Raw genomic sequence first — 114,159 nt, forward strand, 5'->3', positions numbered from 1 at the left:
CTTCATGAAGACCATGAAACGGTGCTTGCATTCGAAGAAACCGTGCCACCACGCGTAGTCAGGGGCCATCATGGCAGCGCCCATGCGTGCCCTGCGGCCTTCATGGTGCCAGAGGAAGTAGTATTCGATCTCGGGAACCTGATCGAACGGGTTGCTCTTGTCGAGCAGACCCTTTTCATACATTTCGTCCAGCTTGGCCTTCACGGGCTTGTAGTAGGTTTCGTTGTAGGTCTCCACGGCGGCGTCAAGCTTGACATAGTGATCGTCAACCCAGGTCTGGCCGTGGCACTGCTTGCAGACTTCCTTCATCTTGTCGCGCTCGGTCTTCCAGTTGGTCTGGGCCGGGAGCGGCTTGAAGTTTTCGGGCCTGACTGTCAGCGGGGCCTGGGTTTCCCAGCTCAATCGTTCGGTCACGTCGTGGGACGTCATGACCGTGCCGGAGCCGGACATGTGGCAGCTCGCGCAGGTCGGGCCGCGGTAGTCCACGCCCGGGGTCCAGGTACCGGGGGCCGCATTCCAGTTGTACTCGTCACCAAAGGCGTCATAAATGGCGCCATGCTTGGATTCGTTGTAGATTTCGATCTGCGGATGGTCCGGACCGAGGTGGCACTGGCCGCATGCTTCGGGCTTGCGGGCTTCCATGACGGAGAAGCGGTGTCGGGTATGGCAGCTGGAGCAGGAGCCGAGGCTTCCGTCGAGGTTGACGCGGCCGACGCCGACGTTGGGCCAGGTCTGCTTGTCCAGTTCGCCGTTTTCATCAACACTCAGCACCGAGCCGTGACAGGCATAGCAGCCGGTGGCGCGTTCGGTGTCCGTGTTGAGCCCCTTCTGCATCCAGAAGTCGATCTTCCACACGATGATGTTGGTCTTGGCGTGCTTGGAGCGGCTGTACTGCTTGACCTCGTCCGGGTGACAGCGCGAGCAGTCCTTGGGCGTGACCACGGCGGCCACAGGAATCTTGTACTCGCTCACTCCCCACTTGTTGTCGGAGCGCTCGTACTGCTTGAAGTGTTTTTTGCTGACGTCCTTGTCGTGCGGGTCTGCCTGGTGACAATCGATGCAGGTGATGTTGGCGGCAGCGTGACGGCTGGCGGCCCAGTCGGCGAACAGTCCGGGCGACTCCTGCTTGTGGCACTGAATGCAGGCCATTGCCTGTTTGGACATGCCGCGCTCGATCCTGAATTCCTTTTTCTTCGGGATGTTTTCTGCCGTGGCTGCCACGGCTGCCGACGCAACGGCCAACGCCGAAACTGCCAGCATCATGATTAGAAATCTTCTCATCTCCTCTGTACCCCTTTCTTTTCGTTACAGTTCGGGTTGCTTGTAGTCGTAGTAGGCCCGGTCAACGTGGACGAGGTTCTGGTGGCAATCCAGGCACTTCTTTTCATACCCCGGCATGGGGTAGAGCACCTGCTTGTGTGCAAGCATGGCCCCTCGCTTGTACGGCATGAACTGAATGTTGCGATGACACTTGAGGCACTGCGCGTTTTTTATGGACTCACGCGCCTTTGCCGCCTGTTCCGCCCGGTCGTATTTCACCCCCATGAAATGCGCGACAACGTCTTTGATGCCGTGGGCGGTCTTCATATAGAAGAAGTTGACGGTATCCTGCGGAGCAGGCAAGTGACAGTCCATGCAGTCGGCAACGAACCCTGCGGGTTGTTGACGTGAGAGGAGGTCTTCCAGGCCATGTATGCGGCCTGGATCTCATGGCATGAAGCGCAGAACTCCGGTGTGGAGGTCCGCACCATCGTGTAGTACGCCATGCTGAAGACCGGAAAACCCAGAACGATTCCCATGATGATCCAGAGAATCGGCCTGTACGGTTTCTTCATAGGCAAACTCCGTCTTTTTTAAAGGTTCATACGGCAAGAAATTAATCCATTTTTGCACGTTTTTGCGCTCAGAAACTTGACCCAAGTCAAAAACGCCTCCTATAGGCGTATCAATATTTTTCTTTTCTGACCATCTTGGTGGATTATTAATGAGCAAAGTCTGAAGAAACCAACATTGCGCAACCGATCAAAGGTGCGTATGAAAATGCGGTTGGTTGTTCTGAAACGCTAAGGGAGCCTGTCTTGCGAATCATCATTGTCGGAGCCGGAGAAGTCGGCTTTCACATCTCACGGCGACTTGCCGTGGAAAACAAGGAAGTTATCGTCATTGACAGATCTGCCGACGCGCTCAAACGAGTGGCCGAGGCAACGGACGTCAAGACCATCAAAGGCTCCGGAAGCAGCCCCGGCGTGCTGCAGGAGGCGGGGGTCAAGGGCGCGGACATCCTGCTTGCGGTCACCGACAGCGACGAAATAAACATCCTGTCCTGCTACTTCGCAAACCAGCTCTCCAAAGACATAACCAAGCTGGCGCGCATCCGGCACCGCGACTATACGGATTATGCCAATCTGGTGCGTGAAGGGGCCATCGGCATCAAGAAAATCATCAACCCGGACCAGGAAGTGGTGGACTCCATCCTCAGGTTGATGAGTGTGCCGGGGGCTGTTGAGATCAACGAGTTCGCGCAGGGCAAGATCCGTCTCATCGGCGTCAACCTGCCGCCGGATTCCCCGGTAATCGGCACCAAACTGCTGAACCTGCGCGACAGGATCGGCGACGTGCCCGTGGTCATCGCCGCCATTGTGCGTGACGACGAGCTTATCATCCCAAGTGGTGTCGATGAAATCCGCAAGGGCGACGTGGTCTATTTCGCCTGCGATATCCGCGATCAGGACGACATCATCGACCGCCTCGGCATCAAGTACGAGCCCATCAAGAAGGTCATGATCGTGGGGGGCGGCAACATCGGCTACCAGCTCGCCAAAGCCCTCGACAACAAGCATTTCCATACCCGCCTGCTGGACAATGATCCCGAGCGCTGCCAGTACCTCTCGGAACAGCTCGACAGGCCCATCATTCTTCAGGGCGACGGCACGGATCAGGAAGTCCTGCGCGAAGAGAATATCGGCGACATGGACATGGTCATTGCGGTGACGGGTGACGAGGAAACCAACATCCTGACCTGCCTGCTCGCCAAGAGCCTCGGCGCACGCAGCACGACCACGAGAATCAACAATTTCGCATACATGCCGCTCATCGACCCCATCGGCATCGACCACCTCGTCTGCCCGCGGCTATCGGCGATCAACTCGCTGCTGCATTTCATCAGAAGAGGGCAGGTCATATCCACGGCCAGCATCAAGGCGGATGAGGCCGAAGTGCTCGAAGCTATTGCGCAGGAGAAGTCCGATGTGGTCGGCAAGCCGATCATGGAGCTCGACTTTCCCCGTGGTTCGCTGGTGCTGTGCTTTCAACGCGGTCATGACGTCATCATCCCGCGCGGTGATACGGTCATTGAGCCGGGAGACCGCCTCGTCATCCTGTCCGCCCGGAACAACATCTCAAAGGTGGAAAAAGCCCTCGACGCCAAGATGGAGTTCATCTAGATGCGTTGGCAGTTCGTCCTGCACATCATCGGGGCCCTTTCGGCCTGCGTGGGGCTGACCATGCTCTGGCCGCTCATGTGGGCGGTTTGGTACGGTGATCCGGGCGTTATGCCGTTCATTGTTTCAGCCATTATTACAGTGGCATCCGGCGCAGCGCTGTTTTTCGGCTTTGCACGGAGCAGGAAGGGCGTGGTCAGTCATCGCGAGGGTATGGCAATTGTTGCTCTCGGGTGGCTTGCTGCGGGAATATTCGGTGGCCTGCCGTTCCTTTTTGCGGATACGTTTCCGACGTTTATCGACTGCGTGTTTGAGTCCCTGTCCGGTTTCACCACTACCGGTGCCAGCGTCATGACGGACATCGAGGCCGCACCGCGCAGCATTCTGTTCTGGCGCAGCCTGACGCACTGGCTCGGCGGCATGGGAATCATCGTCCTGTCGCTGGCCATCCTCCCGTTCCTCGGGGTCGGCGGCATGCAGCTTTACAAGGCGGAAGTGCCGGGCCCGGTCCCGGACAAGCTCAAGCCGCGCATCAAGGACACGGCCATGGTGCTGTGGAAGGTCTATCTGGTCTTTTCCGTCATTGAGACCATCCTGCTCATGTTCGGCGGCATGGACCTTTTCGACGCGCTCTGCCACACCTTCGGGACCATGGCCACAGGCGGCTTCTCCACCAAAAACGTCTCCGTGGCCGCCTTCGACTCGGCCTACATTGACTACGTCATCACCGTGTTCATGCTCATTGCGGGCATCAACTTCTCGCTGCACTACCTGCTTTTGAAGGGCAGGCCCAAGGTTATGCTCCGCGATCCGGAATTCCGTGTCTTTCTTGGCCTTTTCCTCATCTTCTGCACTGTGCTGACTGTTTCGGTCTACATGGCCAACCATTATGACACGACAGCGGATGCAGTGCGGTTCACCTCGTTTCAGGTAGCCTCGATCCTGACCACCACCGGCTTCGCCACAGCCGACTACGAGCTGTGGCCTGCCTTGTGTCAGGGGATTTTACTGTTTTGCATGTTCGTCGGCGGGTGTGCCGGCTCCACTGGCGGCGGCATGAAGGTCATGCGCATCATGCTGCTTCTCAAGCAGTCCTATCAGGAGCTGTTCCGGCTCATTCACCCGCGTGCGGTGTCCAAGGTCAAGATGGGCAAGACCGTGGTGCCGGATGACGTCATCCGGGGCGTGTGGGGGTTCTTCATTCTCTGGATCGGACTGTTCGTGCTGGCGGCCTTCGTGGTCGCGTCCACGGGCGTCGACGTTGTCTCGTCCTTTGCGGCTTCACTTGCCTGCATCGGCAACATCGGCCCCGGCATCGGCTCGGTGGGACCAACGGACAACTACGCGCACCTGCCGGAACTCGCCAAGGCCTCCCTGACCCTCTGCATGGTGCTCGGACGACTCGAAATCTACACGGTCATCATTCTTTTCGTACCGGAATTCTGGAGAAAGTAAGCGGACCGCTCTGGTGAGAAGGGCACAAGGGAACCTTCCGTGCGTTCAAACGCAGGGCGGTATATCGCGTGGCGACGATCTCATTCGTCACCACGCGCTGATGCAAGACATGTCTGATTGAAAGAAGCCTTTAAAACGCCGCAGTTATTGGCCCTACAGCATCGTTCCGGGCGAAGAAGCTCTAATCGTCCGCCCTGAAATGACACCCCTTGGATTCCTTGTTCCGCATGGCCGACATGGTGACGACGTAAGCGGTCTGGCAGCCGTGGAACAGGTCGATGAGCGGTTTGGTCAGCGGGGTGTTCTTGTAGAAATCCTGAAGGTTTTTCGCCAACATGCGAAGGTCGGAGAAGGCTCGGTGCAGCCGGGCCGTGCTGCGGGATATGCCCACGTAGTTCCACATGGTGTTGCGGATGGTGGCCCAGTCCTGATTGATGAGCGCGGGGTCGTCGTTGTGGACATCGCCTGCGCTGACCCAGTCGCGGATGGAATCACGCAGCTTGTTCGACATTGGTTCGGAGTGGCTGATGCGGCTGGCGATGTCCCGGCCGGACTGAACGCCCCAGACGAGGCCTTCCAGCAGGGACGTGGACGCGAGGCGATTGGCGCCGTGAACGCCCGTGCATGAGCACTCGCCCACGGCATAGAGCCGTTTCAGGGTGGTCTTGCCGTGCAGGTCGGCCAGCACCCCGCCGCAGAAATAGTGGGCCGCAGGAACCACGGGGATGGGCTCGCGTGTGATGTCCATGCCCATGTCCTTGCAGCGTTCCGTAATGGTTGGGAACCGCTTGGCGATGTCCTTGTCGATGTTGTTTGCGGCATCGAGGTAGACGCAATCCTCGCCGGACTTGAGCATCACGTCCATGATGGCCCGGGTGACAATGTCGCGCGGGGCGAGGTCTGCGCGCTCGTCGTAGCGATGCATGAAGGGGTCGCCGCAGCCGTCGACAAGAACGGCGCCTTCGCCACGCACGGCCTCGGAAACCAGAAAACGCTGACCGCCGCGCTTGCCTGCATACAGGGCGGTGGGGTGGAACTGGACATACTCGCAGTTGAGTAGCTTCGCCCCGGCGCGATGCGCCATGGCAACGCCCGAGCCGATGGAGCTCGCTGTGTTGGTGGTGTGCAGGTAGACCTGCCCGATGCCACCCGTAGCCAGCACCGTGTAGCGGGAAAGCAGTGTCTCCACTTCGCCGCTGGCCTCGTTAAAGACATACGCCCCCACGCAGCTGTTAGCCAGACTGTACTTGAAATCCATGTGCGTGGAGTGGTGGTGCGTGGTCAGGACATCGATGGCGGTGCGTTTGGTCAGCACCGTGATGTTCGGGTGCTCGCTGACGGCCTTTGCAAGGCATTCCATGATGTTGCGGCCGGTGTGGTCGTCGCAGTAGAGAATGCGCGGCAGGCTGTGGCCGCCTTCCTTGGTGAGGTACCAGTCACCGGGCTTGCGCTGATTGAAGGGTATCTTGAGCTTGTTGATGAAAAGCTCTTGCAGGATTTCCGGACCCAGCTCGCAGAGCTGGCGAACCGCTTTCACGTAGTTGTGGTTCCACCCGGCGGTGAGGATGTCTTGCTCAAGAATACTCGGGGCGTCGCCTTCGGCTTCAAATACGATGCCGCCTTGGGCGAGCTCGGTATTCCCGTGGGACAGACGTTCGCCTGCGGTGATTATGGTACACGGCACACCTTCCTCGGCAAGAGTGAGTGCGCAGACGCATCCGGCTATGCCGGAGCCTATGACCAGTACTTCGCTGACGATTCGTTCCTGCATGGCATATCCCCTATGCGCAGGCCTTGAGCATCCTCTCAAGCGCCTTGCGGGCCGGTTTTGCAATCTCCTCGGCCACTTCAACGGGTTCCGCCTTGTCGAGGGAGAGGAGTTGTTCGGCCAGTTTATCGGTGGTGGTCTTGGCCATGTCGTCGCATACGCGGGTTTCGAGAACCTTGACGGTCTTTTCGTCCCTGTGCCGTTCGGCCAGACGATTCACAAGGTTTGCCTCGGTGGCGACGTATATGGTCGATCCCTCGGGAGCGTTCTTGACGTAATTGATGATAAAAGATGTGGAACCGTTGGCATCCGCAGCCTCTGTGACGTCGGGCGGGCATTCGGGATGCACGACCACCAGCGCCTCGGGGTCTTCCCGGCGGATGGTCTCAAGGCTCTTGATGGTGAACTCGTCGTGGATAGGGCAGTAGCCCGGCCAGATCAGCAGGCTCTTGCCTTCGGCTTCTTCGCTTGAAACGTACAGGGACGGTTCGCCGTCGATTAGTCCGGGGTTAAGAATATGGCGTTCTTCTTCCGGGATGCCGATGGCGGTTGCGGTGTTGACCGCAAGGTGTTTGTCCGGAAGGAAGAGCACGGCGTCACCGCGTTCGCGCGCCCAGCGAAGCATGGTCTTGGCATTGGCGCTGGTGCACACGGTGCCGCCCCATCTGCCCACAACTGCCTTGATCTCTGCGGAGGAGTTCACATAGGTGAGCGGAATGATTTTCTTTCCGCTGGCAGAAAGATTCTCAAGCGCAACGTTGAGCGCTTCGGGCCGGGCCATGTCCGCCATCGGACAGGCGGCGTCCGGGGCCGGGATGTGGATTTTCTGTCCCTTGCGGCGCAGAATCGCGGCAGATTCAGCCATGAACCAGACACCGCAGAAAACGATGTGTTCGGCCTCAAGCCCTTCGATGCGCCGGGCGAGCTCAAGCGAGTCGCCGGTTATGTCGACGTGCGCAAGCACTTCATCGGACTGGTAGTGGTGGCCGAGGATGGCCAGACGGCTCCCCATGGCCTTGCGAATGTCTTCAATGGTCTTGGCTGCGTCTTGCATGACCGGTCCCTAAAGATTGATGAATTGCATGCTGAAGTCGGACGCCGGGGCGGAGTTGGTGAGTCGGCCCACGGAAATGAAGTCCGCGCCGAGTTTGCCGTAGGTGCCAATGTTTTCGAGCGTAATTCCGCCGCTGATTTCCGTTTCAATGGAGTCGGGGACCAGCTCGAGTGCTTCGGTGATCTGCTCGGGCTTCATGTTGTCGAACATGATGCGCTCGACCTGAGCGTCAACAGCCTCGCGGACCTCGTCCAGCGTGCGGCATTCGACTTCCACCGGCGGGCAGGGATCATGGGTGGAGCGGAGCGTTCTCACGGCTTCACCGATGCTTCCGGCCTGCTCGATGTGATTGTCCTTCAGCATCAGCATGTCAGACAGGTTCATGCGATGATTTTGTCCGCCGCCGACACGAACTGCGTATTTTTCGGGGTAACGCAGGCCGGGAACGGTCTTTCTGGTGTCGAGCAGGTAGGTTTCGCAGTCGTCCAGCGCCTTGACGTATTTGCTGGTCTGCTCCGCGATGCCGGAAAGGTGTGACAGGAAATTGAGAATCACCCGCTCGGCCTTGAGCACGGTCGGGGCAGGGCCCTGAATGGCGGCAACGAGCGTTCCTTCGGAGATGCGGTCTCCGTCATCGACATTGAGCACGCTGTTGCAGTTGCCCCCGGCCATTTCCAGAACAAGGGGGATGATGGGAACCCCGGCCACGATGGTGTCCTGTTTGGCCACAATCTGCGCGTGGGCCTGATCGGACTCGTTGAAGAGGGCGGAGGATGTCAGGTCTGCACCGTCTTCGGTCAGGGCGACCTTGATGGCGGTTATCAGGAACATCCGGCTTCGGCCTTGAAAAAATCGTCGAATATGTTGCTCATGGCTCTCGTGCAAAAGTTTTGTCAGGATTTCAGCAAGTATGTCACAGTCGCGTTTTCGTCAAGGGGGTGCCGAGTTCATGAAATATTTCACAAAGATGTCGCTGATAAATCACTTGAATTCTTTGACCTGAACCTTCAATTGGGCTAATTGTTTTCGGGATGAGCGACAAGCACACCATACCGCATCTGCATCATCCCGAGGACGCTACTGACCTTCACGATGTGCAGGATTACGATCAGCACCCGGCCGATGCCGCGGAGCATATCGAAGGACTTGACGTTGATGAACAGGTCAAGTTCATCAAGCAGCTCCCTGTCAGGGACGCGGCACAGTCCATTGCGGAGATGGATGCTCATGATCGCAAGATTCTGATCAAGAATCTTCCACCCGGACTGGCTGCACGCATCGTTGGCGAAATGTCGCCCGACGATGCAACAGACCTTCTCGGCGAACTGGACGAGCCGCACCGCAAGAAGCTGCTCGGCAAGCTCGAAGCCGAAGACAGGGCCGAGATCAAGACGCTCATGACCTTCGATCCGGACACGGCCGGCGGCGTCATGAACACCGAGGTGGTGGTCCTGCCGCAGCGGCTTACGGCCGATGAGGCCATCGGCAAGCTGCGTGAGGAGGTCGAGGACAAGGAAATCCCGTATTATGCCTACCTTGTGGATGACCGCGAGAGGCTCACCGGGGTGGTCTCCCTGCGCGATCTCCTGCTTGCCCGCCGAGGCCGCCAGCTCAAGGAACTGGTCAAGACCCAGAACCTTATTTCCGTCGGATACAACATCGACAAGGAAGAGGTTGCCCGGCTCATCACGCACTACAATTTTCTCGCGCTCCCGGTGGTCGATTTCGGCAACCGGCTGCTCGGCGTCGTCACCGTCGATGACGTCATCGACATCATTCACGACGAGGCATCGGAAGACATGCAGACCATGGTCGGTGCAGGTGCGGACGAGACCACGGATTCCCCCGTGTTCTTCTCTGTCAAGAAACGCCTGCCGTGGCTCATCGTCAACATGCTCTTTTCCGGCGTTTCGGCCTGGGTGGTGCACCTTTTTGAAGGGAACATCGCGGAGATGGCCGTTCTGGCCGTTCTCATGCCTATGGTCGCCAACCAGGCGGGCAACACCGGCCAGCAGGCCCTTGCGGTCATGATCCGTCAGCTTGCGTTGGAAAAATTTGACCGCAAGCGTTCATGGGTGGCGGTTTTCCGCGAAATCAAGATCGGCATGCTCAACTCGCTGATTGTCACCACATTTGTCTTGCTGGCCGTTTTCGGCCTCACGGGCAACGGGACCCTTGCCGGGGTCATGGGTGTTTCGCTGGCATTCGACATGCTGATAGGGGCACTTGCCGGGGCATCGATCCCGCTTCTGTTGAAGGAGCTTGGACGAGACCCAGCACAGGCTTCCAGCATATTCCTGACCACCATAACCGACTCCATGGGATTCCTTTTCCTGCTCGGGCTCGGTGGGATAATGCTTATCACTCAATAGAACCTACGGAAAATGCAATAAAAAAAGCCCGCCAAATGGCGGGCTTTTTCGTGACATATAAAACGATACGATCAGTCCATGCCGAGAGAGGCGAGCAGGTCGTCCACGCTGCCCTGGTCGCTTTCTTCCTGCGGTCCCTGCAGGGTGCTGGCCTTGGTCTGAACTTCTTCCCTCAGCCCATTGATGTCCTTTTCAGGCTCTTCCTCGCGGGCTCTGATCATCAGGCCGGTAGAAACCATGACATCACGCACGATCTGTTCAACCTTGCGCAGGGAGTTGATGATGATCTTGATGCGCTGGCCAGTAAGGTCCTGGAAGCTCAGAGTGACCATGATCTGGCTCAGGTCCATGGAAAGCGTGCTGTTGATTTCCTTGAGCTTCTGGCGGTTCTCCTTGGTGACGCCGCCGGACTCGAAGCCTTTGACAATGGTATCAAGCGTAGAGGAGAGGTCCTGCAGCTTTTCCACGATGTCGATGATATCCACCGCGGCTTTTTCGGTGGTGCGCAGCACTGCGTCGAGTTGGTCCGAGGTCTCGGAAAAAATCTCTTCTGGGTCGAGGTCTGCCTCGATGTGCTGGACGACGGTGCCGCCCTTCGCAGCCTTGACCTCATTGTAAATCTGTTTGAGCCCCTCCTGCAGGTCGTCATTGACACGGCGGTAGAACTCGCCCTCCAGAAGTGCCGTGGAGAGATGCTTGGCGATCTCCTGTTCGACGGATCGGGTGATGGAGTCGCGCAGGCTCTCGGTAAGCCTGACGGCCACCTTGTCCATCATTTCGCGAATAATTTCTTCATTGCCGGTCATATGGATCCCCTTAACAGTTGGATTCTACGATCTTCTCGCGTTGCGAATCTGTTCTCTCTGCCTGCCGAAAACGAACTGGATAATAGCTTCGAGATCGTTGTCGCTGATGCTCTGGAATTCAAACCCGTAAATATTGCTGCCTGCATCATGCGTCAGAACCGAGCCCTTGGCCCCGGCCATGCGCAGGGGAGCACGTTCCAGCACGATGACAACTTCAAGCAGGTCATTGGTGCTGATCGACTCAGATGTACGGAACTTCATCCCGGCACCGGATATCTCTATCACCTCAAGATCAATCGGGAAATCATCACGAATCTGATCGCGGCTCAGAAGACCGAGAATGGTGTCAAGCTTACGGTCCATTTCCTGAAGAAAGCCGACGACATCCTCCGGGAGCTTGGCGTTTCTGAGGTCGCTCGCCATGGGAGCGGACTGGCTGCGAAACAGCTTGGGCGAATTGACGTCCGACGTGCGCCGGGCATGGGCCTTCAGGCGTGTGTCAATGCGCGAATAGGACCGTTTTTCCTGACTCATCTAGTGCCTCCAGAGATTAACGGGCCGTATCCTCCGGGTCGAGGCTCATGGCCTTGACCGGACAGACCCGGGTGCACATGCCGCAAGCCGAACACTTTTCCACGTCGAACTCGACCGTCCGGTCGGCCTTGTTGATGACAAGGGCCTTGGTGGGGCATATGGCGGTACACATGCCGCAATGAACGCAGCTGTCCTCGTCCCGGAATATCTTGTGCGCCACCGGAGTGATGCGGATTCCGGTCTCCTTGAGGTAGGCGATGCCCTTGTGAAAGTCCTCTTCGAGCCCGGTGATCTCGAGCGTCATGGTGCCTTCCTGACGCGGGCTGATGTCGGCCTTGAGAATGTTGAAGCTCAGGTCGTACAGCTTGGCGAGGTTGGAGACCACCGGCCTTCCCGACTCTTCCGGCGGGAAGGTGAGGTATACGATCTTTCTGAATCCCTTGACGATTTCACTCATGAATTTCCTACCGTATCGTTATTTATGACATGTCCCGCATCGACGGGCAAGTCACTACTGTTTTTGGAGATAGTTTCTGGCCTGCTTGGCTTCGTTCGAGTCCGGGAACTTCTTGACCAGCAGGTCGAGGGCTGCGTTGCCAGCCTTCTCCTTGCCGAGGCGGAGCAGGGCGTACCCCTGCTTGAGCATGGCGGCCGGAACCTTGCTGCTCTTGGGGTGCTTCTTGATGACATCGTCATAAAGCAGCGCGGCCCGGGCATAGTCCTTGAGCTTATAGTAGCATTGACCTTGCCAGAATATCGCGCTGGCCCGGTACGGATGGCTTTTGAAAGTGTCGGTGAATTCGGCCCAGTAGGAGCGGGCCTTTTCGAACTTGCCGGCCTTGTATTCGGCCATGGCAGCATCGTAGAGGTCCTTGGCGGGGTCGCCCGAGACCTTCTTGGGAGTTGTCGCCGGAGCCGTTGCGGCCGCTGCAGCCACTGCTTCTGTGGCGTTGGAGTCCTCGGCAGTGGCGTTTGTATCCTTGGCAGCAACAGCCATGACAGCCTTGGCTTCCTCCATGGCGGTCACGGTCTCAAGCTCGATGTTGAGTTGATTTTCCATGGCGAATTCCATGGCTTCAAGGCGTTCCTGCACCGTGGGCAGCGCTGCGGTGGTGGCGTTATCCACGCCGATTTCGCGATCAAGGCGCAGCTTCATGACTTCGACATCGCCCTTGAGTGTGGCAAATTCCTTGCGAAGCGTATTCAGCTCGACCCATATGTCGGCGGTTTTCTGCGCCACCGGAGTGTTTGTTGTCTCAATTTCCTGCCGCAGTTGCTCACGTGCTTCGGCAAGTTCCTGTTCAAGCTGCATTATCAAACGGCGCTGCTCCTCGCTGTCCTGACGGGAGCGGGCCTGAATGCTTTCAACTTCCTGCTTGGAGGCGCAGCCGCCGAGAAGAGGCGTGGCCAGCGCGATGACGACGATGAGGGATGCTAGGCGTCTCATTGGATGGGAACTCCTCGTTTTCTACCAAGAAATACATACCCCAAAGCTCCGAGAACCGGAATGAAAATGATGAGCTGAATCCAGCCCACCTTTTCGCCCGAGCTTTCGAAATCACGCTTCCAGGCATCGAGAATGGCCCAGGCGCTGAACGCGAACAGGGCGACAATGACCAGACCGGCAAGCGCCCACTGGGTGGCCGAAATCTGGGAAAGGCGCTCAAGCATGTACTGAACTCCTGTTTTTTCTTGTAAAAAGATACACTCCGAGCAGCAGGAAACAACCCGTAACGACCTGCGTGACGCTGGCAAAACCGAAGTCGCCGCGCCAGTCGGCCCGGAAGTATTCAATAAAGATTCTGAACACGCCGAACATGATCAGGTATAGACCAGCGACTCTGCCGGGCGCAACACCTCTTCGGCCGAACCACACAAGCGTCACAAACGTAATGAACGCTCCGGCGCTTTGATACAGCTGCGTGGGATGAAGCGGCACGCCGATGGGGGCAAGGCTCCCGGGATCACTGAAAATAACCGCCCACGGCACATGGGTCTTTGCTCCGTAACAGCAGCCCGCCATGAAGCATCCGAGTCTGCCTACGGCCTGTCCCAGCGCGATTCCCGGCGCGATGGCGTCGCACCATTCAAGCTTGCGCGGCTGGCGGCGCATCTTCCAGTATCCGAGCAGCGAGCCAGTGCCAGACCGCCCGAAAAGACGAGCCCGCCTTCCCAGAAGGCAAATATCTGAAGCGGATTCTTCAGAAAGTAGGGCAGGTCGATAAGCACATACAGCAGCCGGGCTCCGCCGATGGCCCCGACCACGACCCAGAAGGCGAGATCGGGCACGACGTTGCGGTCAAGTTCCCTGCGGTCGGCCTCGCGCATGGCCCACCAGATGGCGGCCAGAAACGCCAGCGCGACAAGCACTCCGTACCAGTGCAGGGTGAGTGGCCCGAGCCTAATCAGTACCGGATGCATTGTTCCTGTTCAGCCAGAGGGAAATCATAACGGCCCCGGCCCCGACAGTCAGGGCGGAGTCCGCGATGTTGAACGCGGGCCAGTGGTATGTCCCTACGTAAAAGTCAAGGAAGTCCACAACTTCACCCAGACGGACGCGGTCGATGAGGTTGCCGATCGCGCCACCGGCAATCATGCCGAGTCCGGCGATCATCCAGCCGTCCTCTTCCTCGGTCTTGCGAAGAAGCTGACCGATGAAAATGAGCGCAACCACGGTGATCGCGATGAACAGCGGCACCTGCCAGTCGATGTCTTCCCGGTCCAGAAAGCCCCACGCGGTTCCCTTGTTGCGAACATGCACGAGATTAAAGAAATCCGGGATGATGCGCTTCCAACTCCACAGGGGAAGCTTTTCCATGACCAGCCATTTGGTCCATTGGTCAAGGGCGACCATAATGGCCGCCCATATTCCTGCTTTGGTAAAGCGATTCATAGTTCAAGCCCTACTTGAGGGTCTGGAGAACCGATGCGCAGCGCGGGCAGACCTCAGGATGCTCGGCGTCGGTGCCCAGCTCTTCTGAAATCCTCCAGCAACGCAGGCATTTCTCGCCGGGAGCGTGTTCGGCCTTGATCTTGAGGCCCTTCATTTCCTCGGCGACCACCGCAGTATCCGGGGCTTGCGCTTCGGGCGCAAAGGCCAGCTTGGAGACAATGAGAAACTCTTCGGGGTCGAAGTTGTCGATGCGGAAGAGCGGTTCCACGTCGCCGTAAAGCGTGACCATGGCATCAAGCGGCTTGCCGATGACCTTGTCCTTGCGCATGGGCTCGATGGTACGGTTGACCTCGTGCCTCACGGCAACACGCTTTTCCCATTCTTTGCGCTCGGCGTCGTCCATTCCGGTTTTTTCCGGGGTGAAGCGCAGGCCGAAAACGGTTTCCTGCTGGCCGAGGGTGGCCTTGATGGCCTCCGGCAGGTTCTGGAACGCTTCTTCGGCGGTAAAGGACAGGACCGGGGCCATGTCGACCAGAAGCATCATCAGGGTCTGCCAGAGCACGGTCTGGGCGCTGCGGCGCTTGATGCCGTCCTGCTCCTCGACATACAGGCGGTCCTTGAGGATATCGAGGTAGAAGGACGAGAGATCCACGACGCAGAGGTTGTGCAGCGTGTGATAGACTTTATGGAACTGATAGTTCTTGTAGGCATTCTGGATGGTTTCGTGATTACGGGTCACGAGGTCCAGCGCGTAGCGGTCCAGCGGGAGCAGTTTGTCTGCGGAGACGGCGTGCTGTGCCGGATCGAAATCGTTCAGGTTGGACAGCAGGTAGCGGCAGGTGTTTCGGATGCGGCGGTAGGCATCCACCAGACGCTCCAGCGTCTCGTCGGAGATGCGGACGTCTTCCTGATAGTTGGAGGCCGAAACCCACATGCGAAGGATTTCCGCGCCGTACTTGTCGATGATTTCCTGCGGAGCGATGACGTTGCCGATGGACTTGGACATCTTGCGGCCTTCGGCGTCCACAACGTACCCGTGGGTCAGAACAGCCTTGTAAGGCGGTACTTCGCGGGTGCCCATGGAAGCGAGCAGGGAGCTGTGGAACCAGCCACGGTGCTGGTCGGAGCCTTCAAGGTAAAGGTCGGCCGGGAAGGTGGTCTCTTCACGCTGTTCGACCACGGCGGCGAAGCTGGTGCCGGAATCGAACCAGACGTCAAGAATGTCGCGTTCGCGTTTCCAGTGATTGCCGCCGCACTTGGGGCAGGCCAGTCCTTCGGGAACGAGATCGTTGATGTCGGCCTCGAACCAGTAGTCGCAGCCTGTGGGATGCTCGGCGAACTTGTCGCAGAGGTCGTAGACCCACTGGGCGTCGAACCACGTTTCGTCGCAGTCCTTGCAGATGAGCGCGGTGATGGGTACGCCCCAGTTGCGCTGGCGGGAGATGCACCAGTCCGGGCGATTGGCAACCATGTTGTAGATGCGGTCTTCGCCCCATGCCGGAATCCAGTCCACGTCTTCACGGATGGTCTTGAGCGCGCGGTCGCGCAGGCTGTTTTCCTCCATTCCGATGAACCACTGGGTGGTGGCCCGGAAGATGACCGGCTGCTTGCAGCGCCAGCAGTGCGGGTAGGAGTGGCTGATCTTGGAAGAGGCCAGCAGGTTGCCGAGTTCTTCCAGTTTTTCGATGACTTTGGGGTTGGCGTCGAAGACGTTCATCCCGGCGAAGAATTCCACTTCCGGAAGAAACTCACCCCGGTCGTTCATGGGCGAATAGATTTCAAGGCCGTAGCGTTTGCCGGTGACAAAGTCGTCCGGACCGTGGCCTGGCGCGGTGTGCACGCAGCCGGTACCGGCTTCGAGGGTCACGTAGTCGGCGATGACCACCGGGGATTCGCGGTCGTAGATGGGGTGTTTGGGTTTGAGCCCTTCAAGCTCGGCGCCTTTGACGGTCTTGACGACCTTGGGAGCGTCCCAGCCTACCTGCTTGGCCACGTCTTCAAGCATGCCTTCGGCCACCACATAGTAGTTGCCGTCCACTTCCGCGAAAACGTAGTCGAAGTCGGGGTGCACGGCCACGGCCATGTTGTCCGGGATGGTCCACGGGGTGGTGGTCCAGATGACGATGTAGGTCTTCTGCGGATCGACCCCTGCGATCTCTTTGACTTTTTCATCGAACATGGGGAAGCGCACGAAGATGGACGGGGAGGTGTGATCCGCATACTCGACTTCGGCCTCGGCCAGCGCGGTATGGCAGTCGCAGCACCAGTAGATGGGCTTCTTGCCGCGCACCACGCCGCCTTTTTCCATGAACCGGCCGAGTTCGCGGGCTGTGGCCGCCTCGTACTCGGGCTTCATGGTCATGTACGGGTCTTCCCAGGTGCCGAACACGCCGAGACGTTTGAATTCCTTGCGCTGCACGTCGAGCCATTTGGTGGCGTATTCACGGCAGATCTTGCGGATGGTCTGAGTGGGCAGGTCCTTGCGCTTCTTCTTGAGCTCCTGCTCGACCTTGTGCTCGATGGGCAGCCCGTGACAGTCCCAACCCGGAACATACTGTGCCTTCTGGCCCTGCATGTTGCGGGACTTGACCACGATGTCCTTGAGGACCTTGTTCAGGGCCGTGCCCATGTGAATGTGACCGTTGGCATAAGGAGGACCGTCATGCAGGCAGTATTCGCCGTCGCTTTCGGCGCTGATCATCTGCCCGTACGCATCAATCTTTTCCCACATCTTCAGCGTTTCTGGTTCACGCTGCTTCAGGTTGGCCTTCATGGGGAACTTGGTCTTGGGCAGGAGAAGAGTTTTCTTGTAATCACTCATGGTTGCCGATCCTCCGGGGACGTATATTTCTTATGTTTACTGTCGGTTCCGAAAAAAGAGCGGTTAGAATGGTGCATGGGGGGCCGGAAGTCAAGGGCCGAAAGCCCACGACCTGCCGCACAGAGGCGATGCAGGACAGTTGCAATCGGCGTTTTTCATCCGGGGGGAGTTTATGCTACGCAGGGAGGGCAACGTGGGATAATCCGATCTGCCAACGCCAACCTTTTCAGGAGCCGCCGTGAATCCCAAGGAATTCATTTTCAACAAGAATACCGAGCAGTGGTACCTCGGGTACGCCTTTCAGGGCGCGGTAGTCCTCGGCATCGCCCCCATCCTGATTCCCGTCATTGTGGGCAACGCTGCCGGAAACGCTGCGGCAGGGGTTGTCGTGGCCGCCTTTTACGCGGGCCAGCTTCTCTCGCCGCTTCTTGGCGGCGTTGCTGACCGGACAGGGAAACTGCGGGCGGTCTGGACCTTCGGCTACGCAGTGCTTGCCCTTTGTCTTGCCCTGTTCGGAACCACGTCCAATCTGGCTTTCTGGATGATTTTGTGCTTCATGCAGGGCATGGGCGCGGCCGCGTGCAACACGGTGGCGGCCATGTTCATCGTGGAGTTCAAGCCGAAAGGGGAATGGGATGACCGCATCGGCTGGCTGCAGACTTTTTACGGGGCAGGGCAGGCGCTCGGCCTCGGCCTGGCCGCCGCGCTTCAGGCTTCACCGGCCATCGGGATGCTCGTCTCAGGCCTGCTCATGATTCCGGGTTGGTGGCTGGGCCGCATCGGCCTGCCCAAGGACTCGGATCGCACGCCCTCAACCAGCGAGGACAAAGCCCGGGGCGGCTCCGCACCCCGGCAGCCCGTTCCGCACATCCATCACAGGCTCGGTTCCCTCGAACGGTTCCTGCATGTGCTGACGAGGCTCAAGTCCCAATATGGCACCTTCATCTTCAGCTGGTTTCTGTCCATGCTCTCCATGTGGCTGATTTTCAATCTGTATCCGCTGCTCATGAAGCAAACGTACGGCATCGGCGCGTTCGCCTCATCGCTTTACTATGCGGCAGGGGCGTTCATCGGCATCTTTGCCTACGCACCATCCGGGGCGCTGGGCCGAAAGATCGGCAATGGCCCCGTCGTGTTGCTGTCATACCTGATGGTCATCATTTCGGTGGCGGGCATGGCGGTTCTCGCGGTCACTGAAAGCGCGCAAAGCGTCTGGCTTGCCCCGGTTTTCTTCCTGCTCACACCCATCGCATGGTCGCCCGCGATTGTTGCGGGGACAGCATATGTCGCGGAACTTGCGACCTTTGAGGAAGGCAGCGCCATCGGCATGTTCAACGCCACCACCGCCATCGGCAGCGTTCTTGCCGCGCTTGGTGCAGGTGCCATCGCGGATTCGCTTGGCTTTACCAGCGTTTTGATCCTCTCCGGAATCCTCGGAGCGCTGGCCATTGTGCCGCTGTTTCGGGTGATGCTTGAAAGAAGAGGGCAGCGGCACGCAGAGGTGTCGCCCGAGAAGGCATAGAAAGAAAAAGGGGAGCCGAAGCTCCCCTTTCTTTTTACTTTTTGCCGAGTTCGATGCTGCGTTCGTAGGACTCGGTCACGGCGTCCACGATGTTGCCTCGTGTGGCCATGCGGTCCATGTGCAGCAGGGCGCGGATGGTGGTCCCGGCCGGAGAGCTGACCATTTCACGGAGTTGGCTGACGTGGTAGTCGGACTCCTTGGCGAGTTTGGCCGAGCCGCTGAACAGGGCTTCGACCATCTCGGTGGATTCCTGACGTGTCAGGCCGAGATTGACGCCCGCTTCCATGAGCGCTTCCATGAAGTAGAACACGTAGGCTGGGCCGGAGCCGATGACCGCCGTAAAGGCGTCGAACTGCTTCTCGGCCATGATCTTCACCAGTCCGAGGCCGTCAAAGGCATCGGGGATGAAGGCTTTCATGTCCTCGGTGAGGTCGGCGTCGTCAAGACAGATGGCGAACACGCCTTCGCCCACCATGGCGGGGGTGTTGGGCATGATCCTGATGACCGGGGCCTTGCCGCTCCAGCCCTTGAGTGTCTCGACGGTGAGCCCGGCACAGATGGAGACAAGGCACTTGTCGCCGGTAAGGACCGGGGCGATGCCTCCCATCACGGACTCGGCATGCTGCGGCTTCACGGCAAGGACGATGAAGTCGCACGCTTCGGCAAGCGCTTGGCGTCCGGCTGCCCCTTGAGGCCGCATTCTTCTTCGAGGGTGGCGATCATCTCCGTGTTCAGGTCTGTGCCGTGAATCTCGATGTCATCACGCACTGCCAGACCGCGAATGATGGCCGAACCCATGTTTCCTACGCCTATGAAACCGATTTTTTTCATTTAGTTCACCTGTTCGATGCTGCTGAAGAAGTAGGCCGTTTCCACTTTTGCGGTTTCCGGAGCATCGGAACCGTGGACGGCGTTGTTCTGGATGTTGGTGGCGTACGCCTTGCGGATGGTGCCTTCCTCGGCCTGTTCCGGGTTGGTGGCGCCCATGAGCTCGCGGTAGCGGCTGATGGCGTTTTCACCTTCGAGGATGGATACGACCACCGGGCCGGAGGTCATGAATTCGACCAGTTCGCCAAAGAAGGGGCGTTCCTTGTGAACGGCGTAGAAGCCTTCGGCTTCTTTCTGGCTGAGCTGGATCATCTTCATGGCCTTGATCTTCAGGCCGGAGTCGGTGATCATTTTCAGAATGCCACCGATGTTGCCGGCTTCAACGGCATCCGGCTTGATGATGGAAAGAGTGGTTTCAACGGTCATTGCATTTGCCTCCGATGTTGTGTTTTCCCTTGTATATCCAACGGCGGATTATTGCCACTGGAGCCTTTGCGGACGCTAGCCGAGCAGCATACGGTCGGTAACCCCATCACCGCCGCGAAGCTTGGCAAAGCGCTGTAAAAGATCGTCCACCTCAAGGCCGCGCTTCTCGTCCCCGTCAATGTCGAGAACGATTTCGCCCCGATGGAACATTATAAGCCTGTTTCCGAGGCTGATGGCCTGCTGCATGTTGTGCGTGACCATGAGCGTCGTCAGCCGCTGGCCGGTGACGAGTTCCTCTGTCCGGTCCAGAATCATGCCCGCGGTCTTCGGGTCCAGCGCTGCGGTGTGTTCGTCAAGCAGGAGCAGCCGGGGGCGCACCAGCGTTGCCATGAGCATGGTCAGTGCCTGCCGCTGGCCGCCCGAGAGCAGCCCCGTGGCAGTGCCCAGCCGGTTCTCAAGCCCGAGATGCAGCGTGGCGAGGCGTTCGCGGAAATAGTCCCGGTCCTTGCGTTTGACCCCGAACGAGAGGCCGCGACGCTGACCGCGCTTCAGCGCGATGGCCAGATTCTGCTCGATGGTGGCCCCGGCGCAGGTGCCCATGAGCGGGTCCTGAAACACGCGACCCACCTTTGCGGCCCGGCGATATTCCGGCCAGCCGGTGACGTTCTCGCCGTCAAGCTCCACGGTTCCGGAATTGAGGCGGAAACACCCGGCCACGGCGTTGAGAAACGTGGACTTCCCGGCCCCGTTGGAGCCGATGACGGTGATGAAGTCGCCTTCACGCACGGCAAGGTCGACGCCGCTGAGGGCCGTGACTTCGTTCACGCCGCCCTTGTTGAAAATCTTGGTCGCCCCGGTAACATTCAGCATGGTGCTCACGACGACCTCCCGGCAAGAAACTTGGCTTTCATTTTGGGCGCGGTGAGTGCGATGACTACGAGGATGGCCGTAATGAGATTGAGGTCGCTGGGCGTTATGGAGAACGCGCCGAGCTTGAGGCCGAGTGCGAGGGCGATGGCTACGCGGTAGAGCACAGAGCCGAGAACCGCAGCGATGAGCGCGCGCCCGATGGTCTTGTTGCCGAAGACTGTCTCGCCGATGATGACCGAGGCCAGCCCGGCGATGATGGTGCCGACCCCCATGTTCACGTCTGCGGCCCCCTGGTTCTGGGCCACGAGCGCGCCGGACACCGCGACGAGGGCGTTGGAGAGTCCCACGCCGAAGATGATGACCGTGTCCGTGTTCACACCCTGACTGGTTATCATGCGCGGGTTGTCGCCGGTAGCGAGCACGCAGAGGCCGATTTCGGTATGCAGGAACCAGATGAGCAGGGCCACGACCACCAATGAAATCACGCCGAAAAGAATCGGCGTGGAGTGGACCATGGGCAGCCCGGTGAAGGCCTGAAACTGGTCCACGACGGTGTCCGCTCCCAGAAGGGTCATGTTCGGCTTGCCCATGATGCGCAGGTTGATGGAATAGAGCGCGATCATGGTCAGGATGGACGCGAGAAGGTGCAGTATTTTCAGCTTGGTATTGAGGATGCCCGTCACCATTCCGGCAAGAAATCCCGCGCCGCCAGCCATGAGCGCGGCAAGGGCGGGCGAATGGCCCCCGGAGATGGCCACGGCCGAAACCGCGGCACCCAGCGGAAGGCTGCCGTCAACGGTGAGATCGGGAAAGTCGAGGACGCGAAAGGTCAGATAGACCCCCAGCACCATGAGGCCGAAGGCAAATCCCTGTTCCATCGCGCCGAACAAGGCGTATGTGGTCATTCGTGCGTTTCCTGTTGAATACTCGACGGCCCAAAAGAAAAGGCGCGTCCGACAACGCGCCTTGTATACTTATTGGGATGATTTCGCAACGCCGGGTTACTTGATCACCTTGTCCGCACGTTCCAGCGCCGAGGCCGGAACGTCAAGGCCCATGGATTCGGCGGCCTTCACGTTCACGTACAGCTGGAGCTTTTTGATGGTCTCCACCGGCATGGTGGCCGGGTCGGTACCTTCTTTCAGGATGCGGGCGGCGATGTCTGCGGTCTGGATGCCCATCTGACGATAGTCGATGGCCAGCGCCGCGACCGAACCGCGCTCCACGGAGTCGGTGTCGCCGGTGAACAGCGGGAGCTGATTCTGGCGACAGACCTTGATGGCGGATTCCAGTGCGGAAATCACGGTGTTGTCCAGCGGAATGTAGATGGCGTCGGCGCGTCCCACGAGGCTCTTGGCGGCCTGATACACGCCGGAAGAGTTGGCGATGGTCGCCTCTTCCACTGCGATGCCTTCCTTTTCCGCGAACTGCTTCAGCAGGTTGATGAGCGTGACGGAGTTAGGCTCGCCAGCATTGTAGATGACGCCGAGGGACTTCATGTCCGGCACGAACTCGCGCACCAGCTCAAGGTGTTTGTGCATGGGGCTCATGTCGGTCATGCCGGTCACATTGGCGCCCGGCTTGTCCAGATGGGCAACGATGCCCGCGCCCACGGGATCGGTCACGCCGGTGAAGACGATGGGGCGGTCCTTGATTTTCTGGACCACATGCTGAGCCGAGGGGGTGGTGATGGCCAGAATCAGATCGGGCTGTTCACCCATGATCTGGTTGGCGATCTGTACGCTGGTGGCCGGGTTGCCCTGTGCGATGTGCTCCTTGAATTCGGCCTTGATGCCGAGCTCGGTGAGCCTGTCCTTGAACCCTTCGCGCATGGCGTCGAGCGAGGGGTGCTCGACGATCTGCGTGATGGAGACGACCTTGGTGTCCTGCGCAGCGGCTGCGGCCGCGAAGAGCAGCACCAGACACATGGCCATGATGATACGTTTCATTATTCTCTCCTGAAATAGAATTGATTGCCCGTATGATGAGGACACGATGCCGCAAACAAAGTCAAGTCCTTGAACGTGCTCCCTGTCCCTGACCGAAAAACGGACGCTCCGGGGAGCGTCCGTATTTTTGTCGTATCGTTCTTCTATTCGACCTTCATGCGGGCCGTGCCTTCGGCGTAGAAGGGGAGCGATCCCTTTTTAGCCGGAAGCTCCGCACGGGCGGTTTTGATGACAAAATCAGTCTGTTCCGCCGCTTCGGGCTTGACGTAAGCAAGTGCCACGCAGTGTCCGAGGCTCGGGGCGAAGGAACCGCTCGTCACCACGCCGACCTCCTCGCCGGAAGGCAGGCAGACCATGTCGTGATGCCGCGCAGTGCGGCGTCCTTCGATGGTCAGCGGAATCAGGCTTTCGCGGACAGTGCCGAGACCGGACTTGCCGACATATTCGGATTCCTTTTTCAGGAAGAATCCGGCTCCGGCCTCTTCGGGAGTATGCTCCGTATCGAGGTCCTGCCCGTAGAGCGGATAGCCGATCTCAAGCCGCAGGGTGTCGCGCGCGCCAAGGCCGACGGGCATGGCCCGATCGTCGGCAGCCAGCTTTTCCCAAAGTTTGAGCGCCTTTTCCGCAGGCAGATACAACTCGTACCCGAGTTCGCCCGTATAGCCGGTGCGGCTGACGATCATGGGATCACCATCCCATTCAATCTGGTCGAAGTTGAAATATTTTATGTGCTTGCAGTCCACGTCGAGGGCGTCCTGAACAACGGCGAGACTTTCGGGACCCTGCACGTCTATCTTGGCGGTAACGTCGGAAACGTCGCAGAGATCGAGGCCTTCGGGAAGGTGCGACTGAATCCAGTCGTAGTCTCCCTGACGGCAGGAGCCGTTGACCACGAGCATATAGGCGTCTTCGCCGAGGCAGTAGACGATGAGGTCGTCCAGGATGCCGCCCTTGTCGTTGAGCAGAAAACCGTAGCGGCACTTGCCCGGGGCGAGGGTGTTGAGGTCGTGCGTGACAACCTTGTTCAGGGCGTCCTTGGCACCGTCACCGGCAAGGCGGAACTCGCCCATGTGGCAGATGTCGAAGATTCCGCAGGTTTCGCGGGTGTGTTTGTGTTCAACCATGATGCCCTTGTATTGAACGGGCATGTCGAATCCGGCAAAGGGAGCCATTTTGGCACCGTTGTCGCGGTGCCACTGCGTCAGCGGGGTGACGTTCAGGTTTTCCACTGGAATAGTCCTCCTTGAGACGGAAGCGGCGACGATCAGAAGCTGCCGAAAGGCGGGGTGCTGGGCTGGGAGGTCCTGGACTTGCGAATGGACCGGAATTCGTCCAGAAGCGCCACAAGCCGCCCGTAGTATTTCTTGACCTGAAGGCCGTATTCGGAGAGGTCGTCGTCCTTCTGTCCGATGTAGTTTCGCTGCAGGTAGCTGTCATTGACCATATCGTCGCCGATGACAAGAACTTTTGCGACAAGATGATCAAAGTAGTTCACGATTTCGTACTTGAGATCGTTGAGAATGTCGGTGGAAAGCTCAAGCATCTCGAGGTAGTTGATAGTTTCTCCGAGATGCGTGCGGTTGCGGAGATCTTCGAGCTTGCGGACCTTGCGTGACTGCTGGATCTGGCTGTACTTGGCCCAGACCTCCTGATAAAGCGCATTCATTTCATTGAATGTCTCATAATTGTCTGGCGCGAGCAGGTAGCCGTCCAAAACCTTTACCACGCGGCTGTAGAATTCTTCTGAATAATCGACGATCCTGTGCAGGTGCTTGGAGAGCCAAGAATAAAGGAATTTGAGCCGCTTTTCGTGCGTATCGGTGTCCTTGACGATTTCACGGCGCTTGTAGGTTGTCTTTCCCCGATATTCGCCACGAACGATGTCGTTGAGGCGCAGGATCATGTTCTGGGCATCCTGAATGATGTTCAGGTGATCCAGCACCCGGCCTGTGATCGGGTGAATAACCTCCTGCCGGAGCACGGAGAGGGCGCGGTCCTCGCGAACGTTTTTCTGGCTGTATCGGTGCTGCTGATAGATCACGCGCAGGATGACCACGCGCTTCTTCACGTCCACGAAAAAGCCCTGATCCTTGAGGAGCGCTATGTTTTCCTTCTGGTTGGGGTTCACCTGAACCAACGCGGTCTTCTCCACCTGAGGGAAGGTCAGTCGTTTGCCCGAGCTTTTGGAGAGCGACGAAAGCGTGGTGATGGTTCTGTCGCTTTGCCCCAGAACACGGACGATGAACTGTTCCCCAAGCCGGTGCAGCCTTCTGGCGAAAAGGGACGCCGAGGTGCGGCGTTCCGAGACGATGGGGAACCCGTGCAGTTCCATGAGGAATTGGTACACGAACAGACGGTTGCATTCATACAGGATGCTGTCACCCGGCTTGAACTTGCCGATGTTCAGGCCGAACTGCTTGAGCTCGCTGTCAAGATTCGAGGGCAGGGAGGCGTAGATACCTGAAAGGGTGAAACGGCCCGATGCGTCGCGCGACAGAATGTGTGCCCGCTCCAGTTCAAGCAGGAATGGCAGCATTTTGGCGTAATGCTCCACGCCGCAAATGTCGCAGTTGCCGAACGCGGCCTCGAAATCGGCATGGTTCCTTTTCGGCAAGCGGCTCAGAAACGTCCGCATGTTGGCAGCGTACACGCTGTGCTCCAGCATGCATGCTGTGTCTGTCCGTGTTTCATCCTGCCAGTCGAACATGGAATGCAAGGCGTCATACTGGAATATTTCACGAAAAGAATTCAGCGGACGGTCGAAGACGACCATACTGAAGCCCGGCAGTCGTTTGTATTCGTAAAGATCGACCTCGAAGGAGGGCAACAGCTCACGATATTCGACAATGGGGTAATCCGGATTTTCAAAATACGGCTTCAGCAGGCAGTACTTGATGTGCAGCCAGTCAAGCAGTTGTTTGAGTTCAGGCAGCGTCTCGACGCCAAGCGGTTCGTGTTTCGCTTCATTTTCCGGCCCATAGTAGCCGGGAGCTTCGAGAAAGGCCTTCTTCCACATTGACTGCACCCGTGATCTTGAAAGGTCAAACCTGCTTTCGTATCTACCTAGCAGGTAAAATTAAATTTTTATACCCTTATGTCACAAAAAAAACAATACTTCATGGACAGCTCGTGAATATCCAGTGATCACTGCCAAGTTGACAACCGCACGAACTCCACATAGTATCCCCTCAGACATTCCTCGAACGCGTAAAGATTATACAATTTCAAGGTTTTATCATGAAGAAAAAAGACCAGTGCCCGCGGGCCAAAATCAACGAACAGCACTGTAACTGCACGTACTCCTGCGACCGTCACGCACTTTGCTGCGAATGTCTTCACTATCATCGTCAACGAAACGAACTGCCCGCCTGCTACTTCGACACCGCAGAAGAGCGGACCTATAATCGCAGCATCGAATTCTTCATCCAGCGCAGATCGAAATAGTCCCTTCCCCAAAAGCATGATATAAAGGCGGCAATTTGCCGCCTTTTTTATTTGGAGTGTAGTTATGGACAGCAATCGTTACCCAAAATGGCTGATGACAGTCACGGAGATCGTCGATCGATCCGGGGATATTATCCGGACACACGACAGGAAACCACGAGAAATACAGAAAAAGGGGAGAAACGACCTCGTCACCGACACTGACGTGGCCGTGGAGCAATTCCTTAAAAGAGAACTCTTGGCAGCCTTTCCGAACACCCGCTTTCTGGCCGAGGAAAGCTCTGGCGACGCCGGGCTTGAGGACATGACCTGGATTATCGACCCGGTGGACGGAACCACCAACTTTGCCCACGGCATACCGTTTGTAGCCACTTCCGTTGCCCTTTGGGATAAAGGCAGGCCGGTGCTCGGTGTTATCAACCTGCCGCTCATGAATGAACTCTTTACGGCCAGTCTCGGTGGCGGAGCTTTTCTGAATAACGAACGCATATCCGTCTCACACACTGAAATGATTGCCGATTGCGTGGTGGCAACCGGCTTTCCCTATGCCATAAGCGAGCACCTTGAAGTGATACTTGAACGTCTTGAGCGGCTGTTGCCGGTAGTGCAGGGGGTGCGTCGTCCGGGGGCGGCCGCACTGGATTTGGCCTTTGTGGCCTGCGGAAGATTTGATGCGTTTTATGAAAGCGCGCTGAACCCGTGGGATACTGCGGCGGGGATGCTGCTGGTCACGGAAGCGGGCGGCGAAGTGACGGAAAGCGACGGCAAAACATCATACATTCCGGGAGCACCTGAAATCCTCGCCACCAACGGCAGGATTCATCAAACTGTTGCTGAAATGATCGCGGTCTAGAAGGGGTAAGCGAGCCCGGCTTCCCAGAGTGTAACGAGTCCGGGTGTCAGCAGTTCGCGAAAGCCTTTGATGAGGCAGGTAAGCTCTTCGGGGCTGAAGAAATACCCGTCCTCGACTTCATCGGTATTGGCCGAGGGTATCGACACAACCTTGGGTGCCATGAACACGCTGACAAATTCATAGCCCGTTTCAGGGCAGGCCGGAAGCTCCCGAAGCAGTGTAAGCTTGTCGGTCTCCAGCCCCAGCTCGCTCAAAAGAATACGCTCGGCAGCCTCCTGCGAGGCCTCGCCAGGAAGCGGATGCCCCCGGGCGGACACATCCCATCTGCCGGGGTAGAAACGCTTTCGGCTACTGCGTTTTTGCAGGAAGAGCTTGTTTTCCTGATTGTAAACAAGTAGTTGAACGGCACGGTGTGGTAAAAACTGACGATGGATTTCATCCTGGCTCAATAAGGCAACAGGGCGATTATGGGGGTCCATGACCTCCTGCAGCTTGCTAGAATAATCGTTGTTTTTGTATTTATCACTCATGTCGCGTATCCAAAGGGTTTCACGGCGCGTTGAAACAGTGTATACACAACAAAGCTTCGGTTTTCCAGTGCATGTGCACCTTCTGAAGCGGATAAAAGGATAATTTATAATGCGAATCCGGCGGGCCGAGAGTCGTGACATTCCGGAGATCGTCTTGCTGGAAAAGGTCTGCTTCAAGGCGAGCTGGTCCAAAGAACAATACCTCGCCGGGATGGACAGTGGTGCACTTCGGGTGATGCTGGCCGAAGACTCATCACGAATTTGTGGGTATCTTGCGTATACGGTCATTGCCGGAGAAATGGAGATTCTCAACGTGGCCGTCCCTCCCGAACGGCGCAGGGCGGGCATCGGCAAGGCCCTGCTTGCGGCGGTCCTCGACGAAGGGACACGCGAGGACGTGATGGAATGTTTTCTGGATGTCAGGGCTTCAAACGCCCCGGCCATTGGTTTATACGGTAAATTCGGCTTTGAACGGATCGGCAGGCGGAAGCGTTATTATCCGGACAACCGCGAGGATGCGCTTCTTTTTCGACTGAATCTCGATGATACAGCCGCCGACAAGCAGGGAGTTCTGATATGAAATATATCGATCAGGTTGACCTCAAGGGCAAACGTCTTCTTTTCAGGGTGGACTTCAACGTGCCGCTGGACGGCTCGACCATCACCGATGACAACAGAATACGTGCGGCCGTGCCGAGCATCCGCTATGCGCTGGATAGCGGCGCTTCGGTCATCGTCTGTGCGCATCTCGGCAAACCCAAGGGGAAGCGCGTTCCCGAGCTTTCGCTTGCCCCGGTGGCCAAGCGTCTCGGCGAGTTGCTCGGCCAAGACGTGCCGCTGGCTCCGGACTGCATCGGGCCCGAGGTCGAAAAGATGGCAGCGGACCTTGCCCCCGGACAGGCGCTGATGCTCGAAAACCTGCGCTTTCACAAGGAAGAGCAGGGCAAGACGCCCGAAGATCGCGGCGACTTCGGCAAACAGCTTGCCGATCTTGCGGACATGTACGTCAGCGATGCGTTCGGCGTTGCCCATCGCCCCAACGCCTCGGTGGTGGACGTCCCGGTCCACGCCAAAGACTGCTGCCTCGGCTTCCTCATGAAAAAGGAATGGGAATACCTCGGCACGGCCCTCGAAAACCCGAAGCGCCCGTTTGTGGCGGTCTCCGGGGGGGCAAAGGTCTCCTCCAAGCTGGGCATCCTCTACAATCTGCTCGGCAAGGTCGACCACATCATCATCGGCGGCGCCATGGCCAACACTTTCCTTGCAGCCAAAGGTCTTTCCGTAGGCAAGTCGCTTTGTGAGCACGATCTGCTCGACGAAGCCAGAAAGATCATGGATACCGCAGAGAAAAAGGGATCCAAGCTGCACCTGCCTGTGGACTTTACGCTGGCAAACAGCCCAGACGACACCAAATCCGCCGGACATTGCAGTGCGGACGAAATTCCCGAGGACAAGATGGTTCTCGACATCGGCCCGGAAAGCGTTCAGATGTTCAACGTGGTGCTTTCCGGCGCGGGAACTGTTGTCTGGAACGGCCCCATGGGGCTTTTCGAAACCCCGGCCTTCGCCTCGGGGTCGCTTGAACTCTGCAAAACCATGGCAGGACTGGATAAAGCCGTCACTATCGTGGGTGGCGGCGACACCGACGCAGTCGTGCACCAGTCCGGTCTGGCCGACGATTTCAGCTTTATCTCCACCGGCGGCGGCTCCTTCCTCGAATTCCTCGAAGGCAAGGAACTGCCCGCATTCAAAGCTCTCAAGGAGTGTTTCGACCGATGAAAAAACTCATGGCAGCCAACTGGAAGATGTACAAGACCCGCGAGGACGCCGAGTCCACGGCCAACGGCCTGCGCTCCCTCGTGGAAAAGAACCTGCCTTCCGACAGGGAAGTGCTCGTTTTTCCGCCGTTCACGGCCATCGACCGTGTAGCGGCGGCCTTTGACGGCGCAAACGGATTCGCCACCGGCGGTCAGGATTTCTACCTGCATGAAGAGGGGGCCTATACTGGCGAGATTTCCCCGTCCATGCTCAAGGATGCCGGTGCGACCTGGGGCCTGACCGGTCATTCAGAGCGCCGCCATGTGCTCGGAGAAAAGGATGAGCTTGTGGGCGAAAAGACCGCATACGGTCTCTCTCAGGGCATGAATATCTGCCTGTGCATCGGTGAGAAAATCGAGGAGCGCAAGGCTGGACGGGTGGAAGCGGTCATTGACACCCAGCTTGAGCTTGGACTCAAGGACGTACCGCGCGACATCGCGCCCGAGCGTCTGGCCGTGGCCTACGAGCCCGTTTGGGCCATCGGCACCGGCGAAGTGGCCGGCCCGGAGGAAATCGTCGAGGCGCACACAATGACCAGAAAAAAGCTCGAAGATGTCTTCGGAGAAAAAGCAAAGGAAATCAGGATACTGTACGGCGGTAGCGTCAAGCCTGACAACGTTTCGGGCATTATTGGACTTGACAATGTCGACGGAGTGTTGGTAGGAGGCGCGAGCTTAACGAGTGACAGTTTCGCCAAGATCGTACTCGGCTAGTCACCCGAAAGCGAACACGCTGAAAAAACAAGGAATCGGATTTTGGAAACCATCGTTATCACAATACACGTTTTGGCCTGCATTTTCCTGATCGCCGTTGTACTCCTTCAGTCCGGTCACGAGGGCATGGGAGTCATCTTTGGCGGCGGCAGCAGCACCATGTTCGGCAGCTCCGGAGCGGGCGGCCTGCTGGTGCGCATCACTGCGGGTCTAGCGGCAGTTTTTTTAGTAACTTCCTTGACATACAACGTGCTTACTGGCAACAAAGTCGCCGACGCGGACTCGATCATGCTTGAGGCTGACGGCATCGTCACCCCGGCTCCCGTCGAAGACAGAAGGTTCCCGGAGTCAAATTCCTCGACACCGAAAAGGAAACCAAAAAGAGCGAGTAACGCATCGACATACGCCGAGGTGGTGGAATTGGTAGACACGCTGTCTTGAGGGGGCAGTGGAAGAAATTCCGTGGGGGTTCGAGTCCCCCCCTCGGCACCATGTAAATCGAGAAGGAGCAGTTCAGGCTGCTCCTTCTTTTTTTGGGAAGACACCATGATACGCAGAATGAAACCGGACGAGACGAATCATCTTGTCGATATCTGGCTCAGGGCTTCTCTCGTGGCCCATGATTTTGTGGCCCCGGACTTCTGGAGAGCCAATGTGTCTGCCATGCGGGACGAGTACCTTCCAGCATCCGAAACATGGGTCATCGAGGAGCAGGGGCGTCCAGCCGGGTTTTACTCATTGTCGCAAGACAAATTGGCCGCCATTTTCGTATCCCCGGAACTTCAGGGCTGCGGCCTTGGTAAGCTTCTGCTCGATCACGCCAAGAAGCAAAGGGACAGACTCACCTTGACTGTTTACACCCGAAACAAAGGTGCCTGCGCCTTCTATGCGAAACATGGCTTCCTTGTGGCCGGAGAGCAGTTGGACGCTCAAACCGGGTGCATGGAATACTTGATGACTTTCGATCCAAGTGAAAAGGATTTTGCAGGACCTCATGAAAAGGCGGGCGACTTTTGAGCTCCGTCGCAATCCCGATGTCCTTTCGTAACTTTTCTGAAAAAAACAGTTGACTTTTGGACGAGATAAAGACAAATACAACTTCCGTTTTGAGCACGCCGAGGTGGTGGAATTGGTAGACACGCTGTCTTGAGGGGGCAGTGGAAGAAATTCCGTGGGGGTTCGAGTCCCCCCCTCGGCACCACAACGAAACGATTCAGGCTGCAGCCCTCACTGCAGCCTTTTTTTCTGCCGGTTGCCGACGTAAAAGCCCCCGACTCAAATTGAGCCGGGGGCTTTTTCAATGCATGGTGTTGATCCGATCAGAACGGGTATTCCATGGCTTCGTCACTGCCGCCACCGTCTTTCTTGTCGATAGCGCTGAGACGGGCCTGTGCGGCTTCGCGTTGCTCCTTGCGGTCTGCGTTGCGCACAACGGTCTTGAGGAGCTTTCTGGCGGTGCCGTAGTTGCCACGGCTCTCATAGATCATGGCGGCCCGATACATGGCCGTGAGCGTCCAGATGCTCTCGCCGGGGTACTGGTAGGCAAGGCGCAGGTAGTAATCCAGCGCGCCGTCCTTGTCCTGCATGGCCTGCCGTCCTTCTCCAAGCCAGAACAGGATCTCCGCCTGAAACGATTCCGGGTGCACAGACGCGGTCTTCCAAAGCTCCAGAAGCTGTGTTTCGGCCTCTTTGAACTGACGACGCTGCTGCTGCATCAGCGAGACTCGAAGGCGCGTTAGCGGCTGGATGGGCTGGCCGGTCGCTACAAGCTTCTGGAACGTGGCGTAAGCCTCTTCCTGCTTGCCCGCAGCTAGCTCAAGGCGGCATCTGGCGTCCAGCCGCTTGGCTACGAACTTTGGCGAAAGGGACTTCACGTCAAGTCGGTTGAGATAAAATGCGGCCAGTTGCAGGTCTTTGCTCTCAATGGCCTGATCGGCAAGGTAGAGCAGGGCGTTACGGCCGAAATCGGTGCCGCTGAAAAGGGTGGCTGCACGCTTTGCGCGCTCGATGTCGGGCTTCTCATTCAGCTCGGCCTGCCATGCGGCAAGGACGATGAGCCTGTCGAGCGGCCAGTCGTCGTCTGCGGCGTTGCGAAGCCCGCGCTCGGAGAGCGAAATCCAGAAGGGTGCCTCACCATTGGACGGCGGCTGCACCGCACCGGCAGCAGAAAGGGCGGTCAGGACGGGATATTCTGCGGCGGCGCGGGGCGGATTTCCGGAAATGACCTTTTCAATAGGCGTATTAAAGGACAGCATGCCAGCGACCCGCAAGCTCACGGGAAGGGCGGTCTTGTTCATGGAATTCCAGAGTGACTCGGCCGTGCTTGTGTCTCCTTCTGCTATCGCCAGTCCAAAGCCAAGCGCATCAAGAAGGGTGGCCATCTGTTCGGAAATGAGCAGCGAGCCTTTTTCCTTTTCCAGGGCGCTCATGGCCTGATCATATTCCATCCCCATGATCTTGTTTCTAAAAGCCAGCCAGGAAGCAGACTCGGGATCACCGACGAGCCATAAGGATTTGTCGTTGCCGAGCATTGAGGGGACATTGCCGCCCCAAAACGCTCTTGCCTTCATCAGCCCGGCCTCCTTGAACACATCTGTATCCGGGACGCTGCCTTCGCCAACGTAGCGAACAAGCCCAACCCAGAATGCGGAAAGTGGCTCCGGAGAAAGCGTCGTCAGACGCTTTCCGGCTGACTCGAAACGTCCGAGGCTCATGTCGCCAAGCGATTGAACAATGGCTTTGGTGGCATTTGTTGCCACAAACGGAGGGTTCTTTTCGTCTGAATTCTTTTCAGCCACCGGCAGCGTGGCATTGCCGACTTCGACGCGCCAGGCCATACGAGCCGTTTTCCAGAAGGAATCCGAATCAAACCCTTCGCCGTCTTTCAGGAGACGCTCCAGAAGGTCCATGGAGGTTTGGCGGGAAAGGCTGAAGTTGGAGCGAGCGGTCCAGAAGAGCTTGCGCCAGACGTCTCGCCAGAGGGGCTTGAGCCCCGGCTCATTGCGGAACCGTTTGCGGGCATCGGATTCGTCGGGGCTTACTTCGGCAGAGCGGCTGAACCACAGCACGGCCTTTTCCACGTTGCCAAGGGCTCGCTGTGCGCGGCCACCGTACCAGAGGCGGGTAGCTTCGGTTGCGTTGTCCTCGAAAGCGGGCAACATCTCGACTATCTGAAGCGCTTGAGCAGCCGAACCGGTCTTGAGATAGACGCGGGCGCGCTCAAGTTGCGCCTCCGGAGAGTCGCCCGGAGCCGACGTAAGATTTTGTTCCAGTTGGTCCCATGCACCGTACTTCTCGAGCCATTGGTCAAAGCTCTGGTCCTGAGCAGCATGTGCCATGGCAGGCAGCAGCAGTGAAAGTACGACGAAAAATCTTAGGAGTGCTTTCATGTTCACTTCGTTTCGTTTGCGGCCTCATGGCCATTGAACAATCAAGTCGACAATCGATGCGCCTCGGGCACCGATCGTTCGGTTCATTGCAGTAAGCTTGTTTCTCTTCTGAATATGATTTGGCCTACAATACCCGGAAGAAGGGTACATTTCAAACGCATTAACCTACACCAACATCCAGACAGTTTTAAAAGTTTACATAATTTACATTATGAGACAATCATCCAACATGTTGAAATTCTTGTGTCTAGCCATTGATATCCAAACAAAGGCAGTCGACGACAACTTATCGACCTGAAACAAAACCCTACCATCAGCGCAATCTTTATTCATAAAACAACATCCAAAACCGACAACCATCCCCCCTTAACGATCCTGCAACGCTGCAATAATCCAGGCTGACCTCTCAGCTCTCCCGAGCACAGTCACCACCGTCGCTTCTTACGTGTTGACCTCCTAGAGGTCGACATCGAGCGTGTCGTTGCTCTAGGCAGAGCTCCTTTTGTGTCAAATGTCCAATGTGTCACGTGTCTAAACATCATGATTGCAGCAACTTAAGTGTTTTTTGCTTGTTGTCTTTGGACAAAAAAAGACCCGTCTAACGGGACGGGTCATTAAATCGCTTGACGCCGCATCTACTCTTCTTCTTTTTCAACTTCGATGGAGCCGATCTGCTTCAAGTACTTATCTCGGCATTCATAGGAGCAGAAGTGGTGTACCTCTTCCCCGCTGCGAACGCGCAGACTGTCGTCAATGCTGACGTATGTGCCGCAGACAGGGTCCTTGACCACGGTTCCGGCTTTGACCTGTCGTTTGGTCTCCTTTTCCGCGTTCATTTCCTTTTTCTTCTTGTCACCCATAAAGAGCTTGTAAAGAAGGAAAAGGCCGATGCCTATGATGAGGAACTTAAGCACTCTGTCCTCCGAAGCGGTTGCGGCAGGCTAATCCTGCCATATCCTGTTGCCCTCGATCTTGTATTCGATGGCTGAAAGCGCTTCATTGATGCCGAGACCGTCTGGAAAAACGAAATCAGGTATGATTTCCTTCAAGGGAAGCAGCACGAACGCCCTTTCCTTTGCTTTCGGATGCGGCAGATCAAGATAGCCGGTTTCCTGAACGAGATCACCCCATGCGATGAGATCCATGTCCAGCACCCTCGGACCGTTGGGCTCCTGACGAGTGCGGCCAAGCTGGCCTTCAATCGCCTGAAGGCAGGAGAGAAATCCTTCCGGAGACCAGATTTCCGGGTCCACGGCCAGCTCGATCACCTGATTGGCAAACCAGGGCTGGTCCTTCTTCTCCTGCGGTTCGGTCTCGTAAAGGCCGGACATCTGCTTGAGCGTGATGTCGTCGCCGTATGCTTCGAGCCGCGCCAGCGCATCGTTCAAATTGTCCTCCGTGTCTCCCACGTTGGACCCGAGGCCGACGATGACCCTTACAGTTTGGATATCCGTGATACCGCCTCCTTGAGCAGATCGTTGTTCACGGTGAGCGAGATGCGGAAGTAGCCCTCGCCGGGGGTGCCGAAACCGTTGCCGGGGGTGAGCACAACGCCTGTCTGTTTCAGAACATTGGTCACGAAGTCGGCAGAGGTATGTCCTTCAGGCACCTTGGACCAGACGTAAAAAGACGCTTCCGGTACGCGATGGTGAATTCCAATCTCCGCGAGCGCCTTGCAGACGACGTCGCGACGCTCCTTGTAGATGGCGCGATACTTCTCGGCATACGGTTCGCCGTGCTTGAGCGCGGCAATGCCCGCTTCCTGCACGGCCTGAAAGATGCCGGAGTCCACGTTTTCCTTGATCTTGCCGAGGCCTGCGATGAGCTCCTCGTTACCGACCGCCATGGCGACGCGCCAGCCAGTCATGTTGTAGGTCTTGGAAAGCGAATGGAATTCGATGGCCACGTCCTTGGCTCCGTCCACTTCGAGAATGGACAGGGGCTTGTTGGCGGGGTCGAAGTAGATTTCGGAATATGCGAGGTCGGAAACGACGATGACGTTGAATTCCTTGGCCTTTTCCACCAGACGTTCGTAGAACTCCTTGGTGGCGGTGGCCGCGGTGGGGTTGTTCGGGTAGCAGACGAAAATCATTTTCGCCCTGGCCCAAGTGTCGTTGTCCACTGCGTCGAGATCCACGAGGAAGTCGTTTTCCTCAAGCAGCGGCAGAAACTTCACTTCTCCGCCCGCAAAGCCGGTGGCAGCGGGATACACGGGATAGTTCGGCGTAGCAACGAGCACCAGATCGCCGGGGTTCACGTAGGCCAGCGGGAAATGCGCGATGCCCTCTTTGGAACCGATGAGGCTCACGACCTCGGACTGGGGGTCCAGTTCGACGTTGAAGCGCTCCTTGTACCAGTCGGCAACGGCGGTGCGGTATTCGAGCATGCCCACGTACGAAGGGTACTGGTGATTGACGGGCTTCTTGGCGCCTTCGTGCAAGGCGTCGATGATGAAGTCCGGGGTGGGCAGATCCGGGTCGCCGATGCCGAGGCTGATGATGTCGATTCCCTGTGCCGCGACTTCGGCCTTGGCTTTGTCGATGGCGGCGAAAAGGTACGGCGGCAGCGTGGCAAGACGGTCCGCAAGCTTGAATTCAGGCATTGATGTTCTCTCCTTCCTGACCTGATTATTTGCAAAGGGTTCTCATAAAATGCTGCGGGCGCACTGTCAACAGCGCCACTTCCCGCTTGCCCGGCGCATGGGGTGCATGTATATATGAATTGGCGCTCAAGACAAGTCGCATTTCGACATTTTTATCATCAAAACAACCTATTACCATGATAATCCGGTGAGCGAAGATACCAGCCGACAGAAAACCCCGCAACACCTTTGGGTGGATATCTACCTCGAGAATCTTCTCGTGGAGAAAGGCCTTTCGGAAAACAGCCTCGAAAGCTACGCCCGTGACCTCGGCTCCCTGCTTGAATTTCTTGAAGAACGCGGCGACTCGCTTGAAAAGATTACCGGCGACGCCCTGTTTCTCTACCTGACCCAGCTCAAGGCGCGCGGTCTCAAGGGGAAGTCCATTGCCCGGCATCTCTCGGCCCTGCGCGGTTTTTTCGCCTTTTGCACCGCCGAAGGTCGCTACCGCGAAAGCCCTGCCGCCCTGCTCGACAATCCCAAACTCACTCGCGACCTGCCGGAAGTGCTTACCCGGCCCGAAGTGGAGGCCATGCTCGCCCTCCCCGACCCTCGCACCAAACTCGGCGCAAGGGACAAGGCCATGCTCGAACTCATGTACGCCGCCGGTCTGCGCGTTTCCGAAGTGATTGACATGCGCGTACTGGATTTCGATCCCCAGACAGGCGTTTTGCGCGTCTTCGGCAAGGGCAGCAAGGAGCGGCTGGTCCCGATCCACGACACCGCACAGGACATCCTGAACCAATACATTGATATGACCCGTCCCGATTTTCGCCCTGCCACGGACCACATGTTTCTGAACCGTTCCGGCAAGGGACTCACGCGGCAAGGGGTGTGGAAGCTCGTCAAGAAATTCGCCAAGGATGCCGGGATAGACAGGCCCGTTTCGCCCCACACCTTCCGGCATTCTTTTGCAACGCACCTGCTTGACGGCGGGGCCGACCTGCGTACGGTCCAGATTCTCCTCGGCCACGCGGACATCAGCGCCACCGAAATATACACGCATGTGCAGCAGGGCCGCCTCAAGGACCTGCACCGTTCCTTCCACCCGCGCTCTGACGGCTGAATCCTTTGACGCGCGCTCCACGCTGCGATACTTGCTAGTAATCATATGAAAAAGAACACCCCAAAAATACAGGCGCGCACAGTCATCACGCTCATGCCAACGCAGACTTCGATGCCCTCGCCGGAATCATTGCCGCGAGCAAGCTCTATCCCGACGCCGTACTGATCTTTCCCGGCAGTCAGGAGAAGAACCTGCGCAATTTCTACATCCAGAGCACGACCTATCTGTTCAATTTCAAGAATTTCAAGGACATCGATCCCGACGCAGTGGAACAACTCGTCGTGGTGGACACCCGCCAGAAGTCACGGGTTCCACATGTTCGCCCCCTGCTGGAAAAGCCGGGAATCACCATCCACACCTACGACCACCATCCGGACACGGACGAGGACATCAAGGCCGACAAGGAGGTGGTGCTCCCGTGGGGTTCCTCGGCGGCCATCCTTGTAAACGAAATGAAAAACAAGGGTGTGGAAGTCGGCCCGGAAGAAGCCACCATCATCGGGCTCGGCATTTTTGAGGATACCGGCGGGTTCTCGTTTTCCTCCACCACGCATCACGACTTCGAGGCTGCGGCATGGCTTCGCGAACGCGGTATGGACCTTGAGGTCATCGCCGACATTCTCAGCCGGGAGCTCTCGGCCGAACAGATTTCCATCCTTGGCGATCTTCTGAACAACGCCACCACGCACGACATTCACGGCGTGGAGGTGGTGGTCACCGAGGTGAGCACCGACACTTTTGTCCCGGATTTCGCGTTTCTCATCCATAAAATGATGGATGTCGAGGATATACAGGTACTTTTTGCGCTGGGTCGCATGGGCGACCGCATCCATATGGTGGCCCGCTCGCGGAACCCGGACGTCAACGTGGGGCTTATCTGCTCCTCACTGGGCGGGGGTGGTCACGCCTACGCAGCTTCGGCTACCATCAAGGAAAAGACGTTGGCAGAGGTGCGCGATGACCTCTTCGCCCTCTTCTACTCCCAGATCAACCCGCAGATAGTGGTCAAGAATCTCATTTCCTCGCCACCCATAGTCATTGAAGATGATAAGCCCATCGACAAGGCCGTTGAACTGATGACGCGCTTCGGTCTCAAGGGTGTGCCTGTTGTCAGGGCGGGAACCATGGAGTGCGTTGGGTTCATCGAGCAGAAAATCGTGGACAAGGCCTCGTCCCACAAGCTCGGGCATCTCGCCGTGAGCGAATATATGGCCAGCCGGTTCGAGACCGTGGCCCCGGACGTGGACCTTTATACGGTCATGGAGATTGTTCTCGGCAAACGCCAGCGCATGCTCCCGGTGGTGGAAAACGGCAGTCTGACAGGCATTATCACCCGTACGGACCTCGTCAATCTGCTGGTGGAGGAACCGGCGCGCATCCCTGAATCGCTGCATCCAGAGCGAACCCGCGAGCGAAACATTGAGTCATTCATGCGCCACCGCATGGACCGGCCGATCATCGATCAGCTCATTCACCTCGGAGAAATCGCCGAGGAAGGCGGCTTCGAGGTTTACGTTGTGGGTGGCTTCGTGCGCGACATCCTGCTGGACCGCCCCAATCAGGACATCGATCTCGTTGTTGAAGGCGACGGCATTGCCTTTGCCCGCCTGCTGGCCAAAAAGCTCAAAGGACGCGTAAAGGCGCACCGCAAGTTCAAGACCGCCGTGGTTCTCTACGGCGACGACCAGCGCATCGATGTGGCCACGGCCCGGCTGGAGTACTACCAGTACCCCGCGGCCCTGCCCACGGTGGAGCTCTCGTCCATCAAGATGGACCTGTTCCGGCGCGACTTCACCATAAACGCCCTGGCCCTGCGCCTGAACCCGGACCGCTTCGCCAACCTCGTGGACTTCTTCGGTGCGGAAAGGGACATCCAGAATCGTAGAATCCGCGTGCTTCACTCTCTGAGTTTCGTGGAAGACCCCACCCGCATCCTGCGCGCCATCCGCTTCGAGCAGCGATACGATTTCGAGATCGGCGGCCAGACCATGCGGCTGATCAAGAACGCCCTGCAGCTGGAACTCTTCGACAAGCTCTCCGGAAGCCGCATCACGCATGAATTGAAGCTTCTTTCCGTGGAGAAACATCCAGCCGAGTGTTTCAGCAGGCTCTCGGAACTGCGAATCCTTGAAGCCATTCATCCGCAGCTCAAAATGAATACTGAGCGCGGCCGCACGCTGGCGGAACTGGAGCGGGTCTACACATGGTACAGCCTCCTGTATCTCGATCGCCCTGCTGACCCTTGGTTACTCTTTTTTCTCGGGCTCACGCAGGGCACCAAGAAGGATGAGGCCATCGACATTTGCAAGAGGCTTCATTTTTCGCCCCGCGAGGAACGGGAAGTTCTCATGTTGCGCGATCTGGTTGGCACCTGCTTCATGAAGCTCATGGGCTGGCAGGAGGGAAAATCCAAACTCAGTGAAATGTTTGCGGTGCTTGATCCCATGCCCGTCGAAGGGATTCTCTTTGTCATGGCCAGAAGCCGAAAAGAACATATCCGAAAGAACATTTCTCAATATCTTGCACGCTTAAAAGATATCGAACCTGATGTCAGCGGTCAGGATTTGCTGAAGATGGGCATTCCCGAAAGCCCGATCATGGGGCAAATGCTGGAGGCTGTGCGATTTGCCAAGATCGATGGCGAAGTGGATACCCGTGAGCAACAGATTGCTCTGGTCGAACGCATGAAGAGAGATTTCGGCGACAAGCTTCACGAACGCTAGGGGCTCATGGCTTGCCCTTCCCCTGCAAGCCGTGTAAATAAAGGATTTTGCGTGCTTTAAAACGGAAAGAGCCATGAAGAAGGTCCGTATCTCCGTCATCGGTGCCGGGAGACTACCCGAAGAAGGTGGAGTGAACCTGAAAACCGAGGCACAGCGACTCGGCAGACTCATTGCCGAAGCTGGCTGGGAGCTTGTCTGCGGTGGACTGGGCGGCGTCATGGCCGAGGCCTGCCGCTGCGCGAGAGAGGCCGGTGGGCGAACCATCGGCATTCTGCCCGGTAGCGATCGGGATAATGCCAACGAATGGGTCGAAGTTCCCGTGGCCACCGGCATCGGTCAGATGCGCAACCTCATGGTCGTCCTGAACGGCGACGCGGTCGTTGCCTGCGGGGGCGGAGCCGGGACACTTTCCGAAATAGGACATGCGCTTAAAGCCGGAAAACCGGTTGTCGCCATTGACTGCTGGGATACGATCGAAGGCGTTATTAAGGCCGATTCCGCTGATGACGCCCTGCTGAAACTGAAAAAAATACTTGCTGGAGCACTGTAGAAAATGGATGTTTTATGGGCGCCTTGGCGTCTGGATTACATACTCGGCCCGAAGCCCGACGAGTGCGTCTTCTGCATTCCGAAGCACACGGATGAAGACGAAGAACGGCTGGTGCTGGCACGAGGCAAACACTGCTTCGTCATCATGAACAAGTACCCATACAACAACGGGCACCTCATGGTTACGCCGTATCGGCACGTCAGCTGTCTGACGGAACTGGAACTGGAAGAGCAGAATGAATGCATGCTCTGGATCAGTCGCAGCGTCGATATTTTGAAGAAAGCGTTCAATCCGCAGGGAATCAATCAGGGATTGAACATCGGCGAAGCTGCCGGAGCGGGCATTGCCGCGCACCTGCACTTCCAGATAGTTCCCCGTTGGAACGGGGACGCCTCGTTCATGGCCGTTTTCGGAGAGACCTCCGTCATTCCGGAACATCTCTTGTCCACGTACAGGCGGCTCAAGCCCCTGTTTGACGAATACCAAGACTAAGGAGAAACCTTCATGCGTTACTTGAAAGTGCTGGCCCTGATTATCCTGTTCGTTGTTTCCATTCTTTTCTTCAGCCAGAACAACCAGATACTGGCACAGTCGCTGGTGCTGAAGCTTGATGTGCCCTACATTGCCGAGCTTCGTTCCGTGCCCCTGCCCTTCTATTTCCTCGTGCTCGGCGGTTTTGTGATCGGAGCCATTTTGACCATGCTCTACTTCCTGTGCGAAAAGCTCAAGAGTGCCAAACAGCTCCGCGATTGCCGCACACGCATGAACAGCCTTGAACAGGAACTCAATTCCCTTCGCAACATGCCGCTGAACGAAGAACCCATGAGCGGTTCCTCCGAAGAAGGCGAAAACTAGGAAGGTGCCCTTTGGGCTGGAATCTTTTCGGACGCAAGAAGAAACGGCTGCCCGGCGAATACGTCCGGGCAGCCAACAATGCCGTGTCAGGTGCCCCTCCGGCACAGGATACGCGCGCTGCAATCGAGGAACTGAGCCGGGTCGTTAAAAACAACCCCGAAGCCGTCGAGATTTATCTTGCTCTGGGCAACCTCTATCGCTCTCAGGGTGAAATTGAGCGCGCCATTCAGATAAGAAACAGCCTTATTGTCCGGCCGGGACTGGACTCGCGCTTCAAGGCGCGCGCCCTTTTCGAGCTCGGCCGCGACTTTCGCAGAGGGGGATTTCTGGATCGTGCCGGCGAGGCGTTCCGTCAAGCGAGGGAAGCCGGCTGCGATCCAAATGAAATTCTTCTTGAACGCGCCAAGCTCAACGCGGAGCGCGGTGTTTACGAAGAGGCCGCCGAGGATTACGGCCGCCTGAAGCTTCCGCTTCCGCAGGCTCATTACCTGTACCGTCACGCACGCGACCTTTTTGCCGATGACCAGCCGTCTCAAGGCAAGCGAATGCTCAAGCAGGCCGTCAAGGTCTATCCCGGCGCGTTCGAGGCGTGGTCGGAGATGATCGTTCGCAAATTCCGGTCTGGCAACGCTTCAAGAGCCGCCGACCTGCTCAGCGAGTCACTTGAATCTGTCGCGCCTGACAAACGTTTCGTCATGTTGCATGAATTGCTGACCGACGTCCGCAGGGCGCAGGTTCAGACAGATTCGCCGCTCTACCAGAAAGCCGCCTCCGCCACCGACATCGCGGACAGAGTCACGGAAGTCATTGAAAAACATGACCCCGACATCCTGCTTTTTTACTATGGCGCGCTCCTGCTTCAACTGCGGCACGACCCTGACGAGGCACGCAACTGGCTTGAAAAGGCGCTGGTCCTCCAGCCCGACTTCTGGCTGGCACGCCTTGAACTCTTCGACATGTCCCGCTCGCGCCAGAGCCTGACGCCCTTTTTCAAGGAGCAGCTCGGCTTCTTCATGAGCCGTGCGCGCGGCGTTCGTCGGTTCTTCTGTAGCCGTTGCGGCCTGAAGCGGGATGCGGTATTTCACATCTGCCCGCGTTGCGGGAGCTGGCATTCCATCACGTTCCGTACAGAGTTCACCAACTAGATCACAGGGATAGGTGTGTCGAAACCCAAAATGACCCCCATGTTGGAGCAGTATCTCCGGTTCAAGGAAGAAAACCCGGACGCCCTGCTCTTCTTCCGCATGGGAGACTTCTACGAGCTTTTCTTCGAGGACGCGCAGATCGCCGCCCGCGAAATGCAGGTGGCGCTCACCAGCCGCAACCCCAAGGACGACAACCCCATCCCCATGTGCGGCGTTCCGCATCATGCCGTGGACAACTATCTGTCCCAACTGCTGGACAAGGGCTACAAGGTCGCCATCTGCGACCAGATCGAAGACCCCAAGCAGGCCAAGGGACTGGTTGAGCGGGCCGTGACCCGTGTGCTCACGCCCGGAACGGTCATCGAAGACTCCAACCTGAACGCCAAGAACAGCAACCATCTCGCGGCGCTGTATTGGGATTCCCAGTCCGGTTCCGGTGGTCTGGCGTGGCTGGACTACTCCACGGGCCAATGGTCCGGCCTGCACAGCAAGAAAGAGCCGGAACTCTGGCAGTGGGCCATGAAAACCGACCCAAGCGAACTGCTGCTCGTTCAGGGTCGAAACGTTCCCTCCCAGTACGCGGACATGAGCGCCACCGTGACCCAGCTCCCTGCCGGGGCGTTTTTCGATCGCAACAGCGCCGAGGAGCGCGTGCTCAACGCCCAAAAAGCGGCCAGCCTCGATACCCTCGACCTTGTCGACAAGCCAGAGCTGGTACGCTGCTGCGGCGCGCTGCTGGCCTATCTCGACCAGACCCAGAAAGGAAACTTCAAGCATCTCGGTGAATTCAAACCCCTGAATCTCGGCAAGCATCTCATCATAGATGAAGTAACCGAGCGCAATCTTGAAGTGTTCAGACGGCTTGACGGCAAGACCGGCAAGGGCACGCTCTGGAAGGTGCTGGACCGCACCATGACGCCCATGGGTGGACGCCTTCTCGAAAAGCGGCTTCGCCAGCCGTGGCGTGAACTCCGGCCCATCCTCGAAACGCAGGAAGCCGTTGCCTATCTCTTCGCCAACGATCCCCTGCGCTCCGACCTTCGTGCCTCTCTCGACAGCGTGTACGACATGGAGCGCCTTTCAACGCGCGTCACACTCGGCAGGGCCACACCAAAGGATTTTACCGCCCTTCGCCGCAGCCTCTCGGTGCTGCCGACCATCCGCATCCAGCTCGAAAGGGCCGAAGAATTGCCCAAGGCGTTCACCCGGCTGCTCAAGGGCTGGGACGACATGGAAGACCTGCACCTGCTCCTTGAAACCGCCCTCGTGGACAGTCCCCCGGTAGTCATCACCGAAGGCGGCCTGTTCCGGCAGGGATACGACGGCAAGCTCGACGAACTCATCGAGCTCACCGACCACGGCGAAGCCAAGCTCAAGGAGTTGCACACTACAGAGGCCGAGAAGAGCGGCATTCCCAAGCTCAAGCTCGGCTTCAACAAGGTCTTCGGCTACTACTTCGAGGTTTCCAAGGCGTACCGAGGCGATGTACCGGACTATTTCATTCGCCGCCAGACGCTCGTCAATTCCGAGCGTTACATCACGCCTGAGTTGAAGGAATTGGAGGAAAAGCTCCTTTCCGCATCCGAGGAACGCCGCAATCTGGAATACCAGCTTTTCCAGACCCTTCGGGAACGCCTTGCCGACGCCCGGACGCGGTTCCTCTACATGGCGGACACCCTCGCCGGGTTGGACTACTGGCAGGGACTGGCCGAAACCGCGCGAATCAACGACTGGCAGCAGCCTGAGTTGCACGACGGCATGGAGATCGAAATCGAGGCCGGACGCCATCCGGTTGTCGAAGACGCCATGGGCGCGGCCAACTACATTCCCAACGGCATCTCCATGAGCCCGGAAAAGCGCATCCTGCTCATCACCGGGCCGAACATGGCCGGTAAATCCACGGTGTTGCGCATGGTCGCCATTTTCTCGCTCATGTCGCAGATCGGCTCGTTCGTTCCGGCCAAGGGGGCCAAACTCGGCCTGACGGACCGCATCTTCTCCCGTGTGGGTGCCTCGGACAACCTTTCACAGGGCCAGTCCACGTTCATGGTCGAAATGATGGAGACCGCGCGGATTCTCAGGCAAGCCTCCAAGCGCAGCCTTGTGATTCTGGATGAAATCGGGCGTGGCACCAGCACCTACGACGGCCTCTCATTGGCATGGGCGGTGGTCGAAGAGCTCTCGGCCCGCGCCAGAGGCGGCATCCGCACGCTTTTCGCCACGCACTATCACGAGCTCACTTCGCTTGAAGGCAAGATTCCCGGCTTGCGAAACCTGAATATCGCGGTCAAGGAATGGAAAGGCGACATCGTCTTTCTGCGCCGCCTCGTTCCCGGCCCTGCGGACCGTTCCTACGGCATCGAGGTGGCCAAGCTCGCCGGGGTTCCCCGCCCCGTGGTCCAGCGCGCCCGCGACGTCCTTGCGGAACTGGAAAAAAAATCGCAGGATGAGCGCATCGGCGGGAAGGTGGAGAAAGCCTCCATGTCCCTTTTGCCCGGCTTCGGCTCTCCCGCTCCGGAAGCGGCGCAAGCGGCCGAGGAGCACCCGGTCATCAGGCAACTCACCGAACTCGACGTGGATGGCATGACGCCAATTGAGGCGCTCACCATCCTGAACAAGTGGAAAAAATCCCTTTAGGGAGTCATTTCATGCGGTTGTTTCGCGGCATTGCCGTATTTCTGTCGTTATTCCTGCTGCTTGGCTGCGCGCTGGGCAAAAAGGAATGGCCCGAGGCGGTCAAGAAGGAAGATCGCTTCACCCTGCGCCTGCTGGAAGGCAGCCGCACCGGAACCTGTTTGAAGCTTGTGCTTGAGGTTGAAGGAGCCGCGCACAGGTTGGAAAGCGTTCTGGTGCAGTACGAGATGGTTGGCGACGGCCCTGGCGAGGGCTGCATCGGCTGTCCGTTCATCCCGCGCGACGCGGTGCTCATCAGGCGCGGAGACGACGGATTCCGGCTGTCCGGAGACGAACTCATCCTGTCGCTCTGTCCATTCGAGGAAGACAGGGAGTACCGCTTCCGCGTGGCGGGCGTGAACACGCTCTCCTCGCTTCCTTCGGCCACCACAGAGGTATATGTGGCCGATCCCTCAAGTCAGTAACGGTCAAACTGTTTAGGAGCCAACAATGCATCATTTTGAATTCCGCGACGGCACGCTCTGCGCCGAGGAAATCCCGGTCAACGAACTCGCGGACAAGTACGGAACCCCTCTCTATGTATACTCCGCCGCCACATTCAGGCGGCACTTCGAGGCGTTTGATTCCGCTTTTTCCGGCCTGCCGCACATGACCTGTTATTCGGTCAAGGCCAACTCGAACCTGTCCATCCTCAAGCTGCTCGCCGAGCAGGGCGCGGGCATGGACATCGTTTCAGGCGGCGAACTCTACCGCGCGCTCAAGGCCGGCGTCGACCCGCAGAAGATCGTCTACTCAGGTGTGGGCAAGAGCGCGGGCGAAATTCGCGAAGCACTCGCTGCGAACATTCTGATGTTCAATGTGGAGTCGCTTGCCGAGCTGGAGAAAATCAATGACATCGCGGTGGAAGAAGGCAAGGTCGCCAAGGTCAGCTTCCGTATCAACCCGAACGTCGATCCCAAGACTCACCCGTATATCTCCACGGGTATGAAGAAGAACAAGTTCGGACTGGATATGGAGCATTCTCTCAAGGCCTACACCAGGGCCAAGGAGCTTCCCGGCATCGAGCCCATTGGCATGGATTGTCACATCGGCTCCCAGCTCACCAGCATTGAACCGTTCCTTGAAGCACTGGACAAGCTCCTGAACTTCTATGAGAAACTTCAGGAAATGGGCATCGAGATCAAATACCTCGACCTCGGCGGCGGCCTTGGCATCACCTATGATGAGGAAGAACCGCCCCACCCCAAGGAATTCGGCGAAGCACTGACCGCCAAACTCAAGGACCTGCCGCTCACGGTCATCCTCGAGCCGGGCCGTGTCATCGCTGGTAACGCGGGCATCATGGTCACTGAGGTTCTTTACACCAAGGAAACCCCGAGCAAGTCCTTCGTCATCGTGGACGGCGCCATGAACGACCTCGTGCGCCCTTCGCTCTACGACTCCTTCCACCGCATCGGCGAGGCCGAACAGCATGGTCGCCCCGAACGCGAAGTGGACGTGGTCGGTCCCATCTGCGAATCCGGCGACTTCCTCGCCCGAGACCGTACACTCCCATGGGTGGAACAGGGTGAGCGCCTTGTCTGCTACTCTGCCGGGGCTTACGGCTTCACCATGTCCTCCAACTACAACTCCCGCCGCCGCGCCTGCGAACTGCTGGTGGATGGCGACACGGTTACCGTGGCCCGCAAACGCGAGAGCTACGAAGACCTCATAGCCAACGAAATCTAGAAGGATCGGGCCGGAGCCTCGCTCCGGCCCTTTTTCGCCATGGCACGCCTCAACACCTTTTTCATCCAGCCGGAAGACTGGCCCGATCCAGAGCAGATCGCAACAATTCGCGGCACGGAGGCCAGACACATGGTCACCGTGCTGCGTACCCCGCCCGGCTCCGAGATTCGGCTTGTCGACGGAAAAGGCCGCAGCGGTCGCTTTGTATTTGAGAAAGGGAGTAAAAACGAAGCGATTGTCCGTGAAGTCGAGACGACTGTTCACGAGAGGCCATCCGGCGGCGTCGTGCTGGCGCTGGGGTGGAACAAGTCCAAGCGGCGCGACTGGGTGCTGGAAAAGGCTGTGGAACTCGGCGCGCTTGGATCGTATTCTGGCGTGCGGCCCGCAGTCAGGGCAAACCGCCCGCAACACCCAAGGATAACTGGAAGGATAAGCTGATCCAGTCCGCAAAACAGTGCGGCAACGTGTTTTTGCCCTCTCTGGACATAGTGGACGGAATAGATGGCGTTGCAGCGCTCTCCGCTTCCTTTGACAGCCGGATCATGGCATGGGAAAAGGCAGAGCCTGAAGATTTACTCGGTCCGGACCGCCTTGCCGAAAGAACACTCGTCGTGTTCGGCCCGGAAGGCGGTTTTGATGACCGCGAAGCCGAAAAACTACAGACGAACGGCTTTGACGCCGTTTCGCTCGGAAACTCGATTTTACGATGGGAAACCGCCGCAATCCATACGCTGAGCCTGGCTCTTTACTCTCGGGAGCGCCGCACATGAAGCTCGAAATAACGGAAAACCAGCCGCTTGCGGACCGGATCCGACCGCAGTCCGTGGACGATTTCATCGGTCAGCGCCACATCATGGAGCGCGTCACGGCCATCATGGAATCCGGCCGTCTGCCGAGCCTGCTGCTGTTCGGCCCTCCCGGATGTGGCAAATCCACCCTCGCCCTGCTGCTGGCCAAGGCTCGGGCAAGTCGTATCTGCGCGTCAGCGCACCCGAAGCCGGGCTCACCGCCCTTCGTAAAAAGCTGCCGGGCTACGACATCCTGATTCTTGACGAGCTGCACCGGTTCTCCAAGGCTCAACAGGACTTCTTCCTGCCTATCCTCGAAACCGGTGAAATCACGCTCCTTGCAACCACCACGGAGAACCCCTCCTTCAGCGTGACCCGCCAGCTTCTCTCTAGACTTCACGTGCTGCGGCTCAGGGCGTTATCCCGGGAAAGTCTGGAAAAAGTCGTGCAGCGCGGATGCGAAGAACTGAGGCTTGAACTGCCCGAAGAGTCGGTCAAGTTGCTGGCCTCGCTCTCAAGCGGCGATGCGCGAACCCTGTTGAATTTGCTGGAATACACAGCGCATCTGCCGGAATCACAGCGCAGCCCCGACTCACTGCGCGATTCACTGCCGGAAGTTATCATGCGCGGCGACAGGGACGGTGATTCCCATTACGAGCTTGCCTCTGCGCTCATCAAGTCCATCCGGGGCAGCGACCCGGACGCGGCCCTCTACTACACCACCTGTCTTGTGGAATCCGGCGAAGACCCGCGCTTCATCACGCGACGGCTCATGATTTCGGCATCTGAGGACATCGGCCTCGGAGACCCGCAGGCCCTGCAGATAGCCGTGGCCTGTCACAACGCCGTGGAAGCCGTAGGCATGCCCGAGGGCGGGATCATCATGGCGGAGACCGCCGTGTACCTCGCTTTGGCACCCAAAAGCAATTCCACGTATTTTGCCTACCGCAACCTGCAGCGCGAAATAAAAGAGCACGGGATGCATCCGGTCCCGCTGCACCTGCGAAACGCCTCAACCGCCCTGCAACGGGAATGGGGTTACGGGCGTGGCTATCAGTATCCGCACAACTTCCCCAAATCCTGGGTCGCACAGGAGTACCTGCCCGCCGAAGTGTCAGGCAGGACCTTCTACCACCCAAAGGATCAGGGCGCGGAACCCAAACTGAACGCCTGGCTCCAACAGTTCAGGAAAATCAAGAAATAAGAAGCGATTCGACAATCGGAATTGCTGCGGCAAGGCGTTCTTCCACGCTACCTTTGACTTCCGTGAAGGGAAGCCCGCGCGCTTTCAACTCGTTGCGGAAAAGGTTCTGCATGGCCTCGCGTTCGGCGGGCCTGTCGCGCTGACCGTCCGCCACCCACGGCACGTCGATGCCGCACAGAAGGTAGTGGTCATAGGCCCGCTCCCGCATCTGCCGCTCAATCCATTCCGGACAATGGCCGAAATAATGGCGACTGTAGATAACCGACGAGAGGATGTTGGTATCGCAGATGACCGGATTTACCCCCTGTCGGACGAGCGCATCTTCACCATTAATCTGTCCCTGCGCAATGGGGACCGCATCCTCCACGGTCAGCACCCCCTCTTTCATGATAAAGTAATCACGCAGGAATTCGGGAGCATATGGTACACCGAAACGATCAGCGAGGGCCGCAGCCATCGTGCTCTTGCCCGTGCACTCCGAGCCGGTGACGACAACGCGAACAGGCATCACACTTTCCGGGGTTGCATGGATTTGCGCCACGCCAGATACCCGAGAACCGCCATGGTTGTGTAGACGGCCATGAGCACCGCGTACCCGTTCCAGCCCTTCAAGTGATAGATGAAGATGTAGATTATATCCGCGATAATCCAGAGAATCCAGTTTTCAAGATACTTCTTGGCGAGCAGATACTGGGCCACAAGGCTGACGACAGTGGTCAGCGCGTCCCAGAACGGATAGGCCGCATCGAGTACGTACTTGGTCAGCAGCCAGACCGGAACGGTGGCTACCACGATGGTAAGAGCCAGCTTCATGCCGAGAGGCCGTTCGACGCGACGAACCTCCAGCGGAGTCTTGTCCTCACCGCCCTTGAGCCACTGATACCAGCCGTAAAATCCGAGCACCACATACACGAATTGCAGGAATGCGTCCGAGTAGAGTTTGCCCATGAAGACCACGACCATCCAGATGCCGACGCTGATGATGCCGAACGGCCAACACAGCGGATTCTGGCGGACACTGAGAACGATGTAGATAAGCCCGGTCAGGGTGGAAAGCCGTTCGGCCCAGCCCATGCCCTGCACGAAGGCGACGATGAACCCGTAGGCTTCGGTAAAGATTTCCATCATCTTGAATTACTGGCTATTTGTTGAAGAGCTTGCGCCACTCGTCGAGAAAAAGCATTGCCGTATCGAGTCCCGAAAGTTCGCCCTGTCTTGAGCGGATGGCCCAGACCACGTCCTCGAACGCCGCGTCTTCAGGTAGTGAAAGCTGGGCCAACATGTTTTTCAGCTCGCCCTTGAGTTCCTCGGGGAAGCCCTCAGGGTACAACTCGCCCCGGTCGCGTTGCGGCGGCCAAGCATCAAGACGTTCGGCCACAAAGTCAAGCAGCGTCTGCATCCGGGCCACGTAGGTGTGTTCTTTCAGCACCCTCGCCTGCCCGCGCTTGGCCGTGGTTATCCGCTTCTCGGGATGAGCCAGATAATACTCAATCCGCTCCCGCAGCTCTTCCATGGAGTCAAAAATAGCCAGCTCATCCGGTTCGAAGGCTTCCGGCATGAGCGTACGCCTGTCCACGAGCTGGAACGCGCCGCACGCGGCAACCTCAAAGGTGCGGGGGTTGATGAAATCGCCATGAGTAACAAGGTTGTCGGCCTGAATCGACGAATGCAGGTTCAGGTTGACCGTGCTCGCATTGAAAATCTTGACGCATTCCTCGGGCGTGACGCGCCTGCCCGCCATCTGGACATACGGCTCCAGAACATGGTCCCCTTCCCACTCGGTTCCCCATATCTTGAAGCCGGGACGGATAAGCTCCCGAAACGCCATGCGACGGTTCGGATATCCGGCCCCCATGAAAGAGACGTCGGCCCCGAATTTGCGCTTGTCTGTCAAGGAAAGTGCAAGCGGCTTGTGAAATGTAGGGTGTGCGGCCAGCGGCAGGTATAATGCGTTGTTCTGGCCTATGGCTTCCAGCCCCTCGAAGATGCCTTCCTTCTGGATGACTGCAAAGACGTCATAGTGAGGAGCAAAAGCCTTCCAGTAGGTAAACAGCCGGTAGTCCTCCACAAACCACATGGCCGTAGCCACTCCGTCACGGCGCAACCGCTTGAGCGCCTGAATGGTCAGCGGGGCCTGCGCCATGGAAAGCACAAGGTCGGGCTCAAAGGTCTCTACCTTGGCGAGAACTGCTTGTGATACCACCTGAAGGTAGGAGTTCTCCAGATAGTCCAGTCTGTCCGCCGTTACCTTGAGCTGCTCCAGCGCCTTGTATGACGAGTGAAAATCCGGAGCCTCGAATACCTCCACGAGATGGCCGGACTCCCTGAGCGCATCGGCGCAGAACCGCCCGACCGGAAGTGAGCCGCCATACATGGGGAGAACGACGAGAATGCGTAACTGCCTGTTCATACTATCCTCTAGAATCTGTTCCAATAACCGGATTAATCAATTAGAGATTTTCTAGAAAAAATCTAATGCTTTGATTTATTGATCGAAAATCCACTGCTTGTCTCGATATAACTTGTTCGCCCATAAGTCTTGGTCGGCTCCTGCAGAAGCATCTGAAAGCCCCAGATGCGAGGCCAGAAAAGCGCGAAACTCTTTCCTCTGCTGTGCTTCGGCGTCCGGTCCGGCAGCAGCCTTGAATGTCAGGCCCAACTCATCGAAGGCTGTCTCAAAAACAGTCAGCCCATCGGGAAGGAAACCATGTTTTCCTGTTGCAATAGTGCGAACAAATGAGGGGTCACTGAAGGGTTCCAGACATTTTACCGCATGATGGCACTCGGCGACTTCAAGGCACGGCAGGCAGTCCTGCACGGCCTGATATACGGTATGCCCGAGCCCGTAAGGCCCTGTCTCGAAACACCACGCCGACGAGAGGAAAAACGCATGAACCGGCACCCCGAAGTGTGCGGCCAAATGCATGGTGCCGGTATCGGGCGTCATGAGCATGTCCAGAGAGGACACTACCTCGCACAGCTCTCCCCACCCGGTCTTACCGGCCAGATTGACCGTACGTTCCCGAAGCGAGGATGGCATCCGGTCCAGAACGTCCTCCCCTGCAGCAGCTTCGGCGCCGCTGCCGAGCAGCGACACAGGCCCCCGGTGTTTCGCGGCAAACACGCCTGCAATTCTGGCGATGTGTTCTGCGGGAAGCGAGCGGCGGGATTCTCGTCCGGCAAGGACGATGCCTACCCCTCCGCCCTTTGGTGAAGCATCCGGGTTGACGGCTTCGGGCGGACAAAGCGGCTGGGCATACGCACCCCAGAAGTCGACGATGTTGATGCCGAGTCTGCGGTTGCCGGTCCAGCGCATGGCCATGGCGGCCCATTCGGACGGCTTCTCCTGTCCGTCGATCCAGCGGTGTCCGTGAACGCGGTCAGAATCGAAAAGGGCTGCGATACGGTAATTGAGAGGCGAAAAGTTCAGGTTGTAGACATCGTCAAAGTCAATGGAGCGTAGGTGCTCGAAGACGCGGCGGTTATCCACCAGCATTGTCCGAACCGCTTCGGCACCGGAAAGACCGGTCCCGTGGGCTGTGATGGAATGAACCACCGCTTCGGGATAGATGATTTGTGCAAGTGACTTCAGGGAGTTGTCAACGAGTAGATGGACTTCCCCCCCACTCGACAGCAAAAGCGAGGTTATGAGTCGCTTGGTCTGGACAAGGTCGCCGAAACGGGCGATCTGGATTATGAGGGAATGCTTCATTACCGTCTCCAGCATCAACTTGTACCCGCAACCTGCGGTCATGGCAAGAAATCCTCCATCCGGCATTTTACATCCGGGCCTTCCATGGTGTATTGAAATCCGATGCATGAGTATCCGGTCTTTCTCAACCTCATCGGCAAGCGCTGCCTCGTGGTAGGCACGGGCGGCGTGGGACGTCGCAAGGCCGCCTCCCTGCTTGACGCGGGAGCCGAAGAAGTACTCATGCTTGATGCGTCCGCGCCTGACGAGGCTGTGCTGGAACTGGCGGGGCAGCCGCACGCCCTGTTTGAGCAGCGTTTCTTTGACAAGAGCGATCTGGACGGGCGGTTTCTGGTCTTTGCATGCACCAGTAGCCCGTCGGTCAACGAAGAGATTGCCAGGCTTTGCCGGGAGCGGAGAATTCTCTGCAATATCGCGGACAAGCCGGATATGGCAGACTTCATCGTTCCGGCCTCGTTCTGCCGGGGGGACCTGCGGGTGGCGGTGTCCACCTGCGGCGGCAGTCCTGCCCTGTCCCGGCACATTCGCCGGGAGCTTGAAGAATTTTTCGGCGAGGAGTATGCCATGCTTCTCGAAATCATGCGCCGCCTGCGGCCCATGGTACTGTCCCTGAACAGGGAAACCGCCTGGAACACTACGGTGTTTCGGGAACTGACAACCTCGGGCCTGCTTGACGCGCTCCGCGTCCGCGACCTTGACAAGGTTCGGCAAATCCTTGAGGAAGTCCTACCCGCACCGTTGCGGGACAACATTCCGGAGTTACTGGATGGGCTTGTTTGAACTGATGCAACTGGCCGTCATAGGCCTCTACCTGCTGGCTGCCGTTTTGCACATGACGGTCATTGCCACGGGAAACCACCGGCTGAAAAGCATCGCCGGAGGTTTCACGCTGGCCGGGTTCGTCGTGCATTCGCTGGACATCGCCCTGTTGGCCTTCAATCAGAGCGAAGCAATAGTCCTCAGCGAAGGCAGTTTCTACCTCAACATCATCGCCTGGGGCGTGATGGTCGCCTACTTCCTGCTCTGGTGGCGCTACAAGCTCGCGTTTCTGTCCACCACAGCCCTGCCGATGACGCTCTTTCTTTTCATCGCATCGCTGGCGCTGGGCGGTATGGTGGTCAAGCTGCCGCCACAGTTCACCCTGCTCTTCTTCTGGCTGCATATCGGCACGCTTGTGCTCGCCCTTGGCCTTTGTGCCATGGGTTTTGGCGCGGGCGTGGCCTTCCTGCATTACAATAGAAAGATCAAGACCAAGGCCGGACTGGCCAGCCTCGGCAAGGACACGCCATCCCTCTCGCTGTTCGACAAGGTCAACGGCATGGCCGTAGGCGCAGGGTTTCCGCTCTACACTCTCGGCATCGTCTCGTCCTTCATCTGGTACTGGATCGACCCGAACAAGGTTTTTGTCTGGGATATGGTCAAGGCTTTCTCGGTGGCGGTCTGGGTGGTTTTCGCGTACATCTTCCACCAACGCGTGGTGCTGAAGTGGCGGGGAAGAAAACCAGCGGTCGGCGCGGTCGTGGTCTTCTCGCTCATGATCGTCTCCCTTATTCATCACGCAATGACGTTTAAGCCGTAAGCCATGGAAAACAGGATATATCTCATAGGGCTCAATCACCGCACCGCCGGTGTCGAGGTGCGCGAAAAGTACGCCCTGACCAATACGGAGAATTTCGAGCAGGCCACGCTTGCCAACTGTCCGGTGCGCGAATGTATGGCGCTCTCCACCTGCAACCGGGTGGAGATCACCGTTGTCGCCGCCGAAGGGCTGGCCGAGCATGAGCTTACGGACGCCATCCTGAGCCACTGGGCCTCCGCGTGCGGCGGCACGGCCGAGGAACTGGTGGAACACGTCTACCGCCATCGCGGGCTTGACGCGGTCAAACACATCTTCACCGTGGCCTCCAGCCTCGATTCGATGGTCATGGGCGAACCGCAGATTCTGGGCCAGCTCAAAGACGCCTACCGCGCGTCGCTGGAGAGTGGAACCGCGGGCGTAGTGGTCAACAGGCTGCTGCACAAGGCTTTTTCCGTTGCCAAACGAGTACGCACTGAAACAGCCATCGCCTCCAGCGCGGTCTCCATCAGTTATGCGGCCGTGGAGCTGGCAAAACGTATTTTCGGTGAGCTGGATTCCACCCGGGCCATGCTCGTCGGCGCGGGCGAAATGGCCGAACTCGCGGCCACGCACCTGCTCAACAATGGCGTGCAGGACATCGTCATCGCCAACCGGACGCTTTCTCGGGCGCAGGAGCTTTCCGAACGCATGGGCGGCAAACCCATCGCCATGGAGCGCATGTTCGACCATTTGCAAGACGTGGACATCATAATCAGCTCCACAGGCTCGCCCACATCGGTCATCCGGGCCAAGGACGTCAAGGGCGTGCTCAAGAAGCGCCGCAACAGCCCCATGTTTTTCATCGACATCGCGGTGCCCCGCGACATCGACCCGGACGTGAACACGCTGGACAACGTGTACCTGTATGACATTGACGACCTCAAGGAAGTCGTGGAGGAGAACACCTCCCGCAGGCAGAGCGAGGCCGTGAAGGCACACTCCATGGTCGAGGGCGAAACCGACGCCTTCGGCACCTGGCTCAGCTCGCTGGCCCTCAATCCGACGATTGTGGACCTTGTGGATCGCAGCGAAGATATTGCCAGAAAGGAACTTGCCAAAACGCTCAAGCGGCTGGGACCGGTTGACGTGGAGACACAGCAGGCACTTGAAACCCTTGTGCTTTCCGTGGGCCGTAAGGTTCTGCACGAGCCCATCTGTTTCCTGAAGCGCCGCACGCGCGAGGAAGGCGTGGCCGACCGTTTCATCGACATGGCCCGCCGGATGTTCCATCTGGATAACGAGGAAATCCCTGTCAACGCACACATGAACCGTCGCAAGCCTGACGATTCCTGCTCCTCCGACGACATCGAATCATTCATCGAATCCACCAGAAAGGACCAGTAGCATGCGCAATTACTATATTGAAGATATCGTCGACGAAGACATTGACACCTTTGAAGAAAAGCTCACCGCTCTCGAAATGAACGGTCCTATTCAGGGCATTTTCTATCTCCCCCTGCCCCAAGAGTTGCTGAATGACGAGCAGAAAGAGCATATGGACGACTGCGGTCCCTACTTCCTCTCCCTTGAGACCATTCGCAACGTGGCCGGAAACTCTCTCAAGATGGAGCTTCTGGTGCGCGCCCACAACAAGATTCGTTGCTCCTGCGTCGCCTACTGCACTCCCGAGCAGCGCAACCACATGCTTGACTACCTCGACCAGCTCATCGAGAGTTTCGGTATCAAGGTGTAGCCATGCCCCCGCGGATGCCCGCCCGGTTTCGTGATCTGCCGCCCAGATGGGCGCACTTCTGTCTGGGCGTGGAACGCTTCATGCGTGACGAACTCGGCGTCGACCCGATCGGTGCCGATTTTCTCTGCGCGTACTCCGGCGGCGCGGATTCCACCGCACTGCTGCTGACGCTGCATTGCCTCTCCTTAAAAAACGGCGGCACGGTAACGGCCGCACATCTCGACCACGGCATACGCCCCGAATCCGGTGCAGAAGTACTGCACTGCAAAGAGATCTGTGCAAGCATGGGTGTACAGATTGTCAGCAACGCGGTCGACGTATGCCGATTGGCCGAAGCCGAGTCCATGGGGCTGGAAGAAGCCGGACGAAAAGCTCGTTACGATTTTCTCAATCAACAAATGAAGGCGTGTGGTGCCGGGTGGATCGCTACGGGCCACCACCTCGGCGATCTGGCGGAGGACGTTGTGATGCGTCTGATTCGGGGTACAGGCTGGCCCGGCCTCTCCGGAATGGCGGGAATTGATACGGAACGGAGGCTGATTCGTCCGCTGTTGATGACTGAAAAGGCGGTCCTCGTCGAATTTCTCACCGAGCTAGGTCTCCCGTGGGTTGAGGACGAAAGCAACACCGACACGGGCATGACAAGAAACCGCGTTAGACACTCGATCCTCCCGTCATTGCTTGAAGAAAATCCGAATTTTCTTGAATCCGCCGGAAGGCTCTGGCGACTTGGCAGGATTGACGAAGCCTACTGGGATGAGCAGTCAGGCATCGTCGAGGGCACCCTTTTGCCAAAGGAAACGCTGGAGGGCAGCCACAAGGCTCTTCGGCTTCGGCTCTACAAGGCGCACCTCGATCGGCTGGGATCGGGACAGGCGTTGGCCGACACCCTGCTGAAGATGGACGAAGCCTGGCAAAACCGGCGTTATGGGACAATCTTCCAGTATCCCGGCGACAGGACCGGAAAAATCACTCCCGATGGTGTGGTTTTTGGCTTCAAACATTGACTTCCGGCCTGCGCCGGGGTAAGCCATGTGATCTTTTGCACAATCCTAGGAGGAGCAGATATGAACATTCTGATTTTCGGCCCCAACGGCTCCGGCAAAGGCACCCAGGGAACCCTGGCCAAAGACAAGTATGACCTGGACCACATCGAGTCCGGCGCCATCTTCCGCAAGCACATTGGCGGTGGCACCGAGCTTGGCATGAAGGCCAAGGAATACATCAACAAGGGTGAACTCGTTCCGGACGACATCACCATCCCGATGGTTCTCGACGTTCTCCAGAACGCCGGTGAAAACGGCTGGCTCCTCGACGGCTTCCCCCGCTCTCTGGTTCAGGGCCAGAAGCTTTGGGAATCCCTGCAGAAAGACGGCGTGGCACTCGACTACGTCATCGAAATCAAGCTGCCCCGTGAAATCGCCAAGGCGCGCATCATGGGCCGCCGCCTCTGTGAAAACAACCCGAACCACCCCAACAACGTCGGCATCCCGGCCATCGCTCCCGATGGCGACAAGTGCCGCGTCTGCGGTGGCGCCCTGTCCGCTCGTGAAGATGACCAGGACGAAGAAGCCATCAACAAGCGTCACGACATCTACTACGATGAAGAGACCGGTACCATGGCTGCCTGCAACTTCTACAAGGACATGAAGGACGGCGGCTTCAAGTACATCGAACTCGACGGTGAACAGTCCATCGACGAAATCAAGAACTACCTGATTTCCCAGCTCGACTAATCACTACGCGATACGATCCTTCAAAGCCCTCCGGTAACGGGGGGCTTTTTTTATTGAAAAGTTAATGAACCTGCAAAAAAGGGTTGACCGCGATACCATTCAAAGATATCTCCGATTTAGTGTGGAAAAACGGAACTGGGCAAAATGCTTTGAAAGCCAAGCCCTTTTCACGTTTTGTCAGAGTCGGGAGAGCCCGTCTTTGGCAGAGTTATTCATTTTTTGATTCGAGGTAGATCCCTTGTCCAAGAACATTTTTGTAGGCAACCTTGCCTGGTCCGCGTCCGATTCCGATCTTCATGACCTTTTTTCCGAATACGGCGATGTTTCTTCCGCCCGTGTTATCCAGGACCGCGAAACCGGCCGCTCCCGCGGTTTCGGCTTTGTGGAAATGGAATCCGGCGGCGATGAAGCCATCGAAGCCTGAACGGTCACAGCTTCCTTGGCCGTGACCTCCGGGTGAACGAGGCCCAGCCTCGTGAACGCCGTCCCCGCCGTTACTAAGCCGGGACTGCAACCCAACAAAAAAGCCCGCCTTTCGGCGGGCTTTCTTTTTTATCACCTATCAAATTAGCTAGTTCTCGCAATCGAGACAGACACCCTGCACTTCCTCGACTATTTCGAGGACCTTGAGGAACTGCGCTTCGGGCACAGCTCCCACCACGCGCACACCATTGACAAAGAACGTCGGCGTTCCGCTGACACCAAAACCGGCACCCTCTTCCGCATCCGTATGAATCCGATCGATGACGTCAGTATTGTTCATGTCCTTCTTGAGTTGCGCCACGTCCACTCCCAGTTCTTCGGCAATGGAGAATGCGGCCTGATCGCCGCCCTCGAACACTGCACGCTGGGAATCGAAGAGTCTTTCTCCAAATGCCCAAGCCTTGTCCGGGTCTTGCAAAGCAATGGCCTCGTACATCAAGGCCAACTTGTATGAAGCGTCGTTGCGCGGGCTATGCTTGAAAATGACACGAAGCTTGCCCTCGGATTCCTCAACCAGCTTGTTGACCGTCCGCGCTCCTTGTGAGCAGTACGGGCAAAGGAAATCTGAGTATTCGACAATGGTGATCGGTGCACCTTTGCTGCCGAGAGACGCACGGCCTTCCTCGATCACGGGTTTCACCGGATCGGCAGCCTGCATGCGCCACTTTTCGGCCTTCTTTGCAAGCTGCTTTTCGCGCGCGCCCTTCTCCACCAGCTCATAAAGCTTGATGGTGTTATCCTCGAGCGCCTCAATGACGATTTCAGGATTCTCGCGGATTGCATCGCGCACGGCCTGCTTTGAGGCGGTGCAGCCACCAAGCAGGACGACCATCATCGCGACAGAGAGTATGTATTTCATTAGATTGCTCCAAAAAAAGGCGGCCCCAACCGGGGCCGCTTCAGTCGATTCTGTTATTACCAGCTTGTTTCACGCTGCTTGGCAAGTGCGGCTTCCTGCTCATCCCAGGAGGCAAAACCAGCGTGGCGCATGGCGTCTTCCACGGTATGCTCCCAGTCCCAGGCCGCGTAGATGACCGGCTTGTGGAACATTGCCCGGAAGTTCTCCATCTCCTGACGGTAGAATTCTTCCTTGGGGGTCTCAATGTTGTCGCGAAGCTGTTCGCTGAAGCGGTCGTATTCGCCCTCGTACCACTCCATGAAGTCGTCGGCGGACTTGTAACGCTTGAGAATGTGGCTGTAGCCGTTCTCGTCAAGCAAGGTCTTGAGACGGTTCATGTGCTGCTCGGAAATCCACTTTCCGAGATTGCGGGGCGGGATGTTCTCGGCCTCGACCTTGGCCATGTCGATTTTGGTCTGCTGGTAGGTGTCGGGCACCACGGACGCGGAAACGATACCCGCAACAGCTACGAGGCCGCGCAGGATAACGCTGTTGGAAACGCCCTGTCCGCAGAAGCCGACCTTCTTTCCGTATTTTTGCCCGGCGAAGATGGTGGACAGAATGGCCCACACGACCGCCGGATCTTCTTCGTCATAGATGTGCTGCAGACGCGGGTTGTCGCGGTCCGTGGCCAGCACCATCTGGGTCATGTCGTTGGAGCCGATGGAGAATCCGTCGACTTCCTTGAGGAACTCCTTGCAAAGCACGGCGTTGGCCGGAATCTCGGACATCAGGATGACCTTCAGACCGTCTCGGCCCGATTCCAGATTGTGCACCTGCTTGAGATAGCGCTTCATGCTGCGCGCTTCTTCGAGGTTGCGGACAAACGGGAACATGATGTGCAGATTCTTGCCGCCAAACATGCCGCGAGCCAGCTTGAACGCTTCGAGTTCCCAGTCGTGAATGTTTCTGGAAACACCGCGGAAGCCGAGCATGGGGTTGTCCTCTTCGCCTTCGAAGAGCAAACCGCCCACGAGGTTGCGGTACTCGTTGGTCTTGAAGTCCGTGGTACGGTAAACGATATCCTTGCCGTAAAACGCCATGGCAAAGAGCGCGAGGCCCTGTGCAAGCGTCTGGATGTAGTTTTCCTTGCCTGTGCGGTAACCGCGGGACTCGAGCAGCTTGCGGATACGCTCCGGAAGCGTCTTGACTTCGTCCATCTCGGACTTGACGCCCATCTTGAGGGCGACCTCTCGGCGAAGCTGGGCAACCTTTTCAATGTAATCGGTTACTTCAGAGTCTTCCTTGACCCGCTCGACGATGCGCTTCACATCATCGCGATGGTCATGCCAGGTCTGCCACGCTTCGGTATTGCGCTGATCCGGCTTGAGTTCCAGCAGGTCATGGTAGCCCATGATGACGGCTACGTGCGCTTCAAGGTCCACGGAGGTCTTGAGTACGTCCAGCCGCTCGGTGGCAAGTTCGATGTGCACATCCAGCTTCTTGTCCAGCTCGCGCAGCTTGCGGTGCAGCGCCAGCACCTCGTCGGTGCCGCGTGCGGCTTCCTGATCGGAAAGCGCGTCCATTTCACTGGTCAGGCCGGTGATGCGACCCACATATTCACGCAGCTTGAGCGGAAGCATGATCAGGCCGTCAGCCAGCTGCTCCTTCATGACCTTTGTCAGACGGGAGTCCATGTCTGCCAGCTTGGCACTGACCAGTTCGTCGAGAGCGTCGTTGTCATACGCTTCAAGCGCCATGGGGTGCACGCCGATATTGCCGAGCATGAACTCGGCGCGCAGCAGGCCGACCTCGAAGTCGGGGACGTTGCGCAGGCGGGACAGGAACAGGGCCTGTCCGACGTCGGCAAGAATCAACCCGACCTTGGTCTTGGTCTCGGGCAGAGCGCTGACGTCGATCTCCCCGCCGACTTCCTCAAGCGGGAGCAGGCCGCGATAGACCTTGCCGCTGGAGCCGTCGACAGTGACTTCCTGACCGTCAAGGGAGCGAAGCACTTCGAGACGCTGCAGGCCGATGATTGCCGGAATGCCGAGCTCACGCGAGGTGATCGCCGCGTGGCTGGTGTCGCCGCCAACGTCGGCCAGAATGGCCGAGGCGATGCGCATGCCCGGAACCATGTCCGGGTCGGTGCGCTCGGCAGCGAGCACGTCGCCCTTGTTAACCTTGTTCAGCTCCAGAGCGGAACGCAGGTAGCGGACAAGTCCCTGCCCGGCACCGCGGGAAGCGCCGTTGCCTTCAAGGATGACTTCAGCGTCTTCCTTGGCTTTCTTGTCCACCTCAAGGCGGCGCATGAATATTTTGTTGGGATGCTCTTCAAATTCTTCGTTCCAACGGGTCTCGGGGCGGGCCTGAACAAACCACAGGCGATCCGAGGCATCAATGCAGAACTCGGTGTCCATGATCATGCCGCCGTAGGCTTCCGAAATGTTTCGGACGCCGCGTGCGACTTCTTCGCCCTGAGCGATGGAAAGGGACCAGCGGAACACGTCATTGGCCGGAACCTTGACGCTGATGGTGCCGGAACCGTCTTCCTTGTAGACGATTTTCTTTTCCTTGCAGCCCATGTAGCGGACAACGACTTCCGTGCCGCCTTCGCGCTGGAATACGTAGAACTTGTCGGGAGTTACCATACCGCCGACAACCGCTTCACCGAGGCCGTAACTGGCGTCGATGGAGACAAGGTCGTTGCGGTCGGTTCCCCGGCAACCGGTGGCGGTGTCCGCGCTGAACGCGGTACCGGAAATGACCGGGTTGATCATGCGCATGATGCAGACGGAGAGGGAGGTGTGCTCGATTGCCCACTCCTTCTTGGCCTGCTCGGCAATGGAATCGTCGCCGGTGCGCTCTGCGGTCATGATGGCATCGAGAATGGCCTCGCGCCTGTACGTCATGGAACGGAGATTGTACGCCGAGGCGCAGTCCCAGTGGTATGCTTCGAGACAGGTGTCCTCGCCCACGATGTTGAGATAGGTGTCCTGAAGACCGGCAAAAGCCTTTTTGCGGCTGTCCTCCCCTGCTGCGGAGGAACGGACCGCGACCGGAACGTCATCCAGACCGGCTTCCTTGCATATGGAGATGTATGCGCTTCGTACTTCCTTTTGAACGTCTGCGGGCATTTCCACGGCGAGAATCGCGGTTTGCACGAGAACGGAGCGCTTGCGAAGCTGGTCGATCCCTTCCGGAGAAGTGGCGAAGCCTTCAACGACGTTGTTGATGAAGGTGCGCAACTTGATGGGGGTACCGGTATGGGTTTCGGTTGCTTGCCTGACCTTGGCACCGAGCTTGCGAACAAACTTCTGCAAGAACTCGGAATCCTGGTTGATTTCCTCGGAAGTCCAATCGACCGCGTTGTATTCCTTGTCCACGGTGGAGCGGACGAGGGAGGCATGAACCTTGGTCTCGTCCAGTAGCTTGTGGAAGCCGATGGAAGATATGGCCCTGAACTCCGGCGCGCGAATGCCGGAAACCTGACTGATGATCGCCGTGTTGTAGTTCTTTCCGCCCACCAGCAACTCGGCATCTTCGCCGATCTTGACGATGTCGGCACCGGTGAGCACCATTTTTGCTTTCAATTTGTCCACTCCGGCCTCGGTCTTCTTCTTTTTGGCCGAGGCACCGGCCGCAGGCTTCTGGGTCTTCCCCATCTTTTCCTCCCGACTCATGTCCGAATGTCGGCTTCGGACAAGTCAAACCATGTATTAGAAGTGGTTACGAAACACACAATCAACTACACACCACAATTATGCCTACAGGCTGCGGGCGCGGTTCGTCAATATTTCCGCCGGGAAAATCACATTCCGCGCACGTTCCCGCAGCTTGATGGTACCTATAATTTCTGTCCGCAGGACGGGCAGAACTTGCAGTTTGCCGCAGGGACAGCCTCCTTGCAGGTCGGGCACCGCTCAGCGGGCGGCCCGAGCTCCACAAGCAGCTCGCCCTCGACTACAGGGACCATCTTCTTGTCTTCCTCGAAGTTGGCCGCCTTGAGAACCCGCTGCACAACGCCGTCCACCGGCGCGTACACGGCCTTTTCCTGCTTCATGACAGAGATGTTGAAGATCTCCTCGCCAGCCTTGACCGAATCACCCGGCCGCACATGCATGACCCAGAGGTCGCCGTTGCACGGGGAACCCACGTGGTTCTCGTTGCCGGGGTTGGCCATTTCGATGGCGTCCTTGTCAGAGCCAACCGGCTCGGCCACCTTGACCTGATGGCTGACGTTCTCGGAGTCCAGCATATATCGAACAAGGGACATGCCGTTCTCGTCCGGTTCGGGAATGTCGATGATGCGCATCATATGCGGCTTCTTGCAGTCGCCCTGGAAGTGCAGCACCTCGCCCTTTTCCAGTCCCTCGAACCAGACATCAAGCGGCAGGTTGTTGATATTCCCGTACTTCTCGCAGAAGTCGATGGTCGTGATGGCATCGCCCGGATGGTTCAGGTACATCACGAATTCTTCCGGGGAAGGATGGCGTCCCAGCCGTTCCTGAAGCGTCGCTTCCTCGGCCTTGAGGTCCACATCCGGCAGCGTCGCCAGCGGGGACTCCTCGGTGCGCTTTGCGATGGCCTTTTCCCAGTTCTTGCCGAACGCGGACTGGTATACCCAGTCTTCGGGGAAACCAAGCGGCAGCTTGCCGTATCTGCCGAGCAGCAGCTGGCGGAAGGCGTCGTTGGAATCGCGATACAGGTCCAGACGCGCATCGCGTTCGTGATCGGTAAGGTCCTCTTCCTTGCAGAGGTTGACGATGTCCAGAATGTTGAGCAAACGCCTGACCTCGACCTCTCCACCGCGTTTGAAAGCGCCAGTGACGGCCAAGAACGCGGTATTCCACGTAATCTGCGAACCGGGCGTCACGTCGTGATACCGGACGATCTTACGGGTTCCTTCAAGGAATTTGAGCATGTACGGCAGGAGCTTGATGTACCCCTGCTTCATGGCCCCTTCCTGTGAGGAGGATGTCGCGCCACCGGGCATTCCGTGGCGGACCACGTCATGGTCGATGCCCTGGAAGTACGGGGCCGTGTATTTATCGTAATAGGGCATGATCTGCTTGAGCACGAAGTTGCACGCCCTGATGGCATCCTTGTCGAGCGAGGTCTTGAGACCGATCTCGTCTTCGATGTAGCTGGCGGTGGAGAGCACTTCGCCCTGCCCGTACCAGCGCACGGAAGAACCGATGGCCACGTCCACGATGTGCGCTCCCGCATCGGCCGCGGCCCCGGTGCTGGGGACGAACAGGCCGTCGGTGTAGTGCCTGTGGGAGTGGATGACCAGCTCCGGATAGGCCTTGCGGATGCTGCCCACCAGCTCGCGCATGAAGCGCGGCGGGCACACACCGGCCATATCCTTGAGACCGAGGATGATCATCTTCTCGGCCTTCTTGGCGGAAACGCCCGCCACATCGGCGCACATGCGGATGATTTCTTCGGTCACGGTCAGATACCGCTCCACATTAAAGCCCTTGGCCCAGGAAAGGGAGATGGCGGGCTCGAAGATGGCGGTATCGGAATTGAGGGCCACCTCGGCAAAGGGACGCATGTTCTCGACATGGTTGAGGAAGTCGAAGCAACGGATCACATCGTAGTGTTCGTTGATCATTTCCCCGGTCAGGCGCATCACGTTCTTCGGTTGGGGCTTGTACCCGAGCACGTTGGTGGAACGTATGAGAATCTGCTTGAGGGTATCCGGCGCAAATTGGTTCCATTTGCGTGCTTCGGTGAACGGATAGGTCATGTTGGCGAGCATTGCCACGTGGAAGTGCGCGCCTCCACCGTTCTCAAGGGAGAAGAACCCGCACTTGTCGAGATACGGTCCCACCAGACGGTCCTCTGCCAGACGGAATCTGTTGCCGGAGTTGGACTGGGTGATGTCGCGAGTGGTGGTGTCCGTCATGTGGACGATGCCCTGCTCCCGGTCGCCGCGCAGCGTATCCAGAATGGTATCGCGCCGCATGCCACGCTTGATGGCCGACTCGAAACCGGTCACGGGCAGATCGGGGAGCACCGGATCGAATCTGCCGAGGCGCTTGTCTTCGCGACCCCGGTATTCGTCCAGACGCACATACGGATTGTAGCCCTTGGCCGAGATCTCGGCCACAAGGCGGGAAAGCCGCAGCGAATCCGGTTCGCGGTCTGAGTAATCCATCAATTCCGTGCGGTTGTGGCGCACGAAGTTGGTGTCGTAATCGGCCTTGATGAAGTCCGGGTGGACCGTGATCTTGCGATGGAAGGGAATGGTCGTCTTGACGCCGCTGATCATGTACTCACGCAGCGCACGCTGGGTCAGCTTCACGACCTTGTTCCACGAACTGCCATACGTGATAAGTAGCGATGCGGCCGAATCGTAGTTGGACGGGAAACGGTAGCCGTCGCAGATGCAGGAGTCGATTCGCACTCCCTGACCGCCCGGAGAAACGTACCGGGAGATGCGGCCCGCGTTGGGCGAGAAGTCCTTCTGCGGGTCTTCGCAGTTGATGCGGCACTGCATGGCCCATTGATACGGAACGTTCTTCTCTTCGTTGAGGCGCAGCTCCGACCCGAAGGATACGGCGATCTGTTCCTCGACAAGGTCGATGCCGTAACGGCATTCGGTGATGCCGTGCTCAACCTGAAGACGGGTGTTGACCTCGATCAGGTAAGGGGTGCCCTCCTGATCCACGAGAAACTCCACGGTGGCGAGCGAATGGTACCCCACGGCGCTCACGAGCTTTCTGGAATATTCCTTCAGCGTTTCGCGCAGTTCAGGCGTGTAACGAGGCCACGGTGACGGAGTGATCTCCACCAGCTTCTGGTGATTTCGCTGCACGGAGCAGTCGCGTTCGTCAAAGGCGAACACGTTGCCGTACTGGTCGGCGATGACCTGAATTTCAATGTGCCGAATGGAAGTCAGCAGCTTCTCAACGTACAGGCGCGGGTTGCCAAAGGATGCCTGGGCAAGTGCGGAAGCCTTGGAGAACGCGCTTTCAAGCTGGGATTCCTCATAGACCTCGTAGATGCCGCGGCCACCGCCGCCGCCTTCGGCCTTGAGCATGATGGGGAATCCGATCTCCTTGGCCAGTTCGCGCGCCTCGGGGATGGACACGGCTCCTTCCGAACCGGGAACCACCGGGACGCCCACTTCCTGGGCAAGTTTTCTGACGGCAACCTTGTTGCCGAGGGTACGCATGGGCTCCTGTTCGGGGCCGATGAAAATGATGCCCGCTTCCTTGCAGCGTTTGGGAAAACTGTCGTCCTCGGCACCGAACCCCCAGCCGGGATGGATGGCGACGATGTCGCGCGCCTTGGCCTCGCGGATGATCCTGTCGAGGTCGAGATACGCGCGCGGGTCGGCCCCCAGCAGCATGAGTTCGTTGGCGCCGGACGTGGCCGGGGAAGTTTTGTCGACGTCGGTGGCTGTCATGACGGCCACTGCGTCGAACACTTCCGAAATGGAGCGGCAGATGCGTCGAGCCGGGATACCCCGGTTCGCGACAAGAATCCGCTTGCCCCTGACTTCTTCGAGTACCTGCTCAAAGGACTTGGGCTTCATTGCTTGTCTACTCTCCTTCCTGAGACCGTATGCGCCCGGCTTACCCGGACTTTCCGCTCTTTGGAATCGGCGGCGGACTACACCGGCACGATGGACCCGGAACGAACGACGGACTCCACGCCGTCCCGGACCACGATCAACCCGCCATCATCACTCAAGCCGCTCAGGCGGCCTTCCGTGGCGGGTTCTCCCCCATCCCTGACGAGCACATTGCGGCCCACCCAGGCAAGACGACTCTCTACGAGCGAGAGGAACTCTTGAGGGGAAAAATCGCAGATCAGTCGTGCATATATATTTTTGGCCTGATTTTCAAGGTTTGACCAAAGGTTCGGCACCGAATGGACAGGCCCGTCAAAGGCCAGTTTCCCGGCAGGACAGGCGGCGTCCCGTCGCATGGCGTCGTCGCCGGGGCTGTGTACCAGATTCATGCCGATACCGCCGAGCGTGGCGCCGAATCGATCTTCCATCAGCATCCCCGCTACCTTGCGCCCATTCTGCAGCAAGTCGTTGGGCCACTTGAGTTGCAGGTTCGCTCCCAAGGATGACGCAGCCTCCATGAAACACCAACCGAAAACAATGGAAACAAGGCCCACGTCCACGGCTTCCCAGCCTCCGGAAAGCTCCGGCCAGCAGAGCGTGGCATAAAGGTTCCCGGCCGGAGACGCCCATAGCCTGCGAAGTTGCCCGCGTCCGGAGTTTTGCGACAGGGCAAGCACACTGCCCCACTCGGGAAGCAATCCACGCCGCACCAACTCTGCGGCCACATCCATGGTGGATGTGCATTCGCCACAGATGAAGATCGGAGACGAGACCGCCCCATCGAATCGAAGGAATGTGAGGTCTTCATGCTCTAGCAGCGTACCGTCGACAAAGTCAGAAAACGTCCGCCAGTTCTCAGGCAGACTCTGCATTTCTACTGGAAATGGTTTTGCGACCTTATCCAACCCTTTGGAAAAGAGGTAAATTCCTTCTGGAAGCATGAAAATCTTTCTGCTAGTGTTCCGCAATGCGTATCTACTTGGCTGGCGGTGCCGTCAGAGACCTTCTACTCGGCAGAACGGCTACCGACAAGGATTATCTTGTATTCGGGGCTGAACCGGATGAATTCATGAGAACTTTCCCCAAGGCTCGCCGAGTGGGAAAGTCTTTTTCCGTGTTCATACTTGAAGGCTCCGAATTCGTGTTTCCGCGCGGCGAAACGCTGGAATCCGACCTTTTGCACCGCGATTTAACGATAAACGCAATGCTGCTCGGTCCAGACGGTGAACTCATCTGCCATAAAAACGCCCTTCAGGACCTGCAAAACAAAGTTCTGCGACCGGCTTCCGAGGAAAGCTTGCTGGAGGACCCGTTGCGCACGATTCGCGCCGCACGGTTTTCGGCGACCTTTCCAGAGTTTACCGTGCTGCCTGAGCTTATCGATGCGATGCGGGAAACCGCTCAACGCGGCCTTTTGGACGATCTGCCCAATGACCGGATCGCCAGAGAGGTCATCAAGGCCCTTGGCTCTTCACGGCCGGGAAACTTTCTGCGCACTCTTGCAAGCGCCGGGTGCCTCTCTCCATGGTTCACCGAGTTCGAGGGAGCCGACGAGACTCCTGCCGGACCGCCTAAGCACCACGACTCGAGCGTTCTTGAGCACACCTGCCGGATCATGGACGCCTGTGCCGGAGACGAGCTGACCGTCTGGATGGCGCTCTGCCATGACCTCGGGAAGACCGTGACGCCCAAAGAGGAGCTGCCCCGACACATTGCCCATGAAAAACGCGGCGAACCACTGGCAGAAAAGCTCGCTCTCCGTCTCAAGATGCCCAATCGCTACGTCTTGGCAGGCACGATCGCCTCACGCCAGCACATGAACGCTGCGAGATACGGAGACATGAAGCCCGGCAGCCGCGTCACCCTGCTCGAAAAGGCACGCAAGGGCCGCTGCCTTCGTGAACTCTTCGAGCTGGCAAAGGCCGATCACGGCGTGGATTTCCGTGAAATGGCCCAAAAAGAATGTGCGGCAATCCAAAGCGTTCGGCTGCCACCGGAAGCCCAGAACCTTGGCGAGGAGTCTGGCAAGCGCCTTCATCAACTAAGAGCCGAAAAAATCATGCGGGAGCTTTGACACGTTTCGCCTGCGCAGGTAATCTGTAAAGAATCCGTGAGCTCTCGACAGACGCCAACCCAAGGGGAATAGCATGAGACTGGTTACACGCTCGGACTTTGACGGACTTGCCTGCGCAGTGCTTCTCAAACAGGCCGGGATCATAGACGATTATCTTTTCGCTCACCCCAAAGACCTTCAGGACGGCAAGGTCGAGGTCAGCTCCAACGACGTGCTTGCCAATGTCCCCTACGTGCCCGGTTGCGGCCTGTGGTTCGACCATCACACCAGTGAAAAGGAACGCCTCGACTCGGATCTCGAATTCGAGGGAGATTCCCGTCCCCTACCCAGTTGCGCGCGGGTCATATGGGAATACTACGACGGTGAGAAGACCTTTCCGGAATCGCTGTTGCCCATGATGGAGGCCGTGGACAAAGTGGACAGCGCCGCTCTGAGCGCACAGGAAATAACCAAGCCCGAAGGCTGGATTCTGCTGGGTTACATCATGGACCCCAGAACCGGACTCGGGCGTTTTCGTGACTACCGCATCAGCAATTACCAGTTGATGCTTGATATGATCGAATACTGTCGGACCAAGACCGCCGAGGAGATCATCGAGATTCCGGACGTGCAGGAGCGTGTTCATCGCTACCGGGACCACGAAAAGCCATTTCAGGACATGCTCATCCAGAACTCAACGGTGTATGACAACCTCGTGGTGTTGGATGTTCGCGAACAGGATCCCATCTACTGCGGCAATCGGTTCATGATCTACACACTCTTCCCGCAGTGCAATATAAGCTGTCGAATCCTTTGGGGATTCAGACAACAAAACGTGGTGTTCACGGTCGGCCACAGCATTCTCAATCGTAGCAGCAACACGGACGTGGGCAGTCTGATGCTGCGCCACGGCGGCGGCGGACATAAGGCCGTAGGCACCTGCCAGGTGCCGCTCGACAAGGTGGATGAAACGCTGGCCGACATCATCGCCCAGACAAACGCCGACGGGTAGACGCATGAAAAGACGATTTCTCATCGTCGACGACGACGAGCGCTTTGCTGAACTTGTCTCCCTGAAGCTCGGGGAATTTGGCTCATGCGATGTTGCCACTGGCGGAGAGGATGCCCTCGAAATCTTTGAACGCCGCCTGAAAGAAAAGAGCCCATTCGACGCGGTGTTCATGGATATAGTCATGCCCGAAATGGACGGACACGAAGTGGTGAGGCGACTCAGGCAACTGGAAAAGCGCTATGGTGTTAACGCCGTAAAGAGCTTCAAGCTGATCATGCTCACCGCTCACTCGGACATTGACAACGTCGGACGCTCGTTCTTCGACAGCCTCGCCGATGCCTTCCTGACCAAATCGAACATGCAGGGCGGGCTTCAATCGGCCATGCGTGACGCTAGGCTGATTTGATCTTCTCCAGAATCTCAGCCACGGCTTGACGTTTTTCAGGATACACGTCTGAACAGAACGCCTCGATTTGCTGCTCCACCTTGATGAGGTGCGGCAGCTCCTGAAGCTCCATCAATCCGAACGCGTCCATGTCGATACTGCTGAAGCGCAAATCGCTGTCAAGCGCACACCCTTCACTTGGCATGCAAGGATTGACAAGCTCTTCCTTGGCCACATACTCCGGGTCCATGTTCTTGATGTACCGAAGGGCTCGCTCGGCGACATGTCCTCGTTGACCCGTATCACTTCTTCATTCACATACTGCACCATGGCCTTGAGCCTGATGTAGTGGACGGTCAGACGTTTCCTGCCCTCCTCGTCCGTGTAATACGTTCCGTTGAGATAGGTGTCAGTGGCCTTGGAGAGACCATGATAGGCCTCCTTGACGCACTTGGTCCAGCGGCCTTTGCGGGTGAGAGCAAAGGGAACGCGATCCATGTTCGTGGCTTTCAGGGATTCCTCGAAGGGGGGGACACAGGCCGGGACGATATCCAGCGACATGTAGAAGTCACGCACCGTTTTTTCGTCGATAAGCAGCGCGTGCAGATTCCCTGCTGCGGCTAGAACGCGACCTTCCTTGAAACGCAACTCCTCGGCCCACTCCTGAAGGACCTCGATCATGCTTTCAAGGTTCTTGCGCGCGCCGAAGTAGTGTTCCGCCATTTCGGAAACCACATCCTGCTGCAACCCGTCTGCATAATCCTTGAGATTGCTCATGCCGTTCTCCTTGAAAGCCGTTACTGGACCTGTATTCAGAGCCAAACGCTTTCATTCCACACTGTTCAGCTTTGCGGGTCAACCCTTTCCGGGAGATTCGGGCATAACTCTCACATGGCGTCACCATTTCACATTTCCGTTGAAAAAGCGGCGTAAAGCTCATACTGTTCCCGCGCGAGTATACTTTCAACCCCGCACAGGATTACACAATGCTGCTGAATGAACACAAAAGCAAACTGCTCTTTGAAGAAGCCGGAATCCCCGTCCCGGAAGGAATCGCCGTAACCCCTGAAGAATCTGACACAAAGCGGCCTCAATTCTCGCTGCCCTGGTTCCTGAAGGCTCAGGTCCTCGCAGGTGGCCGCGGAAAGGCCGGCGGCATCCTCCGTGTTGATGAGGAAAGCGCGTTCGCCGAAACCGCGAACAAGATTTTCGACCTCACCATCAAGGGCAACAGCGTCCCCTTTATCCGCGTGGAACCTGCCGCAGACATCCGGCGGGAGTTCTACGTCTCGTTCGCAGTGTCCCGAGAAAAGCGTTGCATCCTGCTGACCGTGGGCCGCGAAGGCGGCGTGGAGATCGAAAACCTCGGCGAAGACAACCTGCTGGTGCAGGAAATACGCCTGCCCGCTGGATTACAGGGCAACCAGCTCCGTGCGGCCTTCTTCCACCTTGATCTCGGCAAGGAACATTTCAAGGATTTCGCCAAGCTGCTCACAGATCTCTTCAACGCCGTCTTGAACTACGGCCTGTTGCTTGCCGAAATAAACCCGTTGGTGCTCACTGGCGACGGCCGCTTCATGGCGCTTGACGGCAAGGTTGAGATGGACGACAACTTCGTGGAAATCAACACGGAGATGGAAAAATACTATCAGCCCGAGCACGCCACGCCCGAGGAGAACCGCGCACGCGAAGCCGGACTCTCGTTCGTCAAGCTGCCCGGATGGGTCGGCCTGATGGTCAACGGCGCAGGGCTTGCCATGGCCACCATGGACCTGCTGAACTTCTCCGACCTGCCCGCCTCCAACTTCCTCGACCTCGGTGGCGGCGCAGACCAGAAGCGCATGGAGATCGCGCTTGATCTGCTCTTCGGCGACGACGCTGTTGAGGCCATTTTCATCAACCTTTTCGGGGGAATTTTGTCCTGCGAGAAGGTTGCCATGGCTCTTGAAGGGGCACTCGGCGGCAAAGCTCCCCAAAAGCCCATCGTGGCCCGCATGTCCGGCAAGGACTCTGAAAGCGCGCTGAATATCCTGCACGGCCTGAACGTCGAGGGGTTGTACATCGCCACCAACATGGCCGAGGCCATGGAGACCCTGCGCAACCTGCAGCCGGTCAAGCCGCCGCGTATCGATTTCCCGGACCCCATCGGAGGAGCCGGAGAAGCAAAAGTGGCGAACATTACCTACGAATCGCTTGATATTTTCGACATCGATAAAAACACGCCCATCCTTGTTCAGGGGATCACCGGCCGCGAAGGTCAGCTTCACACCCGTCTGATGCAGGAGTATGGTGCCAATGTGGTGGCAGGCGTCACCCCGTTCAAAGGCGGTCAGGAAGTGCTCGGCGTGCCCGTGTACAACTCCATAGCCGAAGCCGCGCGCAAGCATGAAATCGGCGCGTCCATCATCTTCGTGCCCCCGGCTATGGCTGCCGATGCGGTACTTGAGGCAGCCTTCAACGAAGTGCCTTGGGCAGTTTGCATCACCGAGGGCATCACCCAGCACGCCATGATGAGCGCCTTTGAGCAGATCAAGGACTCCCCCACCCGCGTCATCGGGCCCAACACGCCCGGCCTGATTGTGCCCGGCCAGACCAAGATCGGCATCCTGCCTACCCAGCCGTTCATCCCCGGCCCCGTGGCAGTGCTCTCCCGCTCGGGAACGCTCACCTATGAGGCGGCACAACGGCTCACGGACGCAGGTATCGGCCAGTCCCTGAGCGTAGGCATCGGCGGTGATCCGTTTATCGGCACCACTTTCGTGGACATGTTCGAGATGCTCCGCAACCATGATGAAACCAAGGCCGTGGTCGTCCTCGGCGAGATCGGCGGACAGGCCGAGGAAGACCTTGCGCGCTATGTGGTCCAGACCGGATTCGACAAGCCCGTCGTCTCCTTCATCGCTGGCCAGACCGCGCCTCCGGGCAAACGCCTCGGCCATGCCGGGGCCATCCTCGAAAAAGGCGGCGGAATTCAGGGCAAGATCACGACCATGATGGACGCCGGGTTCTCGGTTTGCCGCAGCCTGCGCGAGATTCCGGGCATGACCGAAAAACTGCTCTAGGAGCGGCCTTGACTCGCAAAACCATCTGTTTCTTCAACGGCAACAAGGCGTGGGGCGGGGGCGAGAAGTGGAACTACGACTTCGCCCGCCTCATGCGCGACCGTGGTCACCGTGTTCTCGCCGTGTGCAACCGGCCGAGCGAACTCGGTGATCGCCTTGAGAGGGAACAGGGAATCCCGGTCCTGCGGATGCGCCTTGGCAATCTAAGCTTCCTTAATCCTGCCAAGCAGTATCGTCTCAAAAAGTTCTTCCATGAAAACAAGGTGGATACGTTGGTCACGGCCTTGCCTGCCGACCTCAAACTGGGCGGCATGGCAGCCCGGTCGGCAGGAGTCTCGGACATCATCTTCCGGCGTGGCATCGCCGTTCCCACACGAAACACGGCGCTTAACCGCTACCTCTTCGGCACGGTCATCACCAAGCTGATCTGCAACTCCGAGGAAACGCTCCGGCAGGTTCTGAAAAACAATCCGTCCATGATCCCGAGAGAACGGGCATACGTTCTCTACAACGGGTTCGACGTAGCCGCATTCGACGCTCTGCCTGCTGATCCACTGGTGCAGCGCCGCGGCAACGAGACGATCATCGGCAATGCAGCGCGTCTGACAGCGCAGAAAGGACATGCCCTTCTCCTCGAAGCAGCAGCGGAACTCAAGTCGCGAGGGCACGATTTCCGGTTGCTGATCGCAGGAAGCGGGGAACTTGAGGATGAACTCAAGCGCCGTTCCCGAGAACTCTCGGTGGACGATCACGTTGATTTCCTCGGCTTTACAGAAAATATCAAAGGATTTCATGCTTCACTGGATATTTTTGTTCTCCCCTCGCTTTGGGAAGCTTTGGGTACGCCATGGTTGAAGCCATGACCATGAAACGTCCGGTGGTGGCCTTCAACGCCAACTCCATGCCAGAGGTGGTGATGGACGGGCAGACCGGCCTGCTCGCTGCTCCCGGCAGCGCGAAGGACTTGGCAGATAAGCTTGAGCAGCTGATAATCAGCCCGGAACTCCGCGCCACACTTGGAGAAAAGGGACGCCAACGAGTGCTTCGACGCTTTGACACACCCATGGCGCTCAAACGGTTTGAAGAGGTGCTCGACGCCTGAGTGGCGCGGGCTTCCTTGACCTTCGGTATTCGGCGGTTTATTGTCTGAATATCTGGAGGCGCATGATGGACATCTCCGCATCAGCCGGCGCATACGACGAGTACGCCACCCGTACCTCGGAAGAACTCGTCGGGACCGATTTCAAGGAAACACGCACCGAGTCCAACCGGACTCGGGAGTTGAGTGCGGACGTCCCTTCCGAATCACAGGCCAACAGCCCCCGAATCCACAGCGCGGAACAGGATCGGAACTTTTCCACCTCGATCATGAACGCCGCATACACCGGAAAGGGATCTGTCATCGACTTCATGACCTGATCGTTTCACCGCCGGAACTCTTAAACCTTCACTTAAAGAAAGCACCCAAAACAATGACAACATTGCTGAAAATAGAATTCTCCGTCGCAGGAGAAGAGCTCGACGAGTGTGTTGAATTCCTCTCGGCCAAAGTGCCGCACGGCTGGGAGGAGATTGAAAAAAACGGCAGATTCCACTACACGGTTTTCCTTGAAGACCATCCTCTGGGCATGGAACTGGTGGCGGAAATCAAGGACCGCTTTCCCGATGGAGGACTCAGCCATAACGAACAGGAGTCCGAAAACTGGGCAATGGCCTGGAAGGACTTCTTCGCTCCTGTCTCCTGTGGGGACCGCTTCGAGATTCTGCCCCCGTGGATGGCGGACGCATCCGACGACGGCATGACCCATATCGTCATTGAACCGAAGATGGCCTTCGGAACCGGGCACCACCCCACCACCTCCCTGTGTCTCGAGCTGATCGGCGAGCTGTCCAAGGAAGGTCGCATTGACGACAGCATGAATTTTCTCGACCTCGGCACCGGTTCGGGCATTCTCGCCATCGGACTGGCCAAGCTCGGGCTTGATGGGCTGGCCGTGGACATTGATCCGCAAGCCGTGGTCTGTGCCCGCGAGAATATCCAGAACAACGACACCGAGGACGCCATCGCGCTCTCCGTTGGTGGCGTGGAAAGCATCGCCCCTGAACAGCAGTATGATCTCGTGGTGGCGAACATTCTCTCCGGACCGCTTATTGAGATGGCAGGAGAGCTCGTTGAACACGTGAAAGATGGCGGCTGCCTTATTCTTTCCGGGATTCTCGGCGAACAGGGAGAGCGAGTGGCGGCTGCGTATCGCCGCCGTGGACTTCCGGCACCCGAGATATTCACGCAGGGTGAATGGGTGGCCCTGCTCTGGCGGGAGGTCGGGCGGTAAATGGGCTCCGGCCGCAGACTCGACGCGATGTATCGGGCCATGCTCGATGCGCTCGGCCCCAGCCACTGGTGGCCCGGCGACTCGCCGTTCGAGGTTTGCGTCGGCGCGATTCTGACCCAGAACACCGCATGGACCAATGTCGAGAAGGCCATTGCCGCACTGCGCGAGGCCGACGTTCTTGAACCGGAAGCCATGTATTCACTGCCGCAGGAACGTTTGGCTGAATGCATCCGACCTGCCGGGTATTTCAACATCAAGGCCGCACGGCTGCGCTCATTTCTGAAGTTTCTCAAGGACCAGACGAACTGGGATATATCCGCACTCGAATCCAGTAATACGGATTCGTTGCGAGAACAGTTGCTGGGCATCAAGGGGATAGGCCCGGAAACAGCCGACTCCATGCTTCTGTATGCCTTCAACAGACCCATGTTCGTGGTGGATGCCTACACGGCACGCATCATGACACGTCACGGCATGGCTCCCGAAGAGTCGAACTACTTTGAACTCCAGAGCCTTTTCATGGACTCGTTGCCCGAAGATGTGCCAATGTACAATGAGTTTCACGCGCTTATCGTGCGTGTAGGAAAGGACTGGTGTAAAAAGCGGGCTTCGCAATGCGCGGGCTGTCCGCTGGAGGCTTTTCTCGACTAGATGCGTACGACCCCTGCCATACTTGCGGGTATGCTCACCCTGCTCGTCGTCACTCTTGTCGCCGCTCCAAGCGCGGCACAGGGTGTGCAGAATGAGCTGCAATCCAAGCAGCTTGAGGCGGACGAGACCGAACAACTCATGCAACAGCTTGAGGCACGCGAGGGGGGGATCGCCAAACGGCTTCACGGCATCCAGTCCCGCATGAGTTCGCTGGAATCCAAGGTGCAGTCACAGGAAGCCGAGCTTCAGTCCATTCAGGAACATGAGAAAAACGCCCGCAAAGAACACTATGAACTGGACGCAAAACGCAAAAAACTGCTGGCGGAACTGAAGAATTTACTGAAAACGCTCTGGCCGGTGCACATGAAGAACGTGCGCAGCCGCTTCGGAGACATCTCCAGCTGGGACATGGCGGACCGACGCTTTACATGGCTCTCCGAAGTATACGGTGCCACGCGAACCAAGTTCATAGCAGTACGAAAAACAACGGAAAAACTGGCCCAAAACCTTGAACGCCAGCGCATCCTCGCACACGAAGCCGAGCTTCAACTTGCACGCATCAACAAATCGAAGGACAAACTGCTGCGCGACAAACTCGCCCTGCGCTCCGAACTTCGTAATGTGCGCGACAAGAAACGCACACTTGAAGCCGAACTCAAAGGCATTCTCGAAGACATCCGAAACCTGAACTACCGTCTGCAATCGCAGAAAACAAAGAATTTCAAGCAATTCAAGCACGCTCTGCCGTGGCCTGTAAACGGTACGGTTATTTCCGGGTTCAACCCCAACGCTCGCCCTCCCCGCCGGGGACTGGCCATATCCACTAAAGAGAACGGCCAGGTTCGCTCGGTTTTCTGGGGCAAGGTCGTACATAACGATCTGCTACGCGGCTTCGGCAAGGTGGTCATTGTCTACCACGGGTTCGACTACTACAGCCTTTACGCATTCATGTCGGACACCATCGTCCAGACAGGACAGGAGGTTGAAAAGGATGAACCCCTTGGAACAACAGGATATTACCCGTTGGCCGGTGGGCCGGGGCTGTATTTTGAATTGCGTTTTCACCAAAAACCCATTAATCCGAAGGCTTGGTTGACTTCTAAAAACTGATCGGCCGAGAACCGCCGATCTTCAAGGCCCCCCATCGGGAGGATCTGATGAGAATAACGCTTTGGCTGGTCACGTCCCTGCTGCTTTTCACTCTTGCGGTCGCTCCGGGACCGAGCATAGCCGGGAAAGACCCTGACAGGTTCCAGATTCTGAGTCGTTTCAGTCAGGTTCTCGAACTTGTCGGGGAGCAGTACGTCAAGCCCATTTCCCGAGAAGAACTGATCGACGATGCGCTCAAGGGCATGCTGGAACAGCTCGACCCGCACTCCACCTACCTGAACCCCACCGAGTTCAGCGGAATGCAGGAAAGCACCAGCGGCGAATTCAGCGGCATCGGTATCGAGATCAGCATGGAAGAGAACAACCGCCTGACGGTCGTGACCCCCATTGAGGACACTCCCGCCTTCGAGGCGGGCCTTCAGGCCGGTGACCACATCCTCAAGATCGACGGTACCCCCACCTATGACATGACCCTCACCGAAGCGGTCAAGATGATCCGGGGCGAAAAAGGCAGTTCCGTGGTGCTGACCATCCTTCACGACGGAGCTTCTGAAGCCGAGGACATCTCCATTGTGCGCGGCACCATCCCCATTGTCAGCGTCAAGACCACTGCGCTTGAAGGCAATGTCCTGCTGGTGCGCATGACCCGTTTTAATGAAAACACCACCCGGATGCTGCGCGAAGGCATCAACGATTACCGCGCCGACAAGGAACTCAAGGGTGTTATCCTTGACCTGCGCAACAACCCCGGCGGCGTGCTCAGCCAAGCCGTGTCCGTGGCCGACACCTTCATCGAAGACGGCCTCATCGTATACGTGCAGGGCCGTAACGAGGCCGATCGTCAGGACTATTTCGCAACTCGCAACAGCAACGACGTCTCCGTGCCGCTGGTCACCATGATCAACTCCGGCTCCGCATCTGCAGCCGAAATCGTTGCAGGCGCACTTCAGGATCACAACCGCGCCCTGCTCATCGGCGAACGATCCTTTGGCAAGGGCTCTGTCCAGTCCCTGTACCCGCTTTCCGGCGGTGCGGGCATCAAGCTGACCACAGCGCTCTACTACACCCCGAACGGCCGCTCCATTCAGGCCACGGGCATCGAGCCCGACCTGACCATCCCCTTCCAGGTTCCCAGCATGAAGGAAGACAGGAAGCGGGCCGAGTACTTCCGCGAGAAGGACCTCTCCGGGCATTTGGAAAACGCCAACGGCGACACTGCCGAAGAACACACCATCTCCTCCAAAACCAAGAGTCTGCTGGAGCGCGACAACCAGTTGCGCATGGCCCTTGAGCTGGTCAAGAAACTGCCCAAACTCCGCAGCATCAAGTAAGCACGAAAAGCGATGACGGACGAACACAGACACGACGAAGAACCTGTCGAACAGGAATCCAAGGGCCGGTGGAGCGACAAGCTCCTCCGGCCCGTTCCCATGGCCGGAATAGCTGTCGGCCTGTTGCTAATCGTCCTGCTGGCCGTGCTTTACCAGTTGAGGCGCCCCGACCCGAAAGCCGCCATCACGCCCCCCAAGGTCACGATGGAGCAGAACAAGGCTAAGCGCCCCTTTGAGGAGCCTCAGCCTCCCGGCGTTGCTGAACAGGTGCGTCTTGTGGACTTTGCCCTGCTGGAAGCGCTCAAGCTTGAGAATATTGACTTTTCCAAACTTCAGTTGACCGATGTGGAAGTCCGGAAACACAACGGGCATGACTACCATTACCAAACCATGGTCCTGCCGGAACCCGAGGATCGCGCAACATTCCTCGCCCATGTCCGTGAAGCCTTGGACCGCCGCCTTTCGCGCGCCATGATCGAAAGCAACGGAACCGAAGCAGTGGTCATCAGCGTCGACACCATTCCGACGCACAGAATCAGCTTTCCCGAAGAGCCGGAAGTGCTTCAGCTGGGGGACGGCGCCCCTGACGGACCGCTCCTCTCCGTAGTCATCGACGACGTGGGCGAAAACATGGGCCTGTTAAGAAGGCTCATTGCGCTTAACGTGCCTGTATCCTTTGCAGTCTGGCCGCACAGCACCCACACTGACGACAGCATCAGGCTCATTAACGAATCCGGTCTGCCGCTGCTTCTGCATTTTCCCATGCAGCCCAAGGGCTGGCCCGGCACCAACCCCGGTGAGGGAGCCGTATTCACCAACATGACCGCAGACCAAATTCGGGCGGTGGTCAAGAGCAACCTCGAGCTGGTCCCCGGTGCCGTCGGGGCGAACAATCACATGGGATCGGCCTTTACCGAGTTTCACACCGGCATGAAGGTGGTGCTCAAGGAGCTGCACGACAGGCACCTCTTCTTTCTCGATAGCCGGACCACGCCTCGTTCGGCTGCCAAGAGCGAGGCGCGTAAGATCGGCATCCCATTCTATCAGCGTGACGTGTTCATCGATAACACCAAGGACGTCAACGCCATCATTCTCCAGCTCAAGAAGGCCGAACGTATTGCCCGAAAGACAGGCGTGGCCATAGCCATCGGACACCCGCACCCGGAAACGGTTGCCGCCCTTGAACAATGGGCCGCCAAACTCGACGGAACCGTCAACATCGTCCCGATCACCCAGCTCCGCCCCGACTTTCAACAGTCGGCAAAAAAGCGAAATGAAACTGACGGCACGGCAGGATACGCTCAGTAGCGACGACCGCCACTCCCTGAAATAGCGCGACTTTTCGTGCCACAGATCATTTTTCTGGACATTCTCTCGATTTCTTGGCCTCCAGCCCTGTCACGCTGTTGCCAATGGCCGTATGGATGTGTAGAAAAAGGTAGCCGATTATATGTTACGGTCCGGCGCGGACCCAATCGGCCCGCTTCTTGCTTGAAACTGCCGAGACTGTTGTGATTATGACGGTTTCCGGTTTCGAGACACGAACGATGCAAGGGATGTTGAATGAGCAAGATTCTCGAACAAGATGAAGTTGATGCCCTGCTCCGGGGCCTTTCCGGAGGGGATGTCGAGACCGAAGCGGAGTTGCCGGAAGACGATTCCGGCGTGGTTTCGTTCGACCTTGCCAACCAGGACAGGATCATCCGAGGCCGGATGCCCGTTCTGGAGATCGTCAACGACCGCTTTGCCCGGCTCTGCACCAACGCGCTCGCCAACACCATGCGCAAGCGCGTGGACATCAACCCCATCTCCATCGACATGTCCAAATTCGGGGACTTCATGCGCTCATTGCCCGTCCCCACGTCCATCTCCATCTTCAAAATGGACCCGCTTCGGGGCAACGCCCTGCTCGTTGTCGACTCCCGTCTCGTTTTCGCACTGGTGGAAAACTTCTTCGGCGGTGCAGGCAGTCAGCCCAAGGTCGAAGGCCGCGACTTCACGCCAATCGAGCAGGCCATCGTCGAAAAGGTCGTCATGATCGCCCTCAACAACATGGAGGAATCGTGGCAACCGGTCCATGAAGTGCACATCGAGATGGTCCGTACTGAGGTCAACCCCCAGTTCGCGGCGATTGTACCGCCTTCCGACGTGGTCATTGTCATCACCTTCGAGGTGGAACTGGAAAACGCCATAGGCTCGCTTATCGTCTGCCTGCCCTATGCCACGATGGAGCCGATTCGCTCCAAGCTGCACGCATCCTTCCAGTCCGAACGCCTTGAAGTCGACCATGTCTGGATCAACCGCTTCAAGGAACGCCTCATGGAGACGCCCGTGGAAATGGTTGTCCGGCTCGGCAGGTCCACCATCACCGGTCGCCAGCTGCTCAATCTCGAAATCGGCGACATCATGCTGCTGGATACCGACGAGGACAATCTGCTCGAAGCCGAAGTGGAAGGCGTCAAGAAATTTCACGGTCATCCGGGACGCGTCAAAGGCAACAAGGCTTTCCGGGTTGCCCGCGAGGAAGAACTCAGGTTCTGAGTCAATCCGTCAGACTGCAAAGAAGAAAGGCCGCTTACGCGGCCTTTGTTTCGATTACGGTTGAAGGCTGTTGAGCCTGTCTTCAAGCTTTCGCTTTTCCTTTTGAAGTACTTCCTCGTTCAGCTCTTCCGGCTCAATTCGATACGGCTCGGCAGCACGGAGCCTGACTCTTGAAAACGGGTATGGAACCTGAAAACGGTCCCATGATTTTTCAAAGACGTATCGGTTGTCACAGAAAGCCCTCAGAGGGAAAATGACAGCCTCGGCCCTGTGAGCGAGAAAAATGGGGCCGTCCTTGGACTCATGCCTTGGACCGCGCGGCCCATCGACAGTGAAGACAGCGACCCGGTTCTCGCGCTGCATGAGCCTCTTGGCATGTAACAGCGCACGCACGCCGCCTCGGGAACTGGACCCGCGTGCCGTGGCATGTCCCATCCGTTCCAGCACCCGTGAAATAACTTCACCATCCTTGCTCTGGCTGACGAAGAGCACATAGTTGATGGTGTTCAGGTATGTGCAGCCAGTAAGGGGAAATATTTCATCATGCCAGCCAGCTACAACAGTAGGGATACCTTGCCGCTGCAAGTCGGCAAGCTGATCGAGATACTCAAGACCGTCGTAACGCATGGACCGACACCAGAAGCGGTGAAGATGATACAAGAGCGGCGAGAGTGAAGTAGGACCAATGGGGATTTTCATGATGTTTCCTTTCAGCCGAGTTTTTATCCCTGTCATGCCCGCAACGCAAGTCCATTTCAAAATAGATACTGTCTATCGCTCGCCCCTAAAAGCCACTGCATTTATCGATTTGACCATGGTAGTTCGTTGTGATTGATTGATTTTTCAAGGAGAAATCACCATGTCCGATATCATACTCGAGTGTCACGGTCTGCCCTGCCCCCAACCGGTTCTGCGGTGCAAGAAAGTCATTGAGGAGTCTGCCCCTGCGGCGCTCAAGGCGATTGTGGACAACGAGGCGGCAAAAGACAACGTCTCGCGGTTCCTTACCGTCAAAGGCTACTCCGTTGAGATCGAGAAAGATGAAAACAGCTACACGTTACGGGCCACCAAGGACGAAACGTGCGAGGAATGCGAGATCATGACGGACAAGGCCATCGCTTCTGTCGCGGATGCTCCGGTAAAACAGAAGATCACCGTCTTCATCGGCAGTGATGTCATAGGCACCGGCGACAATGAGCTCGGCGGAAAGCTGATGCTCAACTTCCTCGCCACCCTTCCCGAGATCGGTGACGAGCTTTGGCGAATCGTGATGGTAAACGGCGCGGTCAAGCTTGCCTGCGAAGGCAACCCGTGCCTCGAAAAGCTGCAGGAGTTGGAAGCCTCAGGAGTCACCTTGCTTGTCTGCGGCACCTGTCTTGATCATTTCGGACTATTTGGCGACAAGCAGGCCGGAGAAACCACCAACATGCTCGACGTGGTCACCAGCCTGCAACTTGCCAACAAGGTTATCCGTCCCTAGTGAACTCGGCGGTCCGGTAAAACGGGCCGCCTTTTCAAAACACTTGCCCTCCCGCCCGGAACCGGGCACTTTGCGCCCATGAGCGCCGACAATTCCATCAGACTCAATAAGTTTCTGGCCATGAACGGTATCGCCTCCAGACGGGGCGCGGACGAACTCGTCTTCAACGGGCGGGTAACGGTCAACGGCTCTGTCGCCGATTCTCCGGGCATCAAGGTTGATCCTGCCAAAGACGCGGTCCTCTTCGACGGCAAAGCAGTGGGGACGCCTCCCGAAGACTCGGTGACGGTCATGCTCCATAAGCCGACACAGGTCGTAACCACTGTCTCCGACCCTGAAGGACGCACCACTGTCATGGATTTGCTGCCGGAATCATTCCGCAAGCAGCGGCTGTTCCCTGTCGGCAGACTCGACTTTTTCTCTGAGGGCCTACTTCTGCTCACCACGGACGGCGAGCTCTGCCACCGCCTGACGCACCCGAGCTACCATCTGCCCAAGGTTTACGCCGTAACCGTCAGGGGCCTCGCGCCCGGCGAGGCCATTGATACCATGAAAAAGGGCATGACCCTCAAGGAAGGGGAAAAGCTCGCGCCGGTGCAGGTCCGGGTCCGGCCGCCCAGAGACGGCAAGCAGACGCTCATCCTCACGCTGCATCAGGGCATAAACCGACAGATCAGACGCATGTTCCGCGATCTGGATCTGACCATTCTTCGCCTCAAGCGCGTTCGTCAGGGCCCGCTTGAACTCGGCAGCCTGCCAAGCGGCAAGTGGCAAAAAGTAAGCGGCGCAGAGCTGGAATCGCTCCGCGCCGCCGTGGGTCTTTCCTGATTCGTCAATTTGCCTAGTACCCGGCGGTGTTGTCCTCCACCACCACGTTTTCCGGCGGTGTAAACTCGAACATTTCCGGCGAGATACTCTTGCCGGTGGTCACGTCGTTCAGCATGACGTCGTTGCCGTTGCCCATGAAATCCACGATGAGCACGCGCTTAAGGAGCGCGGTTTCCGGGTCCACGCCGATATAGGCCTGCACCATGCCCGGTTCAGGCTCCTTGGGGGTGAGCTGCAGGATGGTAAGGTCGTCGCCCCACTCCTTGCGCACCTCGTCATCGCCGATCCATTCGGTCTTGACGATGAAGTCCTCGCGCAGGTTGGCCTGTCCGGAGATGAACCGAAGGATGGTCTTGGAGTCCAGAAGCCCTTCAATACTATACTTGAAGGCCGTAAGATCGTCCTCGAAGTAATCCCACGCATAATCCTTCCCGATCACCAGCAGCTCCTTTTCCGGCTCCACGGTAACCCAGCGCACAAGCGAGGGCTGTTGATACCAGATGTCTCCGGTACGGGTCTCGGACTGCTGGCTGGCCGCGTTGGTCAGCACCTGCACAAAGGTCCCCTGAAAGGTCTTCAGATTGTCGTAGCGCGTCTGAATGCGGTCCGTGATGTCCTGTGAAGCAAACGCAGGGAGCGCCCACAACATGATAATCATCACGATCATGAAGGTTGATGCCTTGATATTATTGCGATTCATATAATGCTCCTTTACTCGGGCTTAATGACTTTGCGCGGCTTGCTGCCTTCCTGCGGACCAAGAAGGCCGTCCATTTCCATCTGCTCGATGTACCGGGCGGCGCGGTTGAACCCTATGCGGAAACGCCGCTGAATGAGCGAAATGGACGCCTTGCCCTGTTCAAGCACGAACTGTACCGCTTCGTCGTAAACCGGGTCACCGGAATTTCCACCGTCGAAAGAGCCGTTGCCGCCGGAGTCCTGACCCCATTCATTGAAGTCGAGCTCGAACTCCTGCGGCTCCCGCTTCTTCCAGAACTCCACCACGTGCGCAATTTCCGTCTCGTCAACGAACGCTCCGTGCATTCGTTTGAGCTTGGCCCCGGAAGGCTTGAAGAGCATGTCACCACGCCCAAGCAGCCGCTCCGCGCCCACGTTGTCCAAAATGGTCCGGGAGTCGAATTTGGACGTCACCGAGAATGAGATGCGCGTCGGGAAGTTGGCCTTGATGAGGCCGGTAACGACGTCGACGCTGGGCCGCTGGGTTGCCAGCACCAGATGAATGCCCGCTGCACGGGCAAGCTGCGCCAGTCGGACGATGGACTGCTCCACATCCTTGGCCGCGGTCATCATGAGGTCGGCAAGCTCGTCGATGATGATGACAAGATACGGCATGGGCTTGAGGTTTTCCGTGCCTTCCGGCCGGTTTTCCCCGAGGCCTGCGAGCTTGGTATTGTAACTTTCGATGTTGCGTACGCCAAGTCGGGCCATGCTCTCATAGCGGCAGTCCATCTCGTAGACTGCCCACTCCAGTGCGCTCTTGGCCAACGACATTTCAGTGACAACGGGATGCACGAGATGCGGCAGGTCGGCATAGGGAGCAAGCTCAATACGCTTCGGGTCAACAAGCAGAAGCTTCAGCTGGTCCGGGCCGGCTTTGTAAAGCAGACTGAGCAGGAAACAGTTGATCCCGACGCTCTTCCCCGCCCCCGTGGCCCCGGCAACAAGCAGGTGCGGCATCTTGGCAAGGTCCGCGACCTTGACTTCGCCGTGAATGTCCTTGCCGAGCGCCAGCGTGAGCAGGGAGTTGCTCTTCTCAAATTCTGGAGACTCGAAGACCTCACGCAGGTACACGGTCTGGCGGTTGTCGTTGGGAATCTCGATGCCCACGGTGTCCTTGCCCGGAATGGGCGCCTCGATACGCACGGACATGGCCTTGAGCGCCAACGCAATGTCATCGGTCAGGTTTTCGATCTTGCTGACCTTGATGCCCGGCGCAGGCTTGAACTCGAACATGGTCACGACCGGTCCGGGCACCACACGCTGCACCTCGCCCTGTACGTTGAAATCGGCAAGGCAGGCGGTCAAGCGTTCGCCCTGCGCGTCAAGCGCGGCCCTGTCCACCTTGACGACACTTTCGGGCGGTTCGGTAAGAAGCTCATTGCCGGGAAGCTCGTCGCCGCCTGCATCCTTGCGCGGGATGGGTTTGGTTGCCTGAGCAGGCTTGGCCTTGGCTTTCGGCTTGGGTTCGGTCTTCGGTGAAGCGGCAGGCTTCTTTGCTACCGGTTTATCAAGGGCAAAAGGTGGGGCGTCTTCCTCGAACACATCCTCAAGGATATCATCCTGCTCCTCAACCTCTTCCTCTTTCTGTCGCTGTTTCGCCAGCTTGCGGGCCTGCATGCGTTCGCGCTGCTCTGCTGCACGCTCGCGCGCCGCTTCAATACCGGCAGCTGCCAATCCTGCGGCAAGCAGCATGAGCTTTTTCCAGCTGAAACCGATGACCATCTGCAAGGAGACAAGCATCAAAAAAAGCCAGATGATGAAGCTACCGGCCGGGCTGAGCCATTTGAGGACCACGCCGCTTATGAGTGCCCTGCCAACATATCCTGCCCCGATAAAGCCGTAAGCATCGGCAGGGACGTCAAAAAGCCAGATGGCAAGCCCACCCGAGGAAAGCGATGAACAGTCCGAACACGCCGACCCACTGCACCGGGCGTATCCTGATCCGCTTCACAAAACGGCAGGCTCCCATATAAAGAAACAGCAGAGGCCAGAACCAGGCTCCTGCACCAAAGATATCGACCAGAAAACCGGCAGCGTATGAACCGACAACCCCGGCAAGATTGCTAACATTCTTGGGCGTTACAGCCTGATTGAAGCTCGGGTCGCCGGGATCGAAGCTGACAAGGGATATGATAAGAAACGCGGCCAGGGCGATGAGAAAGAGACCGCGCATTTCGCGGCCGTGGCCTTTCTCTTCCTTCCTGCCTTTGGATGCGTTTACTCGGGCCATCTAGTACTCCGTTCTCAATGAAATGGGCCGCGGAACGCTACTGTTCCACGGCCCTTGTATCCGATCATCACGCATGATCGCAAGTCCGACGGTTACTCCCGACCAAGATAGTCATTGGAACGGGTGTCGATCTTGACCTTGTCGCCCACGTTGATGAAGAGCGGGACCAGCACGTTTTTGCCGGTTTCCAGAACTGCGGGCTTCGTGGCACCCGATACGCGGTCGCCTGAATGCCGGGGTCAGTCTCGGCCACTTCCAGAATCACGGATGCCGGAAGATCCACGCCGATGAGCTGCCCGTTGTAGAGCAGCACCTTCACGGTGTCGCCCTCCTTTATGTAGCCGCCCTTGTCGCCCACGGCATCTGTCGGAACATGAAGCTGATCGTAATCTTCAAGGTTCATGAAGACGAAATCCTCGCCGTCCTTGTACAGGAACTGCATGTCCTGATGGGACATGTCGGGCTTCTTGACCTTTTCACCGGAGCGGAAGGTCTTGTCTATGACCTGGCCTGTCATAAGCTGACGAAGCTTGGTGCGCATGACCGCGCCGCCTTTTCCGGGCTTATGGTGCTGATGCTGGATGATTTCGTACGGCTTGCCGTCAAGCTCGATCTTGAGCCCGTTTTTGAAGTCGGTGGTGGAGTACATACGCTCTCCGGTATGGACATTTGCTGCCCCTCTGGGGCGTTGACGATTCAGTGGGTCCTCTAGCGGGAAATATGGTCCAGTAGCGCCTGAACCGCCATGGCATAGCTCATAATGCCGAATCCGGCAATAACTCCGATGCAGCTTGCGCCCATAAGACTCTGCTGCCGGAGCGGCTGGTCGGTGCGCGCCCAAATGTTGCTCAGGTGCACTTCCACGCACGGCACTTCGATCCAAGCGAGACAATCGGCGATGGCAAGGCTTGTATGCGTGTATGCCCCGGCATTGAAGGCGATTCCGGCAACGCCATCCTCACGGGCCTTCTCAAGCCTGTCAATCAGCGCGCCCTCGGAATTGGCCTGAAAGTATTCGAGTTCAATGGATTCGGCCCTGTCACCCATGCTTTTGGCAAGGATGTCACCAAGGTCTTCCATGCTCTCTGTGCCGTAAATCTCGGGCTGGCGTTTGCCGATATGCCCAAGGTTTGGCCCGTTTAGAATGAGAATCTTATGTTTTTCCATGATGCGCTCCCCTGTTCGGCGCTTGACTCCGGTCACTGAAAAGGCGACATAGCACCCGGCAATGCAGCCGAAACAACCAGTACGTTATGAACCGATATCTTGAATTAGTCAAAACCGTCTACGAAATCGGCCAGCTCGAACCTGAGGATGAACCGCAGGTCGCGCTCGCCGGACGCTCCAACGTGGGCAAATCGTCGCTCATCAACTGCCTTGCGGGCCGCAAGAAGCTGGCGAAGATCAGCTCCAAGCCCGGCAAGACCCGCAGCCTGAACTATTACAGGGTCCATCCCGAGGAATACTATCTCGTGGACCTGCCGGGGTACGGCTACGCCAAGACCTCCAAGGCGGAGCGGGCCAAATGGGGCAAGCTCATCGAGGCGTTCATCAACGACAACAAACAGTTGAAGGCCGTCGCCGTACTGCTCGACGCTCGCCTGACACCGCAGAAGATCGACGTTGAGCTGGTCTCCTATCTCAAACAGATGGGGATTCCGGTCATCCCGGTGCTGACCAAGTCGGACAAATGCAAGCAGCGCGAACGTGCCAAGGTCCAGAACCAGTGGGCCGACCTGCTCCACGGGGGCAAGAAGCCGCTCTTTTTCTCCAGCAAGACGGGCATGAACCGCGACAGGCTGCTGGACATGCTGGCCGAATACGCCGCTGGATAATCAGCGAACTGCCGGCCTGCCTGTCCGAAACACGACGAACCAGCCCAGAATCCATTCCCTGATGCGTCTATCGGAAGCCCACGCCAGCCGAGCGCAGGAAAGCGTCCCGAACACCCCGTTGGCGAGCCATGCCCCGACAATGGGCGGCACAATGCCCTCCTGCCCCGCCGAAAGGCTACCATGTATACCCCGTAGAAAATGAACACTCCGATGAGGGCCAAACCAACACCCAGGTAGGCCTTCTCGGTAAAAGTCGTGACCGCAAGGCCAAGAACCGCCATCACCAGCAGCGCGAAAGAGTAAGCCCAGCGCGCATGCCATGCGGTCTCCAGCACTTCGACGTTGGAGCCGGACTCCTTCAGTTCCTTGATGACTCTGGTCAGTTCCCAGAGCGGCAACTGCCCTTTGTCACTGGTGTCCACGGCCATGAACGATCGAAGGTTTTGACGCACGGAAAGGAAGCGGGATTTCTGCTCAGTTGAACGATACGTACGCACGTCCAGCTCGCTCACCTCAAGCAGCCCCCAGCCGTTTTCGTCCACCAGCGCCTTCGAGGCGGTCAAAATACGTATAAGCCTGTCCGTGTCAGGGGCAAGTTCATAGACCGTAATACCTGTGGCGCGGCTTCGGGATGGCCAAGCGTTGTCCGCATGAACGATGAACGGCCCGTCGCGGAACCAGACGTTTTTGACCTTGAGCTCATCCAGTTCCCGCTTGCGCACCTCTTCCTTCCATATCCGGTGGGTCTCCATCTGTCCGAACATACCGACATACTGTGAAAATCCGAACTGAAGAACGCTCCAGAGAAGGCCGTAGGCAACAAAAAACCAGAAAAACCACGCCGGAGATACGCCTCCGGCCCGAAGGGCCATGAGTTCGCGCGCCTTGGCCATGCCACACATCTGAACAACGACGGAAAGCAGGAACACGGCCGGAAGAATCTGTGAGATGATCATGGGGATCTTCACGGCAAAGTAGTAGAGAATCGACCCCGCGCCCAGCCCTGCATCCAGAAAATCATCAAGCCGATCAAAGGCATCAATCAGCAGATAGATGCCAATGCCCACCACAAGGCAGGAAAAAAGCAGCAGCAGGTTCTGCCGCGCAATATACTTGGAGAGAACGCCAAGCCCAATGCTCATGCCGCAGCCTGCCCTGTTCTGCGGTGAAGAATACGCTCAATGAGAAGCGGCACCCGTTCCTTGTTGGTAAAATGCAGCAGGCTGCCCGAGACCGCAGCGAAGAGGATGTTCGGCGACCATAGCAGCACCCACGGGATGAAGACGCCGGATTCGCCAAGACTCGTGCCAAAGGAAAACATGGTGTAGTAGACAAGAAAAAGCCCGAGCGAGAGGAAGAGTCCATACTGTTGCTTGAGGCCCCGGAAAATACAGGCAACGGGCATGGCGAACATGCCGAGCACAAAGCAGGCGAACGGCAGGCTGTATCGCTTGGCAAGCTCGGTTTTCGCCTTCTGCCAGTCCTTCATGCGCCCCTCGAAGTATTGCTGGGGATTGTCCACAAGCTCATGGAGCCTCGCGACGGACTGTTCGCTTATCTTGTTCTTGTCCATGTAGAATTTTCCAAGAAGCATAACCAGCGGGATGCGCACCGTGTAGTTCTTGAAGCTCAGCACGTTCAGCTCGCCCTGTCCTCGGCGGTAGATCCGGCCGTTACGGAAGTAGACCTCCATGGTCCCTTGGGACGGGTCGGTAGTGATCCTGCCATACGGAGCCATGATGACCACCGGAGCGTCTTTCACCGTTGTGTCGCGGACAAAGAGGTCCATGAGCTCGCCCGACGCCGGATTGGTGTTCTTGGCGAAAAAGGTAAGGTTTGGAAAATCCTGATTGAATACGCCGGGCTGGATGGCGAATCGGGATTTGGTGCGCGCAAAATGCACGACCGTCTCCCGGAAGTTCTGCATGCCCCATGAAATGCCGTGGAACGCGATGAAATACGTTGCCAGCGAACAGGCGATACAAAAAAAGATTACGGGCGGCGTCAACCGGTACAGGCTGACACCTCCGGCTCGTAACGCCGTGAGTTCGTTGTCGGAACTCATGCGCAGAAAGGTCAGGAACACGCTGAGCATGGTCGCGATTGGCGCGATGAGCAGCATGAAATACGGGCTCATGTAGAAGAACAGCTGGAGCAGGTCCAGAATGCCCAGTTCATGCCCGAGCAGCAGCTCACGCAACTGGATCATCCGCCCCATGAGCAGGATGCCGAGAAGCGTGCTCACGCTCAGGAAGAACGTCAGCGCCAGTTCCTTTGCTATCAGACGGTAAGCGAGCTTCACCGTTGGAAATCAGTCCTGTTCTTTAAAAAAACGGATGAGGAATTCCACGTCCGCCGGTCCGAGATTGAACCGCATGGCCGCTTCTTCGATGAGCGCTTCCAGCGGCTTTTCCGAGGTTTCCTTTGCCTCGCAAATCCATTTGATGGCCTTCTTCGCCAATTCGCTTTTAGGCATGATTGTCGCCATGTATTCCTCCTGCCGCCGGATGGCGGTCTGAGCAAGGAGTACACCACCTGCGAGGGGCTTGCAAGAACGGACACCATAGGATACCCCTTCGGAATCCTGCGCCTTACGGCGTGATAATCAGCAGCACGGATTGATCATGGCACACTGGTATGTAGCGGTAGTTCTCGGTATAGTCGAGGGACTTACGGAATTTCTCCCTGTTTCAAGCACCGGCCATCTGATCATCGCCGGACATCTGCTCGACTTCACCGGACCCAAGGCTGAAACCTTCGACATCGTCATCCAGCTCGGTGCCATCCTCGCGGTGGTCCAGCTCTACTGGCGCAACTTCCTCGGCCTGCTCAAACACGACCCGAACCATGCGTTTTCCGGATTCAGAGGCATCAAGCTCCTCGTGCTGACCTCAATCCCGGCCTCCCTGCTCGGCCTTGCGGCTCACGGGTATATCAAACAGTATCTTTTCGGCCCCACCACCGTTGCTTGGGCGCTCGGCGTTGGCGCGGTGCTCATATTCATCGTGGAAGCCATGCCCAAGCGCGTCCGTACGACAAACCTCGACCAGATTACGCCCATGCTGGCCCTCGGCATAGGCATGTTCCAGTGTCTCGCGCTCTGGCCGGGCTTCTCGCGCTCGGCTGCGACCATCATGGGTGGCATGATCCTCGGGGCGGAGCGCAAGACCGCAGCCGAATACTCGTTCATTGCAGCAGTGCCCATCATGTTCGCAGCGACCGGCTATGACTTCCTGAAGAACTATTCCCTGTTCGGCACGGAAGACCTGCTTTTTCTCGGCATCGGCTTCCTCGTCTCGTTTGTTTCGGCATGGCTGGCAATAAAGAGCTTCATTTTCCTGCTAGGCAGGATGACCCTTCGCCCCTTTGCGGTCTACAGGATTGGACTGGCCGCGTTGGTGCTGCTTTTTCTTGGCGGGGCGCAATAAGTCGCACACGGCGATTTCAACCGGATTTTCGGTGCATTGAAAAAAATGAACGAAACCTTTACTTTTTGCTTGCCAAGATGATTGAGACACGCTAAATACTGCCCCGCTTCGACGCACAAATGTGGCGGGGTAGCTCAGTTGGTCAGAGCATGCGGCTCATATCCGCAGAGTCGGAGGTTCAAGTCCTCTCCCCGCTACCACATGAATGTACGGCCCGCTCCGGCGGGCCTTTTTCTTTTCCATCGCGGCGACGGTCGCAGTGTCGAAAATACGGATGACTTCCCTTGCCAAAAGACTACGGGTAGTTATATAGGAGTCATCCGTCACACGGTTCTTTGAAATGGGGGCGCACTGGTTTCGACGGGGATGAGTGAAGCCGAGGTTGCAGGTCGAGGTTGGTCGATGGCCTCGTAAAAATCGACCGCACACACAAGTGCCAACAATGACTACGAATACGCAATGGCTGCTTAATTGCAGAGTTGCAACTGATCGCATTTGACGATCACGATTCATTCGCCGACGCCTCATAAGCGAATCGAATCGTCAATTCATGGGGCTAGCATCAAACGTTTGCCGTTCGCCTTTGATGCGAAACTCTTAGGCCGGCTAGTTCGGCGGCCGTACGGGTCGGGACAACCCGCCGGGCGAACGATTATTCCGATCCTAAACCTGTAGACGCCTCGAGTGGAGCATTCTCGGACGGGGGTTCGATTCCCCCGCCTCCACCAGAAAGTACCCCACCCATTTCAAAAAAAAGGCCCGCACCGTAACGGTGCGGGCCTTTTCTTATTCTTCTAGACAAGTCTCTCACAGCCGATCCACAAGCAGCCAGAAGACGAATGCGCCAATGAACAGTCGCACCACATGGCCAATGTGGAAATGGTATCCGGTCGGCACCAGAAACATGGCCGCCACGGAGAGTACAAAAACGATCAGTATGATCTTGCGCCAAATATTCAGGCGCAGCAGGTCGAGCTTCATCTATTCCCCGCCTTCAGAGGGTTCGGTCAGCTTTTCAAGCAGGTCCACCGCTCCCGAGGGGTCAACGGACACGCTACCGGAAACCGAGCTCTTGGACGTCTTCTTGGTGTAGGAGCCATCCTTACCCCAGGATTCGCTGGAGTGGGAAGAGCCGCCCATCTTGGTGGTGCCTTCCACCGGCTTGATGCCCGAGGCCGCAGCCTTGAGCGCGCCGAATGCGGCGGCACGTTCGTTGACAGGAGCCACATCCGGCTGGCCAGACGTCACCTGATGCGGGTAGCCGATGCGCCAGTCGTTGCGGTTTTCACGGTATGCCGGATACTTGCCGCTCATGCGCTTGCCGCTCTTGTCCGCAATAACCTTGAACGTGCGCACAGGCACGCCGTCCATCATCTGAGCAGGCTCCGGAACAATGTGAAAGTGCCAGCCGTTGCTCGGGCTGGTCCAGCCCATGCCCTCGCCGGATTTGCCCTTCTCAAGCACGCGGTCGAGCATTTCACGGTCAAACGTGCTCATGGTGGCGATCACATCGCCGCCGCTGGGAGAATTTGCTGTGGCACCCTGCGCACTGGAAGCGTCGTCGACCTGCTTGGTGGCCGCAGCCTGCTGCTGGGGTGCCGAAGAGGCGTCAATGCCACCCACGGGCATAAGCTTGATCTTCACGGTTCCCGGCGTCAACGTGTAGGCCTTGCCGGATTCCTTGTCATATTCAAGCTGGTTCACGCCGGATTGAAGGCCCATTGAGTCGTTTTTGAAAAAGTCGGCGTCGCTTACACCGCTGCTCACGGCGTTGAGCATGGCCGATTCCGCCTGATAGACACGCTTGATGGTCACATCTTCCTGCCGATAGCCCTGCTTGGTGATGGTCAGGATGTGGTCCTGATTACGAGGCAGATCGAGCGTGGTGGGAGTGGTTCCCGAGGGAGTTCCGTCAACGAGGACATCGGCTCCCATGGGGTCGGTCGAGACGGGAATTGACTGTTTGTACACCTGCGCCTGACATCCGCCCATGAAGACGGCAACACAGACGACAAGCAACGCTATACGTTTCATTGCTCCTCCTTTGAATGAGCGCAAGGGATACCAAATCGGCTGGAAAAAAAGAAGTATAAAGGCCACCCGGAGGCGGCCTGTTTCACTACTGTTTCTTACTCTTCTTCGAGGAGCCCTTCTTCTTGTCTTCAGAGCTTTTATTGAAGTCCCGGAGACCTTCTCCCAGTTCGCGGAGCCGATCATCAACCTTCCGGAACACCGAATTGGCGGTATACTTGCCCGTCTTGCCTCGGGTGCCAGCCTTGATACCGGTAAGCAGTTCGATGCCTTCTTCAATGGTTTTCACAGCCCACACATTGAAGTCGCCGTTCTTCACGGCGTCCACAACCTCCTGTCGAAGCATGAGATCCTTGACGTTGGCCTCGGGGATCATAACCCCCTGTTCTCCGTTCAGGCCCGCATGCTTACAGCAAAGATAGAACCCTTCGATCTTCTGGTTTACACCGCCGATTGGCTGCACCTCGCCGCGCTGGTTCACGGAACCGGTCACGGCAATGCCTTGCTTGAGAGGAACGTCTGCCAGACTGGAGAGCAAGGCGTACAGTTCGGTCGATGAAGCCGAATCTCCGTCTATCCCGCCATAGTTCTGCTCAAAGGCAAGACTGGCGGAGAGGCTGATGGGTTTGTCCTTGGCGAATTGATCTCGCAGGTATCCGGAAAGGATGAGCACACCCTTGTTATGCGTCGGGCCCGACATGTCGGCCTCGCGTTCGATGTTGATTATGCCGGCCTTGCCCATGCCGGTGGTGGCGGTGATTCTGGAGGGCTTGCCAAAGGAGTAGTCACCGAGTGAGTACACCGCCAGTCCGTTGACCTGCCCCACCTTGTCACCTTCCGTATCCACGAAGATGCTGCCGCGATCGATCATCTCCTGAATCCGTTCTTCGATTTGGTTGGAACGATAGATCCGTGCATCGAGGGCTTTGTCCACATGCTCGGCCGAGACGACCTCCGAACCGGCTTCCCCGGCATAATGGTCGGCCTCGGCAAGCAGGTCGGAGATGATGGAAAACGAGGTGGAGAGTTTTTCCTGCCTTCCTGCCATGCGGATGGAATGCTCCAGAATGGCAGCCACGCCGGAACTGTCGAACGGCTTGAAACCGAACTTGTCCACTTCGCCACGCACGAAACGGGCGACTTCGAGCAGCGCATCGTCGTCGCGGTCCATACTTGACTCATAATCGGCTCGGACCTTGAATATCTTGGCCATGTCCTCATCGTAGTAACGCAGCAAGTGGTACAACCGGGAATCGGCAAGCACCACCACCTTCACCCGCATGTCGATGGATTCCGGCTTCAGACCGGTAGCGGTTATGAAGTAGTATGGATCATAGGTCTCGATCTCGATCTTTTCGGTCTTCAGGGAACGCTTGAGCGTGGGCCATACGCCGGGTTCCATGATGGCGTCCAACAGATTGAGGACAAGATAGCCCCCGTTGGCCTTAACGAAGCTCCCTGCCGTGATCTTGGTGAAATCGGTATGCCATCCTCCCTGCCGGTCCATAACGCGGTCCACGCTGCCAAACAGGTTCCTGTAGGTCGGATACGTTTCAATTATTATCGGCGGTCCTTCCTGCTCGGCATTGTCCACCAGCAGATTCACGGAATACGGATGCAGCACCGCCTCCGCGCTGACGCCCGGCATCATCATGCCGGGCATGGGTCCCTGCTGGGCCTTGCCGATGGATTTGATGGCCTCAAGATTCTCGACCATGTCGTCAAGCACGGAATCTAGGTAATGCCCGACCTTCTCATCGGGAAACTCCTCACGGACCGGCGAAACGTACTCCTCGGCGGCATTCAGAAAAACAAGCCTGTCCACTTCGTCGTGCTTCTTATTGGCTTCCTTATTCAGGTCCCTGATTTCCTGAACAATGTGGTCCACTTCTTCCTTTATTTTTTCCCGGAGTTCCTTCAGGCGCTCGTACTCATCCCTCGGAAACCGGCCGTTCTCGACCATTTCTTCAAGCTGAATCATTCGCTTCGGCTCATCGTCAACAAGCGGCACGATGTCCGGCCGCTGGAACGGCCCCATCTGCATGCGAACCATGACGAGGCCGGTGTCTTTCACCTTGTCCTCGATCTCCTTGTAGAAGGACATGACCTTTTTCTCGTGCGCTTCATGGATTTCATTTTTGCGCTGGATGTATTCCTCACTCTCAAAGAGCTGCGGCACCTCGCGCTTGATGGCATCAAGGAACTCCTGCATGGCCTTCTTAAATGCGCTGCCGCGTCCGGCATCAAACCGCAGCAGGACCGGCTCATCATTCTTCTTGAAATTATTGACGTAACACAGGTCGCTCGGGGTCTCCTGCTCGCCATTGAGGTCCTTGAGCAGCTTGCGCACGGTGGCCATGCGCCCGGTTCCCGGTTCGCCGGTGACAAAGATGTTGTACCCCTTGCGCTTCATGCCCATGCCGAAGCGAAAGGCCTCTACGCCACGTTTCTGGCCGATGATGGTTTCAAGCGGCTCAAGGTCATCAGTGCTCTTGAAGGACAACCCCTTCTCATCGATGCGAAGCCTCAGCTTTTCAACGGGAATGGTCGGTGTCTTCTTGCGTGGAGCCATCTATCACTCTCCTCATCTTCTTTCGATGTGTACGTTTCTGACCACAGGACAGGCGCACTTGGGCATTGAAACCTCAAGGATTCCCTTGTCGAACCGTGCCTCGACATCATCCGGCAGTATTCTGCACGGCAGACGCAACTCCTTGCGGAATGTATTGCGCCGCAAGGCATTACCGGAAACCTCAACGCTGCGACCCTGTATGATGATGGTGCGCTCGGTCACCTGAAGGCGCAGGCTGTCGGCGTCCATTGAGTCCGGAATTTCAAGTCTGGCAATGAGGCGGTCACCGTCGTCGATATAAGCGGTCGGCTCTCTTGCGTTCCGCGCCGATGGCAACGCAAAGTCGGCACAGAAATCCTCAAACAGTCTGTCCAGATTGCTTTTCAGTTTCGAGATCTCTTTCTGACTCCATATCTTCAAGTCAGGCATTGTGAGCTTCCTCCTGTATCGCTGGTGTCCGGTTGAAAAGACACTACCGAACAAACTACCAAATTCGATGCAAAGAACAAGCGGACAGACCGATTTAATCCACTCGAAGTAGAAACAAAAAAGGCCCGCGCCAGATGGCGCGGGCCTTGAAATTCAGTAAACAGGTTTAAATCACAACCACTTGAAGATATTGCCAAGGGCCAGACCGGCAAAACCGATGGAAACGAGCCAGAAAGGCCGGATGAGGTCTTCGAGGGCGGGAATGGACATGACGTCGAGTTGAATGAGGATACCCACCAGACCGCAGAGTACGGCGAGCATCCAGGTTACGATGTTCGGGCTGTTCATGGTCATCAGATTAATCCTTGCGTTACGGTGTGGCCTTCAAACAAGTAGGTTCGGCAAAGATATCATGCGCTTCGCCTTCAGGCAACGGTCTGGCGAAGAGGTACCCCTGACCGTAATCACACTGCAATGAATTGAGAAGGTCTCGCTGTGCGGGCGTCTCGATGCCCTCAGCCACCACACTGAGCCGCAAGGCGTGCGCAAGATTGATGATTGCCCGGACAATTTCGATGCTGTCGGGGTCACGATCCAACCGTTGTACGAAGCTGAGATCGACCTTGAGTTGATCGAGCGGGAACTTCTGAAGATAGCTCATGGAAGAATACCCGGTGCCAAAGTCGTCAATGGACAGCATTATTCCGAGGTCCTTGAGCGCCCGAAGCTTCTTGATGGAGTCCATGACGTCAAGCATGACGACGGTCTCCGTGATTTCAAGCTTCAACCTCCGGGGAGATATGCCTGTGCTGGCAATGGTTTCGGCAACCATTGGCACAAGTGAGGACTCCCGGAACTGCCGGGCCGAGATGTTCACGGATAAAAAAAAGTCGTTATCGTTGGGGCAGCCGTTCATCCATTTCTTGAACGTCGTACAGGCTTTTCTGAGAATCCACTCGCCCATTTCCACGATGATCCCGGACTCTTCGGCAATGGGAATGAATTCACCGGGACTGACAAGGCCGCGCCCGGGATGTTGCCAGCGCACGAGCACTTCGAATCCGGACACCACCCGATCGCGCAAATTGACGAGCGGCTGGAAGTGGAGCAGGAACTGCTCCTCACGAAGCGCACGCCGCAGGTCTTTTTCCAGCGTGAGCATCCGGACGGCCTGTTCCTTCATGGTATCGGCAAATGTCTGGTACTGATCCTTGCCGCCCTCCTTGGACTTGTACATGGCAATGTGAGCGCTGTGCAGTATGTCCTCGGAGGACTCCTCCGTGGTCCCGTCCGAAATGACCACGCCGAGACTGGCCGAAAGCCGAATCTCCTCTCCACCTATCAAAAACGGTTGCCTCAGTGCCGCGACAACCTTATTTGCGACGCTTTCCACGACATCAGGCGAATCGATCTCCTCAAGAAGAAGAACAAACTCATCGCCTCCGAACCGGCCGACACTGTCGAGATCGCCCACCAGCCCCAGCAAACGGGAGGCGACTTCACTCAGAAGTTTGTCCCCTGCCACATGACCAAGCGATTCGTTGACAACCTTGAAGCGGTCGAGATCAAGGAGGATCACTCCGAAATACTTGCCCAAATGCCTTGAACGACGTTGGGCTCTGCTGACCCGTTCCATGCAAAGCGACCGGTTTGGCAGCCCGGTCATGGGGTCATGCAGCGAAAGGTGATGCATCCGCTCCTTGAGTTCCTTGCGTTCGGTGACATCCCTGAGACTGACGCGGTTGCCGAGCCACTTGTCATCCTCAACGACTTTCCGCTTCACGGCATTGACCCAGCGAATGCGTGCGCTGCTGTTGTAAATTCTGAAGTCGATGGTTTCATCATCATCCCCGGAATCAGCCACCAGAAACTCCCGCCAAAGAGGCAGGTCGTCGGGATGGATGATAGATTCCATCAGGCGGGGATCATTCATGAACCGTTCCCGGGAATATCCGCTTATGCGTTCGGAGGCCGGGCTGACGTAGAGCATGTCCCCTTCCGGGCCGAACCAGCTCTCCCAGTCGTAGTTGTAATCGGCCACAATACGGTAACGGCGTTCGGATTCCTCAAGAGCCTCTCGGGAGTCCTGCAGCTTGCGCACGACCTGACCAAGTTTATCCGCCGCTTTTTGCAGACTCTTTCGCTGGACCTGAAGCTCTACGAACGTCCGGACCTTGCTGCGAAGCACCTCCGGCTCGACCGGCTTGAACAGGTAGTCCACCGCACCCAGTTCGTAGCCGCGGAAAATGTGATCCTGTTCCTTGTTGATGGCAGTAACGAAGATGATCGGCGTGTTGCGGGTTTCCGGCTTTTCGCGCAGCCGTTCCGCACACTCGAATCCGTCCATGCCGGGCATCATGACATCCAGCAGGATCAGAGCGAAATCGCGACCGGCCGAAACCCTGAGGGCCTCCTCGCCCGAAGAGGCCGTGATGAAGTTCAGGTCAAACTGCTTCAGGATTCCCTTCAGCAACTTGATGTTGATCGGCTCGTCGTCGACCAGGAGAATGTCTGTTTGACTATGCATATACCTTTCAACTTATTCAACGACCTATTTCAAGTACACTACCCGCACAGGATGTCTTTAAAACATTATAACTACGGATCGACTGAAAAAACCACCTTTGATTTGATTGTATCACATGAATTGACAAGCGCATTTCTGGGTATATAATGAATTGATTCCATTTTAAGGAGACCCAATAATGACTTTTGACCGCGATAAATTCATGGAAACACTTGATGAGCACCATGAATGGCCCTGTCCCTTCATTTTCAAATTTATAATGCCCACCGAAAGCCTGCCAGTCTTCGAAGAGCGTTTTCCCGAGACCGAGTACTCGCTGAAAGAATCCAAAAGCGGAAAATACACCAGCGTGACCATGGAGCCTCACGTCTGCTCGGCCGAAGAAGTTGTCAAAGTGTATGAAAAAGCAGCCGACATTCCCGGCATCATGTCTCTCTGATTAATTCAGACTAAAAAAGTATATTATTATCCCTCGAACGGGTGGACAACAGGTTCGGCGAGACTTACCAAGTGTACTTACGGGGCAGATACTCCCCAACAAAAACTTGATTCATCCGAAACGCTCAGGAGCAGCCCATGTGGGAATACACTGAAAAGGTTAAGGACCACTTCCTCAACCCCAGAAACACCGGTTCCATCGATGACGCCGACGGCATTGGCGAAGTAGGCTCACTTGCCTGCGGCGATGCATTGAAGCTCTTCCTCAAGGTAAACGATAAGGAAGTCATTGAAGACGCGAAGTTCCAGACGTTCGGCTGCGCCAGCGCCATCGCCTCCAGCTCCGCCCTGACCGAAATGATCATCGGCATGACCGTGGCCGAGGCAGAAGCGCTTACCAACAAGGACATCGCCGAATACCTCGGCGGTCTCCCCCGCGAAAAGATGCACTGTTCCGTCATGGGACAGGAAGCCCTTGAGCAGGCCATCAAGAACTATCGCGGCGAGGCCGGAACCGTTGCCGAACACTCCCATGACGGCGAACTCATCTGCGAGTGCTTCGGCATCTTCGACGAGGAGATTCTCCGGGCCATCAAGGAGAACGACCTCAAGACCGTGGAAGACGTGACAAACTTCACCAAGGCGGGCGGCGGCTGCGGCAAGTGCATCCCCGACCTTGAGGAGTTGTTGGCACAGGCACACGGCGAAAAGGCCGCCTGCGATGTTCCCAAGCAGGACGATCCGCCTGCGGCAGGCATGACCAATCTCCAGCGCATGCGCCTCATTGAGCAGGTCATCGACGAGGAAATCCGCCCCATGCTGCAAAAGGACGGCGGCAACATCCAGCTCATCGACGTTGATCGCACCACGGTCTACGTCCGTCTGCTCGGCATGTGCGCCGGGTGCCCCTCCAGTCAGGCCACCCTGAAGGGGCTGGTGGAAGCCCGTCTGCAGGAAAAGGTCGATCCCGAAATTACCATTCAGGAGGGCTAGCATGGATACTATTTATATGGACAACAACGCCACCACCAAGGTGGACCCGGCAGTCCTTGAAGAGATGCTGCCCTATTTCACCGAGCAGTACGGCAACCCCTCCAGCATGCACCGCTTCGGCGGTCAGGTGGGCGGCAAGATCACCGAGGCGAGAGAACGTGTGGCCGCCCTGCTCGGCTGCGATGCCCGCGAGGTTATCTTCACGGCCTGCGGCACCGAGTCCGACAATACAGCCATCCGCTCGGCCCTTGCCGCGCAGCCGGACAAGAAGCACATCATCACCAGCCGCGTGGAACATCCGGCCATCCTGAGCCTGTGCAAGCATCTGGAAAAACGCGAAGGGTACGATGTCACCATCCTGAACGTGGATACGGAAGGCAACCTTGACCTTGACGAGCTCAACAAGGCCATCCGCGACGATACGGCCATCGTGTCCATCATGTGGGCCAACAACGAGACCGGCGTTATCTTTCCCGTTGAGAAAATCGGCGAAATCTGCCGCGACCGTGGTGTGATCTTTCACACCGACGCAGTTCAGGCCGTGGGCAAAATCCCCATGAACCTCAAGGAGCTGCCCATCGACATGCTCTCCCTTTCCGGGCACAAGCTGCACGCGCCCAAGGGCGTCGGCGCGCTTTACGTGCGCAAGGCGCTTCCCTACAGGCCGTTCATCATCGGCGGCCATCAGGAAAAGGGACGCCGCGCCGGAACGGAAAACACCACCGGCATCATCGCCCTCGGCAAGGCCTGCGACGTGGCGCTCCAGCATATCGACGACGAAAACACCCGCGTCAAAGCGCTCAGGGACAAGCTCGAATCCGGCCTCATGAGCGCCATCCCCGACGCCAAGCTAAACGGTGATAAGGATCACCGCCTGCCCAATACCACCAACATCTCGTTCGGGTACGTGGAAGGCGAAGCCATCCTGCTGATGATCGACCAGCTCGGCATATGCGCCAGTTCCGGCTCGGCCTGCACCTCGGGCAGCCTTGAACCGTCCCACGTCCTGCGGGCCATGGGCGTGCCGTTCACCTTTGCGCACGGCTCCATCCGCTTCAGCCTCAGCCGGTTCAACACGGAAGAGGAAGTGGACTACGTCGTTGAAAATCTTCCCAAGATCATCGAGAACCTTCGCAAGATATCGCCGTTTTCCGCTCAGGACTCCGGCCCCGCATGCACCCCGAGGAGCACGGAATGAACATCTACGACAACATGACCGAGCTTGTGGGCAGAACGCCGCTCGTCAAGCTCAATAAACTGAGCGCGGGCCTGCCCGCCACCGTTGTGGCCAAACTCGAATTCTACAACCCCTGCGGCTCGGTAAAGGACCGCATCGGGCTGAACATGATTGATGCGGCCATTGAGCGTGGCATCATTGATGAGAAGGCCATCATCGTGGAGCCGACCAGCGGAAATACCGGCATAGGGCTGGCCTTCACCTGCGCGGTGAAAGGGATGCGCTGCATTCTGACCATGCCTGAATCCATGAGCATGGAACGGCGCAAGCTGCTGAAAGGCTTCGGCGCCGAACTGGTACTGACCCCCGCCAGCACGGGCATGAAAGGCGCTATTGAGAAAGCGCACGAACTTGTCGACGAAATCGACAATGCGTTCATGCCCATGCAGTTCGAAAACGAATTCAACCCTGACATCCATCGCCGTACCACGGCCGAGGAAATCTGGGACGACACGGACGGACAGGTGGACATTTTCGTGGCCGGAGTCGGCACCGGTGGTACCATCACCGGCGTCGGCGAAGTGCTGAAGCAGCGAAAGCCCGGCGTGAAGGCGGTTGCCGTTGAACCAGCAGCCTCTCCAGTCCTTTCCGGCGGCGAAGCAGGACCGCACCCCATTCAGGGAATTGGGGCCGGATTCGTTCCCAAGGCGCTGAACACAGACATTTATGACGAAGTAATCGCCATGGACAACCAGACCGCCTTTGATACCGCCAAACGGCTCATCGCTGAAGAGGGCATCCTCTGCGGCATCTCCTCTGGCGGTAACTGCGCGGCTGCGCTTGAACTGGCCTCACGCAAGGAAAACGAAGGCAAACTCATCGTATTCATTGTCTGCGACACCGGGGAACGCTACCTGAGCACCCCGCTCTTTGAAGATTAGGAGCCAGCCTGCCATGTCCGAACCCTCTTCTCTCGACCTCGTGGTCAAAAAGCTCTGTGACAACGGGCACTCCATCGCTTCGCGTCGCTTCTCGGGCGACGCCCCGATGCCGTCGGTGGACACCCTTTCCGAAATCGTCGAGGACCTCCGATCCGTCCTGTTCCCCGGCTACTATGGCCGTTCGGAAATCACACCCGAAACGCTCCCCTACTACGTCGGCTCCACTCTTGACCGGGTGGAACGCCAGTTGGCGGATCAGATCAACAGGGGTTACTGTTTTGTCTGTGACCGGGAAGGCAAGGAGCTGTGCAAGGACTGCGAGGAACGCTCGCGCCGCACGGCCCGGGAGTTCATCGCCAAGCTGCCCACCATCAGGGACATGCTCCTATCCGACGTGGAGGCAGCCTACGACGGCGACCCCGCCGCCAAGACGCACGGCGAGACCATCTTCTGCTACCCGTCCATCAGGCGCTCACCAACCATCGCATCGCCCATGAACTGCACCGGTTCGGCGTGGACATCATTCCCCGAATCATCAGCGAAATGGCTCACTCCGACACGGGAATCGACATCCATCCCGGCGCGACCATCGGCAAACGGTTCTTCATCGACCACGGCACAGGGACCGTCATCGGCGAGACCTGCATCATCGGAGAGAACGTCCGGATTTATCAGGGTGTGACCCTCGGCGCGAAATCCTTTCCCAAAGGAGAGGGCGAGCAACTGGTCAAGGGCCTGCCCCGGCATCCCATCGTGGAAGATGGTGCCATCGTCTACGCAGGCGCGACCATCCTCGGGCGCGTCACCATCGGCGCAGGCGCGGTCATCGGCGGGAATGTCTGGATCACTCGAGACGTCCCCGCAGGGGCATCGGTGGTTCAATCGCGGGCCATGCACTACGCCTTTGAGAATGGCGGCGGCATCTAGATTTACCACCATATTCAATGAATAAACGCTGCCCGGAACTCCGGACAGGCGTTTTTTTTTGCCATATCTATCAGCTAAGCGAGGACTCGCTCGATCTCCTGAATAAGCGCTTCCTTATCCACTGGCTTGGCAATGTACCCGTTCATACCAGCCTTGAAAAATTCCTCGCGGTCACCCTTCATGGCGTGTGCTGTCATGGCGATGATTGGAATGACGTTGTTCAGGACGCCACTTGATTCGTCGCGGATGATCCGCGTCGCTGTCATTCCGTCCATGACCGGCATCTGGATGTCCATGAGCACACAATCGTACCGCTCCTCCTCGAGACGGGAAACGGCTTCCTGACCGTCAACCGCCACGACCACGGAGTAGCCTTCCTTCTCAAGAAGCCTCTTGGCCATGAAGCTGTTGACACGCTCGTCTTCCACCAAAAGGATTCTCGTGCCATCGCTTGCGCTGGCCTGACGCGAACCTTCTTCCTTGCGTTCTTCCACTTCCTTTTCAACCGCGGAACGGTGTGCGGGCTTGACGTTGACCGAGAAAAACACCTCGGTTCCCTTGCCTTCCTCACTGGAAATACAAATCCCGCCGCCCATGAGCGTAACAAGGTGACGGACGATGCCGAGGCCCAGTCCGGTCCCCTGAAAACGCCTCGAATACGAACCGTCGACCTGCGAAAAAGCCCGGAAGACAAGATCCAGCATGGAATCGGGAATACCCATGCCCGTATCCCGCACACAGAAGAATATACGCGCAGAACCGTCCGGGGCACGGCGGCCGAGGGGATGGGCCTCAAACTCCACCGAACCGTTGGGGGTGAACTTCATGGCGTTGCCGATCAGGTTGAGAAGGATCTGACGCAGTCGCCCGGCATCGCCAACAAAGGTAGCCGGCAAGTCGGCACTTGACTGCCACCGAAGTTCAAGGCCTTTCTCCTTGGCCTGTTGACGGAAAACACTCTCAACATCCTGAAGCAGCTCCACCAAGTCGAAAACATCTTCATCAATTTCCAGCTTTCCTGCGTCAACCTTTGAGAAGTCGAGAATGTCGCTAAGCACCCGCAGCAGGCTCTTGCTTGAAGAAAGGGCGGTGTCCAAATACTCGCGCTGCTCGCTGTTAAGCGGTGTACTCCGAATGAGTTGCAGCATCCCCATCACGCCGTTGAGCGGAGTCCGGATTTCGTGAGACATGTTTGCCAGAAACTCGCCCTTGGCCGTATTCGCCGTCTCCGCAGCCTCCTTGGCCAGGATGACCTCCTGCTCCATGTTTTTTCTATCGGAGATATCCAGGGTCAGCAGGATGACAACTTTTCGTCCATCCACCCAGACGGTGGGCGCGGTCTTGTTCAGGTAATACCGGGAGGTCGATTCGTCGAAATCTTCCCAGCGATGGCTTCCGCCGCCCTGCTCCAGCAGACAGATGTCGTCCTTCCAGCGGGCGATGAGTTCCAGCGCACCCTTTTCCCCGTCCGCGAGCGAACGTATCTGGCGATTGAGAAAAAGCGGCTCGAGCGTGTCGGGGTCGATTATTGAAATACCGGCTTCGATGGAGTCGAGCGTATGATAAAGCGTGTCGTTCAAGCGCCTGAGATTATCCTCATCGCGCTTCCTGTCGGAGATGTCGGTCAGAAAAGCAAAGGATCGAAGCGGATTGCCGTCAGCAAGATCAAGCGTCGCGGCGTTTACGATGGCCTGCATGGCCGAACCGTCCTTGCGCCGAAAAGTCAGTTCGTAAACCCGATGCGGAATCTCGGGAATCTTGGAGACCTGCTCGTAAAAGAAATCAAGATCGACAGGATCGACGAACTCATCAAAGCGCCTTCCCTGCATCTCTTCCTCAGAATAGCCGAGCATTGTAAGCAGCGCTTCGTTGACCGCGATTGTTGTCTGATCCGCATCGGTGAGCCAATACCCTTCCGAAGTCGATTCGATCAGTTTCCTGTGAAGCATTTCGCTTTCCGCAAGGGCACACTCGGCCCTGCGCTGCTCCTCCAGTTGCCGTGCCAGCTCCCCGCGCTTCCACCGTAACTGCCGCCAGAAATAACCGGCTAGACCAGTCGCAAAGACAATCGCAAGCAAAACAAGTGAGATCGGAAGCCAACCGAACTCCTGCCCTTTCTTCCGCAAGCGCTGCGTAACAGAGGAGACACCGAACCACTTATTATAGATCTGGTCGTATTCGCCGGACTGCCGAATGATGCTCATGCCTTCATTCATGATGGTGAGCAGCATGGGATTGTTTTTGTTGACCGCAATACAGTATTGCCGGGGTTCGATAGGCGGCCCCACGGACTTGACGTTCTTAAGGCCGAATTGGTTGATGAAATAGTCGCCCTGCAGCCGGGCCAGCAAGGCGCAGTCGTGTTTTCCGGCCTCAAGCAGACGGAGCGCATCCTCCTGTGAAGCAACCGAAATGATTGCCCCTGCAATATCCCGGCTGATAAGATAATCGTGCATGATGTCACCCAACTGCACGATGACTCTTTTGCCGACTATATCCTTGAGACTCTTGATCTCCGAGTTTTTGTTAACAAAATGGCGTGAGAAACGATGATCTGCGGAGTGGTGAAATTGACCAGACGGCTGCGTGCCTTGGAGTAGTACATCCCTGTCAGGCCGTCGACCTTGCGTTCTTCTATCTGTTTTCTGACATGCCTCCATGCCTCCAGCTCAATTGTAACGTCAATGCCCATAACCCGCGAGATGGCACGGACGATGTCCACATTGAACCCGGCAGGATCACCGTCTTCATCAAGGTATTCATATGGAGGGTAGTTCATATCTCCTTTAAAGAGATATGAGTCGGAGCGGGCAATGGCGGGTGCGAGAAAAACTCCCCATGCCACCATTGCAATCGTCAGAAAAGCCACTTTGAAGCGCACGTTCGTTCCTGGGCTTAGATTTCAATCAAGTTTATACAATCAATCACAAATGTTGGTAAAAAGCAATTAGACTTCCGGTGTGAAGTATAATTGCAGAAAGGATCACAACGTGAAATCATAATAATGATGACAAAAGAATATAAAGGGTTCTGGCTCCTGATTCTACTTACGGCACTCTGGGCCATTTCCGGATGCGGAGACCAGAAAATACGCCTTGGCTTCGTGGGGCCACTTAGCGGCAAGATGAGTGATCTCGGCATTCAGGGTCGCAACGGTGCCCTGTTGGCTATTGACACCATTAACGAGCTTGGAGGCGTGAACGGAAAGCAGCTTGAGCTGATTGAAATGGATAATGAAGGTGACAAGAATGCTGCCCGCAAAGCTGTAAAACGGCTCTGCGAAGAAGAGGTCAGCGCCGTCATCGGTCCCATGACAAGTTCCATCGCCATGGCGCTTCTGCCGACAATGAACGATTGCGGCATCCCGTTTGTCTCTCCAACCGTCTCCACGCCGCACTTAAGCGGCAGCAAGGACCTCTTTTTCCGTGTCCAGCCGGAAAACACGAACTGGGCGGACGGCCTTGTTCTCTACCTGCTCAACCAGAGCGACGTGAAAACCCTCGCTCTGGCTGAAGACGTGGACAATGCCGATTATACCTTCACTGCCAACGACGCCGTGGCCAAACGTTTTATTGATGCAGGCGGTCATATCCTCGCCAGAGTCCAGTTCTCCGGCAGCGACAGAAATAGCTTTGGCGTCATCAAGAAGGCGCTTAAGGCAACTCGCCCGGATGGACTGGTTGTCGCCGCTTCAGCAAGAGATGTGGCCGCACTGGCAAAAATGGTACGCCCCGATTTTCCAGAGCTTGTGCTGATAACGCCGGCCTGGGGAAGCACCATCGAACTGGTGGAACTGGGAGGAAAGGCCGTGGAGGGGCTGCTGAGCGTTGTAAGCTACGCTGAGGACAGCCAATACGCAGACTTTATCGAGTTCAAACGCAGATATAGGGAACGGTTCGGGATTGCACCCAACTTTGCGGCGGCCAGAGCTTACGACACAGTGCTGCTCATCACCTCAGCTCTCAAGAAGGCTGACGGCGACCCGGCATTGCTCGTGCGCCATCTGGCCCCGACACTCAAGGTGCCGGGCGTGGCGGGCCCATTCACCGTCAACGAATTCGGAGACGTCAAGCGGCAGGTGTATGTCCAGAAGATAGAGAACGGTCGGCTCAAGACCGTTGAACTGCGTTGAGAGTCTCCTCCGGGAGTTCGCCGTCCTGTGCGCGGTCGAGCAGCATGTCTGCAAGAGCCTGATACTTTGAGCCGTGTACTTCAGGAAGGCACTCATCGGACATGAGTGTCCAGATGAACCGGGCAATGGCGGAACTGCACACCGCAGTATGCCTGTTATGCGCCGCGGCCAATGACTCTCGAAGGGTCAGGGAAAAATCCGGATCGCCGGTGAAATCAAAGACGATATCAATTGCCATCCCAAGATCGACCAGCCCCTGCATGTCAACGACGTCTATGCCGTTTTCCAAAGCGAGAAGCTTGCCTGCGGTGTCGTCTCGCTCCACCACGCAGCGAATCCCAATCCGCTCATCATCCTGCTTCAAGACTTGCTGCAGGAAACATGTTCCCACTCTTCCGAGACCGGCAATGGCCAGATTGTGTTCCTTCATCCGCTTTCCCCTTTTCGTTATGTCCCTTCTGCCCGCCTGTTTAATTGCACTAGTCAATATCAGGTAATGCCCCCGAAGCAAAGAGGGAGGAGAAAGACATGCAAAGATCAAAAAAAGAAATGCAAGCTACCAAGTGCGATAGCCGCCCGGCAGAACGAAAAAATCCACACGGCGGTTGATTTGGCGGTTTGCCTCAGTGGTGCTCGGCAAAATTGGCTTGGCACTGGCGTACCCTACGGCCTTCAACCGCTCGGGCTTGATGTCGGAATTCGTGATTATCCAGCGTAAACAGGCAGCGGCGCGCGCTGCGGAGAGTTCCCAGTTGGACCTGAATAAAAACTCCGGCTTTTCTCCATCCGTATGCCCGCGTATGACGCAGTTGAAGTCGGGATACTTGTTCAACACATCCACAACCCCCATGAGAACACGCTTTGCCTGCCCGCGGTCAAGCGTTGCAGATCCTTTGGGAAACAACGCCGCATTGCTTACCCGAAGCATGACACCGGATTTTTCCGAGCTGACGCGAGCGCTCTTTGTCAGGTCCTTGGCACGTATGTATTCCTTCATGCGCGTGCCGATCTCGACAATCTGACGACTCTGGGATTGACGGTCCTCGAACTTGAGTTGCGCCTGAGCGTAGGGGATATTGTTTGACGCCATATCCTCCTTTTGTACACCCATGGCCTGCTGGATAGCTCCCATCAACACCTTGAAGTTATTGATGTCTTGTGAAGTAAAGGACAGCAACAGGACGAAGAAGCACAAAAGTAGCGTGACCATGTCCGCAAACGTTGCCATCCACGGAGGGATCCCCTCATCCGGCGGAGGCGGTTCCATCTCCCTCTTTGGCGGCGGAGGCGGTTCGGGCGCTTTTTTCTTGTCAGGGGGTGCCATGAACCTTCCCTACCAGGCGTCACGCTGGGGCATGTGCAGATAGAATTCCACACGCTGGTTTTTCAGGCGATTTTCATCGGAGGTGTTCGGCTCCACCGGACGGGTGTCCGCATATCCCACGGCCTTGGCCCGGTTGATGGAAAACCCGCCTTTTTTTAGAATGTAATCCAATGCCACCGCAGCGCGTGCAGCGGAAAGCTCCCAATTTGAGGGGTAGACTTTTGAATTGACGGGCCTATCGTCTGAATGTCCACGCACGACGAGATTGAGTTTGTAGTCCTTGAGGAGCTGCACGATCTTGTTGAGCACTTTTGGCGCGTCCGAACGAAGCTGTGCCGTATTTGGCTCGAAAAGACGGCGCATCTGCGTGCTGAAGACCACCCCGTCACGATCCGAGGTGACGCCGGTGCCTTCAAGAAGCTCACCGTCGTCATCCTCGAAAAGCGATTTTATGCGCATGATGACCCCGAGAAGCAGCCGCTCGTCCTGCGAGATGCGGGCCATTGCCTTTTCCGTTTCCTTGCTCGTGGTGTTGATGAGTGAAAGGTCTTCGGACTTGGCACGTACTTCCGTCACCCCGAAAGCATCCTTGACCGACCCCATGGCATCTCGAAACTTCTCAACATTTTGGTTGGCAAAGGACAAAAGCAGGACGAAAAAGCACAGCAGCAGCGTCACCATGTCGGCAAACGTCGCCATCCATGCGGGCAATCCCTCTTCCGGTGGGGGGCCCTTTGGCTTTTTGCGGGGCTGAACAGCCTCTTCGGACATGCTTTTCTCCTGCCGAAAGCGTTAGCTGGATTCCTCGCGAAGAGCGGGAGCAAGAAACGCCTGCAACTTTTCCTTAACCACCGTGGGATGATCGCCCTTTTGGATCGACGAGACGCCTTCAATCATAATCTGCATGTACAGCGCCTCTTCCTCGGAACGATCCTCAAGTTTTTTGGAAAGAGGGAGAAAAACCACGTTCGCGAGCACTGCTCCGTAGAAAGTGGTCAGCAGCGCGACGGCCATTGCCGGGCCGATTGACGCCGGGTCTTCGAGATTCTGGAGCATGTTGACCAGCCCAATAAGCGTGCCGATCATGCCAAATGCAGGAGCATGGTGCCAAGCCCCTTGAACACGCCCTGCCCCATGCGGTGGCGCTGCTTCATGAAATCAAGCTCAATCTCCATGACCGAACGTACAAGCGCTTCACTGGAGCCGTCCACGACGAGCATGACGCCTTTTTTGAGGTACGGATCATCAATGGCAACCTTTTCAAGAGCAACGAGGCTCTCCCGGCGGGCAGTATCCGCCAACCCGGATATGGTGCGAATGACGTCGTTCGGGTCAGGAGCCTTGAAAAGCAGGGTCTTCATGCCGACCTTGAACGTGCCGACCACCGCCTTGAGCGGAAACATGACGAAAACAGAAGCGAACGTCCCGCCGATGACCACAACTACTGACGGTACGTCAACAAATCCGCCCGGGTTGCCACCGAGGATGATGGTGGCAACAATAAGTCCGAACCCTCCGACAATACCAATTAAGGTTGCTATATCCATAAATTTGCTACTTTATCGCGCTGAATCGCCGACTTTGACTTCCCCATCTTCATAATAAAAATAAACATCGTTCATATCCTCGCGAACCTTGTAGTACGCGGGACCGATGCTTATTTCGACGCCGGAACGAACGCTCCCCGGCACGAGCACCTTGCACTCATGCAGCTTTTCCGTGCGTCGAATCCCCTCCCACAACCGAGCGCGCTTGCTACGGTACATTTCGATTTCCTCGCGAAGCTGCTCTATCTTCGGACCATGCTTCTTTGCGAGGAACCCTCCCTTTTCCCTTTGATTCTCGCTATGCTCAAGCTCACGGCGCAGGCGGCGAAGCTCTTCATGCAACTGGTTGTCGGCATACAGCATTATGGGGTGATAGCCGAGCAGGATCGTCATGTCGGCATCAAGCCCTCCCCCGAGCTTCTCGCCGACGTAAACGTACTTGTGACAATAAACATCAGCGCCTTGCATTCTACCGCCCACAGCAAGACGTTCACCACAAAAGACCTTGCTATGCATGAGCGATCCCCGGACGAGCAGGTTACCCTTGCATTTGAGCGTTGCAAATTCGGCAAATGACAGGCGCATGTTGGCACCAGCTTCCAGCAATGCCTTGCCCTGCCCCTTAACGCCGCCTCGGCAACTCAACTCCTTGAATGCGTGGACGCTGGCGCCCTCGACCTGCCCCTGTATATCGATCTCGCGGGCTTGAATATTGAACCCAGCCCTGACGGAACCGTACACGTTGAGCTTGCCGACAAACGTTACGTTCCCGGTATTGTAGTCGACGTCGCGACGGACGTTCAGGGTCTCCTTAACGGTGATCCGGTCTTCCTGATAGAGAACATAACCGTTCGTCGCTGCAAAAAGCTTGTCTGGATCGTTACGTTTTAGCCCGGTGCCCCTTCCGGCCGGGAATTTCTTTTCCTCAAAAAGGAAGCGCTGGTCATATTCAGCAATATCTTCCTCGGCAACCTCCGCCCATTCGGCAATAACCTGACCTTCCACGACGTTTTGAACATAGTTCAGTTCGTAGTGATCCACACTCCCATCCTCGTTCTGAGTCGGACGAAGCTTCATGTAATCGAAGTCTGGATCAAAGTAATGCTTGAGAAAAAAGGGCATTATTCACGAGCCTTTGCTTTCACAGTAACCGCCACACATGCCGGATTATCGGTAACAGTATGGGTGTATTTGAAAAAATGGCACCAGTCAACGGCGTTAGCCTTTGACCACGTTGGCATCCAACCATCGCAACCAACCGTTGAAACAAGAAAAGGCCCGCTTGAGCAGGCCTTTTGCATTTGGTTCATTCCTGTGCCGGGAAATACAGTGGTATAGAGTTCCTTGTCTCCAGACGGTGGTAGCGGGTTGCTTCCTTCATCGGTTCATCCCAACGCCATCGAGCTCGCTTCTTCATCATGTCATACGTCGATACGCCGGTGAACAAGGCGAATGCGAGCATCAGAATCAACAGTCTCATCAATTCCCTCCGGTAAGATTTTCCGATGCGCCAGTCTAGCAACAACCGTTCCGAACCACTTGTGCTCCACAAAAAAAAGCGCCATACTCCCTTCATGGTTCACCACTATAAAAATATGTAAAAGCAGGTGGTTAAAAAATGTCTAAATTTTGTCTTGCACTCTTGACCTGTCTGTTGCTCTCCTTTCCTGCGCTGGCCGGTGCCGAGGGTATGGCACTGGATGAAGCCTCCGGCCAATATGGAGCCGCCCTCAAGCGAAGCGCGAGCCTCGCCAACAAGGCATTGCCTCTCATCCAGGAAATAGACCGAGTCAATGAGGCAGCCTCGAAGGTTGGCCAAACTCCAAAAGAGTATCTTGACGAAAAAGATTTTCAAAAATACGACGCCGCCCGCTCTGAACTGCATCAACTCTATTCGCTGCAAGCATATGAAAACGCTTTCACCCGGGACATCGCCGTCCTCAACAAGCTCTACGAAACGGCCCTCATGCTCCATGGCATTCGAGCCCAGTACGTCATTGAATCAGGAACTGCCGCAGGCTTTGAAGGTGTCTTGAACGAGCATATGAAAACCCTTTCCAAACAGGACCGCTTCTATCTGAAGCTCCTCAAGTATATTGAAAAACTCGTTCCCGCTGAGTCTGCACCGGATGTAAACTAGGAAAATTCAGCCCACCCCCTTAAGAATTGCCGGCATCCTGCCGATTGAGCAGGTAACCAAAAACTTTTTTTGGGTTATTCATGCAACCAGGGAGGGAAGATCATGAATTTCCCTGAAATCCACACAGACGTCGGCAAAAAGGCAAAGTTTGAAGACCATCAACCGCTCAGGAAGAGCGAAATGACGGTCGCGACACCTCAACACGCGGATGCGCGCAAGACACGGGAAACCGTACAGGAAAAAGAATCAGCCAACGCATCCGGCGACCAGTCCTTTTCGAAGAAGCAGGCCACCGAGCTTGTGCGCGAAATGGAAGACAAGTTGCGTGAAATGAACGTCAATGTTTCCTTCAACGTTCACGAAGACCTTGACACCGTTCAGGTTGAGTTGCGCGATGGAGAAGGAAACGTGGTCAAGAAGATACCCAGTGACGAACTCGTCAAGCTCTCGCAGAACATCAAGAGCGGACGCCTCTCCGGCGCGCTCGACCTGAACTCCTGATCGCCGCACTCTCCTTGCCATTCCGCCTCCGATGATGCATAATACAAGCAATCATCGGAGGCTTGACCATGGATATCAGTCTTTCCAACAACAGCATACAGGCCATGGGCTACGATGCCCAAACCAAGCCGGTGGAGCTCGACGCTCCATTCATGCAGTCAGAAGCATCCAACCTCGACGGAGCCCGCACCAAGACGGACACTCCCGAAGTTGAAACCGCGCCCAAGAATACCGGTGAAACGTTCGACGCGACAAGCAATGCCCAAACCCAGAAGCTCAATTCCATGTTTCTGGAAACCGGCATAGGCTCCATAACCGAACGACTCGCCTGACGCGGAGAAGCGGCACCATGACTAAACTGCTCTATGTAAAGGGGTCACCCAGAACCCAGCGCTCACACTCGATCGAAGTAGCAAACGCCTTCGTCAAGGAGTGCATTCGCATCAACCCCGACATCGAAGTGCTTGAACGAGACCTCGGCACCATGGAGCTGCCCGAACTCGATGAAAAAACCCTCAACGGCAAATACAACATCATGCACGGCCGCGACTTCTCCGAAGAAGACCGTCAGGCATGGGCCAAAGTCGAAGCCGTCATCGAAGACTTCAAAGCCGCGGACAAATACCTCTTCGCAGTACCCATGTGGAACTTCAACGTCCCCTACAGACTCAAGCACTACATGGACGTCATCGCACAACCCACCTACACCTTTACCGCCAGCCCCGAAGGCTACAACGGACTAGTAGAAGGCAAAGCCTGCGTAATCTACGCCCGCGGCGGCAACTACCCCGTTGATTCAGCCATAAACTTCCAGGGACCCTACTTCCACTTCTACCTGAACTTCATCGGCATTACCGACATCACCACCATCGAAGTCCAGCCCACCATCGCAGGCGGCCCCGAAGGACTCGCCTCCGCCAAAAGAAAAGCCCTCGCAGAAGCAACCGAATTCGCACAAAGCTTCTAGCAGCAT

At 57.2% G+C, this 114,159-nt stretch carries 108 protein-coding genes, 3 tRNA genes, 1 other RNA gene and 9 pseudogenes (1 of these 121 only partly in view); 61 read left to right on the top strand and 60 right to left on the bottom strand.

All coding sequences use genetic code 11. The annotated features are described in order from the left end of the window. The 3 genes and pseudogenes from JCM12178_RS00615 to JCM12178_RS19060 all read right to left on the bottom strand — a co-directional run. A protein-coding gene (locus JCM12178_RS00615; RefSeq protein ID WP_054648052.1) for a multiheme c-type cytochrome crosses the window boundary here: on the bottom strand, positions 1-1,281 show its 5' portion. The gene continues 102 nt to the left of window position 1, outside the view; 1,281 of the gene's 1,383 nt are visible here — the first part of the coding sequence; it begins with the start codon at positions 1,279-1,281; its stop codon lies off the left edge, out of view. Between the two features lie 24 nt (positions 1,282-1,305). Next, positions 1,306-1,799 (bottom strand): annotated as a pseudogene (locus tag JCM12178_RS19050) (cytochrome c3 family protein). Continuing rightward, positions 1,708-1,992, bottom strand: coding sequence for a hypothetical protein (locus JCM12178_RS19060; RefSeq protein WP_245628540.1), 285 nt, complete (start codon positions 1,990-1,992; stop codon positions 1,708-1,710). The pseudogene JCM12178_RS19050 and the gene JCM12178_RS19060 overlap by 92 nt, the downstream one beginning before the upstream one ends. Before the next feature lie 86 nt (positions 1,993-2,078). Here JCM12178_RS19060 and trkA point away from each other — a divergent pair, with 86 nt between their 5' ends. Both trkA and JCM12178_RS00630 read left to right on the top strand, forming a co-directional pair. After that, on the top strand, positions 2,079-3,443 hold the full coding sequence (trkA, locus tag JCM12178_RS00625) for a Trk system potassium transporter TrkA (protein WP_054648053.1): 1,365 nt from the start codon (positions 2,079-2,081) through the stop codon (positions 3,441-3,443). Continuing rightward, on the top strand, positions 3,444-4,895 hold the full coding sequence (locus JCM12178_RS00630) for a TrkH family potassium uptake protein (RefSeq protein ID WP_054648054.1): 1,452 nt from the start codon (positions 3,444-3,446) through the stop codon (positions 4,893-4,895). A 181-nt stretch (positions 4,896-5,076) separates the two neighbouring features. Here the strand turns inward: JCM12178_RS00630 and nadB are convergent, their stop codons facing one another. Genes nadB through nadC form a run of 3 tightly spaced genes read right to left on the bottom strand, consistent with a single transcriptional unit; the run spans position 5,077 to position 8,548 of the window. Beyond that, positions 5,077-6,666 (bottom strand): L-aspartate oxidase, encoded by a 1,590-nt coding sequence (gene nadB / locus JCM12178_RS00635; protein ID WP_054648055.1) that lies wholly within the window; start codon positions 6,664-6,666, stop codon positions 5,077-5,079. A 10-nt stretch (positions 6,667-6,676) separates the two neighbouring features. Further along, on the bottom strand, positions 6,677-7,717 hold the full coding sequence (gene nadA, locus JCM12178_RS00640; RefSeq protein ID WP_054648056.1) for a quinolinate synthase NadA: 1,041 nt from the start codon (positions 7,715-7,717) through the stop codon (positions 6,677-6,679). Positions 7,718-7,726: 9 nt separating this feature from the next. Then, entirely contained in the window at positions 7,727-8,548 is an 822-nt protein-coding gene (gene nadC / locus JCM12178_RS00645) for a carboxylating nicotinate-nucleotide diphosphorylase (RefSeq protein ID WP_054648057.1), read from the bottom strand. A 200-nt stretch (positions 8,549-8,748) separates the two neighbouring features. Between nadC and mgtE the strand changes: the two genes are divergently transcribed. After that, positions 8,749-10,089: a magnesium transporter gene (mgtE, locus tag JCM12178_RS00650; RefSeq protein WP_054648058.1), complete on the top strand. Its 1,341-nt coding sequence runs from the start codon at positions 8,749-8,751 to the stop codon at positions 10,087-10,089. A 71-nt stretch (positions 10,090-10,160) separates the two neighbouring features. Here mgtE and JCM12178_RS00655 read toward each other — a convergent pair whose 3' ends face one another. From JCM12178_RS00655 to ileS, 9 genes are read right to left on the bottom strand one after another with little or no spacing between them, the layout of a single operon-like run. Further along, positions 10,161-10,895, bottom strand: coding sequence for a protein phosphatase CheZ (locus JCM12178_RS00655; RefSeq protein ID WP_054648059.1), 735 nt, complete (start codon positions 10,893-10,895; stop codon positions 10,161-10,163). A gap of 24 nt (positions 10,896-10,919) precedes the next feature. After that, entirely contained in the window at positions 10,920-11,429 is a 510-nt protein-coding gene (locus JCM12178_RS00660; protein ID WP_054648060.1) for a PilZ domain-containing protein, read from the bottom strand. 16 nt (positions 11,430-11,445) lie between these two features. Further along, positions 11,446-11,886 carry an NIL domain-containing protein gene (locus JCM12178_RS00665; protein ID WP_054648061.1) on the bottom strand — a complete coding sequence of 147 codons (441 nt, stop codon included), beginning with the start codon at positions 11,884-11,886 and terminating at the stop codon, positions 11,446-11,448. Positions 11,887-11,940: 54 nt separating this feature from the next. Further along, the gene (locus JCM12178_RS00670) at positions 11,941-12,876 is read right to left on the bottom strand and encodes a tetratricopeptide repeat protein (RefSeq protein ID WP_054648062.1); all 936 of its coding nucleotides are present in this window, start codon (positions 12,874-12,876) and stop codon (positions 11,941-11,943) included. Next, entirely contained in the window at positions 12,873-13,100 is a 228-nt protein-coding gene (locus JCM12178_RS00675; protein WP_054648063.1) for a PLD nuclease N-terminal domain-containing protein, read from the bottom strand. The genes JCM12178_RS00670 and JCM12178_RS00675 overlap by 4 nt, the downstream gene beginning before the upstream one ends. Continuing rightward, positions 13,093-13,542, bottom strand: coding sequence for a prolipoprotein diacylglyceryl transferase (locus JCM12178_RS20150; RefSeq protein ID WP_250635924.1), 450 nt, complete (start codon positions 13,540-13,542; stop codon positions 13,093-13,095). Before JCM12178_RS20150 ends, JCM12178_RS00675 begins: the two co-directional genes overlap by 8 nt. Beyond that, positions 13,470-13,850 carry a prolipoprotein diacylglyceryl transferase gene (locus tag JCM12178_RS20155; RefSeq protein ID WP_054648065.1) on the bottom strand — a complete coding sequence of 127 codons (381 nt, stop codon included), beginning with the start codon at positions 13,848-13,850 and terminating at the stop codon, positions 13,470-13,472. The genes JCM12178_RS20150 and JCM12178_RS20155 overlap by 73 nt, the downstream gene beginning before the upstream one ends. Continuing rightward, a complete protein-coding gene (gene lspA, locus JCM12178_RS00690; protein WP_054648066.1) occupies positions 13,831-14,322 on the bottom strand; it encodes a signal peptidase II in 492 nt (163 codons plus the stop codon). Before lspA ends, JCM12178_RS20155 begins: the two co-directional genes overlap by 20 nt. Positions 14,323-14,332: 10 nt before the next feature. Further along, positions 14,333-17,143, bottom strand: a complete 2,811-nt coding sequence (gene ileS, locus JCM12178_RS00695; RefSeq protein WP_054648067.1) for an isoleucine--tRNA ligase — start codon at positions 17,141-17,143, stop codon at positions 14,333-14,335. A 238-nt stretch (positions 17,144-17,381) separates the two neighbouring features. Between ileS and JCM12178_RS00700 the strand changes: the two genes are divergently transcribed. Continuing rightward, positions 17,382-18,665 (top strand): MFS transporter, encoded by a 1,284-nt coding sequence (locus JCM12178_RS00700; protein WP_054648068.1) that lies wholly within the window; start codon positions 17,382-17,384, stop codon positions 18,663-18,665. A gap of 34 nt (positions 18,666-18,699) precedes the next feature. Here JCM12178_RS00700 and proC read toward each other — a convergent pair. The 7 genes and pseudogenes from proC to JCM12178_RS00735 all read right to left on the bottom strand — a co-directional run bounded on the left by proC (position 18,700) and on the right by JCM12178_RS00735 (position 25,754). Beyond that, positions 18,700-19,496, bottom strand: a pseudogene (proC, locus tag JCM12178_RS00705) (pyrroline-5-carboxylate reductase). Next, positions 19,497-19,919 (bottom strand): nucleoside-diphosphate kinase, encoded by a 423-nt coding sequence (gene ndk, locus JCM12178_RS00710; RefSeq protein WP_054648069.1) that lies wholly within the window; start codon positions 19,917-19,919, stop codon positions 19,497-19,499. A 75-nt stretch (positions 19,920-19,994) separates the two neighbouring features. Beyond that, a complete protein-coding gene (locus tag JCM12178_RS00715) occupies positions 19,995-20,789 on the bottom strand; it encodes an ABC transporter ATP-binding protein (protein ID WP_054648156.1) in 795 nt (264 codons plus the stop codon). A gap of 5 nt (positions 20,790-20,794) precedes the next feature. Next, positions 20,795-21,694, bottom strand: a complete 900-nt coding sequence (locus JCM12178_RS00720; RefSeq protein ID WP_054648070.1) for an ABC transporter permease — start codon at positions 21,692-21,694, stop codon at positions 20,795-20,797. A gap of 96 nt (positions 21,695-21,790) precedes the next feature. Beyond that, entirely contained in the window at positions 21,791-22,738 is a 948-nt protein-coding gene (locus tag JCM12178_RS00725) for an ABC transporter substrate-binding protein (RefSeq protein ID WP_054648071.1), read from the bottom strand. A gap of 143 nt (positions 22,739-22,881) precedes the next feature. Further along, on the bottom strand, positions 22,882-23,967 hold the full coding sequence (gene gcvT, locus JCM12178_RS00730; RefSeq protein WP_083465660.1) for a glycine cleavage system aminomethyltransferase GcvT: 1,086 nt from the start codon (positions 23,965-23,967) through the stop codon (positions 22,882-22,884). A gap of 35 nt (positions 23,968-24,002) precedes the next feature. After that, positions 24,003-25,754 (bottom strand): hypothetical protein, encoded by a 1,752-nt coding sequence (locus JCM12178_RS00735; RefSeq protein ID WP_054648072.1) that lies wholly within the window; start codon positions 25,752-25,754, stop codon positions 24,003-24,005. Between the two features lie 221 nt (positions 25,755-25,975). Between JCM12178_RS00735 and JCM12178_RS17485 the strand changes: the two genes are divergently transcribed. Continuing rightward, positions 25,976-26,182, top strand: a complete 207-nt coding sequence (locus tag JCM12178_RS17485; RefSeq protein WP_083465661.1) for a DUF6485 family protein — start codon at positions 25,976-25,978, stop codon at positions 26,180-26,182. A gap of 64 nt (positions 26,183-26,246) precedes the next feature. Next, complete coding sequence (locus tag JCM12178_RS00745; RefSeq protein ID WP_054648074.1) at positions 26,247-27,035, top strand: inositol monophosphatase family protein; 789 nt, start codon at positions 26,247-26,249, stop codon at positions 27,033-27,035. Here the strand turns inward: JCM12178_RS00745 and JCM12178_RS00750 are convergent. Then, a complete protein-coding gene (locus tag JCM12178_RS00750) occupies positions 27,032-27,565 on the bottom strand; it encodes an NUDIX hydrolase (protein WP_054648075.1) in 534 nt (177 codons plus the stop codon). The genes JCM12178_RS00745 and JCM12178_RS00750 overlap by 4 nt on opposite strands. Positions 27,566-27,674: 109 nt before the next feature. Between JCM12178_RS00750 and rimI the strand changes: the two genes are divergently transcribed. From rimI to JCM12178_RS00785, 7 genes are all read left to right on the top strand, one after another. Then, on the top strand, positions 27,675-28,145 hold the full coding sequence (gene rimI / locus JCM12178_RS00755) for a ribosomal protein S18-alanine N-acetyltransferase (protein ID WP_054648076.1): 471 nt from the start codon (positions 27,675-27,677) through the stop codon (positions 28,143-28,145). Next, positions 28,142-29,344 (top strand): phosphoglycerate kinase, encoded by a 1,203-nt coding sequence (locus tag JCM12178_RS00760; protein ID WP_054648077.1) that lies wholly within the window; start codon positions 28,142-28,144, stop codon positions 29,342-29,344. Before rimI ends, JCM12178_RS00760 begins: the two co-directional genes overlap by 4 nt. Further along, positions 29,341-30,096, top strand: a complete 756-nt coding sequence (gene tpiA, locus JCM12178_RS00765) for a triose-phosphate isomerase (protein WP_054648078.1) — start codon at positions 29,341-29,343, stop codon at positions 30,094-30,096. The genes JCM12178_RS00760 and tpiA overlap by 4 nt, the downstream gene beginning before the upstream one ends. 42 nt (positions 30,097-30,138) lie before the next feature. Further along, a complete protein-coding gene (gene secG / locus JCM12178_RS00770) occupies positions 30,139-30,537 on the top strand; it encodes a preprotein translocase subunit SecG (protein ID WP_157054646.1) in 399 nt (132 codons plus the stop codon). Next, a tRNA-Leu gene (locus JCM12178_RS00775) sits at positions 30,502-30,588 on the top strand. Before secG ends, JCM12178_RS00775 begins: the two co-directional genes overlap by 36 nt. A 66-nt stretch (positions 30,589-30,654) precedes the next feature. Beyond that, on the top strand, positions 30,655-31,113 hold the full coding sequence (locus JCM12178_RS00780; RefSeq protein ID WP_218185616.1) for a GNAT family N-acetyltransferase: 459 nt from the start codon (positions 30,655-30,657) through the stop codon (positions 31,111-31,113). Between the two features lie 97 nt (positions 31,114-31,210). Then, positions 31,211-31,297, top strand: a tRNA-Leu gene (locus tag JCM12178_RS00785). A 118-nt stretch (positions 31,298-31,415) separates the two neighbouring features. Here JCM12178_RS00785 and JCM12178_RS00790 read toward each other — a convergent pair. From JCM12178_RS00790 to JCM12178_RS00805, 4 genes are all read right to left on the bottom strand, one after another. Next, a complete protein-coding gene (locus JCM12178_RS00790; protein ID WP_054648080.1) occupies positions 31,416-33,485 on the bottom strand; it encodes a tetratricopeptide repeat protein in 2,070 nt (689 codons plus the stop codon). 635 nt (positions 33,486-34,120) lie between these two features. Next, positions 34,121-34,399 carry a hypothetical protein gene (locus JCM12178_RS00795; RefSeq protein ID WP_054648081.1) on the bottom strand — a complete coding sequence of 93 codons (279 nt, stop codon included), beginning with the start codon at positions 34,397-34,399 and terminating at the stop codon, positions 34,121-34,123. 27 nt (positions 34,400-34,426) lie between these two features. Then, entirely contained in the window at positions 34,427-34,942 is a 516-nt protein-coding gene (gene folK, locus JCM12178_RS00800; protein ID WP_369404439.1) for a 2-amino-4-hydroxy-6-hydroxymethyldihydropteridine diphosphokinase, read from the bottom strand. After that, positions 34,921-36,087 carry an LL-diaminopimelate aminotransferase gene (locus JCM12178_RS00805; RefSeq protein ID WP_054648082.1) on the bottom strand — a complete coding sequence of 389 codons (1,167 nt, stop codon included), beginning with the start codon at positions 36,085-36,087 and terminating at the stop codon, positions 34,921-34,923. Before JCM12178_RS00805 ends, folK begins: the two co-directional genes overlap by 22 nt. Before the next feature lie 187 nt (positions 36,088-36,274). On the opposite strand from JCM12178_RS00805, the gene xerD reads away from it, so the two are divergent. Then, on the top strand, positions 36,275-37,192 hold the full coding sequence (gene xerD, locus JCM12178_RS00810) for a site-specific tyrosine recombinase XerD (RefSeq protein ID WP_054648083.1): 918 nt from the start codon (positions 36,275-36,277) through the stop codon (positions 37,190-37,192). Positions 37,193-37,233: 41 nt separating this feature from the next. Here xerD and JCM12178_RS19070 read toward each other — a convergent pair whose 3' ends face one another. Further along, positions 37,234-37,467: a hypothetical protein gene (locus JCM12178_RS19070; RefSeq protein WP_245628530.1), complete on the bottom strand. Its 234-nt coding sequence runs from the start codon at positions 37,465-37,467 to the stop codon at positions 37,234-37,236. On the opposite strand from JCM12178_RS19070, the gene JCM12178_RS00815 reads away from it, so the two are divergent. The 11 genes and pseudogenes from JCM12178_RS00815 to JCM12178_RS00865 all read left to right on the top strand — a co-directional run bounded on the left by JCM12178_RS00815 (position 37,459) and on the right by JCM12178_RS00865 (position 48,819). After that, complete coding sequence (locus tag JCM12178_RS00815) at positions 37,459-39,915, top strand: CBS domain-containing protein (protein ID WP_245628532.1); 2,457 nt, start codon at positions 37,459-37,461, stop codon at positions 39,913-39,915. The two genes, JCM12178_RS19070 and JCM12178_RS00815, sit on opposite strands and share 9 nt — an antisense overlap. Positions 39,916-39,988: 73 nt before the next feature. After that, positions 39,989-40,465, top strand: a complete 477-nt coding sequence (locus JCM12178_RS00820) for a TIGR00725 family protein (protein WP_054648084.1) — start codon at positions 39,989-39,991, stop codon at positions 40,463-40,465. A 3-nt stretch (positions 40,466-40,468) separates the two neighbouring features. Beyond that, on the top strand, positions 40,469-40,957 hold the full coding sequence (locus tag JCM12178_RS00825) for an HIT family protein (protein ID WP_054648085.1): 489 nt from the start codon (positions 40,469-40,471) through the stop codon (positions 40,955-40,957). Positions 40,958-40,969: 12 nt separating this feature from the next. Then, entirely contained in the window at positions 40,970-41,320 is a 351-nt protein-coding gene (locus JCM12178_RS00830; RefSeq protein ID WP_054648086.1) for a LapA family protein, read from the top strand. 11 nt (positions 41,321-41,331) lie between these two features. Continuing rightward, entirely contained in the window at positions 41,332-42,465 is a 1,134-nt protein-coding gene (locus JCM12178_RS00835) for a tetratricopeptide repeat protein (protein WP_054648087.1), read from the top strand. Positions 42,466-42,504: 39 nt separating this feature from the next. Next, a complete protein-coding gene (gene mutS / locus JCM12178_RS00840) occupies positions 42,505-45,102 on the top strand; it encodes a DNA mismatch repair protein MutS (RefSeq protein ID WP_083465670.1) in 2,598 nt (865 codons plus the stop codon). Between the two features lie 11 nt (positions 45,103-45,113). Continuing rightward, complete coding sequence (locus JCM12178_RS00845) at positions 45,114-45,563, top strand: hypothetical protein (RefSeq protein WP_054648089.1); 450 nt, start codon at positions 45,114-45,116, stop codon at positions 45,561-45,563. A gap of 25 nt (positions 45,564-45,588) precedes the next feature. Next, positions 45,589-46,827, top strand: a complete 1,239-nt coding sequence (gene lysA, locus JCM12178_RS00850) for a diaminopimelate decarboxylase (RefSeq protein WP_054648090.1) — start codon at positions 45,589-45,591, stop codon at positions 46,825-46,827. Positions 46,828-46,866: 39 nt separating this feature from the next. Continuing rightward, positions 46,867-47,265 carry an RNA methyltransferase PUA domain-containing protein gene (locus JCM12178_RS20160; RefSeq protein WP_054648091.1) on the top strand — a complete coding sequence of 133 codons (399 nt, stop codon included), beginning with the start codon at positions 46,867-46,869 and terminating at the stop codon, positions 47,263-47,265. After that, on the top strand, positions 47,190-47,597 hold the full coding sequence (locus tag JCM12178_RS20165; RefSeq protein WP_250635925.1) for an RsmE family RNA methyltransferase: 408 nt from the start codon (positions 47,190-47,192) through the stop codon (positions 47,595-47,597). The genes JCM12178_RS20160 and JCM12178_RS20165 overlap by 76 nt, the downstream gene beginning before the upstream one ends. After that, positions 47,594-48,819 (top strand): annotated as a pseudogene (locus JCM12178_RS00865) (replication-associated recombination protein A). Before JCM12178_RS20165 ends, JCM12178_RS00865 begins: the two are co-directional and overlap by 4 nt. On the opposite strand, the gene JCM12178_RS00870 reads toward JCM12178_RS00865, so the two are convergent. From JCM12178_RS00870 to JCM12178_RS00885, 4 genes are all read right to left on the bottom strand, one after another. Continuing rightward, positions 48,809-49,327 carry an AAA family ATPase gene (locus JCM12178_RS00870; RefSeq protein ID WP_054648093.1) on the bottom strand — a complete coding sequence of 173 codons (519 nt, stop codon included), beginning with the start codon at positions 49,325-49,327 and terminating at the stop codon, positions 48,809-48,811. The pseudogene JCM12178_RS00865 and the gene JCM12178_RS00870 sit on opposite strands and share 11 nt — an antisense overlap. Continuing rightward, positions 49,327-49,947: a nicotinamide riboside transporter PnuC gene (pnuC, locus tag JCM12178_RS00875; protein ID WP_054648094.1), complete on the bottom strand. Its 621-nt coding sequence runs from the start codon at positions 49,945-49,947 to the stop codon at positions 49,327-49,329. Before pnuC ends, JCM12178_RS00870 begins: the two co-directional genes overlap by 1 nt. A gap of 13 nt (positions 49,948-49,960) precedes the next feature. Next, positions 49,961-51,229, bottom strand: coding sequence for a CgeB family protein (locus JCM12178_RS00880; protein ID WP_054648095.1), 1,269 nt, complete (start codon positions 51,227-51,229; stop codon positions 49,961-49,963). Between the two features lie 75 nt (positions 51,230-51,304). Continuing rightward, entirely contained in the window at positions 51,305-52,531 is a 1,227-nt protein-coding gene (locus tag JCM12178_RS00885; protein ID WP_054648096.1) for a glycosyltransferase family 9 protein, read from the bottom strand. A gap of 102 nt (positions 52,532-52,633) precedes the next feature. Between JCM12178_RS00885 and JCM12178_RS00890 the strand changes: the two genes are divergently transcribed. The 7 genes and pseudogenes from JCM12178_RS00890 to rbp all read left to right on the top strand — a co-directional run bounded on the left by JCM12178_RS00890 (position 52,634) and on the right by rbp (position 58,079). Continuing rightward, on the top strand, positions 52,634-53,311 hold the full coding sequence (locus tag JCM12178_RS00890; protein ID WP_054648097.1) for a precorrin-2 dehydrogenase/sirohydrochlorin ferrochelatase family protein: 678 nt from the start codon (positions 52,634-52,636) through the stop codon (positions 53,309-53,311). Then, entirely contained in the window at positions 53,298-54,110 is an 813-nt protein-coding gene (gene ccsA, locus JCM12178_RS00895) for a cytochrome c biogenesis protein CcsA (protein WP_054648098.1), read from the top strand. The genes JCM12178_RS00890 and ccsA overlap by 14 nt, the downstream gene beginning before the upstream one ends. A 3-nt stretch (positions 54,111-54,113) precedes the next feature. Next, complete coding sequence (hemA, locus tag JCM12178_RS00900; protein ID WP_054648099.1) at positions 54,114-55,493, top strand: glutamyl-tRNA reductase; 1,380 nt, start codon at positions 54,114-54,116, stop codon at positions 55,491-55,493. Between the two features lies 1 nt (position 55,494). Then, complete coding sequence (locus JCM12178_RS00905) at positions 55,495-55,842, top strand: hypothetical protein (protein ID WP_054648100.1); 348 nt, start codon at positions 55,495-55,497, stop codon at positions 55,840-55,842. A gap of 80 nt (positions 55,843-55,922) precedes the next feature. After that, the gene (gene tilS, locus JCM12178_RS00910; RefSeq protein WP_245628533.1) at positions 55,923-56,849 is read left to right on the top strand and encodes a tRNA lysidine(34) synthetase TilS; all 927 of its coding nucleotides are present in this window, start codon (positions 55,923-55,925) and stop codon (positions 56,847-56,849) included. A 60-nt stretch (positions 56,850-56,909) separates the two neighbouring features. After that, on the top strand, positions 56,910-57,578 hold the full coding sequence (locus tag JCM12178_RS00915) for an adenylate kinase (protein ID WP_054648102.1): 669 nt from the start codon (positions 56,910-56,912) through the stop codon (positions 57,576-57,578). 238 nt (positions 57,579-57,816) lie between these two features. Then, a pseudogene (gene rbp, locus JCM12178_RS00920) lies at positions 57,817-58,079 on the top strand (RNA-binding regulator). Positions 58,080-58,149: 70 nt separating this feature from the next. On the opposite strand, the gene JCM12178_RS00925 reads toward rbp, so the two are convergent. From JCM12178_RS00925 to JCM12178_RS00940, 4 genes are all read right to left on the bottom strand, one after another. Beyond that, positions 58,150-58,920 (bottom strand): DsbA family protein, encoded by a 771-nt coding sequence (locus tag JCM12178_RS00925; RefSeq protein ID WP_054648103.1) that lies wholly within the window; start codon positions 58,918-58,920, stop codon positions 58,150-58,152. 56 nt (positions 58,921-58,976) lie between these two features. Next, a complete protein-coding gene (locus JCM12178_RS00930) occupies positions 58,977-62,564 on the bottom strand; it encodes a PEP/pyruvate-binding domain-containing protein (protein WP_054648104.1) in 3,588 nt (1,195 codons plus the stop codon). A gap of 182 nt (positions 62,565-62,746) precedes the next feature. After that, on the bottom strand, positions 62,747-66,448 hold the full coding sequence (locus tag JCM12178_RS00935) for a pyruvate carboxylase (protein ID WP_054648105.1): 3,702 nt from the start codon (positions 66,446-66,448) through the stop codon (positions 62,747-62,749). A 77-nt stretch (positions 66,449-66,525) separates the two neighbouring features. Then, complete coding sequence (locus tag JCM12178_RS00940) at positions 66,526-67,218, bottom strand: biotin--[acetyl-CoA-carboxylase] ligase (RefSeq protein ID WP_172677045.1); 693 nt, start codon at positions 67,216-67,218, stop codon at positions 66,526-66,528. Positions 67,219-67,454: 236 nt separating this feature from the next. Between JCM12178_RS00940 and JCM12178_RS00945 the strand changes: the two genes are divergently transcribed. From JCM12178_RS00945 to JCM12178_RS00955, 3 genes are all read left to right on the top strand, one after another. Further along, on the top strand, positions 67,455-68,561 hold the full coding sequence (locus JCM12178_RS00945) for a tRNA nucleotidyltransferase/poly(A) polymerase-related protein (protein ID WP_054648107.1): 1,107 nt from the start codon (positions 67,455-67,457) through the stop codon (positions 68,559-68,561). Between the two features lie 73 nt (positions 68,562-68,634). After that, positions 68,635-69,552, top strand: coding sequence for a hypothetical protein (locus tag JCM12178_RS00950; protein ID WP_054648108.1), 918 nt, complete (start codon positions 68,635-68,637; stop codon positions 69,550-69,552). 4 nt (positions 69,553-69,556) lie between these two features. Then, the gene (locus tag JCM12178_RS00955; protein WP_054648109.1) at positions 69,557-69,958 is read left to right on the top strand and encodes a response regulator; all 402 of its coding nucleotides are present in this window, start codon (positions 69,557-69,559) and stop codon (positions 69,956-69,958) included. Here JCM12178_RS00955 and JCM12178_RS18105 read toward each other — a convergent pair. Continuing rightward, positions 69,945-70,088: a hypothetical protein gene (locus JCM12178_RS18105; protein ID WP_157054648.1), complete on the bottom strand. Its 144-nt coding sequence runs from the start codon at positions 70,086-70,088 to the stop codon at positions 69,945-69,947. The genes JCM12178_RS00955 and JCM12178_RS18105 overlap by 14 nt on opposite strands. Beyond that, the gene (locus JCM12178_RS00960) at positions 70,070-70,714 is read right to left on the bottom strand and encodes a hypothetical protein (RefSeq protein ID WP_054648110.1); all 645 of its coding nucleotides are present in this window, start codon (positions 70,712-70,714) and stop codon (positions 70,070-70,072) included. Before JCM12178_RS00960 ends, JCM12178_RS18105 begins: the two co-directional genes overlap by 19 nt. Positions 70,715-70,923: 209 nt before the next feature. On the opposite strand from JCM12178_RS00960, the gene sucD reads away from it, so the two are divergent. From sucD to fliM, 9 genes and pseudogenes are all read left to right on the top strand, one after another. Next, positions 70,924-72,999, top strand: coding sequence for a succinate--CoA ligase subunit alpha (sucD, locus tag JCM12178_RS00965; RefSeq protein ID WP_054648111.1), 2,076 nt, complete (start codon positions 70,924-70,926; stop codon positions 72,997-72,999). Between the two features lie 92 nt (positions 73,000-73,091). Beyond that, positions 73,092-74,101, top strand: a pseudogene (locus JCM12178_RS21170) (glycosyltransferase). Between the two features lie 62 nt (positions 74,102-74,163). After that, complete coding sequence (locus JCM12178_RS00975) at positions 74,164-74,418, top strand: hypothetical protein (RefSeq protein ID WP_054648112.1); 255 nt, start codon at positions 74,164-74,166, stop codon at positions 74,416-74,418. A gap of 53 nt (positions 74,419-74,471) precedes the next feature. After that, positions 74,472-75,332, top strand: a complete 861-nt coding sequence (gene prmA, locus JCM12178_RS00980) for a 50S ribosomal protein L11 methyltransferase (protein WP_054648113.1) — start codon at positions 74,472-74,474, stop codon at positions 75,330-75,332. Next, a complete protein-coding gene (locus tag JCM12178_RS00985; protein ID WP_054648114.1) occupies positions 75,333-75,983 on the top strand; it encodes an endonuclease III domain-containing protein in 651 nt (216 codons plus the stop codon). It begins immediately after the preceding gene. Next, positions 75,984-77,093, top strand: coding sequence for a murein hydrolase activator EnvC family protein (locus tag JCM12178_RS00990; protein WP_054648115.1), 1,110 nt, complete (start codon positions 75,984-75,986; stop codon positions 77,091-77,093). Positions 77,094-77,140: 47 nt separating this feature from the next. After that, complete coding sequence (locus JCM12178_RS00995) at positions 77,141-78,424, top strand: S41 family peptidase (protein WP_054648116.1); 1,284 nt, start codon at positions 77,141-77,143, stop codon at positions 78,422-78,424. A gap of 12 nt (positions 78,425-78,436) precedes the next feature. Beyond that, positions 78,437-79,732 (top strand): divergent polysaccharide deacetylase family protein, encoded by a 1,296-nt coding sequence (locus JCM12178_RS01000; protein WP_054648117.1) that lies wholly within the window; start codon positions 78,437-78,439, stop codon positions 79,730-79,732. Positions 79,733-79,987: 255 nt separating this feature from the next. Further along, positions 79,988-80,965 (top strand): flagellar motor switch protein FliM, encoded by a 978-nt coding sequence (fliM, locus tag JCM12178_RS01005; protein WP_054648118.1) that lies wholly within the window; start codon positions 79,988-79,990, stop codon positions 80,963-80,965. A 54-nt stretch (positions 80,966-81,019) separates the two neighbouring features. Here fliM and JCM12178_RS01010 read toward each other — a convergent pair whose 3' ends face one another. Then, positions 81,020-81,664, bottom strand: coding sequence for a lysophospholipid acyltransferase family protein (locus tag JCM12178_RS01010; RefSeq protein WP_054648119.1), 645 nt, complete (start codon positions 81,662-81,664; stop codon positions 81,020-81,022). Between the two features lie 160 nt (positions 81,665-81,824). On the opposite strand from JCM12178_RS01010, the gene yedF reads away from it, so the two are divergent. Continuing rightward, complete coding sequence (gene yedF / locus JCM12178_RS01015) at positions 81,825-82,445, top strand: sulfurtransferase-like selenium metabolism protein YedF (protein ID WP_054648120.1); 621 nt, start codon at positions 81,825-81,827, stop codon at positions 82,443-82,445. 78 nt (positions 82,446-82,523) lie between these two features. Next, positions 82,524-83,273, top strand: coding sequence for a pseudouridine synthase (locus JCM12178_RS01020; protein ID WP_054648121.1), 750 nt, complete (start codon positions 82,524-82,526; stop codon positions 83,271-83,273). A 13-nt stretch (positions 83,274-83,286) separates the two neighbouring features. On the opposite strand, the gene lolA is transcribed toward JCM12178_RS01020, so the two are convergent. From lolA to JCM12178_RS01040, 5 genes and pseudogenes are all read right to left on the bottom strand, one after another. After that, the gene (lolA, locus tag JCM12178_RS01025) at positions 83,287-83,973 is read right to left on the bottom strand and encodes an outer membrane lipoprotein periplasmic chaperone LolA (protein ID WP_054648122.1); all 687 of its coding nucleotides are present in this window, start codon (positions 83,971-83,973) and stop codon (positions 83,287-83,289) included. Positions 83,974-83,984: 11 nt separating this feature from the next. Next, positions 83,985-85,847 (bottom strand): DNA translocase FtsK, encoded by a 1,863-nt coding sequence (locus tag JCM12178_RS01030; protein ID WP_439646675.1) that lies wholly within the window; start codon positions 85,845-85,847, stop codon positions 83,985-83,987. A gap of 25 nt (positions 85,848-85,872) precedes the next feature. After that, positions 85,873-86,244 carry a DNA translocase FtsK 4TM domain-containing protein gene (locus JCM12178_RS21175; protein ID WP_439646674.1) on the bottom strand — a complete coding sequence of 124 codons (372 nt, stop codon included), beginning with the start codon at positions 86,242-86,244 and terminating at the stop codon, positions 85,873-85,875. Positions 86,245-86,336: 92 nt separating this feature from the next. Then, positions 86,337-86,893, bottom strand: a pseudogene (gene efp / locus JCM12178_RS01035) (elongation factor P). A gap of 59 nt (positions 86,894-86,952) precedes the next feature. Next, positions 86,953-87,411 (bottom strand): type II 3-dehydroquinate dehydratase, encoded by a 459-nt coding sequence (locus JCM12178_RS01040; protein ID WP_054648123.1) that lies wholly within the window; start codon positions 87,409-87,411, stop codon positions 86,953-86,955. Positions 87,412-87,497: 86 nt separating this feature from the next. Here JCM12178_RS01040 and yihA point away from each other — a divergent pair, with 86 nt between their 5' ends. Further along, positions 87,498-88,079 (top strand): ribosome biogenesis GTP-binding protein YihA/YsxC, encoded by a 582-nt coding sequence (yihA, locus tag JCM12178_RS01045; RefSeq protein ID WP_054648124.1) that lies wholly within the window; start codon positions 87,498-87,500, stop codon positions 88,077-88,079. 215 nt (positions 88,080-88,294) lie between these two features. Here yihA and JCM12178_RS19085 read toward each other — a convergent pair. The 3 genes and pseudogenes from JCM12178_RS19085 to JCM12178_RS18535 form a co-directional block, all read right to left on the bottom strand. Next, a pseudogene (locus JCM12178_RS19085) lies at positions 88,295-89,221 on the bottom strand (LptF/LptG family permease); the annotation flags it as partial. Beyond that, positions 89,218-90,381, bottom strand: coding sequence for an LPS export ABC transporter permease LptF (lptF, locus tag JCM12178_RS01050; protein ID WP_054648125.1), 1,164 nt, complete (start codon positions 90,379-90,381; stop codon positions 89,218-89,220). The pseudogene JCM12178_RS19085 and the gene lptF, both read right to left, overlap by 4 nt. Before the next feature lie 9 nt (positions 90,382-90,390). Further along, positions 90,391-90,567 carry a hypothetical protein gene (locus JCM12178_RS18535; RefSeq protein WP_172677046.1) on the bottom strand — a complete coding sequence of 59 codons (177 nt, stop codon included), beginning with the start codon at positions 90,565-90,567 and terminating at the stop codon, positions 90,391-90,393. 136 nt (positions 90,568-90,703) lie between these two features. Between JCM12178_RS18535 and JCM12178_RS01055 the strand changes: the two genes are divergently transcribed. From JCM12178_RS01055 to ssrA, 3 genes are all read left to right on the top strand, one after another. Beyond that, entirely contained in the window at positions 90,704-91,507 is an 804-nt protein-coding gene (locus JCM12178_RS01055; protein ID WP_054648126.1) for an undecaprenyl-diphosphate phosphatase, read from the top strand. 123 nt (positions 91,508-91,630) lie between these two features. Next, positions 91,631-91,707: transfer RNA gene (locus JCM12178_RS01060), tRNA-Met, on the top strand. A gap of 142 nt (positions 91,708-91,849) precedes the next feature. Beyond that, positions 91,850-92,235, top strand: a transfer-messenger RNA (tmRNA) gene (ssrA, locus tag JCM12178_RS17500). 79 nt (positions 92,236-92,314) lie between these two features. Here the strand turns inward: ssrA and JCM12178_RS18540 are convergent. The 6 genes from JCM12178_RS18540 to JCM12178_RS01085 form a co-directional block, all read right to left on the bottom strand. Then, on the bottom strand, positions 92,315-92,488 hold the full coding sequence (locus JCM12178_RS18540) for a hypothetical protein (RefSeq protein ID WP_172677047.1): 174 nt from the start codon (positions 92,486-92,488) through the stop codon (positions 92,315-92,317). Beyond that, on the bottom strand, positions 92,489-93,541 hold the full coding sequence (locus JCM12178_RS01065) for a PEGA domain-containing protein (RefSeq protein WP_054648127.1): 1,053 nt from the start codon (positions 93,539-93,541) through the stop codon (positions 92,489-92,491). Positions 93,542-93,626: 85 nt separating this feature from the next. Then, positions 93,627-96,110, bottom strand: a complete 2,484-nt coding sequence (locus JCM12178_RS01070; RefSeq protein WP_054648128.1) for a Lon protease family protein — start codon at positions 96,108-96,110, stop codon at positions 93,627-93,629. A 12-nt stretch (positions 96,111-96,122) separates the two neighbouring features. Next, a complete protein-coding gene (locus JCM12178_RS01075) occupies positions 96,123-96,539 on the bottom strand; it encodes an Hsp20/alpha crystallin family protein (protein ID WP_054648129.1) in 417 nt (138 codons plus the stop codon). 171 nt (positions 96,540-96,710) lie between these two features. After that, positions 96,711-96,893, bottom strand: coding sequence for a hypothetical protein (locus JCM12178_RS01080; protein WP_054648130.1), 183 nt, complete (start codon positions 96,891-96,893; stop codon positions 96,711-96,713). 16 nt (positions 96,894-96,909) lie between these two features. Further along, on the bottom strand, positions 96,910-99,066 hold the full coding sequence (locus JCM12178_RS01085; RefSeq protein ID WP_054648131.1) for a two-component system response regulator: 2,157 nt from the start codon (positions 99,064-99,066) through the stop codon (positions 96,910-96,912). A gap of 178 nt (positions 99,067-99,244) precedes the next feature. Between JCM12178_RS01085 and JCM12178_RS01090 the strand changes: the two genes are divergently transcribed. The 5 genes and pseudogenes from JCM12178_RS01090 (at position 99,245) to epsC (ending at position 103,542) form a co-directional block, all read left to right on the top strand. After that, complete coding sequence (locus tag JCM12178_RS01090; RefSeq protein ID WP_054648132.1) at positions 99,245-99,505, top strand: DUF493 family protein; 261 nt, start codon at positions 99,245-99,247, stop codon at positions 99,503-99,505. Between the two features lie 137 nt (positions 99,506-99,642). Next, positions 99,643-100,497 carry a Fe-S cluster assembly protein NifU gene (nifU, locus tag JCM12178_RS01095; RefSeq protein ID WP_054648133.1) on the top strand — a complete coding sequence of 285 codons (855 nt, stop codon included), beginning with the start codon at positions 99,643-99,645 and terminating at the stop codon, positions 100,495-100,497. Between the two features lies 1 nt (position 100,498). Then, positions 100,499-101,695 (top strand): cysteine desulfurase NifS, encoded by a 1,197-nt coding sequence (gene nifS, locus JCM12178_RS01100; protein WP_054648134.1) that lies wholly within the window; start codon positions 100,499-100,501, stop codon positions 101,693-101,695. Beyond that, the gene (gene cysK, locus JCM12178_RS01105) at positions 101,692-102,615 is read left to right on the top strand and encodes a cysteine synthase A (protein ID WP_054648135.1); all 924 of its coding nucleotides are present in this window, start codon (positions 101,692-101,694) and stop codon (positions 102,613-102,615) included. Before nifS ends, cysK begins: the two co-directional genes overlap by 4 nt. A gap of 13 nt (positions 102,616-102,628) precedes the next feature. Next, positions 102,629-103,542, top strand: a pseudogene (gene epsC / locus JCM12178_RS01110) (serine O-acetyltransferase EpsC). A 74-nt stretch (positions 103,543-103,616) separates the two neighbouring features. On the opposite strand, the gene JCM12178_RS01115 reads toward epsC, so the two are convergent. Both JCM12178_RS01115 and JCM12178_RS21180 read right to left on the bottom strand, forming a co-directional pair. Continuing rightward, on the bottom strand, positions 103,617-106,016 hold the full coding sequence (locus JCM12178_RS01115; protein ID WP_054648136.1) for a response regulator: 2,400 nt from the start codon (positions 106,014-106,016) through the stop codon (positions 103,617-103,619). 17 nt (positions 106,017-106,033) lie between these two features. Next, positions 106,034-106,423: a transporter substrate-binding domain-containing protein gene (locus tag JCM12178_RS21180; protein WP_054648137.1), complete on the bottom strand. Its 390-nt coding sequence runs from the start codon at positions 106,421-106,423 to the stop codon at positions 106,034-106,036. Between the two features lie 123 nt (positions 106,424-106,546). Between JCM12178_RS21180 and JCM12178_RS01125 the strand changes: the two genes are divergently transcribed. Then, positions 106,547-107,674 (top strand): ABC transporter substrate-binding protein, encoded by a 1,128-nt coding sequence (locus JCM12178_RS01125; protein WP_054648138.1) that lies wholly within the window; start codon positions 106,547-106,549, stop codon positions 107,672-107,674. Here the strand turns inward: JCM12178_RS01125 and JCM12178_RS01130 are convergent. The 5 genes and pseudogenes from JCM12178_RS01130 to JCM12178_RS01150 all read right to left on the bottom strand — a co-directional run bounded on the left by JCM12178_RS01130 (position 107,652) and on the right by JCM12178_RS01150 (position 111,586). Next, positions 107,652-108,104, bottom strand: coding sequence for a hypothetical protein (locus JCM12178_RS01130; RefSeq protein WP_054648139.1), 453 nt, complete (start codon positions 108,102-108,104; stop codon positions 107,652-107,654). The two genes, JCM12178_RS01125 and JCM12178_RS01130, sit on opposite strands and share 23 nt — an antisense overlap. 126 nt (positions 108,105-108,230) lie before the next feature. Next, positions 108,231-108,998, bottom strand: coding sequence for an OmpA/MotB family protein (locus tag JCM12178_RS01135; protein ID WP_245628535.1), 768 nt, complete (start codon positions 108,996-108,998; stop codon positions 108,231-108,233). A 9-nt stretch (positions 108,999-109,007) separates the two neighbouring features. Further along, a complete protein-coding gene (locus JCM12178_RS01140) occupies positions 109,008-109,769 on the bottom strand; it encodes a flagellar motor protein MotB (RefSeq protein WP_054648140.1) in 762 nt (253 codons plus the stop codon). Positions 109,770-109,790: 21 nt separating this feature from the next. Next, positions 109,791-110,545, bottom strand: a pseudogene (locus JCM12178_RS01145) (motility protein A). Positions 110,546-110,557: 12 nt separating this feature from the next. Next, the gene (locus JCM12178_RS01150; RefSeq protein ID WP_245628537.1) at positions 110,558-111,586 is read right to left on the bottom strand and encodes a FapA family protein; all 1,029 of its coding nucleotides are present in this window, start codon (positions 111,584-111,586) and stop codon (positions 110,558-110,560) included. A 60-nt stretch (positions 111,587-111,646) separates the two neighbouring features. On the opposite strand from JCM12178_RS01150, the gene JCM12178_RS18110 reads away from it, so the two are divergent. From JCM12178_RS18110 to JCM12178_RS01170, 5 genes are all read left to right on the top strand, one after another. Next, complete coding sequence (locus JCM12178_RS18110; protein ID WP_157054649.1) at positions 111,647-111,883, top strand: hypothetical protein; 237 nt, start codon at positions 111,647-111,649, stop codon at positions 111,881-111,883. 280 nt (positions 111,884-112,163) lie between these two features. Continuing rightward, positions 112,164-112,685 carry a hypothetical protein gene (locus JCM12178_RS01155; protein WP_157054650.1) on the top strand — a complete coding sequence of 174 codons (522 nt, stop codon included), beginning with the start codon at positions 112,164-112,166 and terminating at the stop codon, positions 112,683-112,685. A 102-nt stretch (positions 112,686-112,787) separates the two neighbouring features. Next, the gene (locus JCM12178_RS01160; protein ID WP_054648143.1) at positions 112,788-113,186 is read left to right on the top strand and encodes a flagellar protein FlaG; all 399 of its coding nucleotides are present in this window, start codon (positions 112,788-112,790) and stop codon (positions 113,184-113,186) included. A gap of 68 nt (positions 113,187-113,254) precedes the next feature. Next, positions 113,255-113,518, top strand: coding sequence for a hypothetical protein (locus tag JCM12178_RS01165; protein WP_054648144.1), 264 nt, complete (start codon positions 113,255-113,257; stop codon positions 113,516-113,518). A 17-nt stretch (positions 113,519-113,535) separates the two neighbouring features. Beyond that, positions 113,536-114,153: an FMN-dependent NADH-azoreductase gene (locus tag JCM12178_RS01170; RefSeq protein WP_054648145.1), complete on the top strand. Its 618-nt coding sequence runs from the start codon at positions 113,536-113,538 to the stop codon at positions 114,151-114,153. The last annotated feature ends 6 nt before the right edge of the window (positions 114,154-114,159 follow it).

It is taken from the genome of Salidesulfovibrio brasiliensis JCM 12178, from assembly GCF_001311825.1.
Taxonomy (GTDB): domain Bacteria; phylum Desulfobacterota; class Desulfovibrionia; order Desulfovibrionales; family Desulfovibrionaceae; genus Pseudodesulfovibrio; species Pseudodesulfovibrio brasiliensis.

Coding starts and splice junctions, on each gene's coding strand:
- rimI (WP_054648076.1), top strand. CDS start 27,675: ATGCGAATCCGGCGGGCCGAGAGTCGTGACATTCCGGAGATCGTCTTG.
- JCM12178_RS01085 (WP_054648131.1), bottom strand. CDS start 99,066: ATGCATAGTCAAACAGACATTCTCCTGGTCGACGACGAGCCGATCAAC.
- JCM12178_RS01140 (WP_054648140.1), bottom strand. CDS start 109,769: ATGTCCGAAGAGGCTGTTCAGCCCCGCAAAAAGCCAAAGGGCCCCCCA.
- JCM12178_RS00655 (WP_054648059.1), bottom strand. CDS start 10,895: ATGACCGGCAATGAAGAAATTATTCGCGAAATGATGGACAAGGTGGCC.
- JCM12178_RS18535 (WP_172677046.1), bottom strand. CDS start 90,567: ATGGCGACAATCATGCCTAAAAGCGAATTGGCGAAGAAGGCCATCAAA.
- JCM12178_RS01000 (WP_054648117.1), top strand. CDS start 78,437: ATGACGGACGAACACAGACACGACGAAGAACCTGTCGAACAGGAATCC.
- JCM12178_RS20155 (WP_054648065.1), bottom strand. CDS start 13,850: ATGCATCCGGTACTGATTAGGCTCGGGCCACTCACCCTGCACTGGTAC.
- JCM12178_RS00995 (WP_054648116.1), top strand. CDS start 77,141: ATGAGAATAACGCTTTGGCTGGTCACGTCCCTGCTGCTTTTCACTCTT.
- JCM12178_RS01065 (WP_054648127.1), bottom strand. CDS start 93,541: ATGAAACGTATAGCGTTGCTTGTCGTCTGTGTTGCCGTCTTCATGGGC.
- JCM12178_RS00790 (WP_054648080.1), bottom strand. CDS start 33,485: ATGAAAGCACTCCTAAGATTTTTCGTCGTACTTTCACTGCTGCTGCCT.
- JCM12178_RS18110 (WP_157054649.1), top strand. CDS start 111,647: ATGCTTGAGAAAAAAGGGCATTATTCACGAGCCTTTGCTTTCACAGTA.
- nifS (WP_054648134.1), top strand. CDS start 100,499: ATGGATACTATTTATATGGACAACAACGCCACCACCAAGGTGGACCCG.
- JCM12178_RS00760 (WP_054648077.1), top strand. CDS start 28,142: ATGAAATATATCGATCAGGTTGACCTCAAGGGCAAACGTCTTCTTTTC.
- JCM12178_RS01055 (WP_054648126.1), top strand. CDS start 90,704: ATGGCACACTGGTATGTAGCGGTAGTTCTCGGTATAGTCGAGGGACTT.
- JCM12178_RS00890 (WP_054648097.1), top strand. CDS start 52,634: ATGCATGAGTATCCGGTCTTTCTCAACCTCATCGGCAAGCGCTGCCTC.
- ndk (WP_054648069.1), bottom strand. CDS start 19,919: ATGACCGTTGAAACCACTCTTTCCATCATCAAGCCGGATGCCGTTGAA.
- yihA (WP_054648124.1), top strand. CDS start 87,498: ATGAACCGATATCTTGAATTAGTCAAAACCGTCTACGAAATCGGCCAG.
- JCM12178_RS00660 (WP_054648060.1), bottom strand. CDS start 11,429: ATGAGTCAGGAAAAACGGTCCTATTCGCGCATTGACACACGCCTGAAG.
- mgtE (WP_054648058.1), top strand. CDS start 8,749: ATGAGCGACAAGCACACCATACCGCATCTGCATCATCCCGAGGACGCT.
- JCM12178_RS01155 (WP_157054650.1), top strand. CDS start 112,164: ATGTCTAAATTTTGTCTTGCACTCTTGACCTGTCTGTTGCTCTCCTTT.
- cysK (WP_054648135.1), top strand. CDS start 101,692: ATGAACATCTACGACAACATGACCGAGCTTGTGGGCAGAACGCCGCTC.
- JCM12178_RS00930 (WP_054648104.1), bottom strand. CDS start 62,564: ATGGGGAAGACCCAGAAGCCTGCGGCCGGTGCCTCGGCCAAAAAGAAG.
- JCM12178_RS01165 (WP_054648144.1), top strand. CDS start 113,255: ATGGATATCAGTCTTTCCAACAACAGCATACAGGCCATGGGCTACGAT.
- JCM12178_RS01020 (WP_054648121.1), top strand. CDS start 82,524: ATGAGCGCCGACAATTCCATCAGACTCAATAAGTTTCTGGCCATGAAC.
- JCM12178_RS00880 (WP_054648095.1), bottom strand. CDS start 51,229: ATGAACAGGCAGTTACGCATTCTCGTCGTTCTCCCCATGTATGGCGGC.
- JCM12178_RS00950 (WP_054648108.1), top strand. CDS start 68,635: ATGAGACTGGTTACACGCTCGGACTTTGACGGACTTGCCTGCGCAGTG.
- JCM12178_RS01170 (WP_054648145.1), top strand. CDS start 113,536: ATGACTAAACTGCTCTATGTAAAGGGGTCACCCAGAACCCAGCGCTCA.
- JCM12178_RS00720 (WP_054648070.1), bottom strand. CDS start 21,694: ATGACCACATACGCCTTGTTCGGCGCGATGGAACAGGGATTTGCCTTC.
- sucD (WP_054648111.1), top strand. CDS start 70,924: ATGCTGCTGAATGAACACAAAAGCAAACTGCTCTTTGAAGAAGCCGGA.
- JCM12178_RS00845 (WP_054648089.1), top strand. CDS start 45,114: ATGCGGTTGTTTCGCGGCATTGCCGTATTTCTGTCGTTATTCCTGCTG.
- JCM12178_RS00665 (WP_054648061.1), bottom strand. CDS start 11,886: ATGAGTGAAATCGTCAAGGGATTCAGAAAGATCGTATACCTCACCTTC.
- JCM12178_RS01040 (WP_054648123.1), bottom strand. CDS start 87,411: ATGGAAAAACATAAGATTCTCATTCTAAACGGGCCAAACCTTGGGCAT.
- ccsA (WP_054648098.1), top strand. CDS start 53,298: ATGGGCTTGTTTGAACTGATGCAACTGGCCGTCATAGGCCTCTACCTG.
- nifU (WP_054648133.1), top strand. CDS start 99,643: ATGTGGGAATACACTGAAAAGGTTAAGGACCACTTCCTCAACCCCAGA.
- JCM12178_RS00975 (WP_054648112.1), top strand. CDS start 74,164: ATGATGGACATCTCCGCATCAGCCGGCGCATACGACGAGTACGCCACC.
- JCM12178_RS00885 (WP_054648096.1), bottom strand. CDS start 52,531: ATGAAGCATTCCCTCATAATCCAGATCGCCCGTTTCGGCGACCTTGTC.
- JCM12178_RS01125 (WP_054648138.1), top strand. CDS start 106,547: ATGATGACAAAAGAATATAAAGGGTTCTGGCTCCTGATTCTACTTACG.
- lspA (WP_054648066.1), bottom strand. CDS start 14,322: ATGAATCGCTTTACCAAAGCAGGAATATGGGCGGCCATTATGGTCGCC.
- lolA (WP_054648122.1), bottom strand. CDS start 83,973: ATGAATCGCAATAATATCAAGGCATCAACCTTCATGATCGTGATGATT.
- JCM12178_RS01130 (WP_054648139.1), bottom strand. CDS start 108,104: ATGAAGGAACACAATCTGGCCATTGCCGGTCTCGGAAGAGTGGGAACA.
- ileS (WP_054648067.1), bottom strand. CDS start 17,143: ATGAGTGATTACAAGAAAACTCTTCTCCTGCCCAAGACCAAGTTCCCC.
- JCM12178_RS00830 (WP_054648086.1), top strand. CDS start 40,970: ATGCGTTACTTGAAAGTGCTGGCCCTGATTATCCTGTTCGTTGTTTCC.
- JCM12178_RS01080 (WP_054648130.1), bottom strand. CDS start 96,893: ATGACCATGAACAGCCCGAACATCGTAACCTGGATGCTCGCCGTACTC.
- JCM12178_RS00715 (WP_054648156.1), bottom strand. CDS start 20,789: ATGCTGAATGTTACCGGGGCGACCAAGATTTTCAACAAGGGCGGCGTG.
- nadC (WP_054648057.1), bottom strand. CDS start 8,548: ATGTTCCTGATAACCGCCATCAAGGTCGCCCTGACCGAAGACGGTGCA.
- JCM12178_RS00780 (WP_218185616.1), top strand. CDS start 30,655: ATGAAACCGGACGAGACGAATCATCTTGTCGATATCTGGCTCAGGGCT.
- JCM12178_RS01070 (WP_054648128.1), bottom strand. CDS start 96,110: ATGGCTCCACGCAAGAAGACACCGACCATTCCCGTTGAAAAGCTGAGG.
- JCM12178_RS00940 (WP_172677045.1), bottom strand. CDS start 67,218: ATGGATGTGGCCGCAGAGTTGGTGCGGCGTGGATTGCTTCCCGAGTGG.
- nadA (WP_054648056.1), bottom strand. CDS start 7,717: ATGCAAGACGCAGCCAAGACCATTGAAGACATTCGCAAGGCCATGGGG.
- hemA (WP_054648099.1), top strand. CDS start 54,114: ATGGAAAACAGGATATATCTCATAGGGCTCAATCACCGCACCGCCGGT.
- JCM12178_RS00960 (WP_054648110.1), bottom strand. CDS start 70,714: ATGAGCAATCTCAAGGATTATGCAGACGGGTTGCAGCAGGATGTGGTT.
- JCM12178_RS00945 (WP_054648107.1), top strand. CDS start 67,455: ATGCGTATCTACTTGGCTGGCGGTGCCGTCAGAGACCTTCTACTCGGC.
- JCM12178_RS01090 (WP_054648132.1), top strand. CDS start 99,245: ATGACTTTTGACCGCGATAAATTCATGGAAACACTTGATGAGCACCAT.
- JCM12178_RS18540 (WP_172677047.1), bottom strand. CDS start 92,488: ATGAAGCTCGACCTGCTGCGCCTGAATATTTGGCGCAAGATCATACTG.
- JCM12178_RS00725 (WP_054648071.1), bottom strand. CDS start 22,738: ATGAAACGTATCATCATGGCCATGTGTCTGGTGCTGCTCTTCGCGGCC.
- JCM12178_RS00990 (WP_054648115.1), top strand. CDS start 75,984: ATGCGTACGACCCCTGCCATACTTGCGGGTATGCTCACCCTGCTCGTC.
- JCM12178_RS00935 (WP_054648105.1), bottom strand. CDS start 66,448: ATGAAGCCCAAGTCCTTTGAGCAGGTACTCGAAGAAGTCAGGGGCAAG.
- nadB (WP_054648055.1), bottom strand. CDS start 6,666: ATGCAGGAACGAATCGTCAGCGAAGTACTGGTCATAGGCTCCGGCATA.
- JCM12178_RS20150 (WP_250635924.1), bottom strand. CDS start 13,542: ATGCGCCGCCAGCCGCGCAAGCTTGAATGGTGCGACGCCATCGCGCCG.
- prmA (WP_054648113.1), top strand. CDS start 74,472: ATGACAACATTGCTGAAAATAGAATTCTCCGTCGCAGGAGAAGAGCTC.
- JCM12178_RS00805 (WP_054648082.1), bottom strand. CDS start 36,087: ATGCCTGAATTCAAGCTTGCGGACCGTCTTGCCACGCTGCCGCCGTAC.
- fliM (WP_054648118.1), top strand. CDS start 79,988: ATGAGCAAGATTCTCGAACAAGATGAAGTTGATGCCCTGCTCCGGGGC.
- JCM12178_RS00955 (WP_054648109.1), top strand. CDS start 69,557: ATGAAAAGACGATTTCTCATCGTCGACGACGACGAGCGCTTTGCTGAA.
- JCM12178_RS01135 (WP_245628535.1), bottom strand. CDS start 108,998: ATGGCACCCCCTGACAAGAAAAAAGCGCCCGAACCGCCTCCGCCGCCA.
- JCM12178_RS00925 (WP_054648103.1), bottom strand. CDS start 58,920: ATGAAATACATACTCTCTGTCGCGATGATGGTCGTCCTGCTTGGTGGC.
- JCM12178_RS18105 (WP_157054648.1), bottom strand. CDS start 70,088: ATGGACGCGTTCGGATTGATGGAGCTTCAGGAGCTGCCGCACCTCATC.
- pnuC (WP_054648094.1), bottom strand. CDS start 49,947: ATGATGGAAATCTTTACCGAAGCCTACGGGTTCATCGTCGCCTTCGTG.
- JCM12178_RS00630 (WP_054648054.1), top strand. CDS start 3,444: ATGCGTTGGCAGTTCGTCCTGCACATCATCGGGGCCCTTTCGGCCTGC.
- JCM12178_RS00985 (WP_054648114.1), top strand. CDS start 75,333: ATGGGCTCCGGCCGCAGACTCGACGCGATGTATCGGGCCATGCTCGAT.
- JCM12178_RS00735 (WP_054648072.1), bottom strand. CDS start 25,754: ATGTGGAAGAAGGCCTTTCTCGAAGCTCCCGGCTACTATGGGCCGGAA.
- JCM12178_RS00745 (WP_054648074.1), top strand. CDS start 26,247: ATGGACAGCAATCGTTACCCAAAATGGCTGATGACAGTCACGGAGATC.
- lysA (WP_054648090.1), top strand. CDS start 45,589: ATGCATCATTTTGAATTCCGCGACGGCACGCTCTGCGCCGAGGAAATC.
- tilS (WP_245628533.1), top strand. CDS start 55,923: ATGCGTGACGAACTCGGCGTCGACCCGATCGGTGCCGATTTTCTCTGC.
- JCM12178_RS00870 (WP_054648093.1), bottom strand. CDS start 49,327: ATGCCTGTTCGCGTTGTCGTCACCGGCTCGGAGTGCACGGGCAAGAGC.
- JCM12178_RS00820 (WP_054648084.1), top strand. CDS start 39,989: ATGAAGAAGGTCCGTATCTCCGTCATCGGTGCCGGGAGACTACCCGAA.
- JCM12178_RS00670 (WP_054648062.1), bottom strand. CDS start 12,876: ATGAGACGCCTAGCATCCCTCATCGTCGTCATCGCGCTGGCCACGCCT.
- mutS (WP_083465670.1), top strand. CDS start 42,505: ATGTTGGAGCAGTATCTCCGGTTCAAGGAAGAAAACCCGGACGCCCTG.
- JCM12178_RS20160 (WP_054648091.1), top strand. CDS start 46,867: ATGGCACGCCTCAACACCTTTTTCATCCAGCCGGAAGACTGGCCCGAT.
- JCM12178_RS01075 (WP_054648129.1), bottom strand. CDS start 96,539: ATGCCTGACTTGAAGATATGGAGTCAGAAAGAGATCTCGAAACTGAAA.
- JCM12178_RS00905 (WP_054648100.1), top strand. CDS start 55,495: ATGCGCAATTACTATATTGAAGATATCGTCGACGAAGACATTGACACC.
- JCM12178_RS17485 (WP_083465661.1), top strand. CDS start 25,976: ATGAAGAAAAAAGACCAGTGCCCGCGGGCCAAAATCAACGAACAGCAC.
- JCM12178_RS21175 (WP_439646674.1), bottom strand. CDS start 86,244: ATGGCCCGAGTAAACGCATCCAAAGGCAGGAAGGAAGAGAAAGGCCAC.
- JCM12178_RS01160 (WP_054648143.1), top strand. CDS start 112,788: ATGAATTTCCCTGAAATCCACACAGACGTCGGCAAAAAGGCAAAGTTT.
- JCM12178_RS00825 (WP_054648085.1), top strand. CDS start 40,469: ATGGATGTTTTATGGGCGCCTTGGCGTCTGGATTACATACTCGGCCCG.
- JCM12178_RS01010 (WP_054648119.1), bottom strand. CDS start 81,664: ATGAAAATCCCCATTGGTCCTACTTCACTCTCGCCGCTCTTGTATCAT.
- yedF (WP_054648120.1), top strand. CDS start 81,825: ATGTCCGATATCATACTCGAGTGTCACGGTCTGCCCTGCCCCCAACCG.
- JCM12178_RS00675 (WP_054648063.1), bottom strand. CDS start 13,100: ATGCTTGAGCGCCTTTCCCAGATTTCGGCCACCCAGTGGGCGCTTGCC.
- JCM12178_RS00915 (WP_054648102.1), top strand. CDS start 56,910: ATGAACATTCTGATTTTCGGCCCCAACGGCTCCGGCAAAGGCACCCAG.
- tpiA (WP_054648078.1), top strand. CDS start 29,341: ATGAAAAAACTCATGGCAGCCAACTGGAAGATGTACAAGACCCGCGAG.
- JCM12178_RS00750 (WP_054648075.1), bottom strand. CDS start 27,565: ATGAGTGATAAATACAAAAACAACGATTATTCTAGCAAGCTGCAGGAG.